Source organism: Blautia sp. AF34-10 (genome assembly GCF_003477865.1).
Classification (GTDB): Bacteria; Bacillota; Clostridia; order Lachnospirales; family Lachnospiraceae; genus Fusicatenibacter; species Fusicatenibacter saccharivorans.
The window spans coordinates 1-115,343 of record NZ_QUED01000007.1 but is presented as its reverse complement, the minus strand read 5'-3'; the positions used below and the strand labels follow the sequence as shown (position 1 = coordinate 115,343).

Here is a 115,343-nt window from a genome sequence, read left to right as displayed (position 1 = left end):
TCCGTATTCTATCCATTCTGCGCACTCCTCTTTACCACTCGCACGAAAATTACACCTTCCATTCCTGTCAGAATAAGGAAATAACCAGCTATCACAAAAAAATCCTTAACATTCCGGATACTTCCCCCATGGAGCTGGTACCATCTCATCTGGCCCGGCAGCTGCAACGCTTCTGCTACAAGCTGGCTTGCATAATAAAAAAGAGCCGGTGTGCTGACCAGCACAAACAGATTTTTTATTTTTCCCGATATCATAAGCGCAAAAACTGCCATAAATGCATACTTGACAGCCTCAACTCCAAATCTTGCGGCAAGGTAAAACGGCAGAACGAGTCCATTTCCATAGCTTAAACTGCCTGTTAATGTTTCAAACTCTTCTTTTTTTATCCACGGTATTTTTAATGCCAAAACGCCATAAACAACTGCCATTCCCAGAAAAATACTGATCACAGAGCCGAAAAAGGCAACCACCAGATGCGACCAGCATATGCTGTTCTCCCTATGCGTGTCTCAATGCATCTAAGATAGCCATTTCTGCTGTCTTCCCAATAGCTCAGCGCAAACGGCAGCACAGCCAGCACAGAAAACACTTCAAAAAATGCCCCCACACCATGACTGCTGACAACCAGGTAATATACCGATGCATTCCACCGGCTCTGCATTGCTTCCTGACTGATGTTTAACACGGTAACCAGCATCGCACCTGCGATGGCAAAATAAAATTTTCCTGATAAAAACATTCTTTTAAAATCCATTTTTATCATTCGAAAAAACTTCATGAAAGATCACCTTCTTTCTGTTTTGATTTTCGAGATGGTTTTACCGGTTGGTACATTCCCTCTCTCGAAACTTCTCTTCGCCTCTATAAAAGATGTGACCCCGCTTAGCCCGGAGCCACATCTTTCACAAAAATAATTTATTCTTTGAGTAAATCATAAAGCTCAGACAAACTCACCCTGCAATTTCCCGTCCATCCAGTGCATTGATGTAAACATACTGTTCGATCTCATCTTCTATAAATCGAAACTGCCACGCAGGAATCATATCGCACATCCAATGCCCCGTTTCATTTCTTCCCGTTGTCATCGGGTAATAAATCAGTTTCATCTGATCCAGCGTAATCGGCTCAGCAATTGCCAAATCATACTTATTTCTCAGCGTTTCCAAGATAATATCTTTTTCCGCAAGAGATACCGGTTCCTTTTCCCGGATAGCATAGTGATTAACTGCTTGAAGATATTGAATCCCGCCCTCCGTTATAACAGCCTGTATTTTAGATGACGGAATATAAAGATCATCCTGCCGGTTAATTTCATTGCATAATACAGGAACCCCATTCAGATAACCCTGAAAAAACACCAGGAAACAATCATCTGCTTTTGACCACTCATATTTCTGAATCTTCTGAGGCTTTAGCAATTCTCCATTCTCGATTGCCTGTTCCATTAATTCCTGCTGTTTTTCCATCTGTTCATACGAAAAACTGTATTTACTGGTCAATTCAACTTTTTCCCAGTCTCCAATCCATCTAACAAACTCTTTTCCTTCCTCTATCAGCTTTTCTTCGTCTTCCAATGAAATTTTCTGCTCATTGTCTCTGACCAAAATCCCTTCACCATAGGCTGATGTAATATATTCAACAGGTAAATTATAATAAACTTTTTTTCCTTCTTCCGTTTCCACTCCTAATATATTGCTGACAGACACCGTTCCATTTTGATTTTTTAATTGTTCGCCAAGTATTCCCTCATACGAATAACAAACATCCGGCTCTCCTGTGTCTCCTTTTCTTGTTTCCAATCCACTTTCCGGGATTTTCCCAAGTATTTTATTGAACACACTTTCTCCTTGAAATCCATCCACTTCTATCACACATTTTTCAAACTCGTTCCATTTTTTGTCAGGCATGTCAACAACCGCATCAATTTTTGCCTGACTGCCAAGCTGAAAACTAATATGCTCACCATCGCTTAATTCCTGATCATTTTCATGTGTCACATTTGTTTCCGTTTCATCATTGCTGATAGAACTATTCCGTTCTTCTCCATTTTCCTGTTTTTCTACCTGCTGCAAATTTTCTGACTCATTCCCCATATTCTGACATCCTGTAAAGAACAGTAATATCACCATAATTCCCAACACTTTCTTTCCCATATATCCCCTCTTTTCATAATTTCGTTCTTTCTCTTCTGTTACTCGAAGCATAGCGAAATTTTTTTCCATCGTCAACGGATCTGGGATATCATGCTCTATCTGGGATAATCAGTACAGATAGCAAAAATAAGACTTTGTTCTTTGAAATCCGCATTCTTTTTGCTTCCTTCATACAAACAAAGTCTTTTTTATTACGTTTTATCTTATTTTATCGGAAACACTGCCTCTGCGCAAAACAAATCTTCTGTCTCATAATACTTTAACGCACCACCTACCTTTTCCATCGTCCGTTTTACACTTTTATGCCCAATCCCGTGACTGCTTGTATCTTTCTTCGTCGTATTTAAACTTGAATTTTCATTTAAAACAGATTTCTCAATTTTGTTTTGAATCTCCAACCGAAGATATCCCATTTTTTCCTCTACAAAAATTATAATTTCTTTCTTCCCTGTAACTTTCCGCTCTGCTTCAATCGCATTATCCATGAGATTTCCAAACACAGTGCAAAACTCCAAATCATCAATTCCTTCCATTTTGCTCAGAATCGTACATTTCACATCTACTTTTTCACTTCTCGCAAGAGTAATTTTTGTATTAATCATAGAATCCACATAACTGTTTCCGGTCTGAATCAGTGTCTGCACATCTTCAATTTTCTGATTAATTTTTTCCCATACCTTTACCATTTCCGACTGCGGCATGGTCTCCATTGCCTCTTGCAGAGGTAAAAGATAATTTTTCAAATCATGTTTAAATTCTCGTAATTCTTCATTACTTCTCTTAATAATTTCCATACTTTCCTTTGAATATTTCTCTTTTTTTTTCATCAGTTCATATTCTAGCTTTGTTTGATTATCCTTGCTCATTTGCTGTACTATAAAGTACATAATCAGGCACATCAGCCAGATACAGCATACGCACAGCAAAATCCATTTCTGTTCCTGCATCTGCACACTTGGCAGATCTCTTACTACCAAAATCATAGTATCTCCCGCAATAATTGAGAAAACAAGGTTGCATCCCATGACAATCCATTGCCAGCTTATCAGATTCTCTCGTTCAAACAAAAGACTATTTAGTAATTTACCAACAAAAAAATAAGAAATTTTTGATAATAGCACGAGCGCAATTCTTACTGTATCCTGATCTTGAATAAACGATGCAACACTTTCTTGAAGGATAAAACTGCCGCCGAAAAGGATCGCTGTGTTTACCATCATCAATACTGCTCTCGCAACTACCGCTGCAGTAACCTTTCTCAGAACACTTCCCTGTGTACCCACCATCAAATAGACAAAAAGCCAAATCAATGTGATCCACATTTCCCACCTGTCATATAACGCAGGATACTTTTCCAACGCAGGAAAGATTAGCCCAAATAGCACTGCAATTCCCCACAAAACTTTACCTTTTTTCCCTCTGGGTTTCTGCTGCATAAAATCCATGCAGAATTCCAACAAAAGTATGTTTTCCCAAACAGAAATTGCAAGTTCAAAGACCTTCCAAAATGCTGCACTCATTCCATCACCACTCCCATAATTTTCATTCGAACCTGATTCAGATAATTTCTGCTGACAGGAATGCTTTTCCCGTTCAATAGCAGAAGTTCTTTTTCGCGCAACCGATATACATAGTTCATGTTAACCAAATATCCTTTATGGGTCCTTACAAATTTATGCGCTTCTAGTTTTTTCTCCGCTTCTGACATTTTCATCCTTACGCGAATCGCCTCATCCCTCGTATCTTTTTCCCGATAAAAAAGCAGATAGTTCTTCTCGCTCTCCACAAACCAGATATCACGCAATGCAAGTTTTACACTCTGACGCCCTGTCTGCAGTTCTATTTGGGGAACTTTCTTTCCTGCCTTTTTCTGCAGTTCCAGCAGCTGCGGCTCCAGTTCCTCATCCAGATGTGCCTTGCGGATAAAAAAGAATGGATGATACACCAATGACTGAAACACCAGATCATCCTTATTCGATACAAACACAATGCAACATTCCCTGTTCCACTTTTTCAGATACGATGCAACCTCAAATCCATTCACTTCCGGCATATCGATATCAATAAAAAAAACAGAAATCTCATCAAGATTTTTGATTCCTTCCAGCATCTCCTTCGCAGATACGTAGCACTCCATTTCCACTGCAATCTTATGTTTCTGACATAAACCTCGAATTCTGATTTCCAGTTTATTTAAAAACACTTTATCATCATCACATAAAATTAAATTCATTATTTTCCCCCGTGCTTCTTATCGAAGATTCTACTTCTCAACAGCATACCAAATTTTTTCTTTTCTCTCAAGTAACCTGGGATAACATGCATGATCTGGGACAAACATCAGATCATTCTGCTCTGAGAGCTTTTTTGCCTGACGGGAAAATGTAACGAGATTTTCCCTCGAGAAAAAAACAACACCTGAACCGTTTTGCCAACTCAGGTGTTGTTACAATAAATTTATATCGCCCGCAAAGGCTGTTACGCAACTATATCCTCGAACTGCGAATTGTAAAGGTTAGCATAGAACCCATTCTTCGCAAGCAGTTCTTCATGGTTGCCCTGCTCGATGATGTCTCCGTCTTTCATGACGAGAATCAGATCCGCATCACGAATCGTGGACAGCCGGTGGGCGATGACGAAGCTTGTTCTGCCCTTCATCAGGTTATCCATGGCCTTCTGGATCTCGATTTCGGTTCTGGTGTCGACGGATGAGGTTGCCTCGTCGAGGATCAGAATCTTGTTGTCAGCAAGGATTGCGCGTGCAATCGTCAGCAGCTGTTTCTGTCCCTGCGACACATTGCTGGCATCTTCATTCAGTTCCATCTGATAGCCGCCCGGCAGGGTCTGGATGAAGTGGTGGGTCCTTGCGGCTTTTGCTGCTGCGATGACTTCTTCATCTGTCGCATCGAGCCGGCCGTAGCGGATGTTTTCCATGATGGTTCCCTTGAACAGCCACGTATCCTGCAGGACCATACCGAAGGCATCGCGCAGCTCTCTGCGGTTGAAGTCTTTGATGTTGTGGTCGTTCAGCAGAATGGCTCCGCTGTTGACATCGTAGAAGCGCATCAGCAGTTTGACCATCGTCGTCTTTCCGGCTCCGGTCGGGCCGACGATCGCGGTTTTCTGGCCCGGTTTTACTTTGGCGCTGAAATCGTTGATGATGATCTGCTCCGGGTTGTAGCCGAAATGTACGTGGTCGAAGGTGACTTCTCCTGTCACAGTCTCGATTGCTGCCGGATTCTCGACAATCTGGTCTTCCTCTTCCTCGTTCAGGAATTCAAAGACACGCTCGGATGCCGCCGACATCGACTGTACCATGTTGATAACCTGCGCAATCTGCTGAATCGGCTGGGTAAAGTTTTTCACATACTGGATAAATGCCTGGATATCACCGATCGTGATCACGTTTTTGATCGCCAGAAGTCCGCCGGTCAATGCCACGCAGGCGTAGCCTAAATTTCCGACAAACATCATAATCGGCTGCATCATACCGGATAAAAACTGGGATTTCCATGCGGAATCGTAAAGAATATTGTTGGTTTTTTCAAACTCTTCGATCGTATCCTTCTCGCGGTTAAATGCCTTGATGACGAGATGGCCGCCGTAAACCTCCTCAACCTGACCGTTGATGTGGCCTAAATATTCCTGCTGGGCACGGAAGAATTTCTGTGATTTCTTTGTCACGAGTCCGATGAGTCCCATTGAAATCGGCAGGATCACAAGCGCGATCAGCGTCATCAATGGGGAGATACTCAGCATCATGATCAGAACACCGATGAGCGTTGCCAACGAGGTGATGATCGTCGTGATACTCTGGTTCAGTCCCTGGCCAAGCGTATCGACATCATTTGTGATGCGTGAGAGCACTTCACCGTACGTGCGGCTCTCAAAATATTTCATCGGCATACGGTTGATCTTCTCCGAAATCTCTTTTCGAAGCTGATAGCACACCTTCTGCGTCACGCCCGTCATGATCCATCCCTGGATGAAGCTGAACAGGGCGCTCATCAGATACAGGCCAAGTACAAACAGCAGAATCGTTCCGATTCTTGCAAAATCAATGCTTCCTGTGCCCCGGATCTTTTCCATCAGTCCCTCGGACAGTGCGGTCGTAGCTTTTCCGAGAATCTTTGGTCCGGCAACGTTGAACACCGTTGAGCATGCGGCACAGATCATAACGATAAAAATCGCAATTTTATATTTTCCGATGTACTGAGCGAGCTGTTTGATCGTTTTTTTCAGATCTTTCGGCTTCTCGCCCGGCTGCATGCCGCGGCCCATCCGTCCCATCGGTCCTCTTTTGCGCGGCTGCTGGTTCATTTCATTACTCATGGTCAGCCACCTCACTTTCCTTCAGTCCAAGCTCTTTCTCTGACAGCTGGGATTTCGCAATCTCCTGGTAAACCTCGCAGCTTCTCAGCAGTTCCTCATGCGTACCTTTTCCGACTACCTTTCCGTCATCGAGCACCAGAATCTGCTCCGCATGGAGAATCGTGCTGATCCGCTGTGCCACGATGATCACGGTGCTGTCTTTGACATTCTCCGCCAGTGCTTTTCGAAGCGCCGCATCCGTTTTCAGGTCAAGTGCAGAAAAACTGTCGTCGAAAATAAAGATTTTCGGGTCTTTTGCAATCGCACGCGCAATCGCCAGACGCTGTTTCTGTCCGCCGGATACGTTCGTTCCGCCCTGTGCAATCGCGGTTTCGTATTTGTCATCTTTTGCCTCGATAAACTCGGTTGCCTGCGCAATTGCGGCTGCCTTTTCGATCTCCGCATCCGTCGCATCGTCTTTTCCGAAGCGCAGGTTGGATGCGATCGTTCCCGAGAACAGCACACCTTTCTGCGGCACGAAACCGATCTCATCGCGCAGATCCTTCATCGTAATGTTTCGAATATCTTTTCCGTCGAGCGTAATCTTTCCGCCCGTCACATCATAGAGACGTGGGATCAGGTTGACCAGCGTCGATTTACCGCAGCCGGTGCTTCCGATGATCGCCGTCGTCTTGCCAGGCTCGGCAAGGAAGTCGATGTCATGCAGCACATCCTCCTCGGCGCCCGGATAACGGAAGTTGACGTGATCGAAGCGGACAACTCCGTTATGAACCTCCAGCTGCTCCGGATTTTTGACATCCTGAATGGAGGATTCTGTCTGAATGACTTCATCGATACGGCCGGCGGCAACAGCGGCACGCGGCAGCATGATTGACATCATTGTCAGCATCAGGAAAGACATGACGATCATCATGGCGTAGGTAATAAATGCAGTCATTGCACCGACCTGCATCGTGCCGGCATCGATTTTATGTGCACCGACCCATACGATTCCGACAGTCAGCACGTTCATAATCATCATCATACCAGGCATCATAAAGGTCATGACGCGGTTGGTGAACAGGGTTGTTTTGGTCAGTTCCTTATTCGCACCGTTGAAGCGCTCTTCCTCTTTGTCCTCTCTTCCGAACGCACGGATGACAGAGAGTCCGGTCAGGATTTCACGCGATACGAGGTTGATGTTGTCGACCAGTTTCTGCATCAGCTTGAATTTCGGCATCGCAAGGGAGACAAGCAGCATCACGTAGCCGAGAATGACGATGATCGCAAGAACAATGATCCATTCCATACCGGCTCCCGTTTTCATGACTTTCAGCACACCGCCGATGCCAAGGATCGGAGCGTAGGCAACCATTCGCAGCACCATGACGGAGACCATCTGGATCTGCTGGATATCGTTCGTGCTTCGGGTAATCAGCGATGCGGTGGAGAACTGATCCATCTCCGCATTGGAGAATCCGACAACCCGTTTGAATACTTTTTCGCGCAGATCGCGGCCGATTCCGGCGCCGACGCGGGAGGCAAACAGTCCGACGAGAACAGTTACCACACCCATCAGGAGTGCCATGCCGACCATCTTGAGGCCTGCGGTCAGAAGGTACGTTTTCTGAATCTGGTCTACATCGAGACCCGCCGCTTTGTCTGCGGAAACTGCATACGCAATGCCCATCGATTTTACCAGGGAGCTTCCCATCGTATCAAGCGTTTTTTCCATGCTGTCGCGCATCGAGAGCACGGTGTCTTTATCCATCTGTCCGCTCTCGAGCATCGCTGCAAAGATTGGACGGACATCCACACAGGTGACTTCGACTTTGTTTCCATCGTCATCCTCTTTTTCCTGCTGGAAGCTCTTCAGCTCCACATGCATCATCTCGCCGATCTGCTCAATCGTCATGTTTTCAAACACCGACGCATCCTGACCGGTCTGCTGTGCCATGAGTTGTTTAAAGGTATCCTCCTCCATCGCACCCATCTGGTAATTCATCAGCAGTGCAACGGTCAGTGTATCGTCTGTTTCATCAAGTTCTTTTTCAGAAGCTTTGTTCCGTTCATAATAGCCGTCCTTTTTCGTATAGAGGCTTTCCCATAAATCCACCTCATCATCCGTCATGATAAACTCGGCCGTCTGAAATTCTTCCTCGGTGATCCGTTTCGGCGTAACGTGCTCGACGCCGCTGTTCTGAATGCCCACATCGATGATGTCGGATGTATACGACGGGAGCGACAAGTCGCACCACGCCTGGACAAACAGAAGCACAAGAATCACGAGAATCGATTTCCAGTACGGGATCATGTTCTTGAAAATCTTACTCATTTTTTCCCCTTTCTGTCTTTTTTTGTGTACCAGCTTGCCGGCACACTAATTCTGTCGTTTTCGGGTGTCAATTTCTTTTTCTGCGATCTCATAGATACGATCCAGATAAGCAACCAGCTGATCTATATCCTCTTCCTTTAACTGTGACATCACAGAGCAGCCAAAGTCCTGCATTCTGTCCCGTACCTCTTCCCCTTTTTTCCAGCCCTTCTCTGTCAGACTGATATATGTATTCCTGCGGTCTTTTTTGTCAACGCTCCGCTCTACATATCCTTTTTCCTCCAGTCCGCGCAGTGTCCGCGACACAGCCGGCGGAAGCGTTTTGGTCTTCGCCGCCAGCTCTGAGCTTGTAATTTTTCCGTTTTCTCCCATTTGCAAAATCGCACCCATAACGGAAAATTCGGAACTGCTGAGTCCCGGAATCAGGTCTGATACGTTCAGTTTTTTAAACTGGTGCACCGCACGAAACAGTTTTTCAAATGCATCTTTCATGTTTTCCCCCTCCTTTTGCCGCAAATGCTTAACAGTGTTATTTATTTACGTGTGTTAAATAATAACACCGGCAAATTTCCGTGTCAAGAAATTTGCCGATGTTTATGTTTTTTTTAGAATTTACGCTACCGCATTTTCGTTAATCTGATTGATTACTTTCCGAATGCCCATCCAGACTGCCAGATCTGTAAAGACTTCCGCAACACTTCCCCGATCTGTAAACGGCGCTTCCTGAAGCACGGAAAGGTCTTTCATCATTCCATTATGAACAATATATTCGATAATCTGATTCACAAAATAAATCTGTCTGCTGTCAAAATCGGCATTCGTCAGATACTCTGAAAACGCTTCTTTGGCTGCATTCATATCGAGTCCGACAATTTCCCGGACAAATTCTCCCAAAGGTTTCGTTCCAAATTCCTGCTCATAATCCTGCTTCGTACCAATCTCATTCCAGAGAATTTTTTCCAGACTGGCAACATCCATTTCTGTCAGCGGCTGATTTGTTCTCAGTTTCGCAATTGCAATCGTGTCCTGATGCTGCCGGATATAATACTCCGCTTTTGCTTTATAATTTTTCAGCTCATCATTTTCCAGTTCAGACTCGCGCCAGTCGATGGATAATAAGTCATCATCAAAATTGGTATTATAAAGCAATTTCGTTTTTAGAATATATTTCATCAAATCCCGTAATCTTTCCCGGATTTCTTCGAATTCATTGATTCCCGCATTCGCAATATAATCTGTATGCAGAATTTGCCCAATCAGATCTGACTGTGCTGAATTTCCGGAACATTCGCAACGTTTGCAATACCAGCTACTCTTTTCATAAGATCACTGCGGGCCCGTGTATATTTTTTTCCAATCAAATATGCCAGTTCAATTCCATACATCAATGCATCAAAACGAACTGCACTTGCCTCATCTTTATCAGGAAGAATTAACGGTGCCACTTCTTCACGCACAAGCAACGTATCTTCATAGGTAAGAGCATTATAGTTTTTTTCATCCGAGTACAAATCTACATATTTCAGATGCTGCCTTACCGCAAAATTATCTCTCGGCAGCTCCCGCACCTTTTCTGTCATCTGTTTTACCAGCGCATCACGGTACGCAATCAGTCTGTCCACCTGATAGGAAATATCCTGCAGTTTGTAGGCAATATCAAATTTCAAATTAAATATTGCTCCCTGCAAAGCAATCATATTTGCAGTTGCTTTCCCTTTATTCATTCGGAAAAACTCAAAGTTTCCACAAAAGTCAAAAATATAAAACTTCTGCTTATCCTCGCCATCCAGCAAGCCCGGGCAGAGTCGTGTTCCACGTCCAATCATCTGCCAGAATTTCGCCTTACTCATCACCTTTTTGAAAAACACCAGATTCAGCACCTCCGGCACATCAATACCGGTATCCAGCATATCCACAGAGATTGCAATTTGAGGCATTTTTTTCGCATCTGAAAATTCATCAATTGCGCTTTGTGCATACTCAATTTTATTATCAATCACTTTTGCATAGTCATCTGGATACTGTGGATATTCCTTTCGAAAAACTCTGAGTATTTCTTCGGCATGCTTGTGCTTTTCGCGAAATAATTGTTTTTCCAAGCTTCTGCCCATAATCAATCTTGATGCCATTCGTCATCAGAATATGCAATACCTGTTTTATGGTATCTTCATTAAAAATCCAGGTATTTAACGCGGAGGAACTGATTGACTCCGGCAGATTTCCGTTCTCATCTTCGAATGTTGCCTCATACGTTTCTTTGTCTTCCTCCGACAATTCATCATACACAATTCCCTGTTCGATGAATTTCAATCGCGATTCCACCGAAACATAATCTACAAGATAACCGTCTTTTACCGCCTGCGCCAGATCATATCCATACGTCGGAACGCCGTTTTCCAGTTCAAAGACTTCATACGTATTTTTATCAATTTCATCTTTTGGCGTTGCAGTGAGTCCTACCAGCGGCGCATCGAAATAATTAAAAATATCCCGATACTTATTGTAAATTGATCTATGCGCCTCATCACAGATCACCAGATCAAAATGGCCGCAGGTAAACAGTTTTCCCTCGCTGTCATGAACTGTATCAATACAATTGATCATTGTCTGGTACGTAGAGAAAACACAGTGCGCATTGTAGTTATCCTTTTCTTCAACCAAATTGGTACAGGACAGATTTGGCAGCAGGTTCACAAAACTTCGTTTTGCCTGCGTAACAAGTGAATTCCGGTCTGCCAGGAAAAGAACATTTTTACCCAGCCTGCCTTTAATAATACATCGCACAGTGCAATCACCGTTCGCGTCTTGCCAGAACCGGTCGCCATGACAAGCAGTGCTTTCCTGCGGTTCTTTTCATCAAAGCTGCGACACACTGCTTTGATCGCAGCTTCCTGGTAATAGCGTCCCGCAATATTTTTGTCCACGGTAATATGCTTCAGACTTGTGCGCATAGACCGCAAATTAAACCACTTTTCCAGATCTCTCTTCGAATAAATCACAGAACATTTTCGCTCCGGATACTGGCCATCAATAATACGCGTGTCAAATCCATTTGTAAGAAAGACAATGGGACGTCTTTTGTATATTTTTTCCAGCAGATCCGCATACAGTTTTGCCTGCTGTCTTCCCTTGGAAACGTCTACGCAGGTACGCTTTGCTTCAATTACCGCGAGTGGTCGGTGCATATCATCATAAAGGACATAATCAGCAAAACCAACCTCCGATTTATTCGGCATTCCCGGAATTTCCACCTCATTGAGCCAGTCTCTGCCTTCTACCCAGCCTGCTTCTGTCAGCATGGAATCGATATAAAGTTTTCGCGTCTGATACTCGGACAGTTCCAGCGGTTTGGGAACATACGTCTGCTGCTGTTCCTGACGGCGTGCGGACAGTTCTTCCCGCAGAGAAGCATTTTCTGCACTCAGTTTTTTCAGATCAAGCTCCTGCTGTGCCGCTTTCTCCTGTTCTTTCTCCAGAGCTTCTTTTGCTGCCTTCGCATCTTCTTTCGACTTTTTCGCTTTCTCTATCCGTGCTATGATCAATGTTTTGTCGAAGGCTCTCCGCTGATACTGGTCGGAATAGCAGTATGCAATATAATCGAGATAAATAAAAAGATTTTCCAGGCAAAGCATCGCTTCATCCCGTCCCAGTTTTCTGCTGCTGTGTGCCGCATTATTTCCGCTCCGCCGAATATAATCCATCCGCTTCCACAAGTCCGGCCCGATTGTCTGGCGATAATCCTCACTGTTCATCAGACTCTGCAGGTTGTCCTGGTACGGCATCTCGAGCGCATTATCCACAGAATACATCCATTTCACCGCAAACTCCATCGCCCGCCGGCTGTTCAAAATACTGGCCTCCGGGTCGAGTAAAATGATTTTTTCTGCGGACACGGCAGCATCGGCAAAGGCGGAAAATTTAGGTTCTTTTTTCAAATAATCAAAATTCGTAACCATGCGCACCTCCCCTTAATTTTTGTCAAAGCGGATATTCGCAATCTGCTTCGCTATTTGCTTGATTCGGTTAAAATAGTTTCCCATCTTTCTGTTATTTGTATTTTAGCACACTATTTCTTTATATGTGAGCACTTATCTCAGCTTCTTCAATTTTGATTTGTCGACTTGATATATAAAATCAACAAACACATTTTGTGCTTCTATGTTTGGCACAGGAATCATTATTTTTCTTATCTCAGAAAGGTTCAAGGTTTTCTGCGCAATTCCCTTAACCTTCTCCTCTATCTGTCTCTGACAGTCCGACGATAATAAAGCACTATGCAAGTAAAAGCTATTTATAATCTCCTTCTTAGGTTTCAGATACGCAATATGTCTCTGGAACAAAAACTTTGTATCTTCAACAACAACAGCAGGATGTCCATAAGAGCCTACCGTAGAAAGCAACAAATCTCCTGGTTCAATCGGAGTTCTTTTATAAAGCTCATTATATGTTTCCTTACTTATAAACTTTTCTGCATTATAAGTGACTGTATTATTTGCCAGGTTTGACACAAAAATAAATGGTATCCCTGTTTCTTGAAACTTAGGTGGTTGATGAGTACCATCTGTAATAATCGAACAAATTTCACTCATCGAAATCATATTATTACAATCCCCAAACATCTCGACAAATCGGGCTTTGATGAGGTTATCTAATGATGCAATTTCCTGATTTCTCATGACCATAATATTAGTTGTTTTATCTAAAACCTCTACAATAGCCCTTTGCTCATCTAATGATGGAAGTTCCATTTCCACTTTCTTTAAATATCCAGCCGAGATATTAGGCTGTGCTCCACCAACACCATCCTTAACAAATTTTACCTTTTGACTCTTTAGAAAATAATATAAGTATTCTGGAATAACCTTATCATTCTTTTTAAATGCGGCACATGCCTGATTTGTGCAAGCATCCATTTTCAATATAGACGTTGCTCCAATTGTTGCTCCATACATTGCAATTAAAACTGTATCTGGCTCATACAATTTTGCGGAAGAATTCTTCAAACCTTCTTCAGTAATAAAATCTTCCACTTCATAAAGATATTCCGACTTTAAATCTCCTGTTTTTACCCAAGGTATATCTCCTCCATAATATTCTGGATGAGATTTTGAAGGAGTTCCGCCAGATCCAATTTCAAATATATCTCCAAGTTTTACTTTCATCTACATCATCCCTGCAAATCCGAATTTGCTCAGGACAAATATTTCTGATGAGCTGTTTTCACATTGTTTTGATTGACCATTGCATACTTCATAGTTGTATCTATCTGAGAATGTCCAAGAATTTTCTGCACTTGCTCAATCGGCATTCCTTTATCGATTGCTCTTGTAGCCATTGATCGACGGAATTTATGTGGATGAATCCTCTCCAGATTTAGTTTTCGTCCAAGCTTCCGAAGTCTTATCTCCACTCCACTAATTTTCAATCGATCATATGGTGCATCTAAGGTAACAAATAGAGCTGAATTGTTGTCTGTTCTATTATCTATGTATTCTTTTAAGTGAACTTTAGCTTTGGCATCAAAATAAACTCTACGTTCTTTGTCACCCTTTCCATAAACGATGCATTCACGCCCCTCAAAATCAATATCATCAATATTAAGATTTACCAATTCGCCTACGCGTATGCCCGTGGAATATAATAGATCAATAATTGCTAAATCTCTTTTTTCTTTGCAGTTGTCTCGGAGTTTTTCGATTCCTTCATCTGAAATAATATTTTTAACAACCGTCTTTGTCCTGATTTTATGGATTCGTCTCATAGGACTCTTCAAAATATAGTCTTCCTCTTCAAGCCAGGAAAAGAAGCTGGAAATGTTGCGGCGAACATTATCTATCGTTACATTCGAACAATGATTCCATTGTTGATATGCCGATAGGTATTCACGTATCTCTTCCGTTGTCACTTTACGGACACTTGTTTCAATTTTAGACAGCAAATGCTGAACTGTTGTCTGATAATAGCTTATTGTACGCTCCGAGCATCCTTCTATTCTTTTGGCAGCAAGGAACATGTTTAAAAATTCGTCATTCGAGATATCTGTTTTCACTGCTTCATTTTCTGCAAAGGTTTTCAGAATCACCTCTTGTAACTTTTTCATCTGCGGAATAGACAAATATTCCGACATTTCATTTAATACTGTTACAATTTTCTCATCCATGCTGGTACTCCTCTCTTAAGTACCAGCATCCTACAACCATTCGTAATCTTATCCAAAATATTCTTGCATCAACGAATCAAATAATAACTGCGTTTCATCCAATGCTTTTTGTACTGCAACTTTTGATTTGTTGACTTGTGCCTTAAATAAAACAAACTCCTCTTGTTTGGATAACGGCGGCATCAATACCGGCAATGCTCGCAGCTGCGTCATATTAATACTTGCGATTCCCGTTGTCTGTTTTGCACATCCCAGAAAATAGCGTTTTGATCGTTGATGCTGAAGGTACTCTGCAAAAAATTCAGGAAGTATCATAGATTCATCCAATCTCACTCGGAAAATATGGTTCTGGTGTATACAGTTCTCAAGCGGCTCTTTTATAATCGCACCGCGTCCCACTTTATCTGGATCGCCACCCTCAGTCATAAGTACATCGTCCGCAAGCAATCGATATTGCTCAATCTCCTGTTGTGTTGCTTCTATTGTTTTCACCGTTGTCCAGTCTATATAACCATCTTTTACATTGGATACAGCCATGTATGGAACTTCAGTCAAATCTTCAGCCTTTGTTTTTCTTCCTTTCGTGATACCAGAAACAACATCTGCCATGCTCTCCAATTTTGCTTCTGGCCATCCTTTGGAATTCAAATACATGTCTCCAAACATCTCGACAAATCGGGCTTTGATCAAATCATCCAATTGCTGCAGTTCTTGTTTCCGAAATTCTACAATACTTTCTATCTTTGAAAGAATATATGCAATGTCTGCTTGTTTTTCAACAGTTGGAAATGGAATTACTGTATTATCAAAATCTTTTTTGACAATATGTTTCATTGTAGCACCATGGGTTTTTAATTCCATTTCTTTCAGCTTGTATTTAACCGCAAACACGAAATACTGTTTATTCACTTCACACTTATCAAATACAACTTTGAAAATATGTTGATTTAAAAGACCTTTTCCTCGATTCCAAATATATACACCCAAGCTAGCTGACCACGAAATTAAAACATCTCCATCATTAATTTCAATTTTTTCAGGATACTTTCCATCATAAAAGCCTAAATCATAAGCATTACCTGTAAGATCTTGTATTCTAATGATCGGAAGACCTGTGCTGCCTCGATCTTCCGGTTTGAATGCATATCCATTTATGTAGGTAGCGATATCGCCTAATCGTTTTTGTTCCATCTACCTCATCCCTGCAAATCCGATTTGCATTTCCTTTCTTAGTTTTTACAACTCTTCCCTCATGTATATTCACCGAAAACTTGACATATAATATAATTGTGTTATATTAATAGTAGTCAACTTGTGAAGGATAAAAGCTGGGTTCCCGAATGGGAGTAGGTGCATTAGCACTTAGAATCCTTTGCTCCCTGGGTTGACTATTTTTTTGCCAATTTTTGTTTTAAATCGTTAAGTATTGCTTCTGGCGATTTCTTTATTTCTTCATAGATAAAATCAATAGCCTGTTGTGAATAACTATACTGTGGTTGAGTCGAAACTTGATATGTAAAACACATTCTCTCATTTTCTTTTATTCCAAAGTATGAAGTGAAAAGATTAAAATGATACATGTTAAATGTTGTTTCTTGCCCATTATATAAAAGCACAATCTCATCTTTTGACAACTTCTTATTAATTTCCCGTATACAGGCCTTGGCACTGTATTTATGTGTTTCATTAGGGTTTTTCAATTCTTTGATAACCCGTACACCTTGAGCCGCCTCTTTTTCAATATGATACAGTTCAGTTGCTTCTTCCCTCTTTTTCGTCGCATAATGATAGTGCTCGACTTTAATTGCAAACGCACTATTATTTTCTTCTACCAAAGGCTGCAATGAGTCATTCACTGCAAAAAGCTTCTCTGCAACCTGTTTTTCATATTTTCCTCTGATCTCCGTTTCATCCAAAGATTTCAGTCTTACAGATAATGTAATAAAGTTTTCCGGTATAATTTGTGTCATATCTACTTTATGAAACTCCATCATCTTATCCACAAAATTGAATACACAGGCCTGAAGCAAAGGAATATAAACAGCTTCATATTCTTCTGTAATAAAGTGTGTACTCGTATTTCTAAGCTCAATAATCTTTTCGAGATTTTTTCTCAGTGGAGCTTTTTCATTTGTAAAAACCTTTTTCACACATCCTTCCAATGATATTGTTCTATTCGGTTTATCTGAAAAATAAATAGAATTCTCTCCAAATTTGTTTATCATATGTGCTTTTAACATTAGTTCCCACGCATTACAGATAAAAAAGCTAAATCCTTCAATCCGATATTTAATCGAAGGTTTATTGTATATTTCAATTGCTAGCACAAAAGCTTCTTTTGCTTTATCTATTAACTGATCTTGTACTCCCATCTCTTACTCCCTTATAAATTTAATGGTTTCTCCAACTCATCCATCTCTTTCCCAATCTCCTGCTCCAGCTGACAAATATTTGCCATAATTTCCGATGTCGGCGGACACTCCACCGGGATGTATTCTACTTCTTTGTATTTATTAATACTGAGATCGTACTCATTCTCCACGCTCTCCTTTTTCGGAAGCAGAAATGTTTTTATTTCTTTTCACCACTTGACAACAAACGTATTTTTATATAGCATAAATATTAAGAAATGGGTTTTCACCGTACAGTCTTATGACTCAAGCGGGCTGCTCGTTTCTTTTTTTATTTCTAAAAATCGTTTTACGTTTCTCGTCATCAGCATCCTTCTTTCCCCTATAAGTTCAACAACTTCTCCAACTCATCTATCTCTTTCCCAATCTCCCGCTCCAGCTCGCGGATATTTACCATGATTTCCGATGTTGGCGGATACTCTACCGGGATGTATTCTACTTCTTTGTATTTGTTAATGCTGAGATCATACCCATTCTCTACAATCTCTTTTTTCGGAACCAGGAAAGATTTGTCCGTGCGTTTTCTGTCCGCTTCCTGATCGAGATGTTTGAATCGCTCTATGATATCCGGAATATCATTTTCCGCAATTGGTGACCGTTTGTCGTCCAGGCTCAGGCCATCGGCGGTCATGTCGTAGAACCAGACCTGATCGGTTCCGCCATGTTCAGTTTTGGTGAAAATCAGGATCGCCGTTGATACTCCCGCGTAAGGCTTAAATACACCGGATGGCATGGAAACAACTGCTTCCAGTCTCTGGTTTTCTACGATTTCTTTTCGAATTGCCTTATGCGCCGTGGATGATCCAAATAAAACTCCATCTGGTACAATGCAGGCACAGCGGCCGCCGATTTTCAGCATCCGCAAAAATAATACCAGGAATAACAGTTCTGTTTTTTTCGTCTTACACACTTTCAGCAAATCACCGGATACGGACTCTGCGTCAAGGCTCCCTTTAAATGGAGGGTTTGCCAGAATAAGCGTATATTTATCTTTGTCGCCATTCTGATCAGATAAACTGTCTCTATACTCGATGAATGGATTGTCAATTCCATGTGTCATCATATTCATCGCGCCGATACGAAGCATCGTTCGATCCATATCGTATCCATGGAACATATGATTCATGTAGTGATCTTTTTTCTGTTTGTCAAAAAAGATTTCTTCTTTTTTTGTTTCTTTTAAATACTCTCCTGCTGCAACCAGAAAGCCAGAAGTTCCGCAGGCCGGATCGCAGATCATTTCACTGCTGGATGGGTCCATCATTTCCACCATCATACGAATAATGTGGCGTGGTGTTCTAAACTGACCGTTGCGGCCAGACTGAGCAATTTTCGAAAGAAGATATTCATACACATCTCCCCGTACATCCGTTGCCTGAATTTCGCTCATCATTTTATAAATTTCGTCCAGCGAGTCTACCACCTTCGACAGCACCAGCGGTGTCGGCAGTTTAAAGATTGCGTCATCCATGTATTTGGAATACGCACTGTTTTTGTCACTATGCAATGTCTTAATGAACGGAAATACCCACTCCTGCATCACAGAATACATCCGATCAGCAGGAAAGTCGTGAAAGACCGACCATTTCAGCTGCGATCCGTCAATTGTTCTTTCTCCTATTTTTACTTCTTCCACAAAAATACTCTGATACGGCAGACCAAGCATGGCGCTCTCTTTGGCACGAATATTATCGGAGTCGTCCAGATCATGGATAAACATCAGATAGGTGATCTGCTCAATGACTTCCAGCGGATTTACAAGGCCTCCCGCCGCAAAAATATCCCACAATGCATCAATTTTATTTTTTAATTCACCAGTAATCATCTCTTCAACTTCTCCCTTTTGTTAATTATTATTCCATGTATATTTCGTATATCGCCCGCCGCCGATTTTCAGAATTTCACCAGACGATAGCAAATCAGCAAGTGCCCTCTGAACCGTTACCTGGCTGATATCCGGACACTTTTTTAATATTTCCGTTTTGGTAATCTGCCCCGGTGTTGTACGAATGATTTCTTTTACACGATCCGGCTTTGACATTCCAGATGTTGTCAGCAGATTCACTCTGGAAGAAAAATCCCGGTATGCCGCAATCATAATGCTGAGCATGTATTTCACAAATGGCTCATAATCATTTTCGTTTTCATGCCATTGTTCGGAGCTCTGCCGCAGGCACTCATAGTATTCTTTTTTTGTCGTTTCGATTAATTTCTCGATACTGATATATTTTCCTACAATATAGCCTGCCCGGTAATATAAAAGTAAGGTAAGCAGACGGCTCATTCTTCCATTTCCGTCATTAAAAGGATGAATGCACAGAAAATCGAGAATGAACATGGGAATCAACAGCAGTGGATCTATCTGTTCCGATCCCAGCGCCTGTTCAAAGGCCTCACATAATGATTCAACTGCTGCCGGTGTCTCCCACGCCGGAACCGGGCGGAATCGAATAAATGTATTTCCGATTGTATCCTCTTCTTCTATCACATTATCTACTGTTTTGTATTTTCCGCCGATATCATATCCTTCAAATTTGTACAGATCCCGATGAAGCTGCAAAAAGATGGACGGCTTGGGTGGAATGTAATCATGACTCTCATGAATTGTATTCAGCACATCCCGATAGCCGGCAATTTCACGCTCGCTGCGCGTTTTCGGTCTCGTCGTATCCCGCACCAGGCTCTTAACCGTTCATCCGAAGTGTAAATGCCCTCAATTTTGTTCGATGCATCTGTACTCTGAATTTTCGCAATTTCGACAAGCTGATTCAATGCATCTGCTTTTGCTTCAATGAATAAGGTCTGTTCCCCTTTAAATTCATGAATCTGCGTCAGATAGGATACAATTTCCGGCGTGAGTAATTTTTTCCATTTCTCCTGATAAGTAAACTGTCTCATTTGCGTTCCCCAATATGTTGTATTTCTGCCATGATTTCAGTATATTCGTTAATTTTATCATTGTCAATTCAATTTCATCATTATATATAAAATGATCAAATTAAGAAGTACACATGAGATTTCATCCTATCATGCCAAGTAAATAGAATTTGACAAACGCTGCCATTTTGTTTAGATTAGAAACAAATACGAAAGGACACCTTCATTCCCATGCCAGGTTTTATTTTACATCTCACCGCAGCCCAAATGCTGTTAAAGCACCTCCCGTCCCACCCGGATTTTCCATATCCGATTTCATCGGTAAATGATTTTCTAATCGGAAATCTTCTGCCGGATGCGACGCAGCAGAAAGAATCCTCCCATTTCCGCGATCCGCTTTACCGCGAAAAAATGATGGTATTCCCGGATCTTACACGGTTTACAGCGAAATACCGTTCACTTCTGCCAGATTCGAGCGCACTGGGATATTATTTTCATCTTTATATTGACCGGAAATTTTTTAAGGATTTCATTCCGCAGATTGTGGAATTTTATAATGCGGATGGGGAAATTACAGATATGAGAGATGAGATTGCAACGGTTTATATCAAAAAATCGCGGACATCCATTCCTTTTTCCAGATATCTCACGGAGGAGTATTATTACGGGGACTATACACGAATGAATACATATCTTGTCAACCGCTATTGCATCCCGCTCGATCTCAATCCTAACGTCACGAACCCTGGAATCACAGAAATTCCGTATGAGAACGTCCAACAGGTACTTGACCTCCTCCATCACTTCCTCTCCGTCCCGCCGGAAGCCGCGCAGGATCTGAAGGTCTTTCCGCTTGAAGAGCTGCTTGCGGCACTAGAGCAATATGTAGAAGAGTTTTTGGCTGTGCCGAATAAGTATGTTCCATAATTTTCCATTCAAAAAGGAGCAGAACCCACACCGGATTCCGCTCCTTTTTCAGAATGTAATTTTTCCGTTTTCTCTTACACTACATCTTGAACGATCCCTTCTCTGTCATCCGTATCCATTTGTTTTTTTCTTCGATATTCCGTCGGTGTCCTCCCATAATATTTCTTAAATGTTTTGCAAAAATAATCCATATTTTCAAATCCCGTCTCGCCGGAAATTACAGTTATCTTTTTCTCCGTCGTGGCCAGAAGCTTTGCAGCCTCCTGCAGACGATACTTCACCAGATAATGCACCGGCGTATCGTGAAGATATCTTCGGAACAGATTCAATGCCGTACTCTTGCTCACCATAGCCTGCCCGGCAATATCCTCCAAGGTAAGATTCTGTCGGAAATTTTGATGAATATATTGCATCATCAGCTGTGTTCTTCCCTGTGAGGATGCCGTATTTTCTCTTTTTTTCTGCAGCACTTCCGAATCCATGTGCAAATAAAGCAAGTGCCACAATTCCTGCGTCAGAAATAAAGTAACCAGTTCCCGGTCTTTGTCTGATTCCTGCGCTTTGAGAATTTTCTGCATGAGCTCCAGTGCTTCTGCCTGCCATTTTATTTCCCTGCAAAAGACAATGCAGTCCACCTTACACGCCTGTATCGGTGCAATGTATTTTTTGTAAATCAGGCTGTCTGCCGGAGCAAGAAATGTCGGTTTCAGAACGAAATTTGGCACAATCGCATGGCCTTCAGAAAAATAGCGATGCAAAATCTTTGAGTTAATAAAAATGCCCGTTCCCTGTCCCAGTGAAAACTGCTTTTCGCCAACCCAGAAGGTTGCTGTTCCCTCCTGTACAAAAACAAACTCAAACTCCACATGCCAGTGCCATTCTACACAATGAAAATCAAACAACGCAAGATCGTCGTAATACAATTGAAACGGATATTCACTGTTTCCATGCTGTATCGTTTCCATCATGGTTTCATCCGTTTGGATCTTGTTATAAAATGTATTAAACTCCATCTTTCCCCGCCTCCGTTTTTCAGGCACGACCCTCTCTATTTTGCGATATTATACAATAAACAGACGATATATTCCAGTGAAAGCGACACTATTTTACGTTATTATACAAAAAGAATCGTTGTCGCTCCATGGAACACGGTGAACGGCAACGAAACGAACACTACGGCCGCAGCAGTTCTGCCATTTTTAAAAACGGAGTATATCACTATGAAAAAGAACTACCACAAAACCTTAATTGCCTGTTATTTTGGATTTATCACGCAGGCAATTTCTGCAAATTTTGCACCTTTACTATTTCTTACCTTTCACAGAACTTACCATATTTCTCTTGGAAAAATTGCGTTTATCTCGACAATATTCTTTTTCACACAACTTCTTGTCGATTTGTTCTGTGCCAGATATGTCGATAAAATCGGTTATCGCAGGTGTGTCGTTGCTTCTGAAATTCTTTCCGCCTGCGGTCTGATTGGACTTGCCTTTCTGCCCAATATTCTGCCAAATGCCTATGCAGGAATTTTGCTCAGTGCCATGATCTATGCCGCCGGAAGCGGACTGATTGAGGTTCTTGTCAGCCCAATCGTAGAAGCTTGTCCGTTTGACAATAAGGACAGCGTTATGAGTCTGCTTCACTCCTTTTACTGCTGGGGGTCTGTAGGCGTCATCTTACTCTCCACTGCTTTTCTGGCAGTTTTTGGTATGGAACGCTGGCCGATCCTCGCATGTATCTGGGCTGTACTTCCACTGTACAATACGTTTAATTTCCTTTCCTGCCCGATTGAATCACTCACCGGAAGCGAAGAAGGACTTACCATTCGTCAGCTGTGCCGTCTTCCCATTTTCTGGATTTCCCTTGTTCTTATGGTCTGCGCCGGAGCAAGCGAGATTTCGATGGCGCAATGGGCTTCCGCTTATGCCGAGTCTGCATTAGGTCTCTCAAAAAGCATTGGAGACATTGCAGGACCGTGCCTGTTTGCTGTGATGATGGGCATCAGCAGGACCTTCTATGGTAAATACGGGGAAAAAATTGACTTAACAAAATTTATGATCGCATCCGGTACACTTTGCCTGATCTGTTATCTGGCTGCAGCTCTCGCACCATATCCTCTTTTAAATCTTACAGGCTGCGTTGTGTGTGGTTTCTCCGTAGGAATTATGTGGCCGGGAACCATCAGTATTTCATCCTCTAAAATTCCACTCGGCGGAACTGCACTGTTCGCACTTCTCGCCATGGCCGGAGATATGGGCGGTTCCATTGGCCCATTTGTTATTGGATTTGTCACACAAAACACCGGCGACGATCTGAAGGCAGGTATGCTGGCCGGCTGCATTTTCCCTGCTGTACTGATTTTGTCTGTTTTTCTGCTCCGACAAAGGAACGCAGAGCAAAAATAAGCACCGAAGAGATACTGTAACGTGTCTCAGACACAGGAGCCGGACAGTCCGACTCCTTTTTTCATGTCTCTGCAATATTTCTCACAACTCCCGAAAACAGAATCGATCCGTCCTGCCCCGTGACAAGAAACAGGAATGGACGATCCAGTACGAAGTCGATTTCGTCGTCCGGTATTTCTGCTGCGGTTTCTGAAACGCCGAGTTCTGTATACGCTGCTCCGGTTACTCCGTTTTCGTCGATTTCAAGCATGGCGGCGTGGTCTGCTTTGCTCAGGTATAAATTCTCTTTGTCCCCTGTTAATGGGCTGAAATCTGCCAGATCCGCATCCAGTGCATCCGTTACACCCAGTGCGCGCACCGTTTCGATCAGGTCTGTTTTCTCCGATACTTTAAATTTAGGAACAGACAGGTTCACCATAGGGGAATACCAGTTATCACTGCTTTCATCCCGCCGTATAACCTTCATCAGATCCGGATCCGATACCAGTTCATTGACATCGGTATTTTCATCCGGAAGCAGGAAATACATGGAGCCGCTGTCCTGAAGGCTAAGGCTGACTGCACGGAAATGCTCGCCCTGATAGACATCCATCCATTCCGTTTTTTTCATCATGTCCACAGTGGTATCTCCCGCAGCTCCGTGGAAGGTTTCCTTCTCTGTATTCACTTCCCAGAAATTTTCCCTCCACATCGCCTTATAATAGATGGTTGATACCAGTTCAAATACCGTTTCCGGGGCAATCGCCATATTTTCGGTGTATTCTTTTAAAAGCCCTCCGGTATTATCATCCGTCCAGGTCCGCAGGGCCTGATTCATCTCTTCCGATCCGGGAGTCCCACAGAAGGTCGATGCATAATACTGTTCCGCCAGCCGCTGCAGCGTTGTGTCATTGTATGTTTCCTCACCATCCAGCCACAGCGAATTTGCCAGCACACTTTTCAGCGCAGGCGTGTCTGCATAATTGCTTTCCCAGAGTGAAGAAACATTTTTCCGTAAGGTGTCCATATCCTGCGCACCAAGCATATCCAGAATCTGCTGCCGCGTATTTCCATCCGAAGTTTCCGCCAGCATCGCAAACGCGATATACAGATTGATCGGCGAGCAGACGGTATTTTCATCTTCTGAAACCAGCATTTGTTTCATCAGGTCCTGATAATACGCATCCATTCCCGACTGCAGTTCTGCTGATTTTGCTGTCAGCTCCCGGTACGAATCCCACCAGTCCCAGTGTGCATCGCTTTCCATGAATTTCTGTGCATCCATTGTCCGCTCCACAGATGCCGGATAAGCCGCCAGAACCGTCGTTACCCCCGACGGATAACGGACTGCAGAACCCTCCCGACCGTTTCTCCATGTCGTAACCCCCAGCACAGCTCCGCCGATGATCACCGCGCAGGCTGCCGCGGCCGTCCATTTTTTCCATGCAGCCCCTTGGGAACGCTGATAGTCCCGCGCCTTTTTCACCATAGCAGGATCCAGGTCGCCCAACGTTTCAAACAATTCTTCTTTCTTCATACTTCGAACCCCCTTTCCGTCAAGTGTGTATGCAGTTTCCCGCGGATCCGGTTCAGCGTAACTGAAACATAGTTTTCACTTCTTCCCAGACGATCCGCGATTTCACCGATACTGTCTACATACCAGTACCGCAGGACAAACATGCATCGTTTCTCCTCCGGCAGCTTCTGCAGAAACTGATTGATCTCCGCGATCAGTTCTTTCATCTCCCACTGCCGCTCAATATCATCTTTCCCCGAAACACATTCTTCCAGCTCGTCCAATACTGCATCCATCTGACTTCCTCCGCGTTTTTTGCGATGCATTTTTCGATACAGATCAAACGAAAGATTTCTCGTTATTTTTCCAAGAAATGTGGATAACAGAGACGGCCGGTGCGGCGGCATAGCGTTCCACGCGTGAAGCCAAGTGTCGTTGACACATTCTTCTGCATCCGCCGGATTCTGCAGAATATTCTGTGCAATGGACGTACAGTATGTACCATATTTCATCGCAGACTCGCTGATCGCTGTTTCGTTCCTGTCCCAGTACATTTGGACAATATGAGTATCCTCCATATGGAAATCCCCCTTTCATCTATCATCACGCCATTTTGCAGAAAATCTTACACTTTTCAAAAGAAATTTCGGTTCAAAAAAGGGCGTGACCAAAGCCACGCCCTTCTATTCTTTTATTTTCTTTATGCCAGAATCGGTTTCAAAGCCTCTGCGAGTTTTTCTTTCTCTGCTTCTGCCTCTGCCAGATCCTTACCAAGTGTTGTGTAGTATACTTTGATTTTCGGCTCTGTTCCAGACGGGCGGACGATGACGGTTTCACCGTTTGCCAGTTTGTAGATCAGAACGTTTGCGGATGGGAGTCCTGTTTCTTCCGGTTTCTCGTAATCGGTTACTTTGACAACAGCGGAACCTGCGATCTCGGTCAGCGGCTCTTTTCGAAGGCCATCCATAATACCGGCCATCTTGTCCATTCCGCTAAGTCCCGGGAACTCGAAACTGTCTACTTTGTTCAGGTAGCGGCCATACTCGGCATAGATCTCTTCCAGTCTCTGTTTCAGAGAGCTTCCGATGCTTCTGTAGTAAGCTGCCATCTCGCAGATCAGCATGGAGCCGATGACTGCGTCTTTATCTCTTACATACGGGCCAGCCAGGTATCCGTAACTCTCCTCGAATCCGAAGATGAAGCGGTCTACTTCGCCGTCTGCCTCCAGGTTTGCAATCTGATCGCCGATCCATTTGAATCCGGTCAGAACGCTGCGGAGCTCTACGCCGTAGTGCTCTGCAACTGCATCTGCCAGCGGTGTGGACACGATGGATTTTACAGCAACTGGTTTCTCCGGCATGGTGCCTTTCTCGATGCGGCCTGCGCAGATGTAGTCGAGAAGCAGAACGCCGACTTCATTTCCGGTTACCAGTTCATAGCTTCCGTCCGGGCATTTCATGGCAATACCAACACGGTCTGCATCCGGGTCGGTAGCCAGCATCAGATCTGCGCCGGTTTCTTTTGCAAGATCCAGGCCCTTTTCCAGTGCTGCAAAGATTTCCGGGTTCGGATAGCTGCAGGTGGTGAAGTATCCGTTCGGATACTCCTGCTCCGGGACGATGGTGATATCAGTGATGCCGATGTCTTTTAATACGCGTGTAACCGGTACAAGACCAGATCCGTTCAGTGGGCTGTAAACGAGCTTCAGTCCTGCGGTTTTACACAGACCCGGACGAACCTGACGGGATTCGATTGCTTCATACAGGGCATTCTTACAGTCTTCTCCGACAAAACGGATCAGTCCTTCTTCCACGCCCTCTGCGAACGGCATATATTTTACGCCGGTCAGGATATCGGTCTTCTGAATTTCTGCATATACAATTGCAGCAGCATCGTCGGTCATCTGGCATCCGTCCGGACCGTAGGCTTTGTAGCCGTTGTATTTTGCCGGGTTGTGGGATGCGGTTACCATGATACCTGCGTTGCAGTTGTAGTAACGAGTTGCAAAGGAAAGTGCCGGTACCGGCATCAGTGCGTCGTAGATTCTGACTTTGATTCCGTTTGCTGCGAGAACACCTGCTGCTGTTTTTGCGAATACATCGCTCTTAATACGGCTGTCATAGCTGATGGCTACCGTCTGGTTTCCGCCCTGTGTTTTTACCCAGTTTGCAAGACCCTGTGTTGCCTGACGTACTACATAGATATTCATACGGTTTGTTCCTGCGCCAAGCACTCCACGAAGTCCTGCGGTTCCGAATTTCAGAGATACTGCAAAACGATCCTTGATCTCCTCATCGTTTCCTTCAATCCGTGCCAGCTCCGGGTTCAGGTCTGCGTCTTCCAGATCCGCTGCCAGCCATCTTTTATACTCTTCCAGATACATGTCTTTTTCTCTCCTGTTCTATTCTTTATTTGTAACTATTCAGAGCCATGCGAAATGGAAGAAAATCGTGAATCATGCTTGTATGAATGAACGATTTTCCGGAATTTCATATGGCGAGAAGCAACATCGAGATGCAGCGCAAGCGGAATCGAGATGGGGTTCTGAATAGTTACCTTTCTTTTATGTCTCACTCTTATATCCCCATGTCGCGCCACATAAATGTATGTATAGTCATAATATACCATAACCACCCCAAAACAGCAATTATTTTTGGTAATTTAAGCAAAATTTTGCCTCGATTTTTCTCTGTTTTTCGACTCTATCCGCTGTTTTCAGACAGAACAGGACAAAGAAAAAGCGAGGACCCCAATAACGATTCCCGCTTTTTGTTTGCCTTATGAGGGCAAGCCATACCGCAAAGTGGCGCTTTCAGATTGCGGAAATGGTTTTTCAAGCATGCTCCGGTCTGTGATTATAGTCGAATCCGCATTTTTCCAGAAATGCCCGTGCGATCACTGTAGCGCCGATCTGGTTCGGATGGATTCGATCCCAGGCGATGTAGGAGGAATGGCGGTACTGGAAGTAATCGTTGAAGACGGCCTGCAGGTCGATAAAGCGGCAGCCGTATTTCTCAGCCAGCTCGCTGCAGATCGCGCCGTAGGTGTCCATGCGTTTTCTCATCCAGTCCTCTCCATTTGGCTCCATGTAGTATGGGGTCATAAGGAAAATACCTTTTACGTTGTCTTTTACGGAAAGAATCATCTTCTCGACGTTGGAACGGTACTCCTCCGGGGATACCTGCTCGTCCGGGATAGCCGGGCTGTCGAACTGTCTCCAGACGTCATTGATGCCGATGCAGATAGATACCCAGTCCGGTTTTAAGGATACAACATCGCGGTCGAAGCGCTGCAGCAGGTCGCGGCTTGTGTTTCCGCTGATACCGGAGTTTGTCACGCGGATATATATCTCCGGGTAGAATGCTGCGAGCATGTTCTCGACAATTCGAACGTAGCTCTTTCCGACATTTTCAAATAAACCTTCCCCCACCGGCTGTGCGCTCTCCATATCCGTTACGGAATCTCCTGCAAATACAATCCGGTCCATGTGTTCAAAAATCATTTCTGTACCTCCTCTGGTCCTAATTTTTTAAATCTTCTGAGCCCCATTATAGTCTTGCCGTTTCGACTGTGCAAGGCAATCTTTGCGAATCCCCCCCACTTGGCGGACGCAAAAATTCCCGGCGGCAAAGCGTCGTTTTTTGTGCCTTGCTGTCGGGAATTTCATCTTTCTTTTTCTTACTCAATGCCATCCATATAAGCATTGTAAATTGCCGGGTCAATATTCTCCTCGATCGACTCATACACGCTCTTCGACGCCTTTCGGATCTCCGCTCTTGTCTGGTCATCAAGAGTCAGGATCTTCGTTCCGCTCTCCTCGATCGTCGCAATTTTATCGGCGATACGGGCATCGGACTGCTCTCTTGCGTACTCGGTCGCAATCTTTGCAGCCTTGGTCATGATCTCCTGCTCGTCTGCAGGCAGATCTTTGAAGAAATCGTCGTTGACAATCAGGGAAATCAGATGCGGCAGATGGTTCGTTTCCACTACGTAATCCTGCTGCTCATACAGATTATTCGAAACGATGACCTCATACGGGTTCTCCTGCGCATCAATCGTGTGCTGCTGCAGGCCGATGTAAACCTCACTGAAGCTCATCGGCGTCGGGTTGGCACCGATGGCTTTCCAGAATGCCAGATGGTAGCTGTTCTCCATGGTACGGATCTTCTGGCCCTTGAAATCCGAAAAGCTGTAAACCGGCTTATTCGTACTCATGACACGAAATCCCTGATCCGCCATACCGAGCAGGTGATAGCCGCCCTCTGTGTAAACATTGCTGATCAGATCGTAAAACTCCGGATCATCAATCTTCTCACGGCATTCATCGAGCGAATCAAATACACACGGCAGATCGAACACGGCAAGATCACCCATAAAGGAAACCTGCGGCGCCGTATTCTGTACGACAAACGGAATATCACCATCGGCACACGTTTCGAGCAGATCGCGGTCGCCGCCGAGCGTTGAGTTTGCGTAAACCTGAATTTTCATCCTTCCATCGCTCAGCTCCGAAATCTCTTCCGCAAACTTCTCGGCGAAAATCTGTGTTACCGTATCCTCCGGGCTCGCCGTTGCCAGCGGCCAGGAATAGCGCTGTGTCGTCTCTTCCCCGGAAGAACCGCAGCCGGCAAGCGATGCGCCAAGAGCAATGACAGCAGCAAGTACCGTTGCTGTTCGGAAAAGCTTTTTCTTTTTTGTCATCTTTTTCATTGTTCTTCGCTCCTCCCTATAAAATTCCAATCGAAATCGCCGGAATAAACGTAATCAGCAGCAGTGCCACGAGGAAGAAACCGATCATCGGCATAGCCTTCTTTGCGATCTGCATGACCGGAACCTCGGTCAGGGAGCTTGCCACGAACAGGTTGACGCCGATCGGCGGTGTTACGAAACCAATCGCAAGGTTGACAACCATGATGACACCAAACTGAATCGGATTCATGCCGATCGCCTGTACAATCGGCAGAAGGATCGGCGTCAGAATCAGAATCGCCGGTGTCGTATCCATAACCATTCCGACAATCAGCAGGAATACATTGATGATCAGAAGGATCGCAACCGGGCTGTGGAAGTTGTTCAGGATAAACTCGCTGACCGTCTGCGGTACCTGCATCAGCGTCAGCACACGGGAAAATGCCGTCGATGCCGCCAGAATAAACAGGATCGGGGTGAAGGTACGAATCGCCTCAACCAGAATGGACCAGATGTCGCGGATGCGGATACTCCTGTACACAAAAAGGCTGATGATCAATGCATAGAATACGGAGATAACAGCCGCCTCAGTCGGGGAAGCGACACCGCTGTAGATACAGCCAAGGATGATCACCGGACTGAGCAGTGCAAAAAAGCTCTCTTTTAAAACGCGAAGCAGGCCTTTGTCATGCAGCACTTTGACTTCTGCATGGATCTTCTCTTTGTCCTCCCCATACCGTTTGCAGTGATAAACGGCATAAACCATCAGCAGCAGACCGATCATCAGACCCGGTACAATTCCGGCAAGGAACAGGTCACTGACCGAAGCGCCGGAAGCCATACCGTACATGATGAACGGAATACTCGGGGGAATGATAACGCCAAGGCCGCCGGCAACTGCCACAATCGCTGTGGAGAATGTCAGATCATAACCAAGGGTAGTCAGAATCGGGATTGTCATGCTTCCGACAGCGGCAACGGTCGCCGGAGCGGAACCGGAAATCGCACCGTAAAAAAGGCAGGTGACGATAACCGCGCACGGCATACCTGCGGTGAATTTTCCGAGAAAATAGGCAAAGACATCAAACAGTTTTTTGGAGATGCCTCCCTTAGCCATGATGATACCGGAGAGGACGAACATCGGAACTGCCAGCAGTGGGAAGGAATCGAGTCCTCCGAACATGGCACGGATCAGATATTTGGCTCCTACCGTAAAGGACGGGTCAAACACCGACGGAAGCACAGATGTGATTCCAAGGGTAATCGATACCGGAACAGCGATGACCAGCAATGCAACAAAAATCAGAAATAATACTACGACTGGCATTAGCGTTCCTCCTCATTCGAATTTTTAATCGTATGGATGCGGTTGTCGATACCCGCGTTCAGGGCATTTTCTGTGGCGTTATCTGCTCCGGCATTTGCCTCGATGAAGGATTCCGGCGTATTTCGCTCCGGATGGGCCGGGTCGAAAACGTTCTCACCGCGTGCCACACGGAACTCGATCATCCACCGCTGCAAAACACGGAATGCAACCAGCACAAAGGAGACGAGCGGTGCTGCCTGGATAAAGTACATCGGAATTTTGCAGGCCGGGGAAAGCTGGCCGCTTTTAACTGACGACATCATATAGGAAAAAGCAAACGGAATCATATAGATGAAAAAAATCAGTTCAAATGTATGATTCACAATTTTGAAGATGGCTTTTCCTCTCCGCGGGAAAATCGCAACAAACTGCTCGATCTTGATGGAAAGGCATTTTTTGCTGCAGTAGCTGACGCTTAAAAAACCGCACCAGATAAAAATATATCTGGTCAGCTCTTCCGACCACGACAGCGACATGCCAAGGACGTAGCGGCAGAAAACCTGAATTCCCATGATCAGCGTCATGGCGATCAGACCGATCACAAGAAGAAATTCTTCCAAGTTTTCATCCAGCCAGTGAAATACTCTCTTCATAAAAGGCATACCTCCGTTAAATTTATAACAGAACAATAATACAAAAGGGACATCGGCATCAACAGCAAAGCTAAAAATACCGGTGTCCCATAAAGAAAAAACGGTTACATGGCTTTGTGAAGCAGATCCAGAACGGTGCTCAGATCATTCACACCCATCTGACCCGGTGCGGATGCTTTCTTTGCCGCGCCGAAGGTCATGGAAGAGCCAAACACCTCACCGCAAAGACGGCTGATCACGCCGGTGCCTGCCATCGACATGGTGATGATCGGTCTGTCCGCATAATTGGTGGTCATTTCCTCTGTTGCCGCAAGCAGGGTCAGAACGTCTTTCTTATTCTGCGGCATAACAGCGATCTTCGGAATATCTGCGTTCATATCCTGCATTTTGCGCAGTCTGTAGATGATGTCTGCTTTTGCAGGAGTTTTGAAGAAATCATGGTTGGAAGCAACAACCTTTACGCCTGCAGCGTGTGCGCCGTCGATGATTTTCTTTACGATCTCATCTCCGGTGAAGATCTCAACGTCAATCAGATCAACGTATCCGGTCTGTGCTGCCTTGATGTTCAGCTCAGCGTATGCTTCCGGCTCGATAGCTTTCTCGCCGCCCTCTTTGGAGGTACGGAACGTCATCAGAATCGGAATATTGCCGAGTGCTGCACGAAGGTCTTTTAATGCATCTTCTACCTGTGCGAAGTCGAATACGCCTTCAAACCAGTCTACACGCCACTCTACAACGTCAACCGGAATCGAATGGAAGGTTTTTGCTTCTTCGATGATATCGTTTTTGGTAACTCCTACGATCGGAACGATGATCTTCGGTGCACCGGCACCGATTTCAATATCACGAACTTTTACTGTATTCATGTGTTTTTCCTTCTTTCTTCAATATTAACCCTGACTTTTCTTTTGCAGGCTTTTCTTTTTCACGCCTGGATTACTTGGCTCTTCGTACTCCGCAATCCTTAATCTCATTTTAGTTGTCCTGCTGCGCAAGTTCAACCATTTTTTTATAGCGAATGTTTACAAACAGTCCAAGTGCAACGCCAACTGCGGTCAGAACGATGTTCATGGTCATAACGCCGGACGGCTGCATTTTAGATGCTGCGGTCAGGATGGTGTAGTTGCAAAGAGAAGATGCAATCATAACCAATGCGGTTACGGTTCCTTTGATTTTCGGGAACAGCATATTGCAAACGGAAGTTGCGATCTGAAGCAGTCCGCCTGCGCCTGCCCATCCGATAATGAAAGCACCGGCAATCATCAGCGGTTTACTCTGTCCCATCAGGACAGCAATCATAGTTACAAGGCAAATGGCCGGGTAAACAACGATGAAACGAACATCTTTGATTTTTCTGGTCAGGAACGCTGTTACGATCAGTGCCAGCATGGTTCCTGCAGAATAATAGGTCTGCATGATGGACGGATCAGCCCAGCCTACATTCTCTTTTGCAAAGTTCTGTGCACAGTTCAGCCACAGCTGGAAGGTACCGGTGCAGGTGAATCCGATCAGGATCATGGCGATGGATTCGAAGGAGAAATGTGTATGTTTCAGACTGTCGATCAGGCCCTCTTTTTTGCCGGATGCTTTCTGGTCAGCGTCTGGCAGCGGGAACAGGAATACCAGTACAAAAAGTACGATATAAGCGATTCCGCATCCGTAGAATAACGGATTGTAGGAGGTAAGGCCTGCTGCTGTAGAAGTAACAGCTACACCAAGAACAAATGGAAGCAGCATCTGAGCGATTGCGATGAAGAATTTGATTCCCATGGTAGCAACGCCAGGAGCTTTGTAAATAATCTCGGATACTGCCGGGTAAATACCGGTATCCAGGAAGGAGTTTGCGATACCGCCGATGATGGCGCATACGTAAGCGATGGTGTAACCGCCGTGTGTTCCTGCATTAAATGCAAGAGCAAGGCCGATCAGGTAAATTGCATAGGAAGCACTTCCGATTGCAGTGGAAATGCGGCGTCCGAGTTTGTCGGACAGAGGACCTGCAAATGGCAGTGCGATCAGACGGCCAAGACCGAGTGCTGCGGAAATTGCGGTAATTGCCATTGCTTCCACTCCCCAAGCTGCTGCCAGAGCCTCTTTGATGACTGCCTGGCCCAGGATGGAGCATCCAACACCGTGGATAAAGTAGTTCAAGTACAGAATTAATGCACTTGGCAGGTATTTCTTGTTCATGGTTTCTCTCCTTTTTAAATAGATTATGTTGAGGTCAAATTGTCTTTTTCCTCTGTTCGGTTCATCCTTTTGTTTTGTCACAAACAACAGATTACCAGTTTCGTGAATGTTAAAAAAATAACATTTGCCTTTATTTTAACAGTGAAAACGTGTACGGTCTAATGCTTTTAAGGGAAAAAACCAATGCATTGAATGCATTGATGTGGTATACTTGAGTTATCATAATAAGAGGAAGCAAAGACTTTCTTACGGAATCATTTTTTCAGGAGGAAAAACCACATGACACTGAATCAGATTCTCTATTTCCGAAAGGTTGCCCGGCTGGAAAATTATCACCAGGCAGCGGAGGAGCTTTATATTTCCCAGCCATCCCTGAGCCGTTCCATGGCCGCCCTTGAAAGCGAGCTTGGGATCACGCTGTTTGAAAAGAAAGGGCGCGGTGTTGTCCTTACCAATGCCGGCCGCCTTTTTCTGGAGCATGCAGACCGGATCGCAGGTGACTGTGATATTGCGACAGGTAAAATGAAAGAGCTCGCCTCCGGTGGCGGTAAAATCAACATCGGTTATATTTTTCCACTTGCAGGACATTATATTCCGCACAATGTCCGCACTTTTCTGGACAAAGAAGAAAATAAAAACGTTGCCTTTAGCTTCTGGCAGAACCATACCCCTGCCATTGCACAGAAGGTGAAATCCGGTGAACTCGATCTTGGGTTTGGCGGCTTTTTAAAGCGCGACGACATGGAGTTTTTTCCGTTGATCCAGCAGCCGCTTGTCATCGTGTCCCCGGAACATCATCCGATTGCCGATGAACCGGAAGTTCCGCTTGTAAAGCTTACCCGTTATCCGGTGATCGGCTACGACCGCGCCTCCTGGATGGGAGCTTATACCGGTCATCTCTACCGAAAATATCAGCTTCATCCGAATATTATCATGGAATGCCCGGATGAATATTCGATTGTGGCACTGGTGCGTGAAAATTTCGGTATCGCGCTTATGCCGCGAACCGATATTCTGGAACAGGCAGACGGCATCCGTATCCACACGCTGAACGGTCTCGAGATTTATCATCAGACCTTTATGTTCTGGATGAAGAACCGCTACCGGCTTCCGGCTGTCGAACGGTTTACCGAATATATGAAACAGCACGCTGACATTATTGAAGAGACCGAAAATGATAGCGAAAACGTATCGAAAGTTTATCTGAAAGATATTGTTAATTTTTAGTCGAAAGAGTTATGATGGATTTGTCACAAACAGAGGATTACCGCTCATGTAATGAATAAGGAGAAATTTTCATGAAGAGTGCTTACCCAAAAATTTTCGAGCCAATTACCATCAAACGAACAACGATTAAAAACCGTATTGCAATGACCCCGATGGGAACCAACTACGGTGAGACAAGCGGTGAAATGAGTAACCGTCATATGAACTACTACTCTCTCCGCGCAAAAGGCGGCGTTGGTCTTATTATTCTGGAGAACGCCAACATCGAGTACCCGGTCGGTTCCAACGGAACCAGCCAGATCCGTATCGACCACGACAGCTTTATGCCGCGCTACTATCAGTTAGTCGAAAACCTTCATAAAAACGGTGCTACCGTAGCGATCCAGATCAACCACGCCGGAGCTTCCGCATCTTCCGCAAGAACCGGTATGGAAACCGTTTCTTCTTCCAACATCCCGACAAAAGCCGGCGGAGAAACCCCTCGTCCGATGACAAAAGAAGAAATCATGACAACCGTAAAAAAATACGGCGAGGCCGCAAAACGTGTGCAGGCCATCGGTTTCGATGCCATCGAGATCCACTGCGGCCATTCCTACCTGATGAGCCAGTTCATCTCCCCGTATTACAATAAGAGAACAGACGAGTTCGGCGGTTCTGTAGAAAACCGTCTGCGTTTCCCGCGTATGGTACTGGAAGAAGTACGGAAAAACGTTGGACCGTGGTTCCCGATCATCGTTCGTATCTCTGCCGAGGAGCGTGTTCCGGGTGGAAATACGCTGGAAGATACGCTCGAGTACCTGGAGTACCTGGATGAGTTCGTAGATATGTACGACGTATCCTGCGGTCTGAACCCATCTCTTCAGTATCAGATCGACTCCAACTTCCTGCCAGATGGATGGCGTTCCTACATGGCAAGAGCCGTAAAAGACAAATTCAAAAAACCGGTCATCAACGCTGGTAACTACCGTGATCCGAAGGTCGTTGAAAAAGTTCTCGAAAGCGGCGATGTAGATATCGTCGGCATGGGACGCGGCCTGATCGCTGAGCCGAACTGGGTAAAGAAGGTGGAAAACGGCGAGGAAGATATCCTTAGAAAATGCATCTCCTGTAACGTCGGATGTGCCGGAAATCGTATCGGTGTCAACCGCCCGATCCGCTGTACCGTAAACCCGGCTGTTCCGGAAGGCGATGTTTACAAAGCACTGAAAGTGAACAAAAACTGTAACGTTGTTGTTGTCGGCGCCGGTACTGCCGGTATGGAAGCAGCCTGCACCGCAGCAGAAGTCGGATGCAACGTTTTCGTACTCGAGAAAAACGACCACATCGGCGGTCTTTCCACTTTCATCTCCGATCTTCCAAGCAAGACCCGTATGAAAGATTTCCCGAAATACCTTGAGGCAAGAGCTGCAAGACTGAAAAACCTGTATGTATTCCTCAACACGGAAGCTACCGTAGATAAAATCAAACAGTTCAAACCAGACATCGTTGTCAATGCTACTGGTTCTGTTCCGCTTGTTCCGCCGATCAAAGGCCTGAAAGAGAACATCGAAGCCGGAAACGTAGATACCATCTTTGGTATGATCAACAACGTAAACGCTGGAAAATATCCGGAAGAAGCCTGTCAGGGCAAGAAAGTCGTTGTAGTCGGCGGCGGTTCCGTAGGACTTGACGTTATCGAGTACTTCGCACCAAGAGGAGCTGAGTGTACCATCATCGATATGCTGCCGCAGATCGGTATGCTTGCAGACCCGATCACCAAATGCTCCATGCGTGAGACCCACGACAAATACGGTGTAAAAGAATATGTCAACACTGCTCTTCAGGAAGTAAAAGAAAACGCATTCACCGTAAAACTTCCAGACGGAACTATTCAAGATCTTGAATTCGATTACGGATTCAACTGCCTTGGAATGCGCTCCAACAACCCGGTTCTGCCGGAGATCCAGGAAGCATTCGCTGATACCAATACTTATGTATACACCATCGGCGATTCCGTACGTGCACGCCGTATCATGGAAGGTACCATGGAAGGCGCGCTATCCTGAACGTACTGGAATCCCAGGGATACCTGCATCTGGAGCCGCTTGAGTAATCCCCAGCATCGCTTCTTACCCAGCGAAATAACAAGTGTTTCACTGCATAAGGGAACGATAACGATTCCACTACTTTAAGCAGCCCGACAAAAACTGTATATCATCTGCTACGCTGTTTCTTTTTCAAACTGACAAGATACCAGGGTCAAAAGGTCAAAAAACCTTTTGACTCCAACATCAATGACAACAGCGCAGCATGAAAAAAGAAAAGAGGAAAATATCATGCCAAACGTAACAGGACATACCGAATTAGTTGGATTAATGGCTTACCCGATCCGTCACACCCAGTCTCCGACAACCCACAACCTTGCATACGACAAAAACGGAGATGACGTCATTCAGCTTGCTTTCGAAGTTGATAACGATTCTTTAAAAGATGCTGTGCAGAGTATCCGCGCGCTGAAAATGCTCGGTTCCAATATTTCCATGCCAAACAAAACTGTTGTCCACAAATATCTGGACGAGGTAGATGAAGCAGCTAAGTTATGCGGCGCTATCAACACCGTAGTCAACCTCCGCGACGAAAACGGTCAGGTAACCGGCAAACTGAAAGGCTACAACACCGATGGTATGGGATACTGGCAGGCACTGACCGAAGAAGGCATCGATTTCAAGGGAATGAAGATGGTCCTGATCGGAACCGGCGGTGCTGCTACTGCAATTGCAGTGCGCGGTGCTCTGGATGGCGTTGCAGAAATTGAAATCTTCAACATCAAAGACAAATTCTACAGCCGTGGAGAGGAAATTGTTGATCTGATCAACAAGAACACCAACTGCAAGGCTACCATGAACGACCTGGCAGACAAAGATCTCCTGAAAGAAAAAATGCACGCAGCTGACCTGTTCTGCGATGCTACCGGCGTAGGAATGCATCCACTCGAAGACCTTTCCAACATTCCTGATCCTTCCTTCTTTAAAAAAGATCTCATCGTAACGGATACCGTTTACGCTCCGCGCGAAACCGTTATGATGAAACAGGCAAAAGAAGCAGGATGTGAGAAAGTATTCAACGGCATGGGCATGATGCTGTTCCAGGCACTCATCGCAATCAAGCTGTACACCGGAAAAGATACCCCGGTTGACTACATGAAAGAGAAACTTGGAATCTGATTTCCGGGCGAATCTTTTCCATCTTAAACCTTAATCAAAAACCAACACGAAAAGAGGAAATGAACTTTGCGTCATTTCCTCTTTTTTTCTTGCTTTCTTTCGGCATCTGGAGTATAATTCACTTCATATAGTAGCAGTTTAAAGCGCTACAGCACGATTTATCATCATGCTGAAATACGAGGAGAGAGAGGATTTCAAATTATGTCAAAACACATCACAGGACACACCGGATTATTATGTTTACTCGGAAGCCCGGTTGCACACAGTGTTTCTCCGGAAATGCACAACGAAGCATGCGACCAGCTCGGCCTTGATTATAGCTACCTTGCCTTTGATGTACCGGAAGACAAAATGCCGCAGGCAGTCGAAGGACTCCGCACCATGGGTGCAAGAGGCTGGAACATCACCATGCCTGGCAAAAATATCATGTGCAAATTGGCAGACAAGGTTTCTCCTGCTTCGGAGATCTCCGGCGCATGTAATACCATCGTCAACGACAACGGCGTTCTCACCGCTTACACCACCGACGGTGTCGGCTTCATGAGAGCAGTTGCAGAAAACGGCGTAGACATCATCGGCAAAAAGATGACTCTGCTCGGTGCCGGCGGCGCTGCTACTGCAATCCTGGTACAGGCAGCCCTCGACGGCGTAGCTGAGATCAATGTATTCAACGTCAGAGACAATTTCTTCGGAAGAGCCGAGGAAATCGTTGCAAAACTCAATGAGCGTACTTCCTGCAAGGTTACCCTGCACGACTTCTCCGATCCGGAAGTCCTTCGCGCATCCATCGCAGACAGCGCCATTCTTGTCAATGGAACTTCCGTCGGAATGGCTCCAAAAACCGAGAACACCATCATCACCGACACAACGATGTTCCACAAAGACCTCTTCGTTTTCGATGTGATCTACAATCCGCAGGAAACCCGCCTGCTGCGTGAGGCAAAAGAGGCTGGATGCAAGACCGGAAACGGTATGTACATGCTGTTATACCAGGGAGCTGCTTCCTTCAAACTGTGGACTGGCGAGGATATGCCGGTTGAGATCATCAAAGAGAAATACTTCTCCGGAAAATAAAATATCACGCAATTTCAAAAGGCTTCTGCCCCGGATTTTCATCCGCCGGCAGAAGCCTTTTTTATCATCCTGAAGTATGGGTCAGCCCGCTTTCTGTACTTCGTCGAGCTGTGCCGTATACAGTTTGTAGTAATATCCCTTCTTTGCCATCAGTTCGTCGTGCGTTCCGCTTTCCATGATACCGCCGTTGTCAATATACATGATCTTATCGCAGTTGCGGATCGTGGACAGACGGTGGGCGATAATGAACGATGTTCTGCCCTTCAGCATCGCATTGAGGCCCGTCTGCAGTGCTTTCTCGGTCTGCACGTCGATACTCGAGGTTGCCTCATCGAGAATCAGAATCGCCGGATCCGAAAGCAGCGTTCTCGCAAACGAGATCAGCTGTTTCTGGCCCTGGCTCAGCATGGAGCCGCGCTCCCGCACCTCGGTCTGATAGCGGTCCGGCATTTTGCTGATGAACTCATCCGCGCAGACGGTTCTGCTTGCCTTCACGATCTCTTCCCGTGTCGCATCCAGCTTTCCGTAGCGGATGTTGTCCTCGATGTCTCCCGAGAAAATAAAGCTGTCCTGCATCATAATACCCATCTGTTCACGCAGCGAATGAATTGTCACCTGTGAGATGTCCTGGCCGTCGATCAGGACGCGGCCGCCGTTGACATTGTAGAACCGGGAGATCAGATTTACAATCGTACTCTTTCCGGCTCCCGTCGGTCCGACAAGCGCCACACTCTCACCCGGTTTTACCGTAAACGAAACGTCTTTTAAAATCTGCTTCGATTCATCGTACGAGAAGTTGACATGGTCAAACGTCACCTCACCGCGGATCTCCGGCATTTTTACGGCGTTCTCCGCATCTTTTACCGTTACCGGCTCGTCCATTGTCTCGAAGATACGCTCCAGGTAAGCGATATTGTTGATAAAGTTGTTGAAGATATTTCCAAGGTTCATAATCGGCTGCCAGAAGTACGATGCGTAACTGGAAATCGCCACGATGGTACCAAGTGATTTGCTGCCCTGTCCGAACAGCACAAGGCCTGCTAAGAAGATCGCCGCGCGCACGCAGACGGAAATCGAATCGATGCCCGGCCATACCAGGTTGGAATAACGCACCGCCGTGTTCCACGTTCTGCGGCAGTCCTGTGAAAGATCTTTGAAAATCTCCGCATTTTCATCCTCTCTCGCAAAGATCTGCGTAATGCGGGCTCCGACGATATTTTCCTGCAGATACGCATTCAGGTTCGAGTTCTTATTTGAAACTGCCTGCCATGCTCGTCTCTGTTTATTCTTGATCCAGACCATGAACACGCACAGTACCGGCACGCCGCAGAGAACGACGAGCGCCATCTGCACATCGACCAGGAACATGAAAATGACGATGAACAGCAGATTGAAACACTCCAGCACAATGTTGATCAGTCCATTCGAAAGCATATCCGATACCGAGTTGACGTAGTTGACCACACGGATCAGAATTTTGCCGTGCGGGCGGTCGTCGTAATACTGGAACGGCAGCTCCTGCAGATGCTCAAACAGGTCTTTTCGGATATCGTAGATGATATTCTGGCTGACATCCACCATGATACGGCTTCGGATCGTCGTGAAAATGACGCTGACGACGTAGATGCCGACGAGCATTCCGACCAGAGAAAACAGAAGTTTCTCGTTTTTGTCCGGAATCGCAAGGTCCAGTGCCCGCTGGATAATCATCGGCGCAACGTAGCCGAACGCGCCGCCGATGCCGCTCAAGAGAATCGCCACAACCATCCGGCCCGCGTATTTTTTAATATAAGATGATGCCCGGAGTAAGTGTCTGATGTCAAAAGGTTCTTCGAGCACTTCATCCTGCTTGTATGTATTTTTTGCCATTGCTTCCCCCTCCTACAGTTCATCCACACCGGTCTGCAGTTTCACCAGTTCGTAGTAATAGCCCTTCTTTTCCATCAGCTCCTCGTGCGTTCCCATCTCCTTGATGTAACCGTTCTGCAGCACGATAATTTTGTCCGCCGTCTTTGTGGTGGAGATTCGCTGCGCGATGATAACTTTCGTGCACGGGAAATCCAGTTCTCGTAAGGAATGCTGGATCTGTTTTTCCGTCTCCATATCGACGGCCGATGTCGTGTCGTCAAGAATCAGGATCGACGGACGGATGGCCAGCGCTCTCGCCAGGGAAATTCTCTGCTTCTGGCCGCCTGAAAGACCGACGCCGCGCTCACCGACCAGAGTGTCATAGCCCTCCGGCATCTTCGAAATAAAGTCTGCCGCGGCAGAATATTTTGCAAATTTAATGACTTCATTCATCTTGATCGAGTCATCGCCGTAAGCAATGTTGCCCTCGATCGTATCAGAATACAGCAGGACATCCTGCGTCGCAAGTCCGATGTGTTTCCGGAGGTCATACAGCTTCAGATCTTCCACCGGAATACCGTCGATGCGGATCTGACCTTCTGTCGGCTCGTAGAAACGCGGAATCAGGTTGATGAGGGATGTCTTTCCGCATCCCGTCTCTCCCATGACCGCCACGGTCTCATTCGGGTTAACCGTAAACGAAATGTTATGCAGAACCGGCAGATCACCGTCCTCATACTGGAACGAAACGTTGTCGAACTCGATTTTTCCCTCGAAGCGTTCCGGGTGTGCCACTGCATTTTCCTCGTCCTTGATCTTCGCCTCGGAGTAATACAGCTCCATGACTTTTTTTGAAGCCGCCGAGAACCGCTGGAACTCGTTCATGATATTTCCCATCTGACGCATCGGGTTTGCGATTGCCCAGATGAGGCCGGAGAATGCCACATAATCACCCATGGTCAGCTGGCCCTTAATCATAAAGACACCGCCGACTGCCAGCAGGACAACCGGCATCAGGTTAGCGATACTCTCGACAAACGGGAAGAATTTCAGCCATACCATCGCGGTTGCTTTGTTTGTCTCCGCGTAATCGGTATTAGCGCGGTCGAATTTCTCGATCTCGTACTCTTCTCTTGCAAACGCCTTGACGACGCGGTTTCCGGAGATATTCTCCTGCGCACACGTATTCATCTGTGCCAGCTTTTCACGCAGTGCCGCATGCATCGGGGCAACACGGTTGCGGAACAGGTAGATGATCCAGAATACGAACGGCGAAATCACAAGTATGCAGAGCGCCAGCTCCAGTTCGTGTACAGGAAGAAAATGGCCGCTGCCGCGAACAGGGAAAACGACTCAATCACCATTCGGATGACCCATGCGACCATATGGCGGACGGCATCGAGGTCTCCGGTCAGACGCGTCATCAGATCGCCGGTACGGTATGTGCTGTAAAACGTCATATCCTGCCGCTGGATTTTGTCATACAGGTAATTCCGCACCCGGTACAGGACACTCTGTGATACGTGCTCGTAAATCATACAGCTGCCGTAGACAATAACGACACGCAGAAACGTGAAGCCAATCATCGCGATCAACAGGCGGTAAAACAGATCCCGGTGTGTCTGCAGATTCTGCACTGCATTTTCACCTGTCAGAAACAGGTCAACAATTTTTCCCGAAAAATATGGAATCGTAAGCTGCAGAACGTTATATAATACCGTTCCGATCATGCCGATCAGATACAGCGCACGCTTTCCTTCCATGTTTTCCCACAGCCATTGGATTTTAGTTTTCGGGAATGGTTTTGTGCTGCTTTTCATTTTTTCATATCCCCCCTTATCTTCTGAAAATCAAAAGGTTTCTGCATTTTTCTCTTTCAAATGCTTTCGCCATTGTATCAATTTTCATTTCATTATGATATAATGCGACTGTATAAAAATAGAACGTTTCTATCTTCATGCACGATTCTTTTGAATAATCCTCGTAATTTTTTGCAGAACTTTTTAACCGGAACAGGAGGAATTTACTTTTGAAAAATCTATTTGAATACAGTGATATCCTGCGCTCACCGATCGAGGCATTTTCCTGCAGCTCGGAAACCTTTTCCATGCCGGTGGTATCACACTGGCACTATTTTACTGAAGTACTTTATCTGCAGGAAGGCTCGCTCCTTGTGAGCTGCAACGATGTTGTCTATCCGATGGAGGCCGGCTCTTTCATCCTTTTTCCGCCGCAGGCAGTCCATGCGCTTGCCGCGGATCATGACAAACCGTTTCGCTTTTTCTGCGTAAAATTCAATCTGAACCGGATTCATCTCACCGGAAGCTATCTTCCGAACCTGAGCTTTGCGTTCCATAAGGTTGCCTCCATGACGCATCCTTCCCTGCTCTTTACGCAGGCGGATCTTCCGGGGCTCGACCTGAACGATTTTTTTACAACCATTGAAAAAGAATCCCATGCAAAACAGTACGGCTACGACGCGTATATTTATTCGCTGTTTTCGACACTGTTCCTGCGCTTTCTGCGGACGTGGCACTGCCAGGGAATCTGTTTTGATCTCGAAACCATCTCCGAGAGTGAAGAGAAAAGTATGCAGGACATTCTCGTCTACATCGACCGTCATTCACAGGAGAATATCAACATCGAAGAGCTGGCGCATAAATACAATATGAGCTATTCGTACTTTGCCAAGCTGTTTTTAAAACACTATGGGCAGAGCTGCAAGCAGTATATCGAATTTATCCGTTTGAACAAGGTCGAGAACCTGCTCCTCTTTACCGATTATGACCTGAACTTTATTGCCACCGAGACCGGCTTTGCAGACTGCAGCCACCTGATCCGTACGTTCAAAAAACGGTATCAGATCACCCCGCGGCAGTTCCGGCAGGAGCATCAGTCCACAGTGTCCTCGTCGCTTCCGGCGAAGCTGGGATAACCCCATAATATAGTAATAAAAAAGGCGGCATACCGTTTTCCCCCTGAAACTTTCAGAAAGAAAATCCGGTATGCCGCCTTTTCATATCTTAAATTTTCTGATTTAAACTTCTTAGATGTTGAGCAGATCGCTGAATACTTTCAGTGCTCCGTCTGTCTCGTGAGCCAGAACGCGTTTTGCAAGGACTTTACCAAGCTGTACGCCTTCCTGGTCGAAGCTGTTTACGTTCCACAGGAATCCCTGGAACATGATCTTATTCTCGAAGTGTGCAAGCAGTGCTCCCAGCGTCTTCGGATTTACCTGATCTCCGATGATGATGCTGGACGGACGGCCGCCTTCGAAGTTTTTGTTTTTATTCTCATCTGCTTTACCGCAGGCAAATGCAACGATCTGAGCTGCTACGTTTGCGCAGAGTTTCTGCTGGCTGGTGCTGCCCTGGATGTCGACATCGGTCTCCATCTGGTTATTGCGGAATCCTACAAACTGCAGCGGAACGATATCAGTTCCCTGATGCAGCAGCTGATAGAAGGAATGCTGTCCATTGGTACCTGGCTCGCCGAAGAGAACCGGACCGGTCGGGTAATTGACCGGCTCGCCGAAGCGGTTGACCGATTTACCGTTGGACTCCATATCTACCTGCTGTAAGTGAGCCGGGAAACGGTTCAGTGCCTGGGAGTACGGAAGAACTGCAGTGCTTGGATAGCCAAGAACGTTTCTCTCGTAAACACCGATCAGCGCATCGAGCATCTCCGGGTTCTGTAATACGTCTTTGTTTGCAGAAAGTTTATCTTCTGCTGCAGCGCCCTCGAGGAATGCTGCGAATACTTCCGGTCCGAAAGCCAGGGACAGAACAGCGCCGCCGACTGCGGATGTGGAAGAATAACGGCCTCCGATATAGTCATCCATGAAGAATGCTGCCAGATAGTCGTCGCTCTTTGCCAGCGGAGAAGTCTCACTGGTAACGGCGATCATATGCTTGGATGCATCCAGGCCTGCATTTTTCAGAGCGTCTTTTACGAAGGACTCATTGGTCAGAGTCTCCAGTGTGGTTCCGGATTTGGATACCAGAACGAAGATGGAATGTGCTACGTCGATCGAATTCAGAACAGCTGCTGCGTCATCCGGGTCAACGTTGCTGATGAATTTTGCTTCCATTTTGAAGCAGCCGTTTTTCTTTGCCCAGTTTTCCAGAGCCAGATACATCGCACGCGGGCCAAGGTCGCTTCCGCCGATACCGATCTGCACAACGGTGGTGAATTTTTCACCTGCTGCGTTGGTGATCTCACCTGCATGTACTTTGTTCGCAAACTCTGCGATGCGGTTCTGCTGCTCTACGTAGAAAGCACGTTTGTCTACGCCGTCTGCCGTAACGGTGTTTCCGAGCTGGCCGCGGGTCAGCTGATGAAGCACGAGACGGTTCTCTCCGGTGTTGATGACAGCACCGTTGTAAAGCTCCTCAAATTTTTCAGAAAGCTGTGCCTCTTCTGCCAGTTTTACGAGTGCGGCAAGGACATCCTCATTCACCTGTTTTGCTGCGTAGTTATACGCAAGTCCTTCTGCCATCGGAACGCTGTAAGATTTTACGCGCTCTGCTCCGTTTTCGCCGGACATCACCTCGGCAAGATTGACACGCTCCACTTTTTTCAGCTCCTCAAAAGAAGCCAGTTTATCAAGATTGTTCCAGGTAACCATTGTTAAGTTCCTCCTGTTTTTTTATTTTGTCTCTCTATTCCGTCCGCGGAAACATTTTTATTCCCGCTATTATACCAATGAAACAGACTGCTTGCTAAAAACAGTCTGTTTCGTGATACTTTTTTATTTCGTATAGTTATAAGAAAGAGCTCTTGCGATCTCCCACTGATATTCCGGCAGAGTCTTTGTCATGGACAGTGCCTCATCGATATCGTAATCTACATACTCACCGTTCTTGTATGCAACAACGCGGTCTGTTTTGCCTTCCAGAAGAAGGTCAACTGCGTAAGCACCCATGATGGACGCATATACACGGTCTTTACATGTCGGGCTTCCTCCACGCTGCATATGTCCAAGGATCGTTGCACGGGTCTCGATTCCGGTTGCAGCTTCGATTCTGCGCGCCATGCTGGTGGAATGGCCGATGCCCTCAGCATTTACGATGATATGATGTTTTTTGCCTTTTCTACGGTTCTCGATGATGTTGTTGATGATCTTCTGCTCATCGTAATCGTATTTCTCCGGAAGCAGGATATCCTCTGCGCCGTTTGCGATACCGCACCACAGAGCGATGTATCCGGCATTACGTCCCATAACCTCGATGATCGAGCATCTCTCATGGGAAGTGGAAGTATCTCTTACTTTATCAATGGCTTCCATTGCAGTGTTTACCGCGGTATCAAAACCGATGGTATATTCTGTGCAGGCGATATCCAGGTCGATGGTTCCCGGTACACCTACGGTGTTAATTCCAAGAGCTGCCAGTTTCTGCGCTCCTGCAAAAGATCCGTCTCCGCCGATAACTACCAGTCCGTCGATGCCGTGTTTTCTGCAGACATCTGCAGCACGTTTCTGGCCTTCCGGTGTACGCATCTCTGCGCAGCGGGCGGTATAAAGGATAGTACCTCCGCGCTCGATGGTGTCGGATACATCGCGGGCTGTCATGTCGATGATTTCTTCGTTCATCAGTCCGTCGTAGCCTTTCAGGATACCTTTCATCTGAACGCCCTTCTGCAGACCTCTTCTTACGGCTGCACGGATCGCTGCGTTCATACCTGGTGCATCACCACCGCTGGTAAGCACTCCGATTGTCTTTACCTTGTTAGTCGTTGCCATATGAATTCCTCCATCTCATCACACACATTAATAAACGAGTAGTTTTATTTATTAATCACACACAGTTTTATTTTAAAGCATTCAGGCCCTTTTTTCAATACTCTTTTCTACAACTTTCACGTTTCCGGTACCGAATTTTGCCTGAAGTGACGCCACCAGACGGGCATCTGCCTGCACATTGCGGCTCGGCGGCAGTTTTTTCATCGCTTTGATCGATTTGATGTAGAGAATCACGCTGTCCTTGCCGTCGGATTCATGCAGCATCTGGTACAGATCCGCCACTTCTCTCTCGTACGTTTCCTTGTCCGGGAACTGGATCCAGAGCTCTTTCGGGATGCCTGCAAACGGGAAAATTTTCTCGCAGATCAGCTTGCTCGGCTTATCATCCTCCGCGGAAACACGGCCCTGGATGAAGACACGCGCATCGGTCTGCATCATCGCTGCGTTTTTCTCGTAATCGCGCGGGAATACGACGATTTCCATACTGCCGACGAGGTCCTCGAGTGTGAGAAATGCCATTGTCTTGTTATTCTTTGTATATTTGATTTTTTTATCCGTGATAATGCCGCCGACAATCTCTTTCGCGCCGTCGGTGACGGATGGGAAACCCGTCTCCTCATCCGGCTGGAAGTCTGTCGTTACCGCGGAAATGTTCTTCCGCCAGCACTCCTCCTGCTCCTCGAGCGGATGACCGCTGACGTAGATGCCGAGCACCTCTTTTTCGAGCGCCAAAAGATCACTCTTTTCGTATTCTCCGACATCCGGGTACACCGTTTCATACGACCGTTTGGTCGTCTCATCTACGAAGTCAAACAGACTCATCTGGCCGCTTAACGAATCTTTTTTCTCGCGCGCCACATCATCGAGCACATTGGCGTAGACGAACATGAGCTGCTTTCTCGTCACGCCGAAGCAGTCGAATGCACCTGCCTTGATAAAGTTCTCGACAGTCCGCTTGTTGACTTCTTTTCCGCTTAAACGCTCTGCGAAATCCTTTAACGAGCGGAACGGGCCGTTTGCACTCCGCTCCTCCACGATCGCCTCCATGACCGGCTTTCCGATGCCTTTGACCGCCGCCATGCCATAGCGGATCGCCTGGCCGTCCACCGTGAATTTTCCTTCGCTTCGGTTGATGTCCGGCGGCAGAATGGAAATGCCCATCTGGCGGGAACTCAAGATATACTCTGCGACTTTTCCCGGGTTATCGATGCAGGAGGTCATCAGAGCCGCCATGAACTCAACCGGGTAATAGTATTTCAGCCATGCCGTCTGGTACGATACGAACGCGTACGCCGCCGCATGGGATTTGTTGAAGGCGTATTTCGCGAAGTCGATCATCTCGTCGTAGATCTTGTTCGCTGTCTTCTCATCAATGCCGTTTTTGATACAGCCCGGCACGCCCTCGGCCTCGTTTCCATAAACGAAATTCTGGCGCTCTTTTTCCATGACGGATGCCTTTTTCTTCGACATCGCACGGCGCACCAGATCGGCCCGTCCAAGCGAATAGCCCGCCAGTGCCTGTACGATCTGCATAACCTGTTCCTGGTAGACGATACAGCCGTACGTCGGCTCCAGAATAGGTTTTAAGAGCGGTGTATCGTACGTAACGGATTCCGGGTTGTTTTTTCCTTTGATGTACTGCGGAATAAAATCCATCGGGCCCGGCCGGTACAGGGAAATTCCGGCGATGATATCCTCGAGGCTCTGCGGTTTTAACTCCTTCATGAAGTTTTTCATTCCCGCACTCTCGAGCTGGAATACACCGACCGTTTTCGATGCGCCGATCATGCCGAGCACTTTCGGATCGTTGTAATCGATGTGAAGCAGATCAATTTTCTTATTGCTGTAACGCTCTGCGAGCTTTGTCGCATTCTGAATGACGGTCAGGGTCCGAAGCCCTAAGAAGTCCATTTTCAGAAGTCCCAGTTCCTCGAGCGTCGTCATCGTGAACTGCGTGACGATCGTTCCGTCGCTTCCTCTGGAGAGCGGCACAAATTCCACCAGCGGACGCGAGCCGATGACAACACCGGCGGCGTGCATCGACGTGTGGCGCGGCAGACCTTCAAGTCTCCGTGACATGTCGATCAGATGTGCAACCTCTTCATTGCCCTGGTACAGCTCCCGCAGCTCGTGGTTCATCTGCAGTGCCTTGTCGATCGTGATATTCAGTTCATTCGGAATCATCTTCGCGATCGAATCGACCTGTGCATACGGCATATCCAGCACACGGCCGACATCGCGGATGACACCGCGCGCCGCCAGTGTACCGAATGTGACGATCTGTACAACGCGGTCCTTGCCGTATTTTCTCGTTACATAGTCGATGACCTCCGGGCGGCGTTCGAAACAGAAATCCACGTCGATATCAGGCATGGTAACTCGTTCCGGGTTCAGGAAACGCTCGAACAGGAGCTGGTACCGCATCGGGTCCAGCTGTGTGATGCCAAGGGTGTAGGAAACAATACTTCCGGCCGCCGATCCTCGTCCCGGTCCGACCATGATGTCGTGGTCGCGCGCAAATTTGATGAAATCCCACACGATCAGGAAGTAATCGACGTAACCCATCGTTTTGATCGTATCAAGCTCGTATTTCAGCCGCGCTTTCAGTTCATCCGTCGCCGGGTGATACCGTTCCTCGAGGCCGTCGTAGCAGAGCTTATTTAAGTATTCCCAGGAAGTGTATCCTTCCGGCACATCGAATTTCGGAAGTTTTGTGACACCAAATTCGATCTCCACATTACACCGGTCTGCAATTTTCTGTGTATTTTCGATTGCCTGCGGTGCATACGGGAAGAGCGATGCCATCTCCGCCTCGGATTTCACGAAATACTGGCCGCCCTCGTAGCGCATGCGGTCCTCATCCGTGATCTTCTTTCCGGTCTGCAGGCACAGAAGAATATCATGGGAATCCGCATCTTCTGCGTACGTGTAGTGAATATCATTCGTCGCCACCAGCTCGATGCCGGTTTCTGCCGAGAGGCGCATCAGCTGCTGATTGACCATCCGCTGCTCCGAGATGCCGTGATCCTGCAGTTCCAGGAAGAAATTGCCTTTTCCGAAAATCTTCTCATACCGCAGTGCGGCCTCTTTTCCCATCTCGTACTGGTTCCGCACCATCGCACGCGCCACCTCACCTGCAAGGCAGGCGGAAAGCGCGATAATGCCCTCGTGATACTTTTCCAGAATCTCCATGTCGACACGCGGCTTATAGTAAAATCCATCGATAAAGCCCGCCGAAACAATCTTCATCAGATTGGAATAGCCCGTATTATTTTCCGCCAGCAGAACTAGATGGTAGTACCGGTCCTCTCCGCGGCTGTTTCGCGGTCGAAACGGGAACCCGGCGCTACGTAAACCTCACAGCCGAGGATCGGCTTGATGCCCTGCGCGCGGGCTTCTTTATAAAAATCGATACAGCCGAACATGACGCCGTGATCGGTGATCGCGGCGCTGTTCATGCCAAGCTCCTTGACTCTGGCAACGTACTCTTTGATCTTGTTCGATCCGTCCAGAAGGCTGTATTCGGTATGTACATGTAAATGCGTAAAACTCATCGTTTTCTCCTCTATTTTCCAAAGGCATGTTCCGTTGTCTCCAAGATCGTCTGCACCAGGCTGTCCGGCTCGATCGGCTTGGTCAGATGGCTGTTCATGCCCGCTGCGCGGCATCCCTCTTTACTCTCTTCGGAGGACTGCGCCGTCATCGGGATGATCGGGACTTGTTTTGCTTCCGGAAGCTCCATGGTGCGGATCTGCCGCGCTGCCTCAAGACCGCCCATCACAGGCATCATCAGATCCATTAAAATCACATCAAATTTCTGCGGATTCGCCGCATACTTTTCGACCGCCTCGCGGCCGTTCCATGCCTCTTCCACCGTCGCACCGTGATCGGTCAGGTAAAACTCGGCGATTTCCATGTTGATCTCATTATCCTCGACAAGCAGAACGTGGAAGCGGACAAGCTCTTTTCCTGCGATCCGTGTCTTTACTTCCTGAATCCGCTGTCCCTCGCAGTCAATGTAAAACGGAAGCCGGAATACATACGTCGTTCCGACGCCCTGCTGGCTCGTTACCTCGATCGTGCCCTGCATTTTTTCGATCAGTTCTTTGACGATCGACATGCCAAGGCCCGTTCCCTTGTACTGCGTTCTCGCACCGGACTTCTCCTGTGTGAACGGATGGAACAGCTCTTTTTCGATAAATTCGCTGCTCATTCCGATGCCGCTGTCCGTGATGCGGAACTCGTAGACGACCCGGGTTCCGTCGCAGGAGACTTCGCCCGCATACGTATCGATCATTCCGCCCGGCTTGTTGTACTTGATTGCATTGCTGAAGAGATTCAGCATAATCTGCCGCAGGCGCAGCGGACTGCCGATCAGTCTCGTGTGCGTCAGCTCACCGCGGTGCGTACGGTGGGTAATGCCCATCTCCGTAATCTGCGCATTGACAAGGGATGACACATCATCCATCAGATGCGTCAGGTCAAAAGAAACGCTCTCGATCGTCTCTTTTCCGGACTCCAGCTTATTCATATCGAGCACATCGTTGACGAGTGCCAGCAGATGGCTTGCGGAAAGATTGATTTTATCGAGGCAGTCGTCCACTTTTGCCTCATCCTGCCGGTTTTTGCGGATGATATCCAGCATGCCCATAATGCCATTGATCGGCGTGCGCACATCGTGGCTCATGCGGTTCATAAATTCTGTTTTTGCACGACTTGCACTGTCTGCAGCTCTAAAGGCATCCTGAAGCTGTATCTTCTCCCTCTCTTCCCGGCTGTGGAACTCTGACGTATCACGGAAAAGGATCATGCCGTGTACCACAACGCTCTCCCGCTTTGTCTTTCGGTCGTAGACGGTATCCTGTGACATAAGAACCGTCTTCTGCAACCATATTCTTCTGCCGGACTCATCTGCTTCCTGATACTCCACGACTACCTGCTTATCTCCGTTTTCAAAGCGCTGCAGCAGTTTCTTCGAGGAATCCACAATGCGGTATGATTCCAATGTCTCCTCCGCGACAAACGCACTGCATTCCCCGCAGTATTTCTCGTAGGAACACGGCAGATCTATATTGAGGTCAAATTTCTTCTGCCCGCTGTGGTAAAAAATCTGCTCCAGCGAATCATTCGTCAGATCAACGGCGAACACGGCCTCGGCCGTCTCGAGAAGTGCCTCGGCGTAGTGGCTGTTTTCAATGATCGACTGTTTCATCTGTTCATAGTATTGGTCGAGCTGTTCTTTTTCATTCCGAGCAGCTTCCTCATTGGAGCGGAACCGCTCAAAGCCCATCAGAAAATGGTGCAGTCCGCCGTCCTCGGCCGCGTCGTAGAACAGAATGGTGACTTTTCCCCGGCAGAGCGCTTCCCCTTCGCTGCCCTCCTGATACTCGTACAGAATTTCTACGCTCTCTTCTCCCTTCTGATAGCACTCCTTCAGATGGGTAAGATCCAGCATTCTACGCATTTCCTTTCTCTTTTCCTCATCCGTGATGCCCTGCACAATATGCTCGGCCGCACCGGTATAGCTGCCGTCCTCGGCAAGGAAAAAGCCCGAAACGGCACGCAGAATCCGGTACTGGTCCTGTCTTGCATTGCAGTAAATACAGTTGGAAAAATGGTATCCCTTTTTCTTTACGACGTCCAGCGCTTCCAGGCTGATCTTCCGCTCTGCGGCGGCTTCTTCCATCTTCGCGCGGTTTTTGTCGATATACATGTTCTGGTCCGCATGGCGGAACAGTTCCCGGATATCACAGTCTTCAAATTCCGTGGACAGTGCATAGCCTCCGGCGTAGCTGATCGGCATCTCCGGGTGCTGGCGGGAATATTCTGCCGTCTGCGTGCGGATGTGATTCATGCACGCTTCCACTTCTTCGCGGTTCAGTCCGCGCAGAATGGCAAGAAACTCATCTCCGCCGTTTCTTCCGACGAAATACTCCTCCGGGACTGCTTTTCGAAGCTGAACGGCAAAGGAACGGATATATTCGTCTCCCTTGTCGTGACCCAGACTGTTGTTGATCGTGCGCAGATTGTTGAGGTCAAACACGCAGACCGCATACACGCCGGAAATTTCTTCTCCTCCGTCGCTTCCCTCCAGAATCTCTTCGCATTTATTTTTATTTGGCAGGCCCGTCGCCTCATCGAGATAGACTTTCTTCTGCAGAATACGGTTCATCGCCGCATAGCGGACGGCCTTGATCAGCTCCATGCCGATGACAAACACCAGACCGATGATATCTCCTACTACCACCTGCTCCAGCTTCTTCAGCGAAGACGCCATTCTCTGCGAATACGCTTCCGCAAGGCCCGTCGCCTCGTCACAGATTTTGAAAAAGGTCTCACTCTTTTCGATAATCGCGGTATTCTCATATCCTTTTTCACGCACCAGAAGAATCTCTGCCTTCAGCTCTTCAAAATACGATGCCAGCTCAGTCATCTTATCCTGAAAATCCCGGTCATCCAGGCGCACCAGATCCAGCTCGCTGCTTCCGTTCTGCAGACCGTCGATATAAGCGTTGATGTCTGCAATCATCGTATCCTGCGGTTCTCCCGCATCCTCCAGCTTGATAATCCGCTGCGTTTTTCCGCGCACCAGACCGGCATAGTTGACAACGCGGGCCGTTCCCTGTATTTTCTCGACCATCGACATAATGCAGAAAAACAGAATAATCAGAATGATCGTCAAAACCGTCATTGCGGTTTTGGAAATAAAAGATGTTTTTTTCTTACTTTTCTTTTTCTTCATCGCTCTCCATCAGATCCTGTGTCATTTTTTGTCATATAGATCATATTATAAGCGCAATCCTCTCTTCGCGCAACCGCAAACCGGGCGCAGAAAAAATTTCAAAATTTTATCTGCTGTCTGACACAAAAAACGGACACCGGAGAGGATGTGCTTCCTGTCCAGTGCCCGATTTTTTCTTATTTTGCTTTTTCTGCCGTCCAGATTTTACCGTCGCGGATGACAACCTGTTTTTCTTTCATCAGATGGCCGACCGCGCGCTTAAATGCTGCTTTGCTGAGGCCGAATTCTCTCTGAATCACTTCCGGTGATGCTTTGTCATCAAATGGAAGGACACCTGCAAATTCCTCGATCACAGAAAGAACGCTCTCTGCATCGATTGCGATCTGCTCGTACGCTTTTCCGCGTGCGGACAGGGAAAGTTTTCCGTCCTCTTTGACTTCGGTAACGCGGCACTCAAGTTCCTGGCCGACGTGATAGTCTGCCTGAGCTTCTCTCTTTGGAATCAGACCGGAGTAGCGGTCGTCAACAGCAACGAAAACGCCGAAGTTTCCGCTGATCTCGTAGATTCTTCCCTTTACGATATCGCCTACGACGTACGGAGAATTGGTTTTCAGGAAATGGTAAACCTTCATCGTTGCGCAGAGACGGTCGCTCTTGTCGATGTAGAGGGAAACCAGAACCTCATCACCTGGATGGAGGCGGCGGGTCTGCTGTTTAAACGGAAGAAACAGATCTTTTTCCAGACCCCAGTCCAGAAATGCTCCGATCTTTCCGGTAGCAGCTACGTTTAAGACAGCCAGCTCTCCAAGCACCAGCTTCGGCTCTCTGGTTGTCGCAATCAGACGGTCGCTGGAATCGCGGTACAGAAATACTTCCAGCTCATCTCCCTCTTTTGTTCCTTCCGGCACCTGTTTGATCGGCAGAAGAACACGTTCCTTCTCGCCTGCTTCCCGGGTCTCCCCAAGATAAATACCGAATTCTACTTTCTTTACTACTACCAGCTTTTGCTTTCTTCCTATATTTAACATTTGACTTCCTTTCTTACTGCTCGTCGAGAGCCTTCATGCTCATCTCCTCGAGCAGGTCGCTCTTGATGTGGTACAGCTTGTCGGACAGATCCACGTAAACCTCATGCGGATTGACCAGACGTTTGGACTCCTCCCAGAGGGTATCTTTCTCTCTGGTGCAGATGTCGCGGATCTCCATGACGGATGGAGAAGTGTAGACGCATGCGCCCTTCTGGAAAATCGGAACGAGGAGCTCGCGTAAGGTGTAGGTTCCGCCTTTGATCTTCGTCTTTTTCCAGGTCTCGATCGGGTCGAAGATGATCATATCTTTGCTCTCGTCGAAGGTCTCGTCTGCGAGGCAGATCAGGTCGGCACGGATCTTTCCGGTTTCTTTATCATAAATACGATAAATCGTCTTATTGCCCGGGTTTGTTACTTTCTCGGAGTTCTCGGACAGCTTGATCTTCGGTGTGAATTCTGCGTCATCTTTATCTTTTGCTGCTGCCAGCTTGTAAACGCCGCCGAATGCCGGCCAGTCACCGGATGTGATCAGGTTGGTGCCGACGCCCCAGGAATTGATCTTCGCACCCTGGGTTTTCAGGCTGTCGATCAGGTACTCATCGAGGTCACTGGATGCGGAAATGATGGCATCGCCGAAACCTTCTGCCTCGAGCATCTGATATGCTTTTTTCGACAGGTAAGCCAGGTCACCGCTGTCGATGCGGATGCCGTAGCCCTTCATCGGTAAGCCCTCTGCTCTCATCTCTTTGAAGACGCGGATCGCATTCGGAACACCGGATTCGAGAACATCGTAGGTGTCTACGAGAAGAATGCAGGCTTCCGGATACATTTTCGCATACGTTTTGAATGCGGTGTACTCATCCGGGAAGCTCATGATCCAGCTGTGTGCGTGGGTTCCCTTGACTGGAACGTCAAACATCTGTCCGGTCAGGACATTGGAGGTTCCGATGCAGCCGCCGATCATGGCAGCACGCGCGCCGTAGATACCGGCATCCGGTCCCTGTGCACGGCGGAGTCCAAACTCCATGATGCCGTCGCCCTTTGCCGCGTAAACAACGCGGGATGCTTTCGTCGCGATCAGGCTCTGATGGTTGATCATGTTCAGAATCGCGGTCTCTACAAGCTGTGCCTCCATGATCGGAGCGACAACTTTTAAGAGCGGTTCTCTTGGGAATACGACGGTTCCTTCCGGGATCGCATAGATATCTCCGGTGAAATGGAAGCCTCTTAAATACTCCAGGAAATCATCGTTGAAAATATGGAGGGAACGGAGATAGTCGATGTCATCCGGCGAAAAGTGAAGATCGCGGACATACTCGATTACCTGCTCAAGTCCTGCACATACGGCGTATGCGCCGCCGCATGGATTCTTTCTGTAAAATGCATCAAATACCACGATCTGATCGGACGGGTTCTCGTAGTAGCCCTGCATCATGGTAAGTTCATATAAATCGGTTAACAGTGTAAGGTTCTGCGCTCTCATGGCAAATTCCCCTTTCCTCATTGTGTTTATTACGTTCGTATCTTATTCTTTCCGATTGTACCACAATCATTGAAATTCCACAACTACGTATGGCTGTCCTTTTTCATCGTTCAGCGAGATAAAACAGCCGTTTTCCGTCTCGGCGCGCAGCGGATGCAGGACGTCACCGAGGTGCGCCTGCTGTTTGTATTCGGCGCGCATCCGGTGCACGGTGAAGTTCTTCGGAAGGCATTCACCGGCAAGGGAAATGAACTGTGCGTTGTTGACGTGGTGGTTCGTATCGAGGTTGTGCGGCCGCACCGGGAACGGTTCGCCGATGAAATCTGCTTCCGGCATTTTCACTTTGCGCTCTCCGAAATCCTCGTCGATCGGATCGTCAATGCCATAGGCGTCTGTCGTCTCTTTCGGTGCGCGGACGGGATGACCCGTTTCCATATTGACGTAAGACCAGATGGAGTTGGCACAGGCGAGCATTTCGCCGTCTTCTGTTTCCATCGTGAAGTTACGCATGCCAAGAAATCCTTTGAAGCCGCTCGCCCATGTAGTGATTTTTACCGCTTCACCGAGGGATGGATAGCGGTGCACATGAATCTGCCACGCGGACAGCACCCAGGCGCAGCCTCGTTTTTTGAGCTCCGCAACGCCCTCGCCGATCGCTTCCGACTGGAAGGTACTGCAGTCCTGAAAGTAATTGATCAGCCCCGGCAGGGTGAGATTTCCGTCCTCACCGATTTCGCTGTAGCGGATTCTGCTCGTAAAGGAATACTTCATCGTTTCGTTCCTCCTGCTGTATTTGTTTTTGAGCATCGAAAAAGGCCTCAGGTACGAGACCTGAGACCTTTTAATGAGCTGGGCTACCTGGATTCGAACCAGGAACTGACGGAGTCAGAGTCCGTTGCCTTACCGTTTGGCGATAGCCCATTGCCTTGCGACAAAATGTATAATACACTATCGCAAGAGAAAAGTCAACACCTTTTTTGAAATTTTTTTATTTTTTTCAAAAAACTGACTTTTGGAACATTTTGGAAGGGATTTGACGGCTCAACCCGGCCGTTGTCACTCTCCCGCCACGTATTTTTTGTCGATGTTGACGACGCATTCATACTTCTCATCCATTTCCTTCATCAGCGCCCCGATCTGCCCGATCACGCGATCACAGTCTTTCTTCTTATAAGAATACGGGATTTCAAGATCAAAAATCAGCTTCTTTTTCTCCGCCCCGTTGATCATACGGAAATCGTGGAAGGAAAGCTCCGGATCGAGAATGGAAATTACGTTTCTTACCTTCTCCTTTGTCGCAAGAACCGTCGCATCGTGGATCTCCACCGGATCCATGTGGATGACCAGCAGAATCCCCAATTTTTTGCCGACCTCATGTTCAATGCGGTCGATAATATCATGCGATACCTCGATATCGACATCTCGCGGCACCTCCGCATGGATCGATGCCATACTTCTGCCAGGCCCGTAGTTGTGGACAATCAGATCATGGGTTCCTACAATTCCTTCATAGGAAGCAACCTCTTTCATGATCCGTGCATACAGATCCGGATCCGCGCCCTGCCCGATCAGCGGTTCCAATGTATCTTTTGCAATGGAAATACCGGACCACATAACGAGTACCGCCACAACAAGTCCTGCGATTGCGTCGATATTAACCGAAAGGAAATGGCAGATCAATATAGAAGCGATCGTTGCGCTCGTCGTGATCACGTCGCCCATGGAATCCGCCGACGTTGCCAGCATCACCTTCGACTGAATGCGGTTTCCCAGTTTTCGGTTGAAAAGCGCCATCCACAGCTTTACACCAACCGAGAGCACCAGAATCAAAAACGGAACCATCTGAAATGTGATCTCTTCCGGATTGCGAATTTTCTCCAGGGAGCTCTTTAAAAACGTAAAGCCGACTTCAATAACCAGAAACGAAACGATCAGCGCTGCAATATACTCGATCCGTCCATGCCCGAACGGATGCTCTTTGTCGGCCGGTTTGTTTGCCATCTTGACACCAACAAAGCTGATGACCGAAGATGCCGCATCGGAAAGGTTATTGAACGCATCCGCCATGATCGCCAGAGAATGCATCCCAACACCGATCAGCAGCTTGGCGGCAAACAGCAATACATTGCAGCAGATTCCTACCATACTGGATAAAATACCATATCTCGTCCGCACATCCGCATTGTCAGTGTTCTCATACTCTTTTACAAAACATCTTACCAGAAAATCTGTCATGGGTTCCCCTTCTTTCCACAATACATTCAGAAACATTAGCTTAGATAAAAAGGGCCTCACGCATCGCCGCGAAGCCCTTATGTTTTTTCTGTCTTTTTCTATAGTAGGCAGTGTTGAAAAAAAAGTCAAGCCTAACATATTTTCGGAGATTCTATCGACAGAGAGAAAAAGCAACGCAGACTGCTTCTTTTCAGCAATTCTGCGCCGCTTTTTCTCTGTTTTTTCAGATTTTATCTCTTTTCAGGCAGATTTGACAATCGAATGAGAGTTTTTCTTTTTCCTGCCTGAAATAGCGTTACCGCCCACCGGTACCCAGCGAGCCGTAACGGAATAGCTACTATTTTACTTTATAAATTTTCGCCATATCCTGCACGTACAGCGGATAGAACCGATAGCCCGCAAAATCGCTCCGAAGTGCAACCTCACATGCCATATCCTCGATATACAGGTTTGCCGCATCGTCACAGAGCAGTGTTTCCATTTTTTTGTAAATCTCAACCTGCTCCTCTTCATCCGTGCTGGTCTTAACCTGCTGATACAGTTTATCATACTCTTCGTTGCTGTAGTTGATAAAGTTCTTGGATGATGTTGAGGTAAACCGTTCCAGCAACGCGCGTCCGGTCAGATATGCCGCATCAACGCCGACAACCGTGGACTGGAACTTCCGGTCTGCATATACATCCGACAGCCAGCTGTCCCACTCGACCTGCTGAATTTTGGCAGTAACACCGATCGCTTTAAGCTGCTCTACCAGAACCTGGGCTGTATCGATATGCTGCTGATAATTGTTCGGCACTGTAATCGTAAGCTCAAATCCATCTGGGTATCCGGCTTCTTTTAACAGTTCTTTTGCCTTCTCAATATCCTGATTATATCGCTCTGACAGTTCCGGCACATAATATTTTCCAAATGCCGGGAACATGCTGCTTCCGATGATCGTTCCTTTTCCGTCCGCAATCATATCCAGCACTTCCTGGCGGTTTGCCGCATAGCACAGCGCCTGGCGCACCTTCACATTGTTGAGCGGTTCCACGGCATTGTTCAGATACAGCGCCTGTACCAGGTTCATACCGCCGTCATAAATCGTAAAATCGGAATCTTCGGCAAGCTGCGCTGTCTGTGTGGAACTGAGACGTGCATACATGTCCAGTGTACCGGATTTCAGGTTTGTTACGACTGCATTGCTGTCCTTGACAATTCGAAATGTTACCTTGTCCAGATACGCCTGATTTTCCGTATCCCAGTAATCGCTGAATTTTTCAAGGACAATGTTTTCCTGCGGGGACCGTGATACATAGTGGAACGGGCCTGTTCCGACCGGATCTGCTTCCAGATCTTCCACATGCTCAGGTACAATCGCTACCGTCAGATAGGCAAGAAACTCGGTGTCTGCCTCTTTTAAATAGATGTCGATCGTGCTCTCGTCCGGAATTTCAACCTTGTCCACATTGGAAAATGCCTCTACCAGAGGCGTTCCGTCTCCGTTGATACCCGCACAGCGTTCGATTGAATATTTTACATCCTCTGCAGTGACGGTCGTTCCATCGTGGAATTTGACACCATTCCGGAGCTTGAAGGTATAAACCTTTCCATCCTCCGAGATCGAATGACTCTCTGCCACCGCATCGTTCAGATTTCCTTCTTCATCGGGCTTTACAAGGCCCTCATAAATATTGAATAGGATTTCTTTCGTTCCTGCCGCAACAGATTTGTGTGGGTCAAGACTATCCTCAATGTCCTGAGGAATTCCTACCGTGATGGAACCTCCCATAACAGGTTCCCCTGTCGGGGTTGATTCCGTTGATACCTGAGAACTTGTGGTATCGGAAGAATCTGCTTTCCCATCCTTGCCATCCTGCATCCGCCAAGTACAACAGTAAGAGCTGCAACTAAAAGCAGCGCAAGTACGCTTCTTCTTTTCTTCATGATTTCTCCTTTTGATACGAGTTCTCTCATTTTGTAATTGTCACGCCTATTGTATCCGACCTGTTCCCAAATAGCAAGTACATTATTGTATACAATTTATTTTCCGAATCCGAAAATCACGTATATCCGCCCGCGTATTCCGGATTCTTTCCCTCGGGATGTACCAGAAAAGATAAAAATTTTGCCGCCCGGGAATTTTAACATTCCCGGGCGGCAAACGCTTTTGCTTTTTTTCTTTTATCCTTCAATGGAGATTGTCTTTTTCTGCTCCACAGCCGGTTTTGCTTCCTTCTTCGGTACGAAGAGTTTCAGCAGACCGTGTTTAAATTCAGCCTTGATATCCTCTTCGGTAATATCCTCACCTACATAGAAGCTTCTGCTGCATGCACCTGCGTAACGCTCTTTACGGATGTAGCGGCCGCTCTCTTTTTCTTTCTCGTCTTTGTCAAGACCTTTCTCTGCACTGATGGTCAGATAACCATTTTCCAGTGTGGCCTGAACTTCATCTTTTGTGAAGCCCGGAAGGTCAACCACTACCTCGTAGCCATTATCCAGCTCGCGAATATCTGTTTTCATCACATGGCTGGCTTTGCGGCCATACAGTTTCTTTTCTGTATTCTTCATCTCTTTGTCATAATCATAGAACGGAAAATCGTTGAAAAAGTCATCAAATAAATTTTCTCCAAAAATACTAGGCATTAACATAAGTCATCGCTCCTTCTTATTCTTCTCATGGAACCTGATCCATGCTTTTTCTCCGGTTTTTCTTTTCACCGGATCTTTTTGTTTACCTGTTTCTTTGGAACGGAAAGGCTTCCGGATACCGGAGGTTTTCTTCTTTTCCTCTCTTTGTATCCCTCTTCCTTTGTTCTAGCTGTAATATAACACTATTATTAGCACTGTCAATAGGCGAGTGCTAATTATTTTGTGAAGATTTTGTGAACGCTACGAGCCATGCAAAATGGTGAAAAAAGACGCCCTGCTAGTTTACTTGCAAAGGCGTCTTTTTTTGCTATTTTATAGGGCGACAGCCCTACAGCGAGGGAATTCTTTCCCGAGCTGTGCATGGCGTAACATTCTCTTTCGGCACTCGATTTTCTTGGTTTGACCACATTTTTACGACAAATTCTTGGAAAAATATATTTGTCTGATTTTCTTACTACTCCTCATCTCTTTTATTATTAGATTTCAGGCATACTTGCTAATTTCTTCTATTCAGCGTTCCCCTCTGGGAAAATAATTTTAAACACAAAGAAAAAAATCACCATGGAAACTCCACCTGTAATAATTGTCACAAGCATGTTATAGACTGCCGGTGCCACATATGCAGATGCAACTGGCATCCACAGATTATTAAATCCATTACAAATCAGTGAGATTACCACCCATGCAACAAAATACCAGATTGCCTGATATACAGGATTTCCATGGCTTTTAAAAGTAATATTTCTCTGCAGTGGAAAATTAATACACTGTGCAAGAAATGACCCCAATTCATAACTGATAAAATAGCCAAGTCCACCACCGATCAGTATATTTCCCGTTGCATCACGCAATACATTATACCCCAGCAAACTCCATGTAAATTTTACTCCAAACAGATTCATGGAAACCTTTGGCCACATAAATTCTGTACCAGCCAGACCAATTCCCAAAATCCCTGGTAAAAATGTAAATACAAGATACTGGAATACTGTCACGCCCATACTGAATATAACAAAATAGAATATCTGATAAAGCCATTTTGCAATAGCAGAATGTTTCTCTTCAAAACATTTCCATATATTTTTTATACGATTCATCTGCACTTCCCTCCGGCTTCTTTTAATAATTTTTCATATTTCTTATTATTTCTTCTGTTTCTGAAATATCCGCCAACTACTTTTTTTACTCCAAGCATAAAGTGACCATTCACAGCATCGACAATTCCATATACCATTTCCATACTGACTGCCCCGCCGGTCATCTTGGCAATCCCCCGGAACGGCATATTGTAAATAAAAAGAATATTCAGATCTGGCTTTCCCTGTGCCTCACTCTTCTTTTTCATTTTTGTGAGACATCTATATATCAGTCTTGCAAGTCGGCTTTTTGCATAATACATCTGACAAATTGCATCATTGATTTCCAGATTTCCACTCCATCTTCTGTTCGGTATCTCATGGCCAAGAAGTTCACGAAATTCCTCATCTGATATTTTCTGCACAATTCCTGTATAATAGTAAGGCATTTTTGCCGGATTATACGGATACCCTTTACTATTTCCTGTTCTCTCGGTCATACCTGTTAAACGAATATCTGCAACACTGGCTCCTACCATAATCTGATAAGTTCCTGTTTCTATTTCCCACTGTCTCGTTTTTATATTCCAATAACGGAATGTCTTATCATCAAAGGGAATCCTGAGCTGTCTGCTTTCTCCTGCCTTTAGATAAACTTTTGCAAAACCTTTCAGTTCTTTTTCCGGTCGGAACACGATTGCATTAGGAAGTCCTACATACATCTGAACAACCTCAGCTCCATCTCTGTCACCTGTATTGGTAACCGAAACTTTGATTCCATCCTCTTCTATGATAAGATCAGAATATGTAAATTCCGTATAGGAAAGTCCAAAACCAAATGGAAACTGCACCCGTACTTTTGAAGTATCATAATAGCGATATCCTACATAAACACTCTCGCGGTATTCCGATGTTTTCTCATTACTTGGATAATATCGAAATGCCGGTGTCTGTTCATAAGATATGGGATATGTTTCTGCCAGTCTTCCTGATGGGTTCACCTTTCCGGTCAGAATATCCAATGTTGCAGAAGCGCCTGCCTGTCCATTCAGATAGCCATGCAAAATCGCTTTGCAGCAGGTGTGCCATGGCATTTCTATCGCAGATCCTGCACTCAGTACTCCAATAATATTTTCATTCACTTTACTGATATCCTGCAGAAGATCTATCTGATTCTGCGGAATACGCATATGGGTTCTGTCCAGTCCTTCTGATTCACTGATCTCATCAAGACCAAAGCAGAAAATTACAATATCCGCATTCATAGACAAATTTAATGCAAACTTTCTATCATTCTCATCTACATCTCCATTTCTATGATAGCCTCTTGTCATTCCCAGAATATTCAAATCATATTGTTGCAAAATCGATGACATATCTTCTACTTTTGTTGGATTGACCATAGAAGATCCTGCCCCCTGATATCTAGGTGAAAAAGCAAAATCTCCAATAACAGCGATGGATTTTTTGGTATCCAGCGGAAGAATCTGTTTTTCATTTTTTAGAAGAATCATGCTTTCTGCTGCTGCTTTCCTTGCCAGTTGATGATGTGCGTTTCTGTCAAAGTTTTTATCTGAAAGCTTCTTCCCTGATGTCAGTTCCATCACTGCATCCACCAGTTCTCCAACTCTTTCATCCAAATCCGCTTCCTTCAGCTTTCCATTTCGGACAGCTTCAATCACTTCTCTTGCAGAATCGTACCCACAGGACGGCATCTCCAGATTTGATCCGGCAGCAACACCTTTCACATGGTCATTGCTTCCGCCCCAGTCTGTTACTACAATTCCATCAAATCCCCAGTCTTTGCGCAGGATATCTGTCAAAAGATGTTTGTCCTCATTAGCATAAATCCCATTAATCTGGTTGTAACTGCTCATGATTGCTTTTGCGTGTCCTTCTTTAACAGCTATCTCAAAACCGGTCAGATATATTTCTCTTAATGTCCGTTCGTCAACAACTGCGTCCATTGCCATTCTCCGAAGTTCCTGACTGTTAACCGCCAGATGCTTCGGGCAGGCATAAACGCCTTTACTCTGTATTCCACGAATATATGATGCTGCCATCTTCCCGGAAAGATATGGATCTTCTGAAAAATATTCAAAATTTCTTCCACATAATGGGCTTCTTTTAATATTCAATCCCGGACCAAGCAGGATATTTACATCCATACTTGCTGCTTCCTCTCCAAGAGCCTGTCCAATCTCTTCCCCCAGATCCTGATTCCAGCTGTTTGCTATCGTCGCTGCTGTGGGAAAACAGGTTGCATTCAAGGATGCATTCAGTCCCAGATGATCTCCTGCTCCCGCCTGTTTTCTGATTCCATGCGGTCCATCTGAAAGAAAGATGGACGGGATGGAAAGCCTGTCAATTTCTCTGGTCTGCCAGACAGTTTTTCCACTGAGTATCGCTGCTTTTTCTTCTATTGTCATCTTTTCAACCAATTTTTGCTGCTTCATAACTGTTTTCCATCCCTCTTTCATCCTTATTCAGCATTCTTTCTTTTCTTATATCCTCTGATTACCAATACTTCCATTCCTGCTATGAAAAGTGCTATTACTACGTCGATACCAATTCCTGCTTTTTTCCAGTTTTCCATACCTATTTCTTTGTGTTTTCCATCATAAGCCCAGCTGCTTACAACTGTATACATGACATTTTTGCAGGCATTTCTCATCTGAAGTACAGATGTTGGATGCTCCGGATTAGCTACATTGTTCTCTTCTCCGTTGAATGTGGACAGCATTGCATCTACTCCATTTGCCAATGCTGCATCTGCATTCATAAATCCATGACCATTGTTTCGGAAGAAATCTGTAAGTGCCATTCCTCTGAATCCCCATTCATCTCTGAGAACTGTCTTCATAAGGTTGCTGCTTTCTCCAGTCCATTTATCTCCAAGGAAACTCCAGGAAACCATAACCGCATTTGCGCCACCCTGTTTCACAGAAATTTCAAATGGTTTCAGATAGATTTCCCTGATTGCCTGCTCGTTCGACCAGACACTTACCATTTTGGCGTTGCTTCATACATAGCAAAATGCTTGATGTAAGAATAAACTCCATAGTTTCTTGCTCCTTCTACTGCTTTTGCTCCCATATTTCCTGAAAGAACTCCATCTTCTGAGAAATATTCATAGTTTCTTGCACCAAATGCAGTTCTATGAGTATTCATACCTGGTGCATACCAACCTTCTGCACCCATTTCCTGGCTGATCTTGCCCATGCATTCACCCCAGGCCTGTGCAAGTTCCTTATTCCATGTGGAAGCAACCACAACTTCAATTGGAAATCCAATAGAACCAACTCCTGTAAAGTTGTTATTAATTGCTGCTGGTCCATCGAAATCAAGTGTAGCCACTTTTCCCACAGAATCCATCGCAGCTGTCTGATAACCAGCCATTGCAATCATATTTGCCATTTCATCAACGGTAAGCTGATCCAGAAGTTTTTCCCAACGAGGATCGTCATAATCAGCATCACGCATATCAGCTAATGTAAGTCCATTATCTGCTCCCGTTGTCGGCATTACATCCTCATCATTGAGGTATGTAGTCTTATCAAAGTTGCTGTTCAGATGATATTCAGAAACATATGGCTCACCCAGTTCTGCAGATGCCGGCGCTTTTGTAGCCTCTTCATAATTTGCAAAATGATCTGCTCGTGAAAGATATGTCACATCGCCTTTTGCATTTTCAAATACATTTGATGCTGCAATATCATCTGATGCTCTTTTATTTTCTCCCTTATATACTACATCATCACCTGCAGTATAAGTTTTCTGATCCAGCACAGTGTGTGAATCGCTGTTGATTGAAATCACATAATCCCCTTTTTCAAGAACATATGCTTTTGCATTATTCTCATCATAAGAAGCCATATCTTCTATACTGAATGTAACTGTAACAGTCTGAGTTTCTCCCGGCTGAAGCAGATCTGTTTTTGCAAACTCGATCAGATTTGCAGAAGATTTCTCGATTCCGCCATTTGTATATGGCGGTTTATAATACACTTCTACTACATCTTTTCCGGCAACATATCCTGTGTTGGTTACTTCTACATCTACAGAAATCTGTCCGTCTTTTTCCTCCAGTTCACCCATTTTCTGTTCAAATTCCGTATAACTCAACCCATATCCAAATGGATACTGTACAGTCTTATCGTAATCAATCGAACCTTCCTGTGCAGCTGTTTCATAATACTTGTATCCTACATAAATGCCTTCCGCATAATTCGTAAATGCCGGAGCATACACCTGAGCGGTTCCTGCGTTCATTCCTTCAACAGCCATATCTGCCAGATTTGTATACTCCGTTTTTTCTGCATTATTCCACCACGGAGCAGTCGTCATATCATAAATGAATGTATCCGGTGTTTTTCCGGAAGGATTGACTTCACCTGAAAATACTTTACCGAGTGCATTAAATCCCACATTTCCCGTTCCTGGGCACCATACAACAGATTTAATCTGAGGATATTCATCTACGAAACCAAGTTCAAACTGATTTGCTCCATTATAAATTACGATCACATTGTCAAAGTTTGAGCAAACCATATCCACCATATCTCTCTCAGTTTGTGAAAGCTGTAAATAATGTTCTCCCTCCGGGAAATCGTCATACTTATCTGAATTATTATCATATGCCGCTTTACTTACATCCATAGGAATATCATTATGACCTTCACCTGCTTTTCTGGAAAGAACCACAACTGCCACATCAGAATATTCTTTCGCGCTTTTAATAAGCTCATCACTGTAAGTATCTACAGGTGGCTCCGGTAATGTCCAGCTCTGTTTCTGGATAGACATTTCCGGATTATCTGCACCATAATTGTTATAAAAATTAACCAGTTCCTGGTTAATAGAAAATCCGGCATTTTCAAGTCCCTGATTCAGACTGACAATATCATACAGATCATTAATTCCACCGGAACCAGCTCCTCCGTAAGCCGGATTAATAGATTCCCATCCAAAAATATTCAGTTTTTTTGTTTCATTTAAAGGAAGCAGGCTTTCATTTTTCAGAAGAACAATTCCGTCTTCCATTATCTCTTCCGCTACTCCTGCAGCTTCTTCATTTGTTGCATCGCTTAAAGTTCCATTTCCCGTTGCAAGTCCAATCAACGTAGCCATTGGTTTAAAACAGATCATATTCACGCAGACAACAACTGCAAGAACCATTGCGATCGCAGCTTCCCCTCTTATCAGAAATCTTTTGTCCCTGGACATCCTGCGGCATGTGATCATAATTACGATTCCAATTACAAGTGCAGTAACAATACCGATAATATACGGTTTACATAATTGTAATACCGCCAGAACATCTTCCATTTCAACACTGATCATTCTCTTTTTTCCTCCTTTGACTCTCTCGTCTTTTTCAGGTGTCATTTCCTGTTAGCATTACTATAACATGGTTATTATTTCATGCCGTTTTTGGCACCAGATGCAGCAAAGATGGCACAAAATACTAAAAAAGGTCCACCGGACCTTTTTGTCGTATGCTTGGCAACAAAATACCCAGAGCATCACAATACTCTGGGTAAAAGAATCTTTAGTTCAAACCAATTCTGCTGTACTCCAAATACTACAGAACCATCATATTTTCTACAGCTGTACGAATACTCTTCAATCCAAAACCATGGTTTTACTATCCTTTTTTGTTGTTGTAACCAGATCCTCTTCATTTTTGGAAATTTCTGCTTCACAATAATTCTCTATCTTGATAAACACAAATCCTTTTTGAGCGGATACTGTCAGATGGATCAGTCTTTTTTCCGGATCTGGAATCAAAATTACATGTTCAATCGCATTATCCAAAGCATTTCCAAATATAGAACATATATCTGTTACATGCATATAATCCAATAATTTTCCGTCTGCCACACAGGTAATCTGTATATGATTTTTTCGACAATGGAAAATCTTAGCTGCCAAAATCGTATCAAGTACCTGATTCCCCGTTCTGCTTATATTTTCAAAAGCAGCGATTTCCTTTTCCATGGAATCAATCCATTTTTTTCGTTTCTCTTCATCTGATTCCGCACGAAGTCCCGTTATCTGGTGTTTCAGATCATGGTATTTCATTTGTATAAGATCCAAGCTGTCCTGATAATTTCGGTATTGATCATACTGGCTTTTCAGCATCACATTCATTACTGAAAGTTCTTTCTCGGCAACATACTCACTGATTCTGCTCTGATAAGCATGCAGGATTGCAATTCCTCCAAAATCGATTAGTGTTCTGATAGAAAAAACATCTGCACGTTCTCTGCTCGCAAATGGTGCATTTTCATTTAAAAAACTCAGATTACTAAAAGCAAAGGTTGCAACAGCCATGATGGCCGCCGCTGCTACTTCCTTTACTGTCATCTGTTCAAGGTAATTCTGCTTCAGAAGATCTTTTTCTAAATAAATGTCAATCGTAAAGCAGCCTCCAAAAACAACCATCGTAATCAGAATTTCAACCCAGATTCTCTGATTTCCCCATGTCTGTACACCAGATACCATCTGCCACTGCAGCGAAGCTGTAAACTCAGCAAGAACAAATGCGCGGGCACAGCAATAAGCCGCTCCCAGAGGCTTCATATTTCCTCCGACCATAAGAAATCCATACATCATACCTGCAGCGATCATCATACAGGGAATCCACAAAATTTCAGTTACGCTGCCTGTTAAAGTCAGAAAGATACTCTGCATTGCCAGCATGAAAAGACTGCCTGCCAGAAAATGTACAGATTTCATGTTTTCTTTTTTTAGGATATAAAGATAAACCAAACATGATCCCCACTCTGCTATTGCCGTATAAATTCTCGGAATATCCTGATATAACATAGTATCCTCCATTTCACATGAAATCATTCCATATTGAGGTTTTGCAAAAGCAGATTCATGAATTCTTTTTTCTGGTTCTGCTGACCGGTATATGCACATTATGGATCACGCAATCAGAACCAACAAATCCCTCTACATGATTCATATTTACCAGGTATCCCTTTGCACATCGAAAAAAATTATGTACCGCAAGTTTTTCTTCGAGTTCTTTCATCGTAATTCTTGAACAGTAATCTCCTCTCGAAGTATAATAAATTACATTATGTCTCTGCCCCTCAATATAATAGATATCTGCTATATCTATCTTCACAACTCCTTCCCCAATCGGAATCGTAAGGAATTCTTTAACCTCAGAGCGCATACGTCCAACTGCTTTATCCAGTTTCTGCGAAAAAGAAAAGTACTCAACTGGTTTTACCACATAATCCATTGCATCAACTTCATATCCACGTACTGCATATTGAATCATATTTGTAATAAACATAATAATTACTTTCTGATCCATCTGACGGATTTTTTCTGCTGCTGTCATACCGTCCATGAACCGCATCTGAATATCCATCAAAATAATGTCAAAACCGCCACTGTAATTCTCAGTGATATCTTCTCCATCACCAAATACCGTAACCTTTATTGATCTTCCCCTTTCCGTTTGATATTTCCGGATATACTCTGTTAATTGTTTTACGTAAATTTCTTCATCTTCCACAATTGCAATCTGTATCATCCTATACCCACCTAAATCTCCTTATTCTGTTAAATAGAAAGTAGAAATTCTGTTAAGTTTTCAATAGCATCTGGTTTTTCTGATAGTTCTTTCCCCATCAGTCCCTCTCCCATAATACCAGGATCCGCACTAAGAGATACAGCGACTCGACTTGAATTCCATACAGCTTCATACATCATTTCCTGATTCTCTTTTGTTACTTTATTGAGAACGTAATAAAATGGTTTTTGAATACTTTCCGATAATTCCCCGATTTTTTTGGAAAGCTGTAGGGATTCATAGGATGGATCTATGATTATCAATATCAAATCTACACCGTTATCAATTCCACGTCCAAAGTGTTCAATACCAGCCTCCATATCCATTAGCGCAAATTGGTCTTCTGTAAGCCTGAGATTTTGGATAAATTGAGTCATAACAGTTCCCATAGCACAAGAGCACCCTTCATTTGCCTGATGAATTTTTCCACTTGTCATCAGTTTTACACCGTCCTTCAGACTATAATAATCTTCCGGTATATCATCTATAGTCCAGGTTTCCTCAAAAAACTGATGAGTAAATTTTGATAACATCATATCATTTAAAACATTTTGCTTACCACCGAAATAGTCTGTAAAATCTCTGGGAAGCTTCATACCCAGCTGTCGGTGTAGACCATAATTAGATTCATCGGAATCAATTACCAAAATTTCTTTTCCTCGTCTGGCTAAAGCCTTAGCCAAAAGACTGGTTACTGTACTTTTTCCACATCCACCTTTTCCGCAAACTGCTATTTTCATCTCTATCTTTACTCCTTTTCTTTTTTCTAAATAATAAGCATTACATATGACCATACTTCAAACTGTCTTACTCCACTTCCTCCAGTTCTGTTCCTTCTGGAAGAATATATCCGCAGTTATCACATACTCCATCCTCTGCAAGTATCCCGTCTTTCACAAAGGCTTCAATACCTCCCGGTTCATGACAGCGTGGACAATCTAATTCCTGTATCTTTTTCTGATTTCTTACATCCTGGCAATTGGCAAATTCAATTTTACCCATAGTGATTCCTCCATTTTCATTCCATATCAATTTGTCTTCGCAAAAAAGTTCCTACCATACGGGAAAAATTGCTGATATTACGAATATAGGCAAAGTCTTTTCCATAGATTCTCTTTTCCACGGAGAGCTCTTCTTCATTCCCTACAAAAATACCAATTACGAAAATTCCCTGATTTCTGGCCCGACGTACCTCATATGCAGTATCTTTCACAGCTTTTTCTCCGTCATAGATCTTGGGCTGGCGGGTTCCTGGTCGTTGTATGCTCATATCACAGGGTTTTCCATCACTTAATACGATTAAAATCTTATTTTTTTCCGGTCGCTCCATGAGAGAGGAACCGACTGTTTTCAGTGCAAGCCCATCTCTGTTATTGGCATATGCACGAAATTGAAAGATTCTTTCATTTGTTTCCCTTGGATCTTCATAATCCCGAAATCTCTGAAGTACTGTATATCCCCAGAAAGCACAGTATCCTGTCACCCGATGAGGAATTCCTGCCTGGCTTAATGCTTCACTGATAATATATCCCTGCGCCGCTACCTGAGCCTGTCTGTCAGCCTGGGAACCACTGGAATCAATCAGGACGTCTATTACAAACTCAGAATCGTCAGATCTCTTTTTTCTATTAAATAACTTGTCATCGTCTGTTCTTCCAATTTTCCATAATCTCTCAGGAACAAGCTGTCCTGCATCAGATCTGCTGACAAAATCATCCTTTCGGATTATAAAGGCCCGTTTCAGTGACTCTGCCAACACAGAAATATTTCTTTTAATGATCCAGTGATTATTTCCATAATAGGCTTTATTTTTTTCAAACTGAAGCTGAGAAAAACGGTATTGATTATTTTTAATCACAGGGCTCTGTAATATTCCATCTGTAAGATACAGGTTACAGTTTTTATGGATTCCTGTACAAAATTTCCGGTTGACTCTGGCCTGCTCCGATTCACTTAGATACGATTTTCCGTAATTCAGTTCCACATATTCCCGTATCCGTCGCACTGCCTGTGGATTTATATTCTCCGAGCTTTCCGGAACTTCTTCATTTTCCGGAGAGAAATAAAATCTTTTTTTCTTTTTGTTTCTGATATCCAGACTCATCATCTTTTTTTTGAGATTAGAAAGATATTTTTGAATGATGTCTTCCATCTGTTCATCTGTCATGCATTCCTGCCACGCGTCATTGGTCAATGCCATATCCGGTAAATTCAGAATCTTCTCCAGATTTCCATTCTTTTTTTCAAAAGAGGGATCCAGAACATGATTATAAATCTCATCTATCACGTTTATGACATCTTCCGTATTTTCCGCATCCTTCAGAGAAAGAATCTTGTACAATGCAATCTCTGCCTGTGGATCCATTCCCTCATCGTCTGTGTTCTCCAGAACATGCCTTATATACAGAAGCCTAATCCTGTGAATCAGGTCTGTTCCAGCTTTGTCTGATACCTGTTCTTCCTCGGCCTTTTCCAATTCTCTGAACGCCTGTTCTCTGATTTCCTTTGTTCCCAAACGTTCTCGAATGATAAAACGATTCACTGCAGCATCCATGCATAATCCAGCAAGAGGCAAAAGCATATCTTCTCCAGCAGAAAAATGTATTTTTTTCATCAAATACATGCCAAGTTTCTTCTGATCAAAATATCGTGCAAAGGCACCCTGTTTCACTGCCTCATACAGAACCGTTTGTTTTGAATAAACATATTTTTCTGTGTCCGGTTCAAATTCCATATCATAATCACCACTGACTGTCCAAAAAAGATTTCTGATACGATTGCTGATCTCCAGACGATGTTCTTCCAGTTGTTTCGCCGGCCATCTGACATCCTCCATACAAGTTTACCCCCATATGTCTTTTCCGGTCCAGGAAGATGGGATTCTGGTAGAAACCACATCTTCTACGATCTCTTTTTCAAATACATCAAAACTTTTATTTATGATTCCCATCTGGATTGCATCAATTGGAGAAAGTCCGCTTCTTGTTGCTTTTACAGCAGAAACCAATCCTCTCAGGTCAAGAGATTTTGTTGAGATTTCTCCATGGTAAGCTTTGATCTGCAAATCCAGAAACAGTCCTGCAAAAGCTTTCAGTGCACTTTTTTTCCCATCTGGAAAATGTTGCCTTAATACAAAAAGGACACTATCCTCATCCATTTCAGGCATATCGATTACCATAAACCTTGAAACCAATGCTTCATTTAGCTCTCTGGTACCTGCGTAACCATAATTCATCGTGCCGATAAATCGTGTTGCCGGATGAAGTAAAATCCTGTTATATCCTGGAATATCGATTCTGCGCCGATGATCCAGTGTGGCATGCAGTACAGAAACCGCATCATTTTTTGCCATATTGATTTCGTCCAGGATTCCAAATCCTCCAAATTCCGCGCATTGGTAGATGGGGCCTTTCCGAAGGCGAACCTCATTATTTATAAAGGTATCCGTTCCAATCAGATCGGCACTGTCTGTATTTACATGAAAAGAAATGTCGTATTCCGGTCTTCCGAATATCCATGCCAGTGTCTCACATAGTACATTTTTCCCTGTAGCTTTCGCACCGGAAAGTAACAGGTTATCTCCCTGAAGAAGCGCTGCTATTGACATTTCCAGAATCTTTTTCCCATAAAACAGGATATCCGGTTTTTCTACCCGTTCCTTTACCTGATCCTCTACCTCATAACGCATGTGAAAATCTCTCAGTTCTCCAATTAGTTCCTGCGCTATCTTCTGGTCTTCTAAATATTTTTCTATTTCTGCCCAATGATTTCTCATGAAGATTTTCCTTTCTTTACAATTAGTTATGCCAAATCAGATAATATTTCTGTTTACTCAATCTTCAAACTTTCAATCCTCCAACTCACAATCCCAACTTCTTTACAATTTCTCCCAGTGCACTTCTTACAGGAGAATCTTTCGGAAGCTGTATGATCGGCTTTCCATCACAGTCATACTGATATACCTGGTCATCATGTGGCACAACCCCTAACAATTCCAGTCCCTGATTTCGAATTTCTTCCAGAGTTCCGGCATCCAGTTTTCCATCCGGAACACGATTCACGATTAATCCAGTTTTCTGTGGTTTAAAGTTTAACTCCTTCATCAGCTTTGCAATACGTCCGGCTGCCTGAACACCTCTTCTGGAACAGTCACTTACAAGAATGGCAACTTCCATCATTGGCAGGATTCCTCTGCTGATATGTTCCATACCCGCTTCGTTATCAACCACAATATATGGATAATGGCTTTGCAGTTTCTGAACCTGGGTCTGCACAAGACCATTTACAAAACAATAGCAGCCCTGTCCCTGGGTTCGTCCCATTACCATCAAATCATAATCGTCTTCTTCTGCAATCGCATCAGAAAGACGCATTTCCAGATATGCCTGTTTTGTCATACCGGAGGGAATCTGATATCGTGGGTCTATGCCTGCCCGCTCAATTTCTTCTCTCAGCTCCCCAAGTGTGACCTCCGGCTCAACACCGAGCACTTCGTTCAAATTTGCATTTGCATCTGCATCCACCGCCAGGACCGGACGTTTTCCGCTTTCACATAAATACTGGATCAACAATCCACAAAGAGTTGTTTTTCCTACGCCGCCTTTTCCTGATACTGCAATTACATGTCCCATGTTTTTCCTCCTAAAATTCTGAACAATCTGTTGACTTTTTCTTTAAACCTCATTATAGTTGTTACTATATAAATTACAATAATCAATCTGTGAGATTTGTATGGTTACTCAACACATCAGAAAAATTGTTGAGAAATTATATGATACTAACTAATACAGGAGTATATAATGTCAGAAAAAACGAGAAAACAAGATCGCCGTACCCGCTATACCAGGCAAACCATAAAAGATACGTTCTTAGAGTTGTTAAATCAGAAAAGTTTTACGAAAATTACAGTTACAGAGATCTGCAAAAATGCTGAAATCAACCGTGGCACTTTTTATCTTCATTACTACGATATCCATGATGTATTATCAGATATTTTTAATGATATGACTCAGGATATGTTAACAACGGTAGATCATTTATTCTGTCTAAATCAAAAAAGCTGTTCCTATCCGTTCTGTCAGAAAATACAGATGGAATCACAATACAGGGCACTGTTTCTGGATGATGCAATTGCCCCTATTCTTCTGGAAAAAATAGCAGAAAATACAAAAGAAGGCTATGTGACCTGGCTTATGTCACACAGCCTCCTGACCTTTGAACAGGCAGAATCGGTTTTTTATTTTCAAATGAATGGCTGCCTTTCCATCAACAGACTGATGCTCCGCAATCATTGTAATGACTGGAAACAAATTCAGACAGTAATCGACAAATTTATCAAAGCCGGGTTGGAAAGTTTTCTGATTCATGATCAGAGAGAAGAAAAGGCTTCCGATAATTTTTGCAGCAAAATTTCTCCAACTGTTACCGCATCTTCTACACTCAGATAATGATCGGCATGATCCTGAAGAAATATTTTGCCAGATGCAGGAAATTCTTCATCTGCAAACCATATCTTTAAAGTTACCGGATATCTTGGCAGAACTGGAAAAACAGCACACAGATCCGCCTTTGTTTCTGTGAATTCTGCACCCAGGTTTTTACATGCTTTCTGAATTTTCTCAGGATCTTTATCCTGCAAAAGCTTTTCCAGTTTCTGCTCTGCAGTCCGGTCAAACTTGGTTCCCCGTATCAATCCATCTTTCAGGTTACCAAAAGTAATGAGCTTCTGTGAGCCTTCTGTGCCATCGGCCATATCCAGATAATGCAGCAATGTCAGATAATGCCATTCGTCCACGTTTGAGTTAATACGAAACTCAGGGAGTTGAATTTCAATTGTTTCATAAAAACTCAGTACTTCAAGCACATTCCGGCTGCTATGAAAAACAGCCCCGCTTTTTGCAGCAATCTCCTCTCCGGAACGATTTTGCAGCCGTTTTACTGCTGCCTGCAACATTTCCTGAAATGCACGATTTTCTGTTTGATTTTTGTATTCCATAAGTTCTCCTTTGTGAACATTTATAGTATCTGTGTTGACTTTTCCTTTAATCTCCATTATAGTTGTAATTATATTATTTACAATCATCAAAGCATTAAAAAATGTACAGTTTATCAACACATTAAAAAGAACTGTTGAGAACTTAGGATGTTTTAAACAAACCAGAAATATTTTCATCCCAAAAACGTGAAAACAAGATCATTATATCATACTACAAGGAGTTTCTTATCATGAAATATTCAACGAAATTAAGTGATGCTGTTCATGTGATGGTTCTGATTGCTATCAACCAGGAAAAATCCCTCTCCAGTGCCTCAATTGCAGAAAGTGTCCATACAAATCCCGGCTTTGTACGCCAGCTTATGTTAAAACTAAAAAAAGCGGAACTTATGACAAGTGTAGCCGGACATGCCCGTCCTTCTCTTTCAAAACCAGCCGATCAGATTACATTGCTGGATATTTATAAAGCAGTTGAAGGTGATAAACCATTGCTTCATTTAGATACTCATACCAATCCAGATTGTGGCGTTGGCATTAACATTCAGTTATCTTTGCAGGGATTTTATAATGAAATTCAAAAGGCTGCCGAAGAAAAAATGAATACGATTACTTTACAGGATATCATAGATACCTACTATCAGCGGATATCTATAGAAAATAACTTACAGAATATAAGTACTTCTGTGTCTACTGTCTGCGATGAAATATATGCTTTCACCCCAAAGATACCAAATAATAAGCAGACCACATAAATGATCACACCAAGAAACAGACTGTTTCCCGCTACCTTTGCAGCTTTTTTACCGTTTCCCTGTCCAAGCGTCCTTGCTAGAAGCGCATTGGTTCCTACACCGGTTCCGATTCCTACTGCCACCATAAGCATCTGTACCGGAAATACCAGTGTCAGTGCATTTAATGCCTCTTCACTTCCCACTCTCATATTTCCTACAAATGCACTGTCTACAATGTTATAGACTGCCTGCAATGCCATAGATAAGATCATCGGAATTCCCATCCTGATCATCAGCTTATTCACCGGCATCTCCTTCATCTTGTTGCTTTCCGCCATTTTGTTTTAACTCCTTTCTTTTTGGCACAAAAAAAGTGTTCACCTTATCTTATAGCTGGACTTACGCTGACAGGCTACACACTTTTCACGGCAATATTTATTTTCTGCAAACCAAAAACGAGCAGCCGGTAAACTGGATTTACGCTTACTCGCCACTCGTTTTCTGTAATTATATTGCCTCTTTTTTCAAAAAGTCAAACAAAATTTTCTCCTTACCGACCGGCACTTTTATTCCGTAAAAGTATAGCGTACAAAAGAACCTTTATTATCTCCTGTTACTATTACAACATCTCCACTTTCATTGCACATGGATTCAAGAACCGGAAATCTTCCGTTTTCTTTTACATAAGCTTCCGGACTGACTGCTTCTGCTTCGATCAAAGTTTTTTTACTATGTTTCTCCCCTCCACACGGATTTATTTCTTCAATAAAGATTTCATACTCATGCATATACGGTTCCTCCTGAAAATAGTTTTATAAAAGCGAGCAGTATCATATGGTTTTTTCCCACATCATTACACTACTCGCTATGATTCTATTATAAAACGATTTTATTTTTATTTCAAAAGCGGTTTTTACTAAAAATACATCTGCCGTTTTTAGTCATTATTACTATGCATTGATACCTGGTCAAATTTCTTCCGAAAACAGATGATTTCAGGAATCAACTTGTCGGCACACTCCTTTGTAGTATGTTGTCTATCTTCCATTGAAATCTCTCTTCTTTGGTGATACAATGTGCTACAATGCTTATCAAAAGTTACATCATTTTGGGGGACATTTACACTACAAAGGAGAATTTTATTTATGTTTCAGGTTTTTGTTGATTCAGCGGCAAATCTGCCTGCTGTTACTGCGAAAAAATACGATATCCATGTCGTTTCTTTCGTCAATCTTGTGAATGGAAAAGAGCTGGTCTGCTTCGACCCGGATTTGTCGCCGGAAGAGGAGCTTTCCAAAGGAAAAGAATATTACAATGCTATGCGTACCGGCTGTGAAATCAAGACCGGACTGATCAGCACCGCAAATTTTGCGGATGCGTTCCGCACCGCTCTTGAAGCAGATCAGGATGTCATCTATCTTTCCTTAAGCAAAAACATCAGCGGAACTTATAACTCCGCAAGACTTGCTGCCGAGGAGCTTCTTGAGGAATACGGCGGAAAACGTAAAATCCGCCTCGTCGATTCCCTGAATGCCTCTCTTGCACAGGGCATCCTCGCCATCTATGCCAGCGAAATGCGCGATCGGGGCATGAACGTAGACGAAGCGGCAGATCTTCTGGAAACCTATGTTGGCAAAATGAACGGTGTTTTCACCGTCGGCGATCTGAAATATCTTTCCCGTACCGGAAGAATCAAGGGAAGTGTCGCTGTGGTCGGAAATATGCTGAAAATCAAACCGATTCTGCGTGGAAGTGAAGATGGCTATATTGTTTCCTACAAGAATGTCCGCGGGCGCAAGGCCGTTTTAAATGAACTGATCCGTCTCTTCTGTGAAACGATCGAAGAACCGGAAAAGCAGATCGTCGGAATCGCACATGCAGATGCCTATGAGGAATCTCTTTATATGATGGAAGAAATCCAGAAAAGAGTGAAGGTGCGTGAATTTATCAATACTTCTTACGATTACTGCACCGGAAGCCATGTCGGACCGGATACGATCGCTTTGTTCTATCTCGGAAAAGACCGCAGTCTTCTGTAAAAGGAGCAACCAGACTAACCACTGCTGTTCCACTGTATTTTTTCCGAAATTGCTGTAAACAGCGGAAATACGTTTCTTCTTTCCATGCATAATTCCACCTGTTTTTCCACATACTACCCATACAACACAAATTATGGAAAGTATGTGATGTACTCTCGGAGTCTTTCTGTGCTTGATTTTGTGAGATGATTTCTTGCCCGTTGTGCCTAAATTTCTGAGGCGTACGCGGCGCGTACGTTGATGAAATTCGGGTGCAACTGGCGGAAAATCAACCGCAAAAGCAAGTGCAGAAAGATTCCGAAAGTACATTGTAAAAACAGGAGGAATTTTTCATATGAAAGCGACGGGAATTGTTCGAAGGATTGATGATCTGGGGCGTGTGGTAGTTCCCAAGGAAATCCGGCGCACGATGCGGATCCGGGAGGGACAGGCCATGGAAATTTATACCGGACGGGAGGGTGAGATTATCCTGAAGAAATACTCACCGATCGAAGAGCTGGCGGAATGCGCAGCAGGGTTTACAAAATCAATTTCAACGGTGACCGGATGTCTCGTCTGTGTTTCGGATCAGGAACAGATTGTGGCGGCAAACGGGCCGGAACAGAAAAATTATCTTGGCAAGTCCATCAGCAGCCGGCTGGAGGAGGCGATTCTGAACCGGAAAACAGTACTTGCGCGTCCCGGTGAAAAGGCTTATTTTTCAATTTTGGAAAACACAGACAATACTACTCCTCTGCCGGAGCTCATTTTTCCGATTCTCTCCTCCGGTGATGCCATCGGTTCGGTCATTCTCTGCGGCAAAGACAGGGAGTCCCTGCCGGGCGATACGGAAAAGAAGCTCCTCCAGGTAGCGGCAACGTACCTCGGACGGGAAATGGAAAACTAAACAGGGGATTTATCAAAGGCAATTTATCAAAGGCTTTTTGCATCATCCGCACCGGTTATGCAAGAGGCCTTTTCCTGTTATTCTGTAATTCGAGATATTCCAATTTTATCTTGCTATTTACACCTGCATTGTCTACAATAAAAATGACGTGCACGAAAACCTTCAGCCGATACGCCCGAAGCTTTTCTGTGCCTGCTTTTATAAGCCGGGAAAAATTCCCGGAGTATCCTACATTACACAAGGAGGAATTTCCATTCATGAAATACATTGCAAAGAAATTCGGCTCTCTCCTTCTTACGCTGCTTCTTGTATCCTTTTTATCGTTCTTTGCCTTTTCCGTCATACCCGGAGATGCGGCAAAATCGCAGCTTGGAACGGAGGCGACGCCGGAGCGGATTGAGGCTCTGCAGAAGGAAATGGGGCTGGATCGGCCGGTTCTGGAACGGTACGCTTCGTGGGTAACCGGCTTTTTTCATGGAGATCTCGGCACCTCGTATTCATACTCGATGCCGGTCGGAGAACTGATCCGCGATAAAGTTCCGATTACCATCGCTATCACCGTTATCGCATTCCTGATGATCCTTGTTGTCTCGATTCCCATCGGCATTTTCACAGCACAGCACGCCGGAGGCCATCTGGACCGGCTGATCATGACGATCAATCAGGTGATCATGTCTGTGCCGGGATTTTTCATCGGTATTCTGATCACGTATCTTTTCGGTCTGATTCTCAAATGGTTTCAGCCGGGCGCTATGTGCCGATTTCTGAAAATTTTTCCGGTTTTATCGGTTATCTTGTTGCACCGTCTGCCGCCATTGCACTTCCGCGCTGTTCCATGGCTGTCAAAATGCTGCGCAGCTCTGTGCTCTCACAGCTCGATGCCGACTATGTGCGCACCGCCTATTCCCGCGGAAACAGTACACGCCGTGTTATGTATCACCATGTGCTGAAAAACGCCCTGATTCCGGTACTGACCTTCTGGGGCATGACAATCGCAGATATTGTGGCAAACAGCATTATTCTGGAACAGGTTTTTTCGATTCCGGGCATGGGCAATCTTCTGATCACTTCGATCTCCAACCGCGATTACCCCGTGGTTCAGGGCATCCTTGTACTGATCGCCGCCCTCATTATTATCATCAATTTCGTGGTAGATCTGCTGTATGGCAGAATTGATCCGCGTATCCGCGTAAAAGACTGACGGGAGCTTTCGATCATCAGCTCCCGCGACCGAAAGGTCGCAGGGAGCCGCCCACGACAAAGGAAAGGGTTTTCATTATGAAAAAGAAACGCAATCTCACGCTGATCATCGGAGCTGTTCTCACCGCTTTTATGCTTCTGTTTCTTCTGATCGGCTTTTTCTATACACCGTACGACCCGGATGCAATGAACGGCGCAGCCAAGTTTGCTGCTCCCTCTCTGTCGCACCCGTTCGGCTGCGATCACTTTGGACGCGATATTTTCAGCCGCGTCTTAAAAGGAACCGGTACAACCTTCTTCGTCGCTTTCGCTACTCTGCTGCTCGGCGGAACCATTGGTGTCCTCGTCGGTGCGTTCACCGGGTATTTTGGCGGATGGATTGACGAAATCCTGATGCGCATAAACGATGTCATTGTTTCCTTTCCGGGAATCCTGCTGGCGCTGGTATTTATCGCGCTGCTGGGTCCCGGCAAATACAACGTGATCCTTGCACTCGGTATCGTATTCATTCCGAGCTTTGCACGTATCACCAGAAGCGAATTTCTCGCACGCAAAGATATGGACTATGTCAAAAGTGCCCGTCTGATGGGTGTTTCCCATCTTCGGATCATATTTGTACATATCCTGCCAAATACGGTCCCGTCCCTTCTTTCGATGGCAGCAATCGGTTTCAACAACGCCGTTCTCTCCGAGGCCGGCATGAGCTTTCTCGGCATCGGTGTCCAGCCGCCCGATGCCTCGCTTGGACGGATGCTCTCAGAATCCCAGACGTATCTGATGACTGCTCCCTGGGGCTCTGTTTTCCCCGGTCTTGCTGTCATTTTACTGGCGCTTGGCGTATCGCTCCTCGGCGACGGATTACAGAAGAAAGGCGGTAACTGATATGGCACTTCTCGATGTACGTGACTTAAAAATTGCATTTTACGATACCACGCCACCGACCGAAGTGGTAAAAGGCATCTCCTTTTCCTTAGAAGAAGGTGAGACGCTTGGCATTGTCGGGGAATCCGGTTCCGGCAAAACCCAGACGGCGCTCTCCATTCTGCACCTTTTAAAGGAAAATTCCGCCGTATCCGGCGGAGAAATTCTCTACGAAGGTTCTTCCGTTGCGCACGCTTCCAGCCAGGATCTGCAGCGCATCCGCGGAAAAGAAATCAGTATGATTTTTCAGGAGCCGATGACCTCTTTAAATCCGGTTCTGACCATCGAAGAACAGATTGCAGAGGGACTGCTGATCCATGAGAGCTGCACACCGGCAGAACGTCATGAAAAGGTTCTTGCCATAATGCATGAGGTCGAGCTTCCCGACCCGGAAAAGCTTTGCAAAAAATACCCTCACCAGCTCTCCGGCGGTCAGCGCCAGAGGGTGATGATCGCTGCGGCGCTTATTACAGAACCGAAGCTTCTGATTGCAGACGAGCCGACAACAGCTCTTGATGTGACGATTCAGTCGCAGATCTTAAAGCTGCTGAAAAAAATCAATGAACGCCATCACACGGCGATTCTTTTTATCTCACACGACCTCGGCGTCATCCGTTCGCTCTGTGACCGGGTCATCGTCATGAATCATGGGACGATTGTGGAATCCGGCAGTGTGGACGATGTCTTTTTCCACCCGAAGGAAGACTACACCCGCCGCCTGCTCGATGCAATTCCGAACCGACGAACATCGCTGCGAAAACGAATCAAAATCGCTCCAACAGCTCAATGGCCGACAGGCTCTGACAAAAAAGCTGCTCCGCCGGCGGAAAAGGAGGAATAACCCATGGAAGAAATCATTCCGAACAACATTCTGAAAGTCAGCCATATTTCTGCCTCCTATCAGGAGGGAAAGCAGAGAAAAACGGTGCTTCATGATATCTCTTTCGAGCTTCATGAAAATGAAATTCTCGGTCTCGTCGGAGAGAGCGGATGCGGAAAATCGACACTCTCCAAAGTGATCTTAGGATTTATCCGCCCAGATGAGGGCGAAATAATTTCGCAGGTCGACCATCCGCAGATGATTTTCCAGGACCCGTTTTCCTCCCTGAATCCGGCGAAGAAAATCTCCTGGATTTTAGAAGAACCGCTTCGGATGCAGAAGGTTCCGAAAGAAGAACGAAAAAAACGGGTTCTTGCGATGGCTGAAAGAGTCGGTCTCTCCGCAGAGCACCTGAAACGCCGCCCGCATGAGCTCTCCGGCGGCCAGCGCCAGAGAGTCAGCATCGCGGCCGCACTGATCCAGGGCTCACGCCTGATCCTTGCCGACGAACCGGTTTCCGCTCTCGATGTGACGATTCAGAAGCAGATCATGGAGCTGATGGTTCAGCTTCAGGAGGAGCTTCAGCTCTCGATTCTCTTTATCTCGCATGACCTCAACGTGATCTATCAGATGTGCGACCGGGTTCTCGTGATGAAAGAAGGCCGGATTGTGGAGAACGCGGAGACGGAAGAGCTGTTTGCGCATCCGCAGAATGATTATACAAAGGAGCTTCTGGCGGCATCACCGGAGCTGTAGTTTTATTTCCAGCATTCTCTAAACACCCGAAGTACATTCTTGGAAAAGACCTTCTCGATCTCCTCATCGGTGAAACCGTCGTGGCTCATCACATCTGCGAGATGCTGCATATGCGCAGCGTCCGGCACATCCGTCTTGCCGCTGAAACCGTCAAAGTCGGTTCCAAGGCCGATGATGTCGATGCCGCCGACGTTTCGCAGATACTTCATATGGCGTACCATGTCCATCGTCGATGCCTTTTTCGTTGCCGGCTCCTCCTCGCGCAGAAACGACGGACAGAAATTGATACCGGTGACGCCGCCACGCTCTGCGAGCTGACGAATCATTTCATCCGAAAGGTTTCGCAGATGGAAGCACGCACCGCGCGCATTGGAATGGGATGCAATGACCGGACCTCTCGTATGTGCAAAAACATCGCGGATTCCGGCATCATTTAAGTGTGATAAATCGATCACTATGCCGAGCCGCTCCATCTCCTCGACAAAGGTAATACCGGTCGGTGTCAGCCCGTTTTCAAGATCCGGAAGATATGGCTTTCCCTCTTCCTGCGCCGGGTTCGGGAATCCAAGCTCATTCGGAAAGTTCCAGGTCAGCGTGGAAATCCGCACACCGAGATCGTACAGTGTGTGCAGTTTTTCGATACTGCCTTCGTAAACACCACCCTCTTCGACGGTCATCACCGCACCTATTTTTCCTTCCTTCTGTACCTGCATCAGATCCGCATACGTTTTGATCTGACAAATGCGGTCCGGATACCGTTCCACCTCTGATTTCCAGAGATCAGCCAGCTTTCTCACATGCTCAAACGGTGTTTCGTCTTTCAGTCCCTTCAGGAACGTAAACAGAGAAAAGCACTGGCAGAGGCTGCCGCCCTTTTCCAGCTTATCCAGATTGATCTGAAGATCCGCATCCGCAAGATGCTCCTGTTTTTCCTTCCACTGCAGCGCCGGGATGGTGTCGCAGTGCATATCAATTACCTGAAACATGGCAATAATCCTCTTTTCTGTTTTTTCTCTATTCTATCATACTTCGCTGCATTCCTTCACAAAAACTGGAAGAAAACGTAAAAAACCGCCTGGCTCATGGTAAACCCATAAGGCTAGAGAAAATATATCTTTCCGGAATCGCAAAAAATTGGGGGTCCGCGTTTTTTCTCGAAAAAAACTTGCAAATCTCGTCTGAGATGATATACTTTTTGCATTGTGTTACTTTATGAAAGCACTGATCTTCCAAGAAAGTGCTTCTGCTTATGAAAAAGAAAGAGGTATCTATGCTCCAACTGATTGAAACCATCAACAATGCCGTGAACAATTTTATCTGGGGTGTTCCGGCTATGATCTGCATTTTCGGTGTCGGCCTTTACCTGAGTCTGCGCACCCGTTTTCTCCAGATTCGAAAATTCCCGTATGCGATCCGCACAACGCTCGGAAGAATGTTCCGCAAACGAGATGCTTCCGATGGCGCAATTACACCGTTCCAGGCGGTCTGTACAGCACTTGCCGCCACGGTCGGTACCGGTAATATTGCCGGTGTTGCCGGCGCTATCGCTATCGGCGGACCCGGTGCCGTGTTCTGGATGTGGGTTTCCGCCCTGCTCGGCATGTGTACGAAATTTGCCGAGGTAACACTGGCTGTTTTCTATCACGAGAAAAACGCCAACGGGGAACTCGTCGGCGGACCGATGTATTACATCAAAAACGGTCTCAGCAAAAAATGGCATTTTCTGGCCTATCTTTTCGCTGCTTTCGGTGTACTGACTGTGTTCGGAACCGGAAATGCAACGCAGGTCAACACCATCACAACCGCAGTCAACTCCGCACTGATGAATTACCATGTGATCTCAAAAGACGCGATCCCGACCTCCAACCTGATTCAGGGTATCATTATTGCGGCACTCGTAGCGCTGATCCTGCTCGGCGGTGTCAAACGGATCGCACAGGTAACAGAAAAGCTCGTTCCGTTTATGGCTCTGTTTTATATTGTCCTTGCCATCGGTGTAATTTTACTGAATCTCAACCGGATTCCGTCTGTTTTCGTATCGATCCTTGAGGGCGCCTTCCGTCCCTCTGCTGTTACAGGCGGTATCGTCGGAAGCATGCTCATGAGTGTGAAAAAAGGTGTGTCCCGCGGTATTTTCTCAAACGAGGCAGGTCTTGGTACCGGTTCGATCGCGCATGCCTGTGCCGACACAAAAAAGCCGGTCAAACAGGGTATGTTCGGTATCTTTGAGGTATTTATTGATACGATCGTGATTTGTACCTTAACTGCACTTGTTATTCTCTGCAGCGGTACTTCCATCACCTACGGACAGGCTGCCGGCGCAGAGCTGACCATCAGCGGTTTTACCCTTACATACGGAAACTGGGTTTCGCTGCTCACCGCGTTCGCGATGTGCTGCTTCGCCTTTTCCACGATTCTCGGATGGGGACTTTACGGTGCACGCTGCATCGAGTTTTTATTCTCCGAAAGAATCACAAAATATTTTATGGCCGCCTATGCGCTGGTTGCCATCCTTGGCGCCACCGCAAACCTCGGCCTGATGTGGAGCATTGCCGAGACCTTCAACGGCCTCATGGCAATCCCAAACCTGATTGCGCTCTTCCTGCTTTCGGGCAAGGTTGTGGAGCTTACAAAGGAATATTTTTCCAGAGAAGGCAAAACCCGGTAAAATTCCTTTTCTCGCGGCGCATTCCCTTCTTCTGTAAGAAAATCATGTAAATTCGCCTTTTCCCTTGACAATCAGGTTGCTACCCCTTACACTGTTAAAAGTTTATAACATGTTTACCAAAGAGGGAAAACCGGGAGGAACTTTTGAATGGAAAAATGGAATGAAGTAAAACTGGTGCCGGAGTTTTCGGAACAGGGCGTGGACTGCTATCGCCTCGCAGGCGGCGATTATGAGAACGAATACTATATCGTTTCCGAAGCAGAGACAAGAAAGCTTCTGAACACACCGGAGGTTGTCGGATATGAGGTTTATCACTGCCTGATTCCGTCTACTTCACAGATGCTTTATTATTTTAAAGAGCAGGGAAAGGTAACCGCAGCCAACATCCTTTCCATCCTGCGCGGCGCTTTGAATTATCCGCTGGAGGAAAGCTGCTACCGTGAGCACATTCGTGTGCATGACATCAGCTTTCTGTCAAGTGAGCGTGTCTTCAAAGAAGAGGAGATCGCGGGTCTGGAAATCAAATACAGCAAGCTGACAATGGTTCCGGGAAGCACACTTCTGATCGGCGATATCATCGCAACGGGTGAGACGCTGATCCACTGCCTGCGCTACGTAACCGATTTCTACCGTGAGCACGGTGCTTCCCTTCGTAACATTATCATCTTTACGATCGGCGGCACAACCGGAATCAAAATCCTGGAACGTCTCACAAAAGAAATCCGCGAGTTCTGGCCGGAGTTTGAAGGCTTTATCACCGTATATTACGAAGGAATCTTCAGCACCTATCAGGACAAGGGCGTATCCGGAATCAATCTGCCGGATGTCGATTTCTACTGGAAAGACGGTATCATTGCACCGGAGTTCCGAAGAGAAACGCTTTCCATGCGCGATCCGCTGTTTGAAAAATGCATCATCTACGATGGCGGTGCAAGACGCTATGAAATCCACGAGCACGTCGAGGAGGTTCTCGATTTCTGGAATAAAATGCTGGAGAGGGCCGACCGGATCGACTTTACCAGACTGCTCGAGGAGAAGCTCGGCTGCCCGCTTGGCGCATCCTACGAAGAGTGGATTCACATCAATCACTACGAAGAAATCGATGAACGCGTGGCCAAATGGCTGTACCGCCAGGAAAAAGGTTACATTGCAAGCCTTGGCGATGCTACCCTGAAAGAAATTGCGGCTGAACGAATTGAAGAGTTTACCGCAGCACTTCGCAAATACATGCTGTAACAAAAAACCATTTCTTACGGTTCGCTGAATTTCGGCGAACCGTAATCACAGTTTTCAGGAGATATTATGGAAAAAGAAAAGAAAGTAAAAGATGTTGACTTCGCGGACAGCGCAGTTCCGGCTTCTGCCCGGAAAAATGTAGTAACTATGTTTATGATCATGCTTGGCTTCACCTTCTTCTCGGCAAGCATGTGGGTCGGCCAGCAGCTCGCTGACGGCCTCGATTTCTGGGGCTTTTGGGATCACTGATCCTTGGTGGAATCATTCTTGGTATTTATACCGGTCTGCTCGGCTACGTCGGTGCAAAAACCGGTCTGTCACTTGATCTTTTGTCCCAGAGAGCCTTTGGCGAAAAAGGTTCCTATCTGCCGTCAGCCATGACCAGCTTTACGCAGATCGGATGGTTTGGTGTCGGTCTTGCCATGTTTGCAATTCCGGTTTCCAAGGAGCTGCTCGGTGGAAGCACTGCGGCACAGTGGGGACTTGTTATTCTTGCTGGCGTCTGCATGACCGCCTCTGCCTATTTTGGTATTGAATCTCTGACCATCGTCAGCTATATCGCTGTACCAAGTGTTGCCATTCTCGGAACGATCGCCATGGTCATGGCCGTAATGAGAGGCGACGGAACGATCATCGATCAGTTTGCCAAATCCAGCGGATCTCTGACTATCATCGGCGGTGCCGGTCTTGTCATCGGCTCCTTCGTTTCCGGCGGAACCGCAACCCCGAACTTCGCACGTTTTGCAAAGGACGGAAAAGCGGGTGCCATCACCACGGTTGTGGCCTTCTTCATCGGAAACTCCCTGATGTTCTTCTTCGGTGCCGTTTCCTCGATCTTTGTCGGCGGAAACGATATCTTCGAGGTTATGGTCCGCCTGAACCTGTTCTACCTGGCTGTTCTCGTTCTCGGTCTTAATATCTGGACTACAAACGACAACGCTCTGTATACCGCAGGTCTTGGTCTTGCCAACATCTTCCATCAGAGGAAAAAACCGATGGTTCTCCTTTCCGGTATCATCGGAACGGTTGCCTCCGTATGGCTGTACTACAACTTCTGCGGCTGGCTCAACATTCTGAATTGTACCCTGCCGCCGGTCGGCATGATTCTGGTGCTCGCCTACTTCATGAACAAAAAGGACTTTGAAACCGATCAGCCGAAGCTTAAAACCGTAGACTGGTTTGCGGTTGCCGGTGTCATTCTCGGTGCCATTGTTGCGAACCTCTTACACTGGGGCATCGCTTCCATCAACGGCATGGTTGTTGCCGCTGTATGCTACTGTGTCGGACAGGCCGTAAACAAAAGAAAATGAGCAAAATCGTCCTGAATATGTTCCTGTATCTTATCTCCGGAACATGTTCAGGGCTTTTTATTTTTTCGGATTCGCGTTATAATATATGCATAACTCTGCATAGTTACAATTTTCGAAGCGAAAGGAAACTGCCCGGATGATCCATTCCACCGTATCTGCTCCCAAAGGAGAAAAAACAAAATACCGTCTTGCCGAATCCATGAAGGAGTGCATGAAATCAACCCCTGTCGAAGAGATCACCGTGCGCCAGATCTGTGAAATCTGTGGTGTTACCCGCCAGACCTTCTACCGCAATTTTCTCGACAAATACGATCTGATCAACTGGTATTTTGATAAATTACTGACAAAATCCTTCGAACATATGGGTCGCGGAACGACCGTTTTTGACAGTCTGGAAAAGAAATTTACCTATATTCAGAAAGAAAAAGCTTTTTTCGCCGCTGCCTTCCGCTACGACAAGCAGAATTCTCTGCGTGAGCACGATTTCGATCTGATTCTCGCGTTCTACGAAAATCTGATTCACGAAAAAAGCGGCAGTCCGGTTTCACCGGAAATACATTTTCTTCTCGAAATGTACTGTCAGGGTTCCATCACCATGACCGTAAAATGGGTGCTTACCAGCATGGATCTGACACCTTCCGAGTTTGCCGCTCTTCTCGTCCGGGCAATGCCGGAAGACTTAAAAAAACTGTTCCGAAATCTGCAGCTGCTCTCTTAGAGCGTGTCAAAGTGGGACTTGCAGATTGCGGAAATGGTTTTTCAGACACGCTCTGGTTATTTTTCACAAATTTTGTTCTGTTGTTTTTGTCACAATGGCGATTTTTTTTAAAGTGTTACACTTCGCCTCTTCTGTCACTTTCTTTTTCCCTTCCGGATTTGTTAATATAATAACAAGTTCAGTAAAACCATTTATTCATTTTAGAAGGGAGTTTTTCAATCATGGCAAATCGTATTAATTTAAATGCAACCTCTTATCACGGAGCAGGCGCTATTGCCGAGATCGCAAATGAAGCAAAGGCACACGGCTTCAAGAAAGCTTTCGTATGCTCTGACCCGGATCTGATTAAATTCAACGTTACTTCCAAAGTAACCGATATTCTGACCGCAAACGGACTCGACTATGAGCTTTACAGCGATATCAAGCCAAACCCGACCATCGAAAACGTAAAACACGGCGTAGAAGCTTTCAAGGCATCCGGCGCTGACTATCTGATCGCCATCGGCGGCGGTTCTTCTATGGATACCTCCAAAGCCATCGGTATCATCATCGCAAACCCGGAGTTTGAGGATGTCAGAAGCCTTGAAGGCACTGCACCGACCAAAAATCCATGCGTACCGATCATCGCTGTTCCGACCACAGCCGGTACTGCTGCAGAGGTTACCATCAACTACGTTATCACAGACGTTGAAAGAAAACGTAAATTCGTATGCGTTGACCCGCACGATATGCCAATCATCGCAGTTGTTGACCCGGATATGATGTCCTCCATGCCGAAAGGCCTGACCGCTTCCACCGGTATGGACGCTCTGACTCACGCAATCGAAGGCTACACCACAAAAGCTGCATGGGAAATGACTGACATGTTCCATCTCAAAGCCATCGAACTCATCTCCAAATCTCTGCGCGGTGCTGTCGCAAACACCAAAGAGGGACGCGAAGGAATGGCTCTTGGCCAGTACATCGCAGGTATGGGCTTCTCCAACGTAGGTCTTGGAATCGCTCACTCCATGGCACACACCCTTGGTGCTGTTTATGATACCCCACACGGTGTTGCATGTGCCATGATGCTTCCGATCGTTATGGAATACAACCAGGAGTGCACCGGTGAGAAATACCGCGAAATCGCACGTGCCATGGGCGTTACAGGTGTAGACGAAATGTCTCAGGAAGAGTATAGAAAAGCAGCGATTGATGCTGTTAAGAAGCTGTCCGCAGACGTTGGAATCCCATCTGTTCTCGAGGCAGTCAAAGAAGAAGATCTGCAGTTCCTTGCAGATTCCGCACACGCAGATGCCTGCGCACCGGGCAACCCGAAGGATGCAAGCGTAGAAGATCTGAAGGATCTGTTCCGCAAAATCATGGCGTAACGAACATAATTCGTTTCCCACATGCGAAGCGGATATTCGCAATCCGCTTCGCTACTTGCTCATAACCAAATAACTGCTCCGCAGTTTATCAGAAGGAGCTTGCACTCCTCCTGATACAAGCAAGTCCCCACCCACTGCTTATTGCTTTTCGCAATGGAAGCAGGGGACTTACTTGATTCGGTTAAATCACCCCGGAAAACAGAAGTTTTCATCCTGTTTTCGGGGTGATTTTTCTTTTTATTTTACTGTATTTCCGTCTGCATCCACAGTCACGGTATTGACTGTTGCATTGTCGAGAACCATATTGATCATGCGCTCCATCATGATGTTGCGCACTACCGTATCTTCCCCGTAATAGTCATTGGCTGCCTTCAGGAAATCTTCCTGCGACATATTGGCATTGGCTGCCTCGTCGTTTAAGATCTGCTGGTAATCCTGGTCATCTGTAGTCCAGCCTTCTGCCTCTTTTACGGCATCCAGAAGAAGGGCACTTTTTGCCATCGTTCCTGCATACGTTGCTTTCTCCTGATTGTAGGTCGCTCTGTCCGCATACTGCTCCAGATAGTCGTCCAGGGAAATGCCGTAATTCTGAAGATAAGCGGTATACCGTTTATCGTAATCTTCTTCGCCAAGGGTCATATAGGATTTCGGAATTTTGTGAAACGTACAGCCGTCTGCCACCTGCTGCATTGCATCATTCTGCAAATTATTTTCCGCTGTCGTCTCATTTGCAGCCTCCAGCTCTGCGCGTTTTCCGGCACGGTATTCCTCCACAGTACTGTAATCTGTATTTTTTGCTACCCATGCATCATCGAGCTCCCATCCGTCAATGTTTTCTGCCGGGCGGGTAAACGCATTTACCGTAACGGTAAACACAACATCTTTTCCTGCCAGATCGGTACTCTGATAGCTGTCAGGGAATTTCAGGTTCAGATCCTTTGTCTCCCCTGTTTTCATTCCAATGACACCATCCTCAAATCCATCGATGAAGGTACCGGATCCGATCACCAGATTGTAGGAATCGCTGCTTCCGCCGTCAAACTCCTTGCCATCAACTTTGCCAACATAGGCAATATCGGCGGTGTCGCCTTTTTGTACGGTGGCATCCGGATCGTCCATGGTGACAGCTGTCTCTGCCATAATGGCCGTCTGTACGTCATCATCCGTTACCTGCTCTACTTTCTTTTCCAGTGTCAGCTTTTTGTAATCTCCAAGCGTTACACACTCTGCAGGATCAACTTCCTCATCGACAACCGGAATCCCGTCTACATCACTCGGGGAAGCGTATTCCTCAGAAGCTGTGCTGTCGGACGATGTGCTGCCTGCGCTCGACGCATCGGATGCTGAGGAAGCGCTTGTGCTGCTTGCGCTTGATACGGAACTGCTGCTTGTTGTATTGTTTTTTCCACATCCGCTCACACTGGCTGCTCCCAGTGTCATGAGCAGAAGCATGACTGCTGCTTTTCTTTTCATTCTTGAATTTTCCTCCATACTACGCCGTTCCCGGCGCGTTGTAAATCTCATTTTACCATACTTGTCTGGTAAAAAAAAGGCTGGGGCTCCGATTTTAGAAATTCTTATGATTTTCAACCGTAAAATCGCCTGGATTGCGCTAAAATGTGTTTGCGTTTTGCCGAAATCAATGTTAGAATGTTCATAGACTGGCATTGTATGTTCCGATGCCCACATTATTTTTTGCAGAGGAGGAATAGAGGGATGAAACCCTGGATTATCGTATTAATCGTATTAGCTGTCATCGCTGTCATCCTTGGTCTGCTGTATTACTTCGGTAAAAAAGCACAGACAAAACAGGCCGCACAGCAGGAACAAATGGAGGCCATGAAACAGACTGTCTCCATGTTGATCATAGATAAGAAAAAGCTTCGCATGAAAGATTCCGGACTCCCACAGATGGTCATTGACCAGACACCGAAAATGATGCGTCGCGCAAAACTGCCGATCGTCAAAGCAAAAGTCGGTCCGAGAATCATGACCCTGATCTGCGACGCTGCTATCTTCGATCAGATCCCGGTGAAAAAAGAAGTCAAGGCTACCGTAAGCGGTATCTACATCACCGGAGTTCGCGGCATCCGCGGTTCGTTAGAGCAGCCGGCAAAGAAAAACGGCTTCTGGCAGAAAATGCTCCGCAAGGCACGCGGCGAGGAAAAATAAAATTTCATCTGAAAATGCAGATACCCGAGTTGAATGATTTTCATTCTTCCCGGGTATTTTTTTATAAATTCAGTTTTCCGCCTTCCCGCGGTCTTACCTCGATATCGATTACGCAGTCCCCCACGTAGCTGTCGTTGATGTCGAGCGCGTATTCTGCCTTCAGTAAAATCTGATCCGGCGTCTCTTTCATTCTGACCTTCGTCGCCGCAACTCCCATGTTGATCATGCCATATGGCGTATGATAAAACGAAATGTTCTTTTTATCCTCCTCAAAAATCATATGGACATCAATGAGGCCGCGCTTGCGCACCTCGAGGGCGTTTTCCGTAAATTTGATCATGTTGTGCGTCATCATATCAAAGCCTTCGGTTGCCTCGTCGTAGATCAGAAAGTGATGGCCGTTTTTCTTGTAGTACGAACCCGTCGTCATAACCTCCACCGGTTCTTGTTCGCCGGATTCCTCATCCATCAGATACTGCAGTCCGCGGATGCTGATGAGTACGTCTTTTTCCATCCTTTTCTGGTGTTCCTCTCTCTTTTCTGTATGTCATTTTTAATAGTTTTCAATCTGTACCTGTTTCGTATCGCTGATCTGCTCCGGCAGAACGGAATGTGCGAAGGCATTGAACCGCTCCACGCCGTCGCTTGCGAAGAACTGGTATTTCTGACGGCCCAGCTCATCGTTTCCAGGATTCTCCAGATCCAGCTCCCGCAGCAGTCTGCACAGTGCCTGTGAGGTTTCGTATGCCGGGTTGACGAGTGTTACTTTTTCTCCGACTACTTTCCGCAGCAGAGAACGCAGCAGCGGATAGTGGGTGCATCCCATAATCAGCGTGTCGATGTCTTTATCCAGAATCTCTGCCAGATAGCGGCGCGCCACTTCCTCGGTGATCGGATCTTTTGTCCAGCCCTCTTCCACGAGCGGCACGAACAGCGGACACGGTTTTCCGTAAACGGTGATCGCCGGATCTGCCTCGGTAATGAGCTGCTGGTAGAGGCCGCTCTGAATAGTGCTCTCGGTTGCGATGACGCCGACGCGCTTGTTCTGCGTCGTCTCGACGGCCATCTGTGCACCCGGTTTTACCACGCCGATGATCGGGAGATCAATCTCTTTTTCGATCGTATCGAGTGCCAGCGCACTTGCGGTGTTGCAGGCGATGACGATTGCCTTGACCTGCTGGGTTTCCAGAAAGTGTACGATCTGGCGGGAATAACGGATGACGGTGTTCTTCGATTTGGAACCGTACGGCACACGCGCGGTATCTCCAAAATATACGATTCGTTCGTCGGGCAGGTTTCGCATAATCTCACGCACTACGGTCAGTCCGCCGACACCGGAATCAAAGACGCCGATCGGCGCCTGTCTGTCTGCTTTCATACTTTCCTCCATTTTTCATCCGGCATTACTTTTTTGTCATGCCGAATGGGGTTCATTTCTATATTTAATATATCTGAATTTTCACATTTCTTTTTTCATTTCACGACCCTAGTTAAAATAGGTCGCTGATACATTATTTTAACCCGAATGGAGGAATATTGCAATCATTTCTCTTGAAAGTCTTTCGAAAAATCCGCCTAACGCCAGAAAAACCGGAACGAAATCCGGTCACTTTTCAGGATTTCGCGGTAGGCGGCGTCACTCAACAGATTCTGCAGCGGAATCCGGCTTTTTTCGACTTTTTCTGCACTTTCGCCGTCCTCGTTTACGGGGCGCAGGGCATCCGAAAAGCAGATGGACGGGTACAGCATGCACCACCAGTTGTGCCCTTTGGCTCTGCCGATGTTGATCTGAAGAGCGTCGTACGTTCCGGCGGGGAGAATATAATTGCCCGTTTCTTTTTCCTCAAAACTGGCTTTTCCGTACGTTACGGTGATATCGTCAGTACTGCCTCCTGCGCGCAGCGTCTGAAGGGCGGCGGCACGGATGGAGGGCTCGTTTTCACGCAGGATTTCTTCGGTTTCTGCTTTTGTTTCGGCTCCGTGCAGGATCGTCTGCAGTTCTTCGGCAACGGCATCGCGTACCTGAAGCTTGATCTGCTGGTCGGAGGCGCAGTCGCTGTTGGCTCTTACGTGAAAGCGCACGATCTTTGCAGCGACTTCCTGCTGCAGACGGGACTCGCGGAGAAGATTGGCGGTTCCGGAAAGGATCAGCGCCGCAATGCAGACGGGGAGCCAGCGGCGGCAGAAAATTTGAAATGCCGCCTGGAATTGACTTCTATGCTGGTTCCCAAATGTATTTCGGGGCTGCGCCTGCCTGTCCCTGGATTTCTTCTGTGTCTGATTTTGATTCCGTTTCCGGCTCTGTACTTTTTTCTCATTCATATGCTGCCTCCTGTTTTTTCCAGTTTTGCCGGATTTCAAAACTTTTATACACAGACACTCACTACCCGCTCCGATATTCCATACACTTTAAACCTTTTACGGCGCTTTCGGAATCCACGGAATGCTCCTTTCGTTTTCCAACGCATAGCACAAGTCCGCCAGTGTCACCGCCTCTTTTCTTTTCACCCGGTTGTCATAAATTCCGCACAGGTACTCACCGACGGACTCCACCTGTTTTCCGTTCTGCTCCATGATATCTTCTGGTTTTTCTGCGTGAAACAGATAGGCACTGTGCCCAAGCGCACGGTCCTGTTCCAGGTACTTCAACAGTTCTTCCATCCGTCCCCGGTCACTGAGCAGTGCATCGGAAAATACAATCGCCTGGACGTGTCCGGTGTCGAGATCATATTCCTCTGTGCTGTCATATTGCTGCGCAATCTCCTCAAACGTCTCCGCTTCAAAGAACAGCGATGCGGGGTCCTCGTCGGTTCCCTCCTCCTGCTCATCCTTTCCCTGGCCGGTCACCACCGCAAGATTCGCAGGCGCATACCAGACGCGCCATTTACCGCCAGCCGCCTCCTTTTCTCCGCCGCTCTCACTGACCGCCGTCCCGGTTTCTTCCCCAGTTTCACTGTTTTCCGGCGCAGTCGCCTCTTCCGACATATAATCAAAGGCAACCGCCAGTGGATACAGCCGCTTTTCCGGCTCTACTGCCCCGCAGGATGACAGGAAAATCATACTGCCCAGCGCCAGACACACAAGCCGCAGTTTTTTCATATGCTTCTGGCAGAAGCCGAGCAGCACCGTGATGGCAAGGAAAAACGGAAAGTAACCGTATCGGACCGACCAGCCGCTTTCCGCGCATGACAGCAGCCATATAAAAAGCACTGTACCGATCTGTACATAGAGATTCTGCGGTTTCCACAGTCCCGTCTTCTCTCCGATCAGCGATACGTAAAACAGCAGACTTCCCAGTGTGAACAGCAGTCCCATCAAAAGAAATGCCATCCACAGAATATCAAACCGCTCCAGAAATCCACCCGGCAGGCTCGTTCCTGCCATTAACAGTAAGAGCGGGTCCTGCGCCGCAGCCGTGCCGCGCCGGCCGAAAACGCCGAGCAGCGCCATGCTTCCTGCAATTACAAGAAGCCCCGTTTTCCAGATACTCTGCGTCACCGGAAGAATGACACTCCTGTGCTCTTTCTGCACATGCCCCAGTAAAAACGGCAGCAGCGCAATCGGTGTTCCATTTTCCAGTGTTCTCCACACATTCCACCCAAAAAGTATTCCGTTATCCACAATTTCAACAGACTTTGCTGTCTCCCAGGCATCCTCAAACGAGGAAAAATGCATCTGCGGAACCGTCAGCAGAAGCAGAATCAAAATCCCGCCCACAATCCACGGATAGAGTGCTTCCGCCAGCCGTCCTCTTTTCTGTACTTCACTGCCGACACCAAACCCGGCCGCCGCGAGCAGAAACAGTCCGCAGAGCTCCTGCGGTACACCCGCTGTCAGATACGCGGCGGCAAGCTCCGCCATTCTGCGAAGCAGTGTTCCGCCGAGGAAAAGCAGATAACACAGATACATCACTGCCAGAAGGAGTTTCCCAGCCTTTCCCATCACGCTTTCCAGGCGGCAGTAAAGCCCGCCAAGGCGCACGAGATAAATGCACCACACCGCCAGCAGCCCATATCCAACGAAAATCCCTGCCATACCGGGCAGGCCGTCCGATGCGCCGTACGCCGCGAGCTGCCAGAACGCCGGGCAGAGCAGAACGAGCACGATCTGGCGTTCCATCTGGCGCTGTGAAATTCTGTCATTTTCCGAAAACATGCGTCACTCTCCCCTTTCCTGTTTTTCTTCCGGCTCCGCAGCTTTTCTGTTTTTCCGCAGCCGCACTCTCTGATCGCGCTTTGTAAAGACCGGCCGCTCCCGCATCTGATGCAGCGGCGGCCGCCATACGGAATCCTTCGGCGCATGGTAGCCGCAAGTCCTTTCCCGACGAACGGCATCAGATAGGGAATGCCAAAACTCGTAAGCCCGGCGAGATGACCCGCGAGAAGAAACGTGCCGAGCACCATGCCGAAAATGCCGAGCCATCCGCCGAGCAAAATGAAGCCGAATTTCAGCAGCCGGAACGGCGCACTGAACTCTTCGTTCGGAATCGCCAGCGAACAGAGCGCCGAAACCGCAACCACAACGACGGTCATCGGGCTTACCAGATTGGCGGAAACCGCTGCATCTCCGATGATCAGTCCGCCCACAATTCCGATCGTCCCGCCAAGCGGCCCCGGCATGCGCACACCGGCCTCGCGGATCAGTTCAAAAGCAAATTCCATCAGAAGAATTTCCAGAATGCCGGGGAACGGAACGCCTTTCCGCGCTTCGGCGAACGCCAGCAGGAGTTTGGTCGGAAGCACCTGTGTGTGAAAGCCCGTGACAGCCAGGTATCCGCCCGAAATCCACAGGGCGAGAAAGACCGCCGCATACCGCAGCAGCCGCTCAAATGAGACGATCAGAAAATGATGATACCGGTCCTCACTGACCTTTAAAAAGCTGTCAAATGATGCCGGGAAGAGAATCCCGACCGGGGAATTATCACATAAAAGCAGGATTCTTCCGTCCAGAATCTCCATCGCCGCGCGGTCCGGCCGTTCGGTCGTCTCGAAGCGCGGGAACGGCGATTTCCACTGCGGTTCGCAGAGCTGCTCGACCATGCCGCTGTCAAAAACGCCGTCCACCTCCCAGCCGGCAATCTGCTGTTTTACCTCTTCCAGAAATTTCGGATAAATCAGCTCTTTCTCATACACCAGAGCCAGAACCGTATCAGAACGCGCACCAAAATGTATCTCCTCCACTTTCAGATCGATGGTCCGCAGACGCTTGCGGACGAGTGCCGTGTTGGTTTTGACGGAATCGGAAAAGCCCTCGTTTGAGCCGCGCAGCACTTTTTCGGACTCCGCTTTTTGCACTCCTAAATTGGGATAACCCTTCGATCCGATCTTGACTGCACGGTCATAATGATCCACAAAAAGAATTGCATTTCCCGCAAGCATGGAAGCGAACGCAGCTTCCATGGTATCAAATTCCACTGCGTCCGAAATTCCGAGCTGATTTTCCGAGAGAACCCCCGGGATATCTGCCTCGGGAACCTCCATCAGACGGTTCAACAGCTTCCCGATCACGGAATCCTTCAACATAACGCAGCTCACCGCCACTTCTACGTAGATCAGCAGCGCACCGGTTCCGCCCGTTTTGCCGAGTTTCATCGGGCGGATCTGAATATCATCGCATTTTTCACACCATGTACGGATCACGCTTTCATTTTCCGCCAGTGTGAGTGAAATCTGCGTCTTCTCTTTTTCCATGCCTGCGTCCCTCCTTCTCCTCCTTTTGAAAGCTTCCGAAAAACCATCTGGAGAAATATACTCTGCAAAATTTCATAAAAAAACATTCTGTCACGATTTTTTTACTCTGTAACAGAATGTTCCTTTTTCGAAATTTTATACGCTTTTATTTTTCTTCTACACCCGTCATGCTCTGGTGATGTACGGTCTGCATAATACTCTCCTGCTGTCGCTCGATATGCTCGCGGATCATCTTCTGTGCGCCTGCAAGATCCCGATTTTTCATACGTTCATAGAGGGCATCGTGCTCCTCGACCAGGGAACGTCGGGATTTTACATCCTTTAAATATTCAATCCGGTAACGGTACATTTGCTCCCGCAGATTGTTCAGCAGCTGAATCAGGCGCTCGTTGTTCGTCGCCTGATAAATCACATCATGGAATGCCACATCTGCCTTTGCAAGCTTCTGCAGATCATCCGTCTCTGTTGTCTCCAGCATTTGTTCAAAGCTGCGCGATGCCTGATAAAGCTTCTGCAGTTCGCTCTCTGTAATCCGCTGACACGCCAGTTTTACCGCCAGCTCCTCGAGTCCGAGCCGCACCTCCAGCACATCGTTCAGATCTTTTTCCGTGATCTGCGCCACCTGTGCACCCTTTCGCGGCACCATGATTACAAGGCCATCCAATTCCAGCATGCGAATCGCTTCACGGATCGGCGTACGTGAAACGCCAAGCTGATTTGCCAGCCGGATCTCCATCAGCCGTTCACCCGGCTTTAACTCCCCGCGCAGAATCGCCTGGCGCAGTGTGCGGAACACGACATCGCGGAGCGGAAGGTACTGATAATCCTCCATCTGCAGGTCTAACTCATTTTTTGCCATACTTTGTACCTCCCGGTTTTGATACTGTAGTCAGGAATGTCTGTTTCGACAGTCCGCTTATTTTTAACTGAGCGCGGGCAAATTCTGCCTTGTCCGGATCGTCGAAAATGCCGAATACGGTCGGGCCGCTGCCGCTCATCATCGCATTGACCGCACCGTTTTTCATCATCTGTGCCTTGATCTCATCGATCACCGGATACGCCGGACACGTCACGGATTCCAGCACATTTCCCATGCGGTCCGTGATGCCGTACAGATCGTGATTCCGGATCGCCTGTACCATGCCGTCGATATCAGGATGATCTGTCACCTCATCAAGATGCAGGTTTCCATAGACAAATTTCGTCGAAACATTGATGCCCGGTTTTCCGATCAGCACGTAGCACATCGGTACGCCGGGAAGGGATGTCAGCTTTTCGCCGATTCCTTCTGCCAGCGCCGTACCGCGCATCACACAGTACGGAACATCCGCTCCGATCTGCACACCCCGCTCCATCAGCTGGCGTTTTGTCAGACCAAGCTGAAACATGCGGTTAATTCCTACCAGTGCCGCTGCCGCATCCGAGCTTCCGCCCGCCATGCCGGCCGCTACCGGGATAAATTTTGTCAAGTTCATATCGACACCCTGACGGATATCGAATTCATCCATCAGAATCTTTGCCGCTTTGTATACGAGATTTCCGTCATTACACGGAAGGAACGGCAGATTGGTTGTCAGCCTTATGCCAGGTTCTTTTCTCTCCTTTATTTCCAGCTGATCGTACATCTGGATCGTCTGCATTACCATGCGGACTTCATGGTAACCATCCTCTCTTTTTCTGGTCACATCAAGACCAAGATTTATTTTTGCAAGCGCACGCAGTTTCATCGTAGGCACCACCTTCGGTAATGTTTTTTGTATACATAGATATTAATGGATTTTTCTTCTATTTTCAAGCGTTATCTTCTGTTTTTGTACATAATTTTATACAATTCAGTTCAACAGACTTAGAAACGCAGGCGTAAGCAGTGGCTGCGTGAAACGAACAAGAACAAAATAAGAGTTTACGAACCTGTCGAAACTTGCTATAATTTTCATCAGATATCAGGGCAAAAGATCAAAAAGCCGGTGCAAGCTCGCTTGCAAGAGGATTTTTGATCTCTTGACCCCAACATTTTTGCCAGATGTCAGAGCATGTCTGAAAAAAACTTTTCGTAAGCTGCGAATCTCAGATTGCGGAAAATTTTCTCAAACACGCTCTAGAGCGTGTCTGAAAAAGGCTTTTCGCAAGCTGCGAGTCCCAGTTTGTGGGAGATTTTGTCCGAATGAGGGCGGCGTAGCGGGCTACGGCAACCGAATGAGGGCAAAATATACCATAAAGTGGGGCTTGCAGATTGCGGAAATGATTTTTCAGACATGCTCTAGCTTCTGCGAAGGAAAAGGAAGTAGCTTTTTATGAGTTCACAAAGATCTTATTCATTTTCCCGCCAGGTTCTGGTCAACGGAATCCGCGATGGCATTCCGATCGGGCTTGGCTATTTTGCGGTCTCGTTTTCGCTCGGCATTGCAGCGCGTAAGGCAGGTCTTAGTCCTTTTCAGGGCTTTCTCGCCAGTCTTTTCAACAATGCTTCCGCCGGAGAATACGCTGCCTTTACACTGATTGCCGCCAACTCAGGCTATCTGCAGGTCGCTATCATTACACTCATCGCCAATGCGCGGTATCTTCTGATGAGCTGTGCGCTTGCCCAGCGTTTTTCACCGGACACGCCGTTTTTCCACCGTTTTCTCATTGGTTACGATGTAACGGATGAACTGTTTGGCATCACAATCGCGCGCCCGGGCTGGCTGAATCCGTATTATACATACGGTGCCATTCTCGTCGCTGCTCCCGCGTGGTCGATCGGCACGGCTCTTGGTATTATTGCCGGAAATCTGCTGCCGCTGCGCGCTGTCAGTGCCTTAAGCGTGGCGCTGTACGGCATGTTCCTTGCAATCATCATTCCCCCGGCGCGAAAGAGCCGTGTGGTAGCGGGTCTTGTTGCCGTCAGCTTTTTCTTAAGCTTTATCTGCAGCTATCTCCCGGGCATCTCCACTCTCTCCGACGGAACCAGAACGATTCTGCTCACCGTTCTGATTTCCTGCGCCGGAGCTATCCTGTTCCCGGTAAAGACAGAGGAGGAAAATGCTGATGTACAATAATTATATCTATATCGCCGTCATGGCTCTGGTTTCCTACACAATCCGGATTCTGCCGCTGACGCTGATTCGGAAGCCGATTAAAAATCAGTTTATTCAGTCGTTTCTGTACTACGTTCCATACGTGACGCTGTCCGTCATGACCTTCCCGGCGATTGTCCATGCAACACAGAGCCCTGTTTCCGGCGCACTCGCACTTGTCGTCGGCATCGCAGCCGCATGGTTCGGTGCAAGCCTGTTTCAGGTTTCGGTGGCATGCTGTGCCGTGGTGTTTGTGATTGAATTGTTTTTGTAATAGAAATGAGCCGCCCTGTGGGAACAATCCTTTTCCCCGGGGCGGCCCGTTTTGTATGTATTACTTTTCTGTTTCTGTTTTTCTGAAATGATAAACGCTGACCGAAGCCGCCGGCAGCGCAATCTGGAAGGAGTCTTTTTCCCGTGCAGGTGCTTTTCCTTCTTTGCAGCGGACTCGGTTCGGATGTTTCGCATCGTTGTAGTTCTGCGGATCTTGGGAGTACAGTGTTTTGGCCTCAACAAATTCCGGACACTGTTTGAATTTCAATTCGATTTTCTTTGATTCGCTGTAACTTGTATTTACGAGATTGACGTAGATATCATCATTTTTGATCGAGGCAAAAATGCAGACCTCAGGATCTTTGTTCTTTTCCTCAAAGCCAAGCGTATACGCACCCTGATGCACCTGATACATATCGAACACATCGTAGTTTGGTGTCAGAATACAATGCTCACCATCCGTCAGGAACAGGGAATTCAGGACATTGACAGACTGTGCCACACATGCCATGCGCACATCCCCGGTATTGCGGTGGAAGATGTCGAGCGTCAGTGCAGTTGTAACGGCATCACGCATCGTACACTGCTGATACAGCGCCGGGCGCGCATTAAATGCACTGCTGTGCCAGTTGCCCCACTCACCGACAATCAGTTCACATTTTCTCGGTGCCGCCTGGAACGGACCCTCCGGTTTCGGAAGTGCCTCAAGACCAGCGTCTATCAGGCGGCGCTGCTCGTGAATGACATTTTCCAGCTCTTTGCATCCATTGATCACATCATACCACTGTTTTTCATCAAACTTTTTCTCTGTCTGAAGCTGTTTCAGATTCCAGTTGTAAAAATGGAGATCGTAGCCATAGAGAGACGGCATCCGGTATTTTCCCATTTCCTTAAAGAAATCTTTTGTCCACGCAGCACGTTCTTTCGGCTTATTTCCATCCGGGCCGCTGGCGATGCATTTCATGGAAAATGTCTGATCGCCGCCTCCAAACGACGGACAGGAGGAACTGAATTTCCGGTATTCGTTCGCATACATCTGCGGCGTCATTTTTCCGCCGCCGTCCCATACTTCATTTCCGATACCCCAGTATTCAATCTCGAACGGTTTTTCATGGCCGTTTGTTTTTCGTTCCTGCGAAAGTGCCGTCGGCTCTTTGCGGTTACAGTACTCCATCCACTCTCGCATCTCGGATGGAGAGCCGGTCATCATATTGATATTAAACCATGGCTTCGCGCCGATCATCTCGCAAAATTCCATCATCTCGTGTGTACCGAACTGATTGGGATCCGTCTCGAAAGTACCGAAGTTTTCATTGTATGTAACCGGCCGCTGCTCCCGCGGACCTATGCCGTTCCGCCAGTGATATACATCCGCAAAACATCCGCCCGGCCAGCGGATCACCGGCGGGTGCAGCTTCTGAAATGCATCCACAAGGTCTTTTCGGATTCCATGATAATTCGGAATTTCCGAATCCTCTCCAACCCAGATTCCATCATAAATACAGGAGCCAAGAAACTCGATAAAGTGTCCCTGCAGTTCCGGGTAAATATATTTTTCTCCAGCTAATTTTCGAAACGTAATCTTCTGCATAAAAATCCTCCAAATGAAAGCGTGATGTGTATTTTTGCTACTTTTCAGTATAGGACACTTTGAAAGGAAATACAATTTAATCTAAAAAAAGTCTTATGGATTCCTGTTTTTCACGGTATTTCTCTACATATTGCAATTCTCTGCTTGACATCTAATATTATCAGTGATATATCAATAGTATAATCAGAGCAGATACAAGATTTACCACTTACGAACAATAGAAAAAACTACACAGGAGAATTTTCATGGATCAGAAATTATATGACAGTTATGTAAAGATTTTAAAGAACGAGCTTGTTCCGGCGCTTGGCTGTACAGAGCCGATTGCCATCGCCTATGCGGCAGCCAAAGCACGCGAAGTGCTCGGAGAGATGCCAGAATCGATTGAGCTTTGCTGCAGTGGAAACATCATCAAAAACGTAAAGGGTGTTAAAGTTCCAAATTCCAACGGTCTGAAGGGCATTGATGTTGCGGCAACGCTTGGCGTCGTCGGAGGCTGTGCCGAACGCGAGCTTGAAGTACTTGAAGATGTGACCGAGGCAGATATTGAAAAGACAAAAGAACTGGTACAGCAGGGATTCTGTACCTGTACTTTAAAAGAAGGCGTAGAGAATCTTTACATTGTTGCAAAAGTCATTGCCGGAGAGCACAGCGCGGAGGTAACGATTGTAAACCGTCATACCCTGATTTCACGCATCGTAAAAGATGGTGAGATACTTTATCAAATTGCGGCTCATGAAGATTCCCCTGAATACGTCGATAAAAGTGTGCTGAACGTCAAGGATATTCTCGAATTCGCCGATACTGTGAAGATCGAAGATGTCAAAGAAATCCTCGACCGCCAGATCACCATGAACTCTGCGATTTCTGACGAAGGTCTCCGCCACGCTTACGGTGCACAGGTCGGCCGCACTCTGCTGAATGAGTACGGCGATGATGTAAAAATCCGCGCCCGCGCCCATGCAGCTGCCGGTTCCGATGCCCGTATGAGCGGCTGCTCTCTTCCGGTCGTCATCAATTCCGGCAGCGGAAACCAGGGCATGACCGTTTCCCTTCCTGTCATCGAGTTTGCAAAAGAATGGAACGTTTCCCAGGAAAAACTGTACCGCGCACTCGTTGTCAGCAACCTGATCGCGGTTCATCAGAAAAAATATATTGGAAGTCTTTCCGCTTACTGTGGCGCCGTCAGCGCAGGCTGTGGAGCCGGCGCCGCCATTACCTATCTTTCCGGCGGATCCTATGAGGATGTTAGCCTGACGATCGTCAATACCATTGGAAACGTCGGCGGTATTGTCTGTGACGGGGCAAAATCCTCCTGCGCAGCGAAAATCGCATCCGCTGTTGACGCTGCTATTCTCGCCCACTACATGGGCCAGCATCACAGAAGTTTTCAGCCGGGCGAAGGTATTGTTCGGGAAGATGTGGAAGATACGATTAAAAGTATGGGATATATCGGAAGAGTCGGCATGAAAGATACCGATACGGAAATTCTGAATATTATGATTGACCGGGTGGATGTGAACAAGGTCTGCTAATAAAAGAATAACTGATTTTGCTCAATTGATACATGCCTTGTTTTATGGTAACATATACATAAGTTTTGATACTATGTCTAAAAAGCCAGCATGCATAGTCTCTGGCGCGTGTTTGACAAGAAAGGAATGACCGAAATGAGCAAATTAAGTATTCCCGTTGGCATCTCAAATTTCGAAAAAATCCGTAATGGTGGATTTTACTACATTGACAAAACAGGTCTGATTGCAGAACTTGTGAGATCATCAGCAGAAGTGACATTAATTACACGACCCCGACGTTTCGGAAAAACGCTTGGCATGAGCATGCTGGAGAGTTTTTTTGACATCCGCAAAGACTCAAAAAAACTATTCGATGGCCTCGAAATTTCACACCAAAAGAATTTATGTGAGAAATGGATGAATCAATGGCCTGTTGTGTTTTTATCGCTCAAAAATGTTGACGGTATTCATTTTTCAGATGCTTACCAACAGCTGGTCTATGAAATTTCCCTTCTTTATCAGCAGCATGATAACCTTTTGAAAAGTACAGCTTTAAGTGATCGGGATAAGTTTCTTTTTAAACAGCTGCAGGAACGACAAGCCGGAAAAACGGATATTATGCGTTCCCTCCAGTTTCTTACGCGGCTGTTGGAACAGCATTATGGAAAAAAAGTGATCCTGCTGATTGATGAGTATGATGTGCCAATCGCCAAGGCGAACAGTCACGGATACTATAATGAAATGATGGATGTTATAAAGGGATTGATGCAGGCATTAAAAGATAATCCATCTCTTCACTTTGCTGTTATCACAGGATGTCTGAAAATTGCAAAAGAAAGTATCTTTACAGGAACAAATAACTTTGTCTCGGATACAATTACCAATTCCCGACTGAATGAATATTTTGGCTTTGTTCAGCATGAAGTCGACCAGCTTCTCCTTTCTGCAGATTTTACAGATAAAGCATCTGCCATGAAGGAGTGGTATGACGGCTATCATTTTGGTACTTTCGATGTTTACTGCCCCTGGGATGTGATGAATTATCTTCTGGAATTGCAGCGAAATCCCCAGGCAAGTCCTGTCAGCTACTGGAAAAACACGAGTGACAATGCCATCATCCGGTCTTTCATTGACTACGCCGGAAGCAGCATTACAAAAAAGCTCGAAACTCTAATGGCTGGCGGATCCATTTTGCAACGTGTGGATGAAAATCTAACGTATGATTATCTACATTCCTCGGAAGATAATCTCTGGAGCCTGCTGTATCTGACAGGATATCTTACAAAAGCCCAAACTACGATGGATACAGATGAACTGCCTCCAGGAATGATGGAGCTGAAAATTCCAAATGCTGAAATCAAAGAGATCTTTGAGACAACGGTGGTCCGCTGGTTTGATGAAAGTGCAAAAACCTGGAACCGGAAAACACTGTTTGATGCCATCTGGAGTGGTGACTGCGATCGTATTACGCAAGAACTGACGGCTCTTCTTCGAAGAACGATCAGTTATCACGACTATCGGGAAGACTTTTACCATGCATTTCTTGCCGGAATCTTTACCGGGGCCGGTTACATGGTAGATTCTAACAAAGAACACGGCGAAGGCCGCAGCGATGTCGTTTTGTATGATTCCATTAACGGCCGGGTGGCAGTTTTTGAAGCAAAATATACGAAGGCTCTGGAAAATCTGAGTTCCGCATGCGACAGCGCCTTACAGCAGATGAACGAGAAGATGTACGCAAAGGAATACGAGGATGACTACGATCAGATTTTCTGTTATGGAATTTCATTTTTTAAGAAACGCTGTCTGGTAAAAAAGGTACTGTGAAAGATCTCTTCTCCCGCAGAAAAGTTTTCTTTACAGCATGCACAGGTCTCTATCAAAAACGTCAAAAGTACAATTCTATTTTTCCAGATATCATTGGTATATAATAGAATCTTGACTTCTGACGTTTTTTCGTTCTTTTTTAGATCTTTTGTCTTTATCCTGTTTTATTTTACTCTTCCGCTATTCCATTCGGAATTATACCTCATAATTTCAAAATGACATGACCTCTTTAAAAAGCAAGGATGATGTGCTGACGCTGTTCGTTCACCTTGGGTATCTCGCTTATGATAAAAAGACACGGGAAGTATTTATTCCAAACAAAGAAACACTGGAAATTTGCAAAAGAAATAGTCTATATACAAAAACAGTCGTCCAAGCTATATCATAGCCGACGACTGTTTTTCTATGTAATTACGTTTTCTCACCCGCAAAAATCCGCCAGATCCTCTTTCAGATAATTCAGCGTTTTCTCCAGATCTTTTTCCCGAATACTCTGCATGATATCGGTATGATGTGCAATATCCAATGCCGGATTCACGTTGGACCATGTCTGCCAGTAAAACTGAGCATAAGCACGTTTTAAGACGTTCATGGTTCGCTCGAGTTCCTGATATGCATAAGCATTTCCGGAGAAGGAGATTAATTTCAGATGAAATGCCGTATTCGCCTCCCAGTGATCCCATACGCTGTCGGTGCTCTGTTTGCATCTCTCATCAATCTCGGCAAGCTCCGCCAGATTTTCTTCGGTGATATGTCCGATCGACTGACGAAGATATCCGCCCTCGAGAACAAGGCGGAAATCCAGAATATTCTGTGCCTCTTCGCGGGACACGCTGACAACCTGGTAGCCGAAGCGCGGGAAGCTGCGGAGGATTCCCTCATTGCAGAGCGTCACAAGGGCTTCACGGATCGGTGTCTTGCTGCAGCCGAATTTCTGTACCAGCTCCTGCTCGTTGATAATTTGATTGGGTTTATATTCATCGGTAAAAATGCCGTTCAAAATGGCCTGATATACCATATTTTTAAGGCTTTCCTGTTGTTTTTTCATAAGGGGAAACTCCTTATCTTTTATTTTCTTCACTTTTGCGCATCCTGATTTTTTTCTTCTCCAAATGCGCCCTATTTTTTATCTTAACAAATTTTTTTTTGCTTGTAAATGCCGTGCTCCCAGATTTTTACCGGTAAAAAAAGGAAAATGATGTTTTCACCATTTTCCCTCTTCTGTTCCCTCATTGGACGTTATCGCTTATTCTGTCTGCCGTCAGATTACATACTCATTCGACTTCTGCATCTGCCATTCCACCAGATCTGCCAGCGTAATATTGTCCACCACACTGTTGATGGCATCGTTCAGTTTTTTCCAGAGCATCACCGTAACGCACTGATCTTCCCTGCCGCAGTCGGCGCCGTCTTCTACACAGTCCACCGGCGCAAGGCTGCCCTCGGTCAGACGCAGGATCATGCCCACGGTATATTCTTCCGGCTTTCGTTTCAGGGAATAACCGCCCGCCGGGCCGCGCACACTTTTTACGAAACCAGCTTTATTCAAAATCGAGATGATCTGTTCCAGATATTTTTCCGAAATCTCCTGCCGCTTTGCCACATCTTTCAAACGCACCGGTTCGCCGGTATTGTTGAGTGCCAGATCCAGCATCAGACGAAGCGCATACCGTCCTCTTGTCGAAACTTTCATTTTATTTCCTCCGAATATATGTCATGATAAAAATACCTTCTTTTATTTTATTCCATATTCTCTACATATTCAATAGGAAATATAACACAAACCCAAAGCATGTCCGAAAAATGCAATGACTTTTTATCCGCTTTCCATGCTTACTTATCATCTCAAATCCTGCGCAATCTCTTCTCCCATCTTCTCTACCGCATCCACAATCTCCCGGATCTGCTCTCCGGTAATTTCATCGATATGCACGCCACCGGTGCAGACGGTCACGGTACGGCAGGCACAACAGATTTTTTCCGCCAGCATCCGGCACAGTACCTCATCTTTATGTCCGGTGCGGTTCCACACCGAGGAAGTCGCACTCCAGCTCCCGTCTCCGGTCAGCGATTCTCGTGGTACGGCCTGCACCACACAGCCGATATGCGGCTTTTCTCCTCCGGCGAGACAGATCTGAAAGTCCTCACCGAGCTTCATTACCGTCACTTCCATCGTGCATCCTGCGGCTGTTGCCTTTTTTGTCAGCATTCTTTCCATCTCCGGTACTCCTTTACTTCCACGCCGAACGGCGAAAGCAGTTTGGCCGCAAGATGTGTCACCATATCGTCGATGGACTCCGGTTTCTGATAAAAGGTCATCATCGGCGGAACAATCCATACATTTGACAATCTCGACAGTTCGTACAGATTCCGCAGATGAATTTCACTCATCGGTGTCTCCCGTGCTGCCAGTACAAGCGGGCGTTTCTCCTTGATCGTCACATCCGCCGCACGCAGTAGCAGATTGTCGGTGTATCCGCTTACAATTCCTGCCGCTGTTTTCATGCTGCACGGCACAATCACCATGCCTTCTGTCCGGTACGACCCGCTCGCCGGGCCTGCACCGATGTTGTCCTGCTCGAGCACTTCATCTGCCAGCGCTTCCACCTGCGAAACACTCCAGTCTGTCTCCTGTTCCAGCGTCAGCTTTGCACTGCGGCTCATCACCAGAAGGGAACGGTATTCCTCACTATCCCGCAGAATTTCAAGGCACTTCATCAGCAGCGGCATTCCACTCGCCCCGGAAGCGCCAACTACAATCCGTTTTTCCACAGCCATCCGTCTCGTTCCTTCCTTTTATCCACAGATTCCATCGATCCATGCGAATAACTCGTCGAGGTCGTAGTCGCCTGCATGCGGCGTATTCCATGGGGAATGGTAATCAACCTCACAGCCCGCCTCGCGCAGTTTTGCCGTCAGCATTGCCGAGATCACCAGAGAGGTGTCGCGGTCGCACTCGCCGTGGCGGATGCGGAAATGGTGTGCCTTTTGCGCCATTTCATCCATGACATATTCCATTGGATTCAGCATTTTCACGATCTTTTTTTCTGCGCGCTCACCCTGCACTTTGGTGTTGGCCGCACTGTATTCCGTGAAATGACGGCAGTTCGTCATCTCATTTCCAAACAGATCATTCTCCGGGCTTTCCAGATCCAGCGCATCGAAGGCCGGTGCGGTTTTCATGCGGGTGATGTCTTTGACATACGCCGCAAAATCCATGCTCTGCACTTTGCCGTTTTCGATGGTCAGCCACGTTTTATCCGCTAAATCCACGCCGCCGTCAAGCGCTCTCTGTGCGGATTCCATCACAATGTGTTTGACATACTCTTTCAAAGAACCTTCGCCGTCCGCATCGAGCGTCAGCGGAGCTCCGTTTTCGTCTTTTAATCCAAGGCTGTTCACATACGCCGGAAACAGGGCTTTTTCCTCAACAGATACGCGAATCTGCTCTTCCGTCATCTCGCCGTCCACCGGTGTGAAAACCGGGCGCCGCCCTCGTCCATTTTCATGTTGGCGCGGTGGAAATCGTTCACACCGCAGAACTCCCACTCATACGCCATGTCCGCGTGCTCCAGATTGATGATCGGGCAGTAACAGGAGGCCGCAAACACATCATCCCCAGCATCCGCTGCGCCGAGCGCCTGCAGATACGGCTCGTAGTCAGGGTGGTTTCCCGTGCTTCCCATCAGGGATGACAGTGCGCCGCCGGCACTCGTTCCGTTGGTGATGATTTTATTTTCATCGCCAGGCAGCTCATCCGCCAAAAAGTGAAGATACCGCACAGCCGCTTTATAATCCACTACGCACGCAGGTGCTTTCCCATTATAATGACCGTCCTCACCCTTCTGCACTCTGCCGCGGATCGCTGGAGATGCTACGACATAGCCGTGCTGTAAGGCGCGGAAAATCGTATTCGGTTTTCCCTGTAAAAACGGATTCGCTCCCGGCTCGTCCGCCGGACCCGGCATATAGCCGCCAACAGTATTCGGCATGAAAACCGGCGCGCTCAGTAAATCGTAACCGTTGATGGACGTTCCCTCATAATAACTCTCCGGCACAAAGAGATTCATTTTCTGAAACTCCACATTGACCGGTTTTTCCACATAAACCAGGTCACGGAACGCCCGAAACCGGACCGTCTCCCCACACAGTGTTACTTCTTCTATGGTATAATGATTTTTCTTAAATTTCAGCATATCACAATGCTCTCCCTTTCCCAAAAACGTATTCTTTATTCCTCATCCAGCCAATGCTTCGGATCGACTTCCATAAATCTCGCCCGCACAAACCGTTCTTTTTGATCGTACGGCACCGTACAGTCGAAAATCGTCTTGCATGCAATCCCGTGATCGCGGATCGACGGTGAACACGTCGGATCGTTCGACGGATCGAGCGGATGGCACCGCACGCCTGGAATTGTGATGATGTCCGCGTCACCCTGGAATCTCGTATTCATTGCCCAAATCACATCGTTCATATCAAAGCAGTCCACATCCTCGTCCACCAGAAAAACGTGTTTCAGCTCACTGAACGCCGAAAATGCCAGCAATGCTGCCTGACGCTGTCTTCCCTCGTCGCTGGGACTCAGTTTTTTGAACTGGAGAACCGCCATATACTTTCCGCCGCCTGCGGAACCGCAGTACACATTCTGGAGCCGTCCCGGCATCGCTTTTTCTACCATGCCGTAGATGCTCGCCTCGGTCGGAATACCAGCCATCGAAACGTGCTCTTCACTTGGTCCGATGCAGGTCTGCATAATCGGACTGCGGCGGTGTGTCACGGCTTTTACTTTAATCAGACGGCACTGATCACTTGCCGGGCCGGTGTAGCCCGGGAACTCCGGCATCGCATAGCCAGTGTGGCTGTTCTGGTCCTCCTGCACACGCACACCCGGGATGACCTCGCCCTCGATGACGTACTCTGCATTTGCAATCGCCATCTCCTTCACGGAAACGCAGCGGCACAGTTCTACCGGCTCTTTCCGCAGTGCACCCGCAACGGAAAGCTCATCGTAACCGAGCGGTGTTGTCGGCGGCTCGAAACAGGAACCGATCTCAATCGCAGGATCAACACCGATACTGATGGAAATCGGAAGTGTCTGTCCCAGTTCCTCCGCGCGGTCTGCCATTGCGCCGATGTGGCGTGCGCCCGGGGTGAAGAAAATCGAAAGCTCGTCTTTTCCCTGAATGCAGAGACGGTGAATCGTCACATCATGCAGTCCGGTGTCCGGATGGGAGGCGTAGCACATGCCGAGCGTGATGTACGGGCCGGCATCATCCGGCGTATTCGTCGGCGCCGGGACGAGACGGTTCAGATCAAAATCGGGATCGGTCGCCAGATGTACCACTTCCTGGCATGGCGGCGCGCCCTGAAATTCAACCGGTGCAATCGGCTCTTCTACGCTGTGATACAGCATTTTTCCAAGACTCTCCGGCTCGCAGTCCAGCAGGGCAGCCACGCGTTTCCGGCTTGCCAGAACACCAATCGCAACGCTGGCGTCCGGGTGCCCTTTTACGTTGCGAAAAATCATCGCCGGGCCTTCTTTCGTCGGACGCTTTACGGTCCCGCCCGCACCGACGTAACGGTAAACACCGGCAAGCTCCGCCATCGGATCAACCTCAACGTCTGTCTCGGCAAGCTGTCCCGGCATATTTCTCAATCGTTCCAGCGCACTACGCAGATCTCTTACTTTTTCAGCCATAGTTCTTCTCCTTTTATTCTATCGACGGCGCCCCGAAGGATGCCTTTTCATCCTCATTTTCTACCCTTATTGTAAAAAGAAACCTTTGTGGAATCAATTCGATTTGTGGTACAATTGTTTCCAGAATGGAATGAATCAAACGAAAAGGAGGCTCCCCTTATGACTCTGGAACAGATCGACTTTTTTCTGATGGCCGTTCGATGCGACACCTTTTTAGAGGCCGCGGAAAATCTTCATATCGCACAGTCCACGCTCTCGAAACAGATCCAGAAGCTCGAGACTGAATTGAATCTTCCCCTCTTCGACCGCACCCGCCGCCAGGCCGTACTGACTCCGGCAGGCGAACTATTTCTGCAGGAAGCCGCGGAGCTCTCCCTCCAGTATCACCAGATGCTGCAAAAAATGCATCACTTCCAGGAAACCACGCGCCAGCCGCTCCGCGTTGGCTCTCTTCCGTTTCTGACGCAGTATCATCTCACTTCCCGCATCCGTGCCTTCACGCACGCGCATCTGGAAATTGAGCTGACTCTGGAAGAATGCGAAGAGACTGAGCTGATGGACGGCCTGCAATCAGGCCATTTTGACCTTGTGATCGCGCGGGATTCCATGATTTCACTGCAGAAATACCACTTCGAACCCATCACAGAAGACCGCCTCTGCGTGATGCTGCCCATCGATCATCCACTTGCCGAAAAGCCTGCTCTTACCATCGCTGATCTTGCCGCCGAACCGCTGATTCTCATGCACCCCTATACCTCGATTTATCAGCTCTGCATGCAGCTATTTGAAAAGGCAGGTGTAAAACCGCAGATCCTGCGCACGGCCCGCCTGGAATCCACGATCAGCTCTGTGGAAATCGGCGAGGCTTTCAGTCTCTTTGCCGAGAGCAACTTTGAACTTTTCCGCCATCCAAATGTCACCGCCGTTCCTCTTCTCGACGCACCACCGCTTGTAATCGGTGCAGCGTATCCGCTCCGAACGGAAACAATGAAAAAACCAGCATTAAAATCTTTTTCCTCTTTCATTCAAGATCCCACATAACCAAAACTCGCTTCACTCGTTATCGCGGCATTCGTCAAGGTCTCATGCAAGCACGGACTTTTCCTCATTGCACGCGAAAAATACGCCCCTGACACTTTGAACTGTGCCAGAGGCGTACGTTTTATTTACTATAACCTGTTTTCCAATTACTGAACTGCCTTAAATGCCTCATCCAGATCCTCGATAATATCATCGACATTTTCGGTACCGATGGAAAGACGGATGGTGTTTGGTTTGATTCCCTGATCCAGCAGTTCTTCCTCGGTGCACTGGCTGTGAGTGGTGGTTGCCGGATGGATTACCAGAGATTTTACATCGGCAACGTTAGCCAGCAGGGAGAACAGCTCCAGATTGTCGATGAAATCTTTTGCTTTCTGTGCATCGCCTTTGATTTCGAAGGTGAAGATAGAACCGCCGCCGTTCGGGAAGTATTTTGCGTACAGTGCCTGCTGCTTTGGATCGTCGGATACAGACGGATGATGTACTTTCTCAACCTGTGGCTGGCTCTCCAGATATTTTACAACCTTCAGCGCATTCTCAACGTGACGCTCTACGCGGAGAGACAGAGTTTCCAATCCCTGCAGAAGCAGGAAAGAGTTGAACGGTGAAAGCGTAGCTCCGGTATCACGAAGAAGGATCGCACGTACTTTTGTAACAAACGCAGCAGGTCCAACTGCTTTTGTGAAGCTAATGCCGTGGTAGCTCGGGTTTGGCTCGGTCAGAGATGCGAATTTTCCGGATCCCTCCCAGTCGAATTTACCGCTGTCTACAATCACACCGCCAAGAGTAGTTCCATGGCCGCCGATGAATTTGGTTGCGGAATGAACAACGATGTCTGCGCCGTACTCGATCGGACGAACGAGGTATGGAGTTGCGAAGGTATTATCGACAACCAGCGGAATCTTGTTCTCATGTGCAATTTTTGCAAGTGCTTCGATATCGACAACATCAGAGTTCGGATTTCCGAGGGTCTCGATGTAGATGGCTTTTGTGTTCTCCTGAACGGCTGCGCGAACCTCATCCAGATCGAATACATCAACAAATGTGGTGCTGATTCCGTACTGCGGAAGAGTGTGCGCCAGCAGGTTGTAGGAACCGCCGTAGATGTTCTTTGCAGATACGATGTGGTCGCCCTTCTGCGCCAGGTTGATGATGGTGTAGTTGATGGCTGCTGCTCCGGAAGCTACTGCAAGTGCTGCAACGCCGCCCTCCAGTGCTGCCATTCTCTGCTCGAAAACATCCTCGGTCGGGTTGGTCAGACGACCGTAGATGTTTCCTGCATCCTGGAGTCCGAATCTTGCTGCTGCGTGATCGGAGTTGTTGAATACGAAAGAAGAGGTCTGATAGATCGGCACTGCTCTTGCTCCGGTTGCCGGATCCGGATTTTCCTGTCCTACGTGAAGCTGTAAGGTTTCAAATTTAAGATTTCTTTCTGCTCTTGTTTTTTTGCTCATGATTGTATTCTCCTGTTCTGTTTTTCGTTTTTCTATTTCTTTTCATGTTCGATTTTCTATTATTTATCGGAACCGGTTGCCATCTTGTTTTGTCCATGCTGCAATGCGGCTCCGTTTTCTTTCGGTTTTATCTGCTTACACTGCAACACATGACATCATAGATCACAATTCGATTCTCTGCGAAAACTGCTCTCATTCACTTCGCTTCCTCTCGTTTTGGTGATATTTCCTATCTGTTTACAAGGATTATTATAGCGACAGTCTTCTGCTTTGTCCAATATAGAAAATTGATGGCCAGTTATAGGTTTTTCCTATAGCTATTCTTTATCGCCACTCTTTTTTCTTCTAAAATTCCTATATCCAATCACGCTGCATAAAACAAGATAACAAACGCAATTCATCTCCCACAGGCTGGGACTCGCAGCTTGCGAAAAGCCTTTTTCAAACACACTCCAGAGAGTCAAAGCGTATATTCGCAATCCGCTTCGCTACTTGCTCATAACCGAATAGCTGCTTCGCAGCTTATCAGGAGTGGCTTGTCACACTCCTGATACAGCAAGTCCCCACCCACTGCT

General features: G+C 46.4%; 96 protein-coding genes, 1 tRNA gene and 8 pseudogenes (1 of these 105 running past the window's edge). 32 read left to right on the top strand and 73 right to left on the bottom strand.

All coding sequences use genetic code 11. The features are described 5' to 3' along the window. The 17 genes and pseudogenes from DWZ60_RS06310 to DWZ60_RS06230 all read right to left on the bottom strand — a co-directional run. Positions 1–16 carry the beginning of a hypothetical protein gene (locus tag DWZ60_RS06310; RefSeq protein ID WP_119188788.1) on the bottom strand. It extends 839 nt beyond the left edge of the window, so only the first 16 of its 855 coding nucleotides appear in the window; the start codon lies at positions 14–16; its stop codon lies off the left edge, out of view. Continuing rightward, a complete protein-coding gene (locus DWZ60_RS06305) occupies positions 9–428 on the bottom strand; it encodes a hypothetical protein (protein WP_147397728.1) in 420 nt (139 codons plus the stop codon). The genes DWZ60_RS06310 and DWZ60_RS06305 overlap by 8 nt, the downstream gene beginning before the upstream one ends. Before the next feature lie 17 nt (positions 429–445). Next, positions 446–763: a hypothetical protein gene (locus DWZ60_RS06300; RefSeq protein ID WP_147397727.1), complete on the bottom strand. Its 318-nt coding sequence runs from the start codon at positions 761–763 to the stop codon at positions 446–448. A 187-nt stretch (positions 764–950) separates the two neighbouring features. Continuing rightward, positions 951–2,153, bottom strand: coding sequence for a hypothetical protein (locus tag DWZ60_RS06295; protein WP_147397726.1), 1,203 nt, complete (start codon positions 2,151–2,153; stop codon positions 951–953). Positions 2,154–2,356: 203 nt separating this feature from the next. Further along, on the bottom strand, positions 2,357–3,673 hold the full coding sequence (locus DWZ60_RS06290) for a sensor histidine kinase (RefSeq protein WP_119221405.1): 1,317 nt from the start codon (positions 3,671–3,673) through the stop codon (positions 2,357–2,359). Further along, positions 3,670–4,386, bottom strand: coding sequence for a LytR/AlgR family response regulator transcription factor (locus tag DWZ60_RS06285; RefSeq protein ID WP_117510077.1), 717 nt, complete (start codon positions 4,384–4,386; stop codon positions 3,670–3,672). The genes DWZ60_RS06290 and DWZ60_RS06285 overlap by 4 nt, the downstream gene beginning before the upstream one ends. A gap of 245 nt (positions 4,387–4,631) precedes the next feature. Next, entirely contained in the window at positions 4,632–6,485 is a 1,854-nt protein-coding gene (locus DWZ60_RS06280) for an ABC transporter ATP-binding protein (RefSeq protein ID WP_119221404.1), read from the bottom strand. Beyond that, the gene (locus tag DWZ60_RS06275) at positions 6,478–8,799 is read right to left on the bottom strand and encodes an ABC transporter ATP-binding protein (protein ID WP_119221403.1); all 2,322 of its coding nucleotides are present in this window, start codon (positions 8,797–8,799) and stop codon (positions 6,478–6,480) included. The genes DWZ60_RS06280 and DWZ60_RS06275 overlap by 8 nt, the downstream gene beginning before the upstream one ends. Positions 8,800–8,844: 45 nt before the next feature. Beyond that, positions 8,845–9,291, bottom strand: coding sequence for a MarR family winged helix-turn-helix transcriptional regulator (locus tag DWZ60_RS06270; protein WP_022461451.1), 447 nt, complete (start codon positions 9,289–9,291; stop codon positions 8,845–8,847). A 120-nt stretch (positions 9,292–9,411) separates the two neighbouring features. After that, positions 9,412–12,755 (bottom strand): annotated as a pseudogene (locus DWZ60_RS20670) (DEAD/DEAH box helicase family protein). Between the two features lie 132 nt (positions 12,756–12,887). Then, positions 12,888–13,961: a restriction endonuclease subunit S gene (locus DWZ60_RS06260; protein ID WP_119221402.1), complete on the bottom strand. Its 1,074-nt coding sequence runs from the start codon at positions 13,959–13,961 to the stop codon at positions 12,888–12,890. Positions 13,962–13,990: 29 nt separating this feature from the next. After that, positions 13,991–14,959 (bottom strand): site-specific tyrosine recombinase/integron integrase, encoded by a 969-nt coding sequence (xerA, locus tag DWZ60_RS06255; protein ID WP_119221401.1) that lies wholly within the window; start codon positions 14,957–14,959, stop codon positions 13,991–13,993. Between the two features lie 48 nt (positions 14,960–15,007). Next, positions 15,008–16,150 (bottom strand): restriction endonuclease subunit S, encoded by a 1,143-nt coding sequence (locus DWZ60_RS06250; RefSeq protein ID WP_119221400.1) that lies wholly within the window; start codon positions 16,148–16,150, stop codon positions 15,008–15,010. Between the two features lie 197 nt (positions 16,151–16,347). Next, entirely contained in the window at positions 16,348–17,331 is a 984-nt protein-coding gene (locus DWZ60_RS06245) for a DUF3644 domain-containing protein (RefSeq protein WP_119221399.1), read from the bottom strand. An 11-nt stretch (positions 17,332–17,342) separates the two neighbouring features. Further along, positions 17,343–17,501, bottom strand: coding sequence for a hypothetical protein (locus tag DWZ60_RS06240; RefSeq protein ID WP_199669402.1), 159 nt, complete (start codon positions 17,499–17,501; stop codon positions 17,343–17,345). Positions 17,502–17,692: 191 nt separating this feature from the next. Further along, positions 17,693–19,195, bottom strand: a complete 1,503-nt coding sequence (locus DWZ60_RS06235; protein WP_119221398.1) for a class I SAM-dependent DNA methyltransferase — start codon at positions 19,193–19,195, stop codon at positions 17,693–17,695. 21 nt (positions 19,196–19,216) lie between these two features. Further along, positions 19,217–20,268: pseudogene (locus DWZ60_RS06230) on the bottom strand (Fic family protein). Between the two features lie 210 nt (positions 20,269–20,478). Here DWZ60_RS06230 and DWZ60_RS06225 point away from each other — a divergent pair. After that, entirely contained in the window at positions 20,479–21,174 is a 696-nt protein-coding gene (locus DWZ60_RS06225; protein ID WP_119221397.1) for a hypothetical protein, read from the top strand. 74 nt (positions 21,175–21,248) lie between these two features. Here the strand turns inward: DWZ60_RS06225 and DWZ60_RS06220 are convergent, their stop codons facing one another. Next, positions 21,249–22,187 carry an AraC family transcriptional regulator gene (locus DWZ60_RS06220; protein WP_118666668.1) on the bottom strand — a complete coding sequence of 313 codons (939 nt, stop codon included), beginning with the start codon at positions 22,185–22,187 and terminating at the stop codon, positions 21,249–21,251. A gap of 207 nt (positions 22,188–22,394) precedes the next feature. On the opposite strand from DWZ60_RS06220, the gene DWZ60_RS06215 reads away from it, so the two are divergent. Then, positions 22,395–23,579: an MFS transporter gene (locus DWZ60_RS06215; protein WP_119221396.1), complete on the top strand. Its 1,185-nt coding sequence runs from the start codon at positions 22,395–22,397 to the stop codon at positions 23,577–23,579. Positions 23,580–23,640: 61 nt separating this feature from the next. On the opposite strand, the gene DWZ60_RS06210 is transcribed toward DWZ60_RS06215, so the two are convergent. The 3 genes from DWZ60_RS06210 to DWZ60_RS06200 form a co-directional block, all read right to left on the bottom strand. After that, entirely contained in the window at positions 23,641–25,095 is a 1,455-nt protein-coding gene (locus DWZ60_RS06210) for a serpin family protein (RefSeq protein ID WP_119221395.1), read from the bottom strand. After that, positions 25,092–25,652: an RNA polymerase sigma factor gene (locus DWZ60_RS06205; protein WP_117801867.1), complete on the bottom strand. Its 561-nt coding sequence runs from the start codon at positions 25,650–25,652 to the stop codon at positions 25,092–25,094. The genes DWZ60_RS06210 and DWZ60_RS06205 overlap by 4 nt, the downstream gene beginning before the upstream one ends. A gap of 122 nt (positions 25,653–25,774) precedes the next feature. Continuing rightward, the gene (locus DWZ60_RS06200; RefSeq protein ID WP_118595765.1) at positions 25,775–27,457 is read right to left on the bottom strand and encodes a phospho-sugar mutase; all 1,683 of its coding nucleotides are present in this window, start codon (positions 27,455–27,457) and stop codon (positions 25,775–25,777) included. 397 nt (positions 27,458–27,854) lie between these two features. Between DWZ60_RS06200 and DWZ60_RS21140 the strand changes: the two genes are divergently transcribed. Beyond that, positions 27,855–27,929: a DUF6783 domain-containing protein gene (locus tag DWZ60_RS21140; RefSeq protein ID WP_368249205.1), complete on the top strand. Its 75-nt coding sequence runs from the start codon at positions 27,855–27,857 to the stop codon at positions 27,927–27,929. Here the strand turns inward: DWZ60_RS21140 and DWZ60_RS06195 are convergent. The 6 genes from DWZ60_RS06195 to DWZ60_RS06170 all read right to left on the bottom strand — a co-directional run bounded on the left by DWZ60_RS06195 (position 27,908) and on the right by DWZ60_RS06170 (position 33,912). Next, the gene (locus DWZ60_RS06195; RefSeq protein ID WP_119221394.1) at positions 27,908–28,576 is read right to left on the bottom strand and encodes an SGNH/GDSL hydrolase family protein; all 669 of its coding nucleotides are present in this window, start codon (positions 28,574–28,576) and stop codon (positions 27,908–27,910) included. The two genes, DWZ60_RS21140 and DWZ60_RS06195, sit on opposite strands and share 22 nt — an antisense overlap. A 176-nt stretch (positions 28,577–28,752) precedes the next feature. Then, a complete protein-coding gene (locus DWZ60_RS06190) occupies positions 28,753–29,784 on the bottom strand; it encodes a TRAP transporter substrate-binding protein (RefSeq protein WP_243038231.1) in 1,032 nt (343 codons plus the stop codon). 16 nt (positions 29,785–29,800) lie between these two features. Further along, positions 29,801–31,090 carry a TRAP transporter large permease gene (locus DWZ60_RS06185; RefSeq protein WP_118601316.1) on the bottom strand — a complete coding sequence of 430 codons (1,290 nt, stop codon included), beginning with the start codon at positions 31,088–31,090 and terminating at the stop codon, positions 29,801–29,803. Then, the gene (locus tag DWZ60_RS06180; protein WP_117510066.1) at positions 31,090–31,722 is read right to left on the bottom strand and encodes a TRAP transporter small permease; all 633 of its coding nucleotides are present in this window, start codon (positions 31,720–31,722) and stop codon (positions 31,090–31,092) included. The genes DWZ60_RS06185 and DWZ60_RS06180 overlap by 1 nt, the downstream gene beginning before the upstream one ends. Positions 31,723–31,826: 104 nt before the next feature. Beyond that, positions 31,827–32,588: a type I 3-dehydroquinate dehydratase gene (aroD, locus tag DWZ60_RS06175; protein WP_055226275.1), complete on the bottom strand. Its 762-nt coding sequence runs from the start codon at positions 32,586–32,588 to the stop codon at positions 31,827–31,829. A 109-nt stretch (positions 32,589–32,697) separates the two neighbouring features. Continuing rightward, a complete protein-coding gene (locus DWZ60_RS06170) occupies positions 32,698–33,912 on the bottom strand; it encodes an MFS transporter (RefSeq protein ID WP_055226273.1) in 1,215 nt (404 codons plus the stop codon). Between the two features lie 279 nt (positions 33,913–34,191). On the opposite strand from DWZ60_RS06170, the gene DWZ60_RS06165 reads away from it, so the two are divergent. The 4 genes and pseudogenes from DWZ60_RS06165 (at position 34,192) to aroE (ending at position 39,416) form a co-directional block, all read left to right on the top strand. Then, entirely contained in the window at positions 34,192–35,139 is a 948-nt protein-coding gene (locus DWZ60_RS06165) for a LysR family transcriptional regulator (protein WP_119221393.1), read from the top strand. Between the two features lie 71 nt (positions 35,140–35,210). Continuing rightward, positions 35,211–37,231: pseudogene (locus DWZ60_RS06160) on the top strand (oxidoreductase). A 220-nt stretch (positions 37,232–37,451) separates the two neighbouring features. After that, positions 37,452–38,342 (top strand): quinate/shikimate dehydrogenase, encoded by an 891-nt coding sequence (locus DWZ60_RS06155; RefSeq protein ID WP_334294803.1) that lies wholly within the window; start codon positions 37,452–37,454, stop codon positions 38,340–38,342. Positions 38,343–38,543: 201 nt separating this feature from the next. Then, entirely contained in the window at positions 38,544–39,416 is an 873-nt protein-coding gene (gene aroE / locus DWZ60_RS06150; RefSeq protein WP_055218962.1) for a shikimate dehydrogenase, read from the top strand. Positions 39,417–39,497: 81 nt separating this feature from the next. Here the strand turns inward: aroE and DWZ60_RS06145 are convergent, their stop codons facing one another. The 3 genes and pseudogenes from DWZ60_RS06145 to DWZ60_RS17950 form a co-directional block, all read right to left on the bottom strand. Next, the gene (locus tag DWZ60_RS06145) at positions 39,498–41,285 is read right to left on the bottom strand and encodes an ABC transporter ATP-binding protein (RefSeq protein ID WP_119221392.1); all 1,788 of its coding nucleotides are present in this window, start codon (positions 41,283–41,285) and stop codon (positions 39,498–39,500) included. 12 nt (positions 41,286–41,297) lie between these two features. Continuing rightward, complete coding sequence (locus DWZ60_RS17955; RefSeq protein WP_243038235.1) at positions 41,298–41,930, bottom strand: ABC transporter ATP-binding protein; 633 nt, start codon at positions 41,928–41,930, stop codon at positions 41,298–41,300. Positions 41,931–42,248: 318 nt separating this feature from the next. After that, positions 42,249–42,994, bottom strand: a pseudogene (locus tag DWZ60_RS17950) (ABC transporter ATP-binding protein); the annotation flags it as partial. Between the two features lie 299 nt (positions 42,995–43,293). Between DWZ60_RS17950 and DWZ60_RS06130 the strand changes: the two are divergent. Next, positions 43,294–44,199 (top strand): helix-turn-helix domain-containing protein, encoded by a 906-nt coding sequence (locus tag DWZ60_RS06130; RefSeq protein ID WP_147397725.1) that lies wholly within the window; start codon positions 43,294–43,296, stop codon positions 44,197–44,199. A gap of 111 nt (positions 44,200–44,310) precedes the next feature. On the opposite strand, the gene DWZ60_RS06125 is transcribed toward DWZ60_RS06130, so the two are convergent. The 21 genes and pseudogenes from DWZ60_RS06125 to DWZ60_RS06020 form a co-directional block, all read right to left on the bottom strand. Further along, positions 44,311–45,891 carry a glucose-6-phosphate isomerase gene (locus tag DWZ60_RS06125; protein WP_022462042.1) on the bottom strand — a complete coding sequence of 527 codons (1,581 nt, stop codon included), beginning with the start codon at positions 45,889–45,891 and terminating at the stop codon, positions 44,311–44,313. A 123-nt stretch (positions 45,892–46,014) separates the two neighbouring features. Then, complete coding sequence (gene pfkA, locus DWZ60_RS06120) at positions 46,015–47,007, bottom strand: 6-phosphofructokinase (RefSeq protein WP_022462041.1); 993 nt, start codon at positions 47,005–47,007, stop codon at positions 46,015–46,017. An 81-nt stretch (positions 47,008–47,088) separates the two neighbouring features. After that, a pseudogene (locus DWZ60_RS06115) lies at positions 47,089–50,561 on the bottom strand (DNA polymerase III subunit alpha). Between the two features lie 11 nt (positions 50,562–50,572). Continuing rightward, positions 50,573–53,749 (bottom strand): ATP-binding protein, encoded by a 3,177-nt coding sequence (locus DWZ60_RS06110; protein WP_119221389.1) that lies wholly within the window; start codon positions 53,747–53,749, stop codon positions 50,573–50,575. A gap of 176 nt (positions 53,750–53,925) precedes the next feature. Beyond that, the gene (locus tag DWZ60_RS06105; RefSeq protein WP_022462037.1) at positions 53,926–54,777 is read right to left on the bottom strand and encodes a CvfB family protein; all 852 of its coding nucleotides are present in this window, start codon (positions 54,775–54,777) and stop codon (positions 53,926–53,928) included. A gap of 13 nt (positions 54,778–54,790) precedes the next feature. Next, complete coding sequence (locus tag DWZ60_RS06100; RefSeq protein WP_119221388.1) at positions 54,791–56,260, bottom strand: nicotinate phosphoribosyltransferase; 1,470 nt, start codon at positions 56,258–56,260, stop codon at positions 54,791–54,793. Between the two features lie 66 nt (positions 56,261–56,326). Beyond that, positions 56,327–57,031 carry an acyl-[acyl-carrier-protein] thioesterase gene (locus DWZ60_RS06095; protein WP_119221387.1) on the bottom strand — a complete coding sequence of 235 codons (705 nt, stop codon included), beginning with the start codon at positions 57,029–57,031 and terminating at the stop codon, positions 56,327–56,329. A gap of 78 nt (positions 57,032–57,109) precedes the next feature. After that, a tRNA-Gln gene (locus DWZ60_RS06090) sits at positions 57,110–57,181 on the bottom strand. A 135-nt stretch (positions 57,182–57,316) separates the two neighbouring features. Further along, positions 57,317–58,495 carry a cation diffusion facilitator family transporter gene (locus tag DWZ60_RS06085; RefSeq protein WP_117510056.1) on the bottom strand — a complete coding sequence of 393 codons (1,179 nt, stop codon included), beginning with the start codon at positions 58,493–58,495 and terminating at the stop codon, positions 57,317–57,319. Positions 58,496–58,832: 337 nt separating this feature from the next. Next, the gene (locus tag DWZ60_RS06075) at positions 58,833–60,266 is read right to left on the bottom strand and encodes an ABC transporter substrate-binding protein (protein ID WP_330422138.1); all 1,434 of its coding nucleotides are present in this window, start codon (positions 60,264–60,266) and stop codon (positions 58,833–58,835) included. 392 nt (positions 60,267–60,658) lie between these two features. Next, entirely contained in the window at positions 60,659–61,126 is a 468-nt protein-coding gene (locus DWZ60_RS06070) for an Hsp20/alpha crystallin family protein (protein WP_117510053.1), read from the bottom strand. Between the two features lie 506 nt (positions 61,127–61,632). Continuing rightward, entirely contained in the window at positions 61,633–62,223 is a 591-nt protein-coding gene (locus DWZ60_RS06065) for a hypothetical protein (protein WP_119221386.1), read from the bottom strand. Beyond that, entirely contained in the window at positions 62,220–64,658 is a 2,439-nt protein-coding gene (locus tag DWZ60_RS06060) for a glycoside hydrolase family 3 C-terminal domain-containing protein (protein WP_243038230.1), read from the bottom strand. The genes DWZ60_RS06065 and DWZ60_RS06060 overlap by 4 nt, the downstream gene beginning before the upstream one ends. A 26-nt stretch (positions 64,659–64,684) precedes the next feature. Then, a pseudogene (locus DWZ60_RS06055) lies at positions 64,685–67,545 on the bottom strand (glycoside hydrolase family 3 C-terminal domain-containing protein). Positions 67,546–67,827: 282 nt separating this feature from the next. After that, on the bottom strand, positions 67,828–68,649 hold the full coding sequence (locus tag DWZ60_RS17945; RefSeq protein WP_243038229.1) for an ATP-binding protein: 822 nt from the start codon (positions 68,647–68,649) through the stop codon (positions 67,828–67,830). A 439-nt stretch (positions 68,650–69,088) separates the two neighbouring features. Beyond that, on the bottom strand, positions 69,089–69,760 hold the full coding sequence (locus tag DWZ60_RS06045) for a LytR/AlgR family response regulator transcription factor (protein WP_119206857.1): 672 nt from the start codon (positions 69,758–69,760) through the stop codon (positions 69,089–69,091). A gap of 29 nt (positions 69,761–69,789) precedes the next feature. Beyond that, positions 69,790–70,539: an ATP-binding protein gene (locus DWZ60_RS06040; protein WP_055226331.1), complete on the bottom strand. Its 750-nt coding sequence runs from the start codon at positions 70,537–70,539 to the stop codon at positions 69,790–69,792. Between the two features lie 67 nt (positions 70,540–70,606). Next, a complete protein-coding gene (locus DWZ60_RS06035; protein ID WP_015542178.1) occupies positions 70,607–70,801 on the bottom strand; it encodes a hypothetical protein in 195 nt (64 codons plus the stop codon). 16 nt (positions 70,802–70,817) lie between these two features. Continuing rightward, positions 70,818–71,966, bottom strand: a complete 1,149-nt coding sequence (locus tag DWZ60_RS17940) for a cobaltochelatase CobT-related protein (RefSeq protein WP_242991164.1) — start codon at positions 71,964–71,966, stop codon at positions 70,818–70,820. A 675-nt stretch (positions 71,967–72,641) separates the two neighbouring features. Beyond that, on the bottom strand, positions 72,642–73,574 hold the full coding sequence (locus tag DWZ60_RS06025; RefSeq protein ID WP_117510047.1) for an AAA family ATPase: 933 nt from the start codon (positions 73,572–73,574) through the stop codon (positions 72,642–72,644). 85 nt (positions 73,575–73,659) lie between these two features. Continuing rightward, positions 73,660–74,430 (bottom strand): ATP-binding protein, encoded by a 771-nt coding sequence (locus DWZ60_RS06020; protein ID WP_055226248.1) that lies wholly within the window; start codon positions 74,428–74,430, stop codon positions 73,660–73,662. A 168-nt stretch (positions 74,431–74,598) separates the two neighbouring features. Here DWZ60_RS06020 and DWZ60_RS06015 point away from each other — a divergent pair, with 168 nt between their 5' ends. Then, positions 74,599–75,246, top strand: a complete 648-nt coding sequence (locus DWZ60_RS06015) for a TetR/AcrR family transcriptional regulator (RefSeq protein WP_019162593.1) — start codon at positions 74,599–74,601, stop codon at positions 75,244–75,246. Here the strand turns inward: DWZ60_RS06015 and DWZ60_RS06010 are convergent. Beyond that, positions 75,168–75,794 carry a DUF3786 domain-containing protein gene (locus tag DWZ60_RS06010; RefSeq protein WP_055226247.1) on the bottom strand — a complete coding sequence of 209 codons (627 nt, stop codon included), beginning with the start codon at positions 75,792–75,794 and terminating at the stop codon, positions 75,168–75,170. The two genes, DWZ60_RS06015 and DWZ60_RS06010, sit on opposite strands and share 79 nt — an antisense overlap. Before the next feature lie 230 nt (positions 75,795–76,024). Here DWZ60_RS06010 and DWZ60_RS06005 point away from each other — a divergent pair, with 230 nt between their 5' ends. Continuing rightward, a complete protein-coding gene (locus DWZ60_RS06005) occupies positions 76,025–76,546 on the top strand; it encodes an Rrf2 family transcriptional regulator (protein WP_330410129.1) in 522 nt (173 codons plus the stop codon). On the opposite strand, the pseudogene DWZ60_RS06000 reads toward DWZ60_RS06005, so the two are convergent. Next, positions 76,468–76,863: pseudogene (locus tag DWZ60_RS06000) on the bottom strand (MATE family efflux transporter); the annotation flags it as partial. The gene DWZ60_RS06005 and the pseudogene DWZ60_RS06000 overlap by 79 nt on opposite strands. A gap of 228 nt (positions 76,864–77,091) precedes the next feature. Further along, positions 77,092–77,313: a hypothetical protein gene (locus DWZ60_RS05995; RefSeq protein WP_055221757.1), complete on the bottom strand. Its 222-nt coding sequence runs from the start codon at positions 77,311–77,313 to the stop codon at positions 77,092–77,094. Between the two features lie 357 nt (positions 77,314–77,670). Between DWZ60_RS05995 and DWZ60_RS05990 the strand changes: the two genes are divergently transcribed. From DWZ60_RS05990 to DWZ60_RS05960, 7 genes are all read left to right on the top strand, one after another. Beyond that, entirely contained in the window at positions 77,671–78,564 is an 894-nt protein-coding gene (locus DWZ60_RS05990) for a DegV family protein (RefSeq protein ID WP_119221384.1), read from the top strand. A 334-nt stretch (positions 78,565–78,898) separates the two neighbouring features. Then, positions 78,899–79,450: a stage V sporulation T C-terminal domain-containing protein gene (locus DWZ60_RS05985; RefSeq protein ID WP_055221761.1), complete on the top strand. Its 552-nt coding sequence runs from the start codon at positions 78,899–78,901 to the stop codon at positions 79,448–79,450. A 257-nt stretch (positions 79,451–79,707) separates the two neighbouring features. After that, a complete protein-coding gene (locus DWZ60_RS21135) occupies positions 79,708–80,400 on the top strand; it encodes an ABC transporter permease (RefSeq protein WP_442857794.1) in 693 nt (230 codons plus the stop codon). After that, complete coding sequence (locus DWZ60_RS19375; RefSeq protein ID WP_442857793.1) at positions 80,286–80,651, top strand: ABC transporter permease; 366 nt, start codon at positions 80,286–80,288, stop codon at positions 80,649–80,651. The genes DWZ60_RS21135 and DWZ60_RS19375 overlap by 115 nt, the downstream gene beginning before the upstream one ends. 77 nt (positions 80,652–80,728) lie before the next feature. Next, on the top strand, positions 80,729–81,532 hold the full coding sequence (locus DWZ60_RS05970) for an ABC transporter permease (RefSeq protein ID WP_022462692.1): 804 nt from the start codon (positions 80,729–80,731) through the stop codon (positions 81,530–81,532). 1 nt (position 81,533) lies between these two features. Beyond that, positions 81,534–82,412 carry an ATP-binding cassette domain-containing protein gene (locus tag DWZ60_RS05965; RefSeq protein ID WP_118601666.1) on the top strand — a complete coding sequence of 293 codons (879 nt, stop codon included), beginning with the start codon at positions 81,534–81,536 and terminating at the stop codon, positions 82,410–82,412. Positions 82,413–82,415: 3 nt separating this feature from the next. Further along, positions 82,416–83,147 carry an ABC transporter ATP-binding protein gene (locus DWZ60_RS05960; protein WP_119221383.1) on the top strand — a complete coding sequence of 244 codons (732 nt, stop codon included), beginning with the start codon at positions 82,416–82,418 and terminating at the stop codon, positions 83,145–83,147. A gap of 2 nt (positions 83,148–83,149) precedes the next feature. Here DWZ60_RS05960 and DWZ60_RS05955 read toward each other — a convergent pair whose 3' ends face one another. Beyond that, entirely contained in the window at positions 83,150–84,133 is a 984-nt protein-coding gene (locus DWZ60_RS05955) for a dipeptidase (protein WP_118742323.1), read from the bottom strand. A gap of 284 nt (positions 84,134–84,417) precedes the next feature. On the opposite strand from DWZ60_RS05955, the gene DWZ60_RS05950 reads away from it, so the two are divergent. The 7 genes from DWZ60_RS05950 to fucO all read left to right on the top strand — a co-directional run bounded on the left by DWZ60_RS05950 (position 84,418) and on the right by fucO (position 90,449). After that, positions 84,418–85,815 (top strand): alanine/glycine:cation symporter family protein, encoded by a 1,398-nt coding sequence (locus tag DWZ60_RS05950; RefSeq protein ID WP_118742341.1) that lies wholly within the window; start codon positions 84,418–84,420, stop codon positions 85,813–85,815. 147 nt (positions 85,816–85,962) lie between these two features. Further along, positions 85,963–87,051, top strand: coding sequence for a hypothetical protein (locus tag DWZ60_RS05945; protein ID WP_118742324.1), 1,089 nt, complete (start codon positions 85,963–85,965; stop codon positions 87,049–87,051). A 66-nt stretch (positions 87,052–87,117) separates the two neighbouring features. Continuing rightward, the gene (locus DWZ60_RS17935) at positions 87,118–87,300 is read left to right on the top strand and encodes a hypothetical protein (RefSeq protein ID WP_243038228.1); all 183 of its coding nucleotides are present in this window, start codon (positions 87,118–87,120) and stop codon (positions 87,298–87,300) included. Further along, positions 87,288–88,361: a cytosine permease gene (codB, locus tag DWZ60_RS05940; protein ID WP_243038227.1), complete on the top strand. Its 1,074-nt coding sequence runs from the start codon at positions 87,288–87,290 to the stop codon at positions 88,359–88,361. Before DWZ60_RS17935 ends, codB begins: the two co-directional genes overlap by 13 nt. A 136-nt stretch (positions 88,362–88,497) precedes the next feature. Continuing rightward, entirely contained in the window at positions 88,498–89,079 is a 582-nt protein-coding gene (locus tag DWZ60_RS05935; protein ID WP_117801843.1) for a TetR/AcrR family transcriptional regulator C-terminal domain-containing protein, read from the top strand. Positions 89,080–89,082: 3 nt separating this feature from the next. Continuing rightward, entirely contained in the window at positions 89,083–89,190 is a 108-nt protein-coding gene (locus DWZ60_RS21130) for a DUF6783 domain-containing protein (RefSeq protein WP_416388165.1), read from the top strand. A gap of 110 nt (positions 89,191–89,300) precedes the next feature. Continuing rightward, on the top strand, positions 89,301–90,449 hold the full coding sequence (fucO, locus tag DWZ60_RS05930) for a lactaldehyde reductase (RefSeq protein WP_055226239.1): 1,149 nt from the start codon (positions 89,301–89,303) through the stop codon (positions 90,447–90,449). Positions 90,450–90,686: 237 nt separating this feature from the next. On the opposite strand, the gene tig is transcribed toward fucO, so the two are convergent. Beyond that, entirely contained in the window at positions 90,687–91,922 is a 1,236-nt protein-coding gene (gene tig, locus DWZ60_RS05925; RefSeq protein ID WP_158576334.1) for a trigger factor, read from the bottom strand. A 243-nt stretch (positions 91,923–92,165) separates the two neighbouring features. Between tig and DWZ60_RS05920 the strand changes: the two genes are divergently transcribed. Then, on the top strand, positions 92,166–92,621 hold the full coding sequence (locus DWZ60_RS05920; protein WP_117510035.1) for a hypothetical protein: 456 nt from the start codon (positions 92,166–92,168) through the stop codon (positions 92,619–92,621). A 61-nt stretch (positions 92,622–92,682) separates the two neighbouring features. Here the strand turns inward: DWZ60_RS05920 and DWZ60_RS05915 are convergent, their stop codons facing one another. The 8 genes from DWZ60_RS05915 to DWZ60_RS20665 all read right to left on the bottom strand — a co-directional run bounded on the left by DWZ60_RS05915 (position 92,683) and on the right by DWZ60_RS20665 (position 100,522). Further along, a complete protein-coding gene (locus tag DWZ60_RS05915) occupies positions 92,683–93,135 on the bottom strand; it encodes a DUF1934 domain-containing protein (RefSeq protein WP_022462143.1) in 453 nt (150 codons plus the stop codon). A gap of 39 nt (positions 93,136–93,174) precedes the next feature. Then, positions 93,175–93,999 (bottom strand): glutamate racemase, encoded by an 825-nt coding sequence (gene murI / locus DWZ60_RS05910; RefSeq protein ID WP_022462144.1) that lies wholly within the window; start codon positions 93,997–93,999, stop codon positions 93,175–93,177. Between the two features lie 197 nt (positions 94,000–94,196). Then, positions 94,197–94,943, bottom strand: coding sequence for a stage II sporulation protein R (gene spoIIR / locus DWZ60_RS05905; protein ID WP_117510034.1), 747 nt, complete (start codon positions 94,941–94,943; stop codon positions 94,197–94,199). A gap of 96 nt (positions 94,944–95,039) precedes the next feature. Beyond that, positions 95,040–96,530 carry a GerAB/ArcD/ProY family transporter gene (locus tag DWZ60_RS05900; RefSeq protein WP_243038234.1) on the bottom strand — a complete coding sequence of 497 codons (1,491 nt, stop codon included), beginning with the start codon at positions 96,528–96,530 and terminating at the stop codon, positions 95,040–95,042. Positions 96,531–96,562: 32 nt separating this feature from the next. After that, positions 96,563–98,311 carry a spore germination protein gene (locus DWZ60_RS05895; RefSeq protein ID WP_243038226.1) on the bottom strand — a complete coding sequence of 583 codons (1,749 nt, stop codon included), beginning with the start codon at positions 98,309–98,311 and terminating at the stop codon, positions 96,563–96,565. Between the two features lie 145 nt (positions 98,312–98,456). Then, the gene (locus DWZ60_RS05890; protein WP_243033842.1) at positions 98,457–99,170 is read right to left on the bottom strand and encodes a GntR family transcriptional regulator; all 714 of its coding nucleotides are present in this window, start codon (positions 99,168–99,170) and stop codon (positions 98,457–98,459) included. After that, positions 99,157–100,038, bottom strand: coding sequence for a 4-(cytidine 5'-diphospho)-2-C-methyl-D-erythritol kinase (gene ispE, locus DWZ60_RS05885; protein WP_118666642.1), 882 nt, complete (start codon positions 100,036–100,038; stop codon positions 99,157–99,159). The genes DWZ60_RS05890 and ispE overlap by 14 nt, the downstream gene beginning before the upstream one ends. A gap of 340 nt (positions 100,039–100,378) precedes the next feature. Beyond that, positions 100,379–100,522 carry a DUF6783 domain-containing protein gene (locus DWZ60_RS20665; RefSeq protein WP_334294880.1) on the bottom strand — a complete coding sequence of 48 codons (144 nt, stop codon included), beginning with the start codon at positions 100,520–100,522 and terminating at the stop codon, positions 100,379–100,381. On the opposite strand from DWZ60_RS20665, the pseudogene DWZ60_RS20660 reads away from it, so the two are divergent. The 3 genes and pseudogenes from DWZ60_RS20660 to DWZ60_RS05870 form a co-directional block, all read left to right on the top strand. Next, a pseudogene (locus tag DWZ60_RS20660) lies at positions 100,481–100,609 on the top strand (DUF6783 domain-containing protein); the annotation flags it as partial. The gene DWZ60_RS20665 and the pseudogene DWZ60_RS20660 sit on opposite strands and share 42 nt — an antisense overlap. Then, a complete protein-coding gene (locus tag DWZ60_RS05875; RefSeq protein ID WP_119221380.1) occupies positions 100,606–101,349 on the top strand; it encodes an AzlC family ABC transporter permease in 744 nt (247 codons plus the stop codon). The pseudogene DWZ60_RS20660 and the gene DWZ60_RS05875, both read left to right, overlap by 4 nt. Next, complete coding sequence (locus DWZ60_RS05870; RefSeq protein WP_330410127.1) at positions 101,339–101,641, top strand: AzlD domain-containing protein; 303 nt, start codon at positions 101,339–101,341, stop codon at positions 101,639–101,641. The genes DWZ60_RS05875 and DWZ60_RS05870 overlap by 11 nt, the downstream gene beginning before the upstream one ends. Positions 101,642–101,701: 60 nt before the next feature. On the opposite strand, the gene DWZ60_RS05865 is transcribed toward DWZ60_RS05870, so the two are convergent. Next, positions 101,702–103,231, bottom strand: a complete 1,530-nt coding sequence (locus tag DWZ60_RS05865) for an alpha-N-arabinofuranosidase (RefSeq protein ID WP_119221379.1) — start codon at positions 103,229–103,231, stop codon at positions 101,702–101,704. A gap of 245 nt (positions 103,232–103,476) precedes the next feature. Between DWZ60_RS05865 and DWZ60_RS05860 the strand changes: the two genes are divergently transcribed. After that, a complete protein-coding gene (locus tag DWZ60_RS05860) occupies positions 103,477–104,766 on the top strand; it encodes an L-cysteine desulfidase family protein (protein ID WP_118720438.1) in 1,290 nt (429 codons plus the stop codon). A gap of 135 nt (positions 104,767–104,901) precedes the next feature. Continuing rightward, positions 104,902–106,572 carry an AAA family ATPase gene (locus DWZ60_RS05855; protein WP_119221378.1) on the top strand — a complete coding sequence of 557 codons (1,671 nt, stop codon included), beginning with the start codon at positions 104,902–104,904 and terminating at the stop codon, positions 106,570–106,572. 421 nt (positions 106,573–106,993) lie between these two features. Here DWZ60_RS05855 and DWZ60_RS05850 read toward each other — a convergent pair whose 3' ends face one another. From DWZ60_RS05850 to DWZ60_RS05825, 7 genes are all read right to left on the bottom strand, one after another. After that, positions 106,994–107,620, bottom strand: coding sequence for a GntR family transcriptional regulator (locus DWZ60_RS05850; RefSeq protein ID WP_117762094.1), 627 nt, complete (start codon positions 107,618–107,620; stop codon positions 106,994–106,996). A 213-nt stretch (positions 107,621–107,833) separates the two neighbouring features. Further along, positions 107,834–108,265: an RrF2 family transcriptional regulator gene (locus DWZ60_RS05845; protein ID WP_055226207.1), complete on the bottom strand. Its 432-nt coding sequence runs from the start codon at positions 108,263–108,265 to the stop codon at positions 107,834–107,836. A 147-nt stretch (positions 108,266–108,412) separates the two neighbouring features. Then, on the bottom strand, positions 108,413–108,781 hold the full coding sequence (locus tag DWZ60_RS05840) for a prenylated flavin chaperone LpdD (protein ID WP_243038225.1): 369 nt from the start codon (positions 108,779–108,781) through the stop codon (positions 108,413–108,415). Next, positions 108,775–109,350, bottom strand: coding sequence for a UbiX family flavin prenyltransferase (locus DWZ60_RS05835; protein WP_118640861.1), 576 nt, complete (start codon positions 109,348–109,350; stop codon positions 108,775–108,777). Before DWZ60_RS05835 ends, DWZ60_RS05840 begins: the two co-directional genes overlap by 7 nt. Before the next feature lie 18 nt (positions 109,351–109,368). Next, positions 109,369–110,031, bottom strand: a complete 663-nt coding sequence (locus DWZ60_RS17930) for a hypothetical protein (RefSeq protein WP_243038224.1) — start codon at positions 110,029–110,031, stop codon at positions 109,369–109,371. Then, a complete protein-coding gene (locus DWZ60_RS17925; RefSeq protein WP_243038223.1) occupies positions 110,028–110,768 on the bottom strand; it encodes a subtype B tannase in 741 nt (246 codons plus the stop codon). Before DWZ60_RS17925 ends, DWZ60_RS17930 begins: the two co-directional genes overlap by 4 nt. Before the next feature lie 35 nt (positions 110,769–110,803). Continuing rightward, on the bottom strand, positions 110,804–112,273 hold the full coding sequence (locus DWZ60_RS05825) for a UbiD family decarboxylase (protein ID WP_117762097.1): 1,470 nt from the start codon (positions 112,271–112,273) through the stop codon (positions 110,804–110,806). 159 nt (positions 112,274–112,432) lie between these two features. On the opposite strand from DWZ60_RS05825, the gene DWZ60_RS05820 reads away from it, so the two are divergent. Continuing rightward, positions 112,433–113,314 carry a LysR family transcriptional regulator gene (locus tag DWZ60_RS05820; protein WP_119221377.1) on the top strand — a complete coding sequence of 294 codons (882 nt, stop codon included), beginning with the start codon at positions 112,433–112,435 and terminating at the stop codon, positions 113,312–113,314. Positions 113,315–113,460: 146 nt separating this feature from the next. On the opposite strand, the gene DWZ60_RS05815 is transcribed toward DWZ60_RS05820, so the two are convergent. Next, positions 113,461–114,768: an O-acetylhomoserine aminocarboxypropyltransferase/cysteine synthase family protein gene (locus DWZ60_RS05815; protein WP_055221806.1), complete on the bottom strand. Its 1,308-nt coding sequence runs from the start codon at positions 114,766–114,768 to the stop codon at positions 113,461–113,463. A gap of 358 nt (positions 114,769–115,126) precedes the next feature. On the opposite strand from DWZ60_RS05815, the gene DWZ60_RS21125 reads away from it, so the two are divergent. Beyond that, positions 115,127–115,270 carry a DUF6783 domain-containing protein gene (locus DWZ60_RS21125; protein WP_442857795.1) on the top strand — a complete coding sequence of 48 codons (144 nt, stop codon included), beginning with the start codon at positions 115,127–115,129 and terminating at the stop codon, positions 115,268–115,270. Positions 115,271–115,343 lie beyond the last annotated feature (73 nt).

What these genes read in the sequence shown, in the direction of transcription:
- DWZ60_RS06305 (WP_147397728.1), bottom strand. Translation starts at nt 428, where the DNA reads ATGGCAGTTGTTTATGGCGTTTTGGCATTAAAAATACCGTGGATAAAA.
- DWZ60_RS06300 (WP_147397727.1), bottom strand. Translation starts at nt 763, where the DNA reads ATGATAAAAATGGATTTTAAAAGAATGTTTTTATCAGGAAAATTTTAT.
- DWZ60_RS06295 (WP_147397726.1), bottom strand. Translation starts at nt 2,153, where the DNA reads ATGGGAAAGAAAGTGTTGGGAATTATGGTGATATTACTGTTCTTTACA.
- DWZ60_RS06290 (WP_119221405.1), bottom strand. Translation starts at nt 3,673, where the DNA reads ATGAGTGCAGCATTTTGGAAGGTCTTTGAACTTGCAATTTCTGTTTGG.
- DWZ60_RS06285 (WP_117510077.1), bottom strand. Translation starts at nt 4,386, where the DNA reads ATGAATTTAATTTTATGTGATGATGATAAAGTGTTTTTAAATAAACTG.
- DWZ60_RS06280 (WP_119221404.1), bottom strand. Translation starts at nt 6,485, where the DNA reads ATGAGTAATGAAATGAACCAGCAGCCGCGCAAAAGAGGACCGATGGGA.
- DWZ60_RS06275 (WP_119221403.1), bottom strand. Translation starts at nt 8,799, where the DNA reads ATGAGTAAGATTTTCAAGAACATGATCCCGTACTGGAAATCGATTCTC.
- DWZ60_RS06270 (WP_022461451.1), bottom strand. Translation starts at nt 9,291, where the DNA reads ATGAAAGATGCATTTGAAAAACTGTTTCGTGCGGTGCACCAGTTTAAA.
- DWZ60_RS06260 (WP_119221402.1), bottom strand. Translation starts at nt 13,961, where the DNA reads ATGAAAGTAAAACTTGGAGATATATTTGAAATTGGATCTGGCGGAACT.
- xerA (WP_119221401.1), bottom strand. Translation starts at nt 14,959, where the DNA reads ATGGATGAGAAAATTGTAACAGTATTAAATGAAATGTCGGAATATTTG.
- DWZ60_RS06250 (WP_119221400.1), bottom strand. Translation starts at nt 16,150, where the DNA reads ATGGAACAAAAACGATTAGGCGATATCGCTACCTACATAAATGGATAT.
- DWZ60_RS06245 (WP_119221399.1), bottom strand. Translation starts at nt 17,331, where the DNA reads ATGGGAGTACAAGATCAGTTAATAGATAAAGCAAAAGAAGCTTTTGTG.
- DWZ60_RS06235 (WP_119221398.1), bottom strand. Translation starts at nt 19,195, where the DNA reads ATGATTACTGGTGAATTAAAAAATAAAATTGATGCATTGTGGGATATT.
- DWZ60_RS06225 (WP_119221397.1), top strand. Translation starts at nt 20,479, where the DNA reads ATGCCAGGTTTTATTTTACATCTCACCGCAGCCCAAATGCTGTTAAAG.
- DWZ60_RS06220 (WP_118666668.1), bottom strand. Translation starts at nt 22,187, where the DNA reads ATGGAGTTTAATACATTTTATAACAAGATCCAAACGGATGAAACCATG.
- DWZ60_RS06215 (WP_119221396.1), top strand. Translation starts at nt 22,395, where the DNA reads ATGAAAAAGAACTACCACAAAACCTTAATTGCCTGTTATTTTGGATTT.
- DWZ60_RS06210 (WP_119221395.1), bottom strand. Translation starts at nt 25,095, where the DNA reads ATGAAGAAAGAAGAATTGTTTGAAACGTTGGGCGACCTGGATCCTGCT.
- DWZ60_RS06205 (WP_117801867.1), bottom strand. Translation starts at nt 25,652, where the DNA reads ATGGAGGATACTCATATTGTCCAAATGTACTGGGACAGGAACGAAACA.
- DWZ60_RS06200 (WP_118595765.1), bottom strand. Translation starts at nt 27,457, where the DNA reads ATGTATCTGGAAGAGTATAAAAGATGGCTGGCAGCGGATCTGGAAGAC.
- DWZ60_RS06195 (WP_119221394.1), bottom strand. Translation starts at nt 28,576, where the DNA reads ATGATTTTTGAACACATGGACCGGATTGTATTTGCAGGAGATTCCGTA.
- DWZ60_RS06190 (WP_243038231.1), bottom strand. Translation starts at nt 29,784, where the DNA reads ATGAAAAAGATGACAAAAAAGAAAAAGCTTTTCCGAACAGCAACGGTA.
- DWZ60_RS06185 (WP_118601316.1), bottom strand. Translation starts at nt 31,090, where the DNA reads ATGCCAGTCGTAGTATTATTTCTGATTTTTGTTGCATTGCTGGTCATC.
- DWZ60_RS06180 (WP_117510066.1), bottom strand. Translation starts at nt 31,722, where the DNA reads ATGAAGAGAGTATTTCACTGGCTGGATGAAAACTTGGAAGAATTTCTT.
- aroD (WP_055226275.1), bottom strand. Translation starts at nt 32,588, where the DNA reads ATGAATACAGTAAAAGTTCGTGATATTGAAATCGGTGCCGGTGCACCG.
- DWZ60_RS06170 (WP_055226273.1), bottom strand. Translation starts at nt 33,912, where the DNA reads ATGAACAAGAAATACCTGCCAAGTGCATTAATTCTGTACTTGAACTAC.
- DWZ60_RS06165 (WP_119221393.1), top strand. Translation starts at nt 34,192, where the DNA reads ATGACACTGAATCAGATTCTCTATTTCCGAAAGGTTGCCCGGCTGGAA.
- aroE (WP_055218962.1), top strand. Translation starts at nt 38,544, where the DNA reads ATGTCAAAACACATCACAGGACACACCGGATTATTATGTTTACTCGGA.
- DWZ60_RS06145 (WP_119221392.1), bottom strand. Translation starts at nt 41,285, where the DNA reads ATGGCAAAAAATACATACAAGCAGGATGAAGTGCTCGAAGAACCTTTT.
- DWZ60_RS17955 (WP_243038235.1), bottom strand. Translation starts at nt 41,930, where the DNA reads ATGGGAGAGACGGGATGCGGAAAGACATCCCTCATCAACCTGATTCCG.
- DWZ60_RS06125 (WP_022462042.1), bottom strand. Translation starts at nt 45,891, where the DNA reads ATGGTTACCTGGAACAATCTTGATAAACTGGCTTCTTTTGAGGAGCTG.
- pfkA (WP_022462041.1), bottom strand. Translation starts at nt 47,007, where the DNA reads ATGGCAACGACTAACAAGGTAAAGACAATCGGAGTGCTTACCAGCGGT.
- DWZ60_RS06110 (WP_119221389.1), bottom strand. Translation starts at nt 53,749, where the DNA reads ATGAAGAAAAAGAAAAGTAAGAAAAAAACATCTTTTATTTCCAAAACC.
- DWZ60_RS06105 (WP_022462037.1), bottom strand. Translation starts at nt 54,777, where the DNA reads ATGTTAAATATAGGAAGAAAGCAAAAGCTGGTAGTAGTAAAGAAAGTA.
- DWZ60_RS06100 (WP_119221388.1), bottom strand. Translation starts at nt 56,260, where the DNA reads ATGAGAGCGCAGAACCTTACACTGTTAACCGATTTATATGAACTTACC.
- DWZ60_RS06095 (WP_119221387.1), bottom strand. Translation starts at nt 57,031, where the DNA reads ATGAAGTATTCCTTTACGAGCAGAATCCGCTACAGCGAAATCGGTGAG.
- DWZ60_RS06085 (WP_117510056.1), bottom strand. Translation starts at nt 58,495, where the DNA reads ATGACAGATTTTCTGGTAAGATGTTTTGTAAAAGAGTATGAGAACACT.
- DWZ60_RS06075 (WP_330422138.1), bottom strand. Translation starts at nt 60,266, where the DNA reads ATGGGAGGTTCCATCACGGTAGGAATTCCTCAGGACATTGAGGATAGT.
- DWZ60_RS06070 (WP_117510053.1), bottom strand. Translation starts at nt 61,126, where the DNA reads ATGTTAATGCCTAGTATTTTTGGAGAAAATTTATTTGATGACTTTTTC.
- DWZ60_RS06065 (WP_119221386.1), bottom strand. Translation starts at nt 62,223, where the DNA reads ATGAATCGTATAAAAAATATATGGAAATGTTTTGAAGAGAAACATTCT.
- DWZ60_RS06060 (WP_243038230.1), bottom strand. Translation starts at nt 64,658, where the DNA reads ATGAAGCAGCAAAAATTGGTTGAAAAGATGACAATAGAAGAAAAAGCA.
- DWZ60_RS17945 (WP_243038229.1), bottom strand. Translation starts at nt 68,649, where the DNA reads ATGGTTGTTTTTGGAGGCTGCTTTACGATTGACATTTATTTAGAAAAA.
- DWZ60_RS06045 (WP_119206857.1), bottom strand. Translation starts at nt 69,760, where the DNA reads ATGATACAGATTGCAATTGTGGAAGATGAAGAAATTTACGTAAAACAA.
- DWZ60_RS06040 (WP_055226331.1), bottom strand. Translation starts at nt 70,539, where the DNA reads ATGAAAATAGCAGTTTGCGGAAAAGGTGGATGTGGAAAAAGTACAGTA.
- DWZ60_RS06035 (WP_015542178.1), bottom strand. Translation starts at nt 70,801, where the DNA reads ATGGGTAAAATTGAATTTGCCAATTGCCAGGATGTAAGAAATCAGAAA.
- DWZ60_RS17940 (WP_242991164.1), bottom strand. Translation starts at nt 71,966, where the DNA reads ATGACAGATGAACAGATGGAAGACATCATTCAAAAATATCTTTCTAAT.
- DWZ60_RS06025 (WP_117510047.1), bottom strand. Translation starts at nt 73,574, where the DNA reads ATGAGAAATCATTGGGCAGAAATAGAAAAATATTTAGAAGACCAGAAG.
- DWZ60_RS06020 (WP_055226248.1), bottom strand. Translation starts at nt 74,430, where the DNA reads ATGGGACATGTAATTGCAGTATCAGGAAAAGGCGGCGTAGGAAAAACA.
- DWZ60_RS06015 (WP_019162593.1), top strand. Translation starts at nt 74,599, where the DNA reads ATGTCAGAAAAAACGAGAAAACAAGATCGCCGTACCCGCTATACCAGG.
- DWZ60_RS06010 (WP_055226247.1), bottom strand. Translation starts at nt 75,794, where the DNA reads ATGGAATACAAAAATCAAACAGAAAATCGTGCATTTCAGGAAATGTTG.
- DWZ60_RS06005 (WP_330410129.1), top strand. Translation starts at nt 76,025, where the DNA reads ATGAAATATTCAACGAAATTAAGTGATGCTGTTCATGTGATGGTTCTG.
- DWZ60_RS05995 (WP_055221757.1), bottom strand. Translation starts at nt 77,313, where the DNA reads ATGCATGAGTATGAAATCTTTATTGAAGAAATAAATCCGTGTGGAGGG.
- DWZ60_RS05990 (WP_119221384.1), top strand. Translation starts at nt 77,671, where the DNA reads ATGTTTCAGGTTTTTGTTGATTCAGCGGCAAATCTGCCTGCTGTTACT.
- DWZ60_RS05985 (WP_055221761.1), top strand. Translation starts at nt 78,899, where the DNA reads ATGAAAGCGACGGGAATTGTTCGAAGGATTGATGATCTGGGGCGTGTG.
- DWZ60_RS21135 (WP_442857794.1), top strand. Translation starts at nt 79,708, where the DNA reads ATGAAATACATTGCAAAGAAATTCGGCTCTCTCCTTCTTACGCTGCTT.
- DWZ60_RS19375 (WP_442857793.1), top strand. Translation starts at nt 80,286, where the DNA reads ATGGCTGTCAAAATGCTGCGCAGCTCTGTGCTCTCACAGCTCGATGCC.
- DWZ60_RS05970 (WP_022462692.1), top strand. Translation starts at nt 80,729, where the DNA reads ATGAAAAAGAAACGCAATCTCACGCTGATCATCGGAGCTGTTCTCACC.
- DWZ60_RS05965 (WP_118601666.1), top strand. Translation starts at nt 81,534, where the DNA reads ATGGCACTTCTCGATGTACGTGACTTAAAAATTGCATTTTACGATACC.
- DWZ60_RS05960 (WP_119221383.1), top strand. Translation starts at nt 82,416, where the DNA reads ATGGAAGAAATCATTCCGAACAACATTCTGAAAGTCAGCCATATTTCT.
- DWZ60_RS05955 (WP_118742323.1), bottom strand. Translation starts at nt 84,133, where the DNA reads ATGTTTCAGGTAATTGATATGCACTGCGACACCATCCCGGCGCTGCAG.
- DWZ60_RS05950 (WP_118742341.1), top strand. Translation starts at nt 84,418, where the DNA reads ATGCTCCAACTGATTGAAACCATCAACAATGCCGTGAACAATTTTATC.
- DWZ60_RS05945 (WP_118742324.1), top strand. Translation starts at nt 85,963, where the DNA reads ATGGAAAAATGGAATGAAGTAAAACTGGTGCCGGAGTTTTCGGAACAG.
- DWZ60_RS17935 (WP_243038228.1), top strand. Translation starts at nt 87,118, where the DNA reads ATGGAAAAAGAAAAGAAAGTAAAAGATGTTGACTTCGCGGACAGCGCA.
- DWZ60_RS05935 (WP_117801843.1), top strand. Translation starts at nt 88,498, where the DNA reads ATGATCCATTCCACCGTATCTGCTCCCAAAGGAGAAAAAACAAAATAC.
- fucO (WP_055226239.1), top strand. Translation starts at nt 89,301, where the DNA reads ATGGCAAATCGTATTAATTTAAATGCAACCTCTTATCACGGAGCAGGC.
- tig (WP_158576334.1), bottom strand. Translation starts at nt 91,922, where the DNA reads ATGAAAAGAAAAGCAGCAGTCATGCTTCTGCTCATGACACTGGGAGCA.
- DWZ60_RS05920 (WP_117510035.1), top strand. Translation starts at nt 92,166, where the DNA reads ATGAAACCCTGGATTATCGTATTAATCGTATTAGCTGTCATCGCTGTC.
- DWZ60_RS05915 (WP_022462143.1), bottom strand. Translation starts at nt 93,135, where the DNA reads ATGGAAAAAGACGTACTCATCAGCATCCGCGGACTGCAGTATCTGATG.
- murI (WP_022462144.1), bottom strand. Translation starts at nt 93,999, where the DNA reads ATGAAAGCAGACAGACAGGCGCCGATCGGCGTCTTTGATTCCGGTGTC.
- spoIIR (WP_117510034.1), bottom strand. Translation starts at nt 94,943, where the DNA reads ATGAATGAGAAAAAAGTACAGAGCCGGAAACGGAATCAAAATCAGACA.
- DWZ60_RS05900 (WP_243038234.1), bottom strand. Translation starts at nt 96,530, where the DNA reads ATGTATCTGTGTTATCTGCTTTTCCTCGGCGGAACACTGCTTCGCAGA.
- DWZ60_RS05895 (WP_243038226.1), bottom strand. Translation starts at nt 98,311, where the DNA reads ATGGAAAAAGAGAAGACGCAGATTTCACTCACACTGGCGGAAAATGAA.
- DWZ60_RS05890 (WP_243033842.1), bottom strand. Translation starts at nt 99,170, where the DNA reads ATGGCAAAAAATGAGTTAGACCTGCAGATGGAGGATTATCAGTACCTT.
- ispE (WP_118666642.1), bottom strand. Translation starts at nt 100,038, where the DNA reads ATGAAACTGCGTGCGCTTGCAAAAATAAATCTTGGTCTTGATGTGACC.
- DWZ60_RS05875 (WP_119221380.1), top strand. Translation starts at nt 100,606, where the DNA reads ATGAGTTCACAAAGATCTTATTCATTTTCCCGCCAGGTTCTGGTCAAC.
- DWZ60_RS05870 (WP_330410127.1), top strand. Translation starts at nt 101,339, where the DNA reads ATGTACAATAATTATATCTATATCGCCGTCATGGCTCTGGTTTCCTAC.
- DWZ60_RS05865 (WP_119221379.1), bottom strand. Translation starts at nt 103,231, where the DNA reads ATGCAGAAGATTACGTTTCGAAAATTAGCTGGAGAAAAATATATTTAC.
- DWZ60_RS05860 (WP_118720438.1), top strand. Translation starts at nt 103,477, where the DNA reads ATGGATCAGAAATTATATGACAGTTATGTAAAGATTTTAAAGAACGAG.
- DWZ60_RS05855 (WP_119221378.1), top strand. Translation starts at nt 104,902, where the DNA reads ATGAGCAAATTAAGTATTCCCGTTGGCATCTCAAATTTCGAAAAAATC.
- DWZ60_RS05850 (WP_117762094.1), bottom strand. Translation starts at nt 107,620, where the DNA reads ATGAAAAAACAACAGGAAAGCCTTAAAAATATGGTATATCAGGCCATT.
- DWZ60_RS05845 (WP_055226207.1), bottom strand. Translation starts at nt 108,265, where the DNA reads ATGAAAGTTTCGACAAGAGGACGGTATGCGCTTCGTCTGATGCTGGAT.
- DWZ60_RS05840 (WP_243038225.1), bottom strand. Translation starts at nt 108,781, where the DNA reads ATGCTGACAAAAAAGGCAACAGCCGCAGGATGCACGATGGAAGTGACG.
- DWZ60_RS05835 (WP_118640861.1), bottom strand. Translation starts at nt 109,350, where the DNA reads ATGGCTGTGGAAAAACGGATTGTAGTTGGCGCTTCCGGGGCGAGTGGA.
- DWZ60_RS17930 (WP_243038224.1), bottom strand. Translation starts at nt 110,031, where the DNA reads ATGACGGAAGAGCAGATTCGCGTATCTGTTGAGGAAAAAGCCCTGTTT.
- DWZ60_RS17925 (WP_243038223.1), bottom strand. Translation starts at nt 110,768, where the DNA reads ATGCTGAAATTTAAGAAAAATCATTATACCATAGAAGAAGTAACACTG.
- DWZ60_RS05825 (WP_117762097.1), bottom strand. Translation starts at nt 112,273, where the DNA reads ATGGCTGAAAAAGTAAGAGATCTGCGTAGTGCGCTGGAACGATTGAGA.
- DWZ60_RS05820 (WP_119221377.1), top strand. Translation starts at nt 112,433, where the DNA reads ATGACTCTGGAACAGATCGACTTTTTTCTGATGGCCGTTCGATGCGAC.
- DWZ60_RS05815 (WP_055221806.1), bottom strand. Translation starts at nt 114,768, where the DNA reads ATGAGCAAAAAAACAAGAGCAGAAAGAAATCTTAAATTTGAAACCTTA.